This window comes from Streptomyces sp. YIM 121038 (assembly GCF_006088715.1).
In the GTDB taxonomy this organism is placed as follows: Bacteria; Actinomycetota; Actinomycetes; order Streptomycetales; family Streptomycetaceae; genus Streptomyces.
Genome location: NZ_CP030771.1, coordinates 5,227,962 through 5,343,304 on the forward strand (window position 1 = coordinate 5,227,962; position 115,343 = coordinate 5,343,304).

General features: G+C 72.2%; 94 protein-coding genes, 3 pseudogenes and 1 riboswitch (2 of these 98 cut by a window edge). Of the genes and pseudogenes, 57 read left to right on the top strand and 40 right to left on the bottom strand.

The window, feature by feature from the left end; all coding sequences use genetic code 11:
• Positions 1 to 377, top strand: partial view of a hypothetical protein gene (locus C9F11_RS22300; protein WP_138960941.1) — the 3' portion only. It extends 43 nt beyond the left edge of the window; only the last 377 of its 420 coding nucleotides appear in the window; the start codon falls outside the window, past its left edge; its stop codon occupies positions 375 to 377.
• 8 nt (positions 378 to 385) lie between these two features.
• Here the strand turns inward: C9F11_RS22300 and C9F11_RS22305 are convergent, their stop codons facing one another.
• The 3 genes from C9F11_RS22305 to C9F11_RS22315 are packed head-to-tail and all read right to left on the bottom strand — an operon-like array spanning position 386 to position 3,393.
• Positions 386 to 1,363: a LuxR C-terminal-related transcriptional regulator gene (locus C9F11_RS22305; protein WP_138960942.1), complete on the bottom strand. Its 978-nt coding sequence runs from the start codon at positions 1,361 to 1,363 to the stop codon at positions 386 to 388.
• Positions 1,364 to 1,423: 60 nt separating this feature from the next.
• Positions 1,424 to 2,407: a helix-turn-helix transcriptional regulator gene (locus C9F11_RS22310; protein WP_138960943.1), complete on the bottom strand. Its 984-nt coding sequence runs from the start codon at positions 2,405 to 2,407 to the stop codon at positions 1,424 to 1,426.
• Positions 2,404 to 3,393, bottom strand: coding sequence for a helix-turn-helix transcriptional regulator (locus C9F11_RS22315; RefSeq protein WP_138960944.1), 990 nt, complete (start codon positions 3,391 to 3,393; stop codon positions 2,404 to 2,406). The genes C9F11_RS22310 and C9F11_RS22315 overlap by 4 nt, the downstream gene beginning before the upstream one ends.
• 131 nt (positions 3,394 to 3,524) lie before the next feature.
• Here C9F11_RS22315 and C9F11_RS47470 point away from each other — a divergent pair, with 131 nt between their 5' ends.
• Positions 3,525 to 3,686 carry a hypothetical protein gene (locus C9F11_RS47470; RefSeq protein ID WP_170316475.1) on the top strand — a complete coding sequence of 54 codons (162 nt, stop codon included), beginning with the start codon at positions 3,525 to 3,527 and terminating at the stop codon, positions 3,684 to 3,686.
• Positions 3,683 to 4,039 carry a hypothetical protein gene (locus C9F11_RS22320; protein WP_078869065.1) on the top strand — a complete coding sequence of 119 codons (357 nt, stop codon included), beginning with the start codon at positions 3,683 to 3,685 and terminating at the stop codon, positions 4,037 to 4,039. The genes C9F11_RS47470 and C9F11_RS22320 overlap by 4 nt, the downstream gene beginning before the upstream one ends.
• Before the next feature lie 116 nt (positions 4,040 to 4,155).
• Here the strand turns inward: C9F11_RS22320 and C9F11_RS22325 are convergent, their stop codons facing one another.
• Positions 4,156 to 4,596, bottom strand: a complete 441-nt coding sequence (locus tag C9F11_RS22325) for a TIGR03618 family F420-dependent PPOX class oxidoreductase (RefSeq protein WP_138960945.1) — start codon at positions 4,594 to 4,596, stop codon at positions 4,156 to 4,158.
• A 217-nt stretch (positions 4,597 to 4,813) separates the two neighbouring features.
• Here C9F11_RS22325 and clpB point away from each other — a divergent pair, with 217 nt between their 5' ends.
• Both clpB and C9F11_RS22335 read left to right on the top strand, forming a co-directional pair.
• Positions 4,814 to 7,438: an ATP-dependent chaperone ClpB gene (gene clpB / locus C9F11_RS22330; RefSeq protein WP_138960946.1), complete on the top strand. Its 2,625-nt coding sequence runs from the start codon at positions 4,814 to 4,816 to the stop codon at positions 7,436 to 7,438.
• A gap of 103 nt (positions 7,439 to 7,541) precedes the next feature.
• On the top strand, positions 7,542 to 8,081 hold the full coding sequence (locus C9F11_RS22335) for a YbjN domain-containing protein (protein WP_138960947.1): 540 nt from the start codon (positions 7,542 to 7,544) through the stop codon (positions 8,079 to 8,081).
• A 30-nt stretch (positions 8,082 to 8,111) separates the two neighbouring features.
• Here the strand turns inward: C9F11_RS22335 and C9F11_RS22340 are convergent, their stop codons facing one another.
• Both C9F11_RS22340 and C9F11_RS22345 read right to left on the bottom strand, forming a co-directional pair.
• The gene (locus C9F11_RS22340) at positions 8,112 to 9,212 is read right to left on the bottom strand and encodes a hypothetical protein (RefSeq protein WP_138966845.1); all 1,101 of its coding nucleotides are present in this window, start codon (positions 9,210 to 9,212) and stop codon (positions 8,112 to 8,114) included.
• 210 nt (positions 9,213 to 9,422) lie between these two features.
• A complete protein-coding gene (locus C9F11_RS22345) occupies positions 9,423 to 10,625 on the bottom strand; it encodes a pyridoxal phosphate-dependent aminotransferase (RefSeq protein WP_138960948.1) in 1,203 nt (400 codons plus the stop codon).
• 783 nt (positions 10,626 to 11,408) lie between these two features.
• On the opposite strand from C9F11_RS22345, the gene C9F11_RS22355 reads away from it, so the two are divergent.
• The 14 genes from C9F11_RS22355 to C9F11_RS22420 all read left to right on the top strand — a co-directional run bounded on the left by C9F11_RS22355 (position 11,409) and on the right by C9F11_RS22420 (position 25,852).
• Positions 11,409 to 11,927, top strand: coding sequence for a DUF2617 family protein (locus C9F11_RS22355; protein WP_138960950.1), 519 nt, complete (start codon positions 11,409 to 11,411; stop codon positions 11,925 to 11,927).
• Between the two features lie 139 nt (positions 11,928 to 12,066).
• The gene (locus C9F11_RS22360; RefSeq protein ID WP_138960951.1) at positions 12,067 to 13,647 is read left to right on the top strand and encodes a polyamine aminopropyltransferase; all 1,581 of its coding nucleotides are present in this window, start codon (positions 12,067 to 12,069) and stop codon (positions 13,645 to 13,647) included.
• Positions 13,648 to 13,717: 70 nt separating this feature from the next.
• Positions 13,718 to 14,506 carry an SRPBCC domain-containing protein gene (locus C9F11_RS22365; RefSeq protein WP_138960952.1) on the top strand — a complete coding sequence of 263 codons (789 nt, stop codon included), beginning with the start codon at positions 13,718 to 13,720 and terminating at the stop codon, positions 14,504 to 14,506.
• A gap of 243 nt (positions 14,507 to 14,749) precedes the next feature.
• Positions 14,750 to 15,544, top strand: coding sequence for an aldose 1-epimerase (locus C9F11_RS22370; protein WP_138960953.1), 795 nt, complete (start codon positions 14,750 to 14,752; stop codon positions 15,542 to 15,544).
• A 30-nt stretch (positions 15,545 to 15,574) separates the two neighbouring features.
• On the top strand, positions 15,575 to 16,126 hold the full coding sequence (pyrE, locus tag C9F11_RS22375) for an orotate phosphoribosyltransferase (RefSeq protein WP_138960954.1): 552 nt from the start codon (positions 15,575 to 15,577) through the stop codon (positions 16,124 to 16,126).
• Positions 16,127 to 16,270: 144 nt separating this feature from the next.
• Entirely contained in the window at positions 16,271 to 17,293 is a 1,023-nt protein-coding gene (fbaA, locus tag C9F11_RS22380; RefSeq protein ID WP_138960955.1) for a class II fructose-bisphosphate aldolase, read from the top strand.
• Positions 17,294 to 17,366: 73 nt separating this feature from the next.
• The gene (locus tag C9F11_RS22385) at positions 17,367 to 18,533 is read left to right on the top strand and encodes an aminotransferase class I/II-fold pyridoxal phosphate-dependent enzyme (RefSeq protein WP_138960956.1); all 1,167 of its coding nucleotides are present in this window, start codon (positions 17,367 to 17,369) and stop codon (positions 18,531 to 18,533) included.
• A 91-nt stretch (positions 18,534 to 18,624) separates the two neighbouring features.
• Positions 18,625 to 19,038 (top strand): DUF3151 domain-containing protein, encoded by a 414-nt coding sequence (locus C9F11_RS22390; protein ID WP_138960957.1) that lies wholly within the window; start codon positions 18,625 to 18,627, stop codon positions 19,036 to 19,038.
• 195 nt (positions 19,039 to 19,233) lie between these two features.
• Positions 19,234 to 20,088: a tryptophan 2,3-dioxygenase family protein gene (locus C9F11_RS22395; RefSeq protein WP_249401835.1), complete on the top strand. Its 855-nt coding sequence runs from the start codon at positions 19,234 to 19,236 to the stop codon at positions 20,086 to 20,088.
• On the top strand, positions 20,081 to 21,328 hold the full coding sequence (locus C9F11_RS22400) for an aminotransferase class V-fold PLP-dependent enzyme (RefSeq protein WP_138960959.1): 1,248 nt from the start codon (positions 20,081 to 20,083) through the stop codon (positions 21,326 to 21,328). Before C9F11_RS22395 ends, C9F11_RS22400 begins: the two co-directional genes overlap by 8 nt.
• 134 nt (positions 21,329 to 21,462) lie before the next feature.
• Positions 21,463 to 22,368, top strand: coding sequence for an alpha/beta hydrolase (locus C9F11_RS22405; RefSeq protein WP_138960960.1), 906 nt, complete (start codon positions 21,463 to 21,465; stop codon positions 22,366 to 22,368).
• A 130-nt stretch (positions 22,369 to 22,498) separates the two neighbouring features.
• On the top strand, positions 22,499 to 23,812 hold the full coding sequence (locus C9F11_RS22410; RefSeq protein ID WP_138960961.1) for a histidine kinase: 1,314 nt from the start codon (positions 22,499 to 22,501) through the stop codon (positions 23,810 to 23,812).
• On the top strand, positions 23,809 to 24,492 hold the full coding sequence (locus tag C9F11_RS22415) for a response regulator transcription factor (RefSeq protein WP_138960962.1): 684 nt from the start codon (positions 23,809 to 23,811) through the stop codon (positions 24,490 to 24,492). The genes C9F11_RS22410 and C9F11_RS22415 overlap by 4 nt, the downstream gene beginning before the upstream one ends.
• 127 nt (positions 24,493 to 24,619) lie before the next feature.
• Positions 24,620 to 25,852 (top strand): cytochrome P450, encoded by a 1,233-nt coding sequence (locus tag C9F11_RS22420; RefSeq protein WP_138960963.1) that lies wholly within the window; start codon positions 24,620 to 24,622, stop codon positions 25,850 to 25,852.
• Here C9F11_RS22420 and C9F11_RS22425 read toward each other — a convergent pair.
• Positions 25,849 to 26,700, bottom strand: a complete 852-nt coding sequence (locus tag C9F11_RS22425; protein ID WP_138960964.1) for a diacylglycerol kinase — start codon at positions 26,698 to 26,700, stop codon at positions 25,849 to 25,851. The two genes, C9F11_RS22420 and C9F11_RS22425, sit on opposite strands and share 4 nt — an antisense overlap.
• 173 nt (positions 26,701 to 26,873) lie before the next feature.
• Between C9F11_RS22425 and C9F11_RS22430 the strand changes: the two genes are divergently transcribed.
• The gene (locus tag C9F11_RS22430; protein ID WP_138960965.1) at positions 26,874 to 28,157 is read left to right on the top strand and encodes an adenylosuccinate synthase; all 1,284 of its coding nucleotides are present in this window, start codon (positions 26,874 to 26,876) and stop codon (positions 28,155 to 28,157) included.
• Positions 28,158 to 28,229: 72 nt separating this feature from the next.
• Here the strand turns inward: C9F11_RS22430 and C9F11_RS22435 are convergent, their stop codons facing one another.
• The 7 genes from C9F11_RS22435 to C9F11_RS22465 form a co-directional block, all read right to left on the bottom strand.
• Positions 28,230 to 31,913 carry a WD40 repeat domain-containing protein gene (locus C9F11_RS22435; protein ID WP_346347330.1) on the bottom strand — a complete coding sequence of 1,228 codons (3,684 nt, stop codon included), beginning with the start codon at positions 31,911 to 31,913 and terminating at the stop codon, positions 28,230 to 28,232.
• A gap of 229 nt (positions 31,914 to 32,142) precedes the next feature.
• The gene (locus C9F11_RS22440) at positions 32,143 to 34,134 is read right to left on the bottom strand and encodes a serine/threonine-protein kinase (RefSeq protein WP_138966849.1); all 1,992 of its coding nucleotides are present in this window, start codon (positions 34,132 to 34,134) and stop codon (positions 32,143 to 32,145) included.
• Positions 34,135 to 34,407: 273 nt separating this feature from the next.
• Positions 34,408 to 35,727 carry an MFS transporter gene (locus tag C9F11_RS22445; protein ID WP_138960966.1) on the bottom strand — a complete coding sequence of 440 codons (1,320 nt, stop codon included), beginning with the start codon at positions 35,725 to 35,727 and terminating at the stop codon, positions 34,408 to 34,410.
• A gap of 84 nt (positions 35,728 to 35,811) precedes the next feature.
• Positions 35,812 to 36,342, bottom strand: a complete 531-nt coding sequence (locus C9F11_RS22450; RefSeq protein WP_138960967.1) for a carboxymuconolactone decarboxylase family protein — start codon at positions 36,340 to 36,342, stop codon at positions 35,812 to 35,814.
• 33 nt (positions 36,343 to 36,375) lie between these two features.
• Positions 36,376 to 37,281 (bottom strand): hypothetical protein, encoded by a 906-nt coding sequence (locus C9F11_RS22455; protein WP_138960968.1) that lies wholly within the window; start codon positions 37,279 to 37,281, stop codon positions 36,376 to 36,378.
• Positions 37,282 to 37,456: 175 nt separating this feature from the next.
• Positions 37,457 to 37,924: a helix-turn-helix domain-containing protein gene (locus C9F11_RS22460; RefSeq protein WP_138960969.1), complete on the bottom strand. Its 468-nt coding sequence runs from the start codon at positions 37,922 to 37,924 to the stop codon at positions 37,457 to 37,459.
• Entirely contained in the window at positions 37,921 to 38,511 is a 591-nt protein-coding gene (locus C9F11_RS22465; protein ID WP_138960970.1) for a DJ-1/PfpI family protein, read from the bottom strand. Before C9F11_RS22465 ends, C9F11_RS22460 begins: the two co-directional genes overlap by 4 nt.
• 311 nt (positions 38,512 to 38,822) lie before the next feature.
• Between C9F11_RS22465 and C9F11_RS48730 the strand changes: the two genes are divergently transcribed.
• On the top strand, positions 38,823 to 39,182 hold the full coding sequence (locus C9F11_RS48730) for a DUF4956 domain-containing protein (protein WP_249401836.1): 360 nt from the start codon (positions 38,823 to 38,825) through the stop codon (positions 39,180 to 39,182).
• Complete coding sequence (locus tag C9F11_RS22480; RefSeq protein WP_249401837.1) at positions 39,179 to 40,057, top strand: VTC domain-containing protein; 879 nt, start codon at positions 39,179 to 39,181, stop codon at positions 40,055 to 40,057. The genes C9F11_RS48730 and C9F11_RS22480 overlap by 4 nt, the downstream gene beginning before the upstream one ends.
• A gap of 102 nt (positions 40,058 to 40,159) precedes the next feature.
• Here the strand turns inward: C9F11_RS22480 and C9F11_RS49955 are convergent.
• Positions 40,160 to 40,345 (bottom strand): annotated as a pseudogene (locus C9F11_RS49955) (ATP-binding protein); the annotation flags it as partial.
• Here C9F11_RS49955 and C9F11_RS49960 point away from each other — a divergent pair.
• Positions 40,280 to 40,831: a hypothetical protein gene (locus C9F11_RS49960; protein ID WP_346347332.1), complete on the top strand. Its 552-nt coding sequence runs from the start codon at positions 40,280 to 40,282 to the stop codon at positions 40,829 to 40,831. The pseudogene C9F11_RS49955 and the gene C9F11_RS49960 sit on opposite strands and share 66 nt — an antisense overlap.
• A 506-nt stretch (positions 40,832 to 41,337) precedes the next feature.
• Here the strand turns inward: C9F11_RS49960 and C9F11_RS22490 are convergent.
• Positions 41,338 to 41,952: a DUF4276 family protein gene (locus C9F11_RS22490; protein WP_171075817.1), complete on the bottom strand. Its 615-nt coding sequence runs from the start codon at positions 41,950 to 41,952 to the stop codon at positions 41,338 to 41,340.
• 35 nt (positions 41,953 to 41,987) lie between these two features.
• Positions 41,988 to 43,187, bottom strand: coding sequence for an AAA family ATPase (locus tag C9F11_RS22495; RefSeq protein ID WP_138960973.1), 1,200 nt, complete (start codon positions 43,185 to 43,187; stop codon positions 41,988 to 41,990).
• Between the two features lie 406 nt (positions 43,188 to 43,593).
• Here C9F11_RS22495 and C9F11_RS22500 point away from each other — a divergent pair, with 406 nt between their 5' ends.
• The 4 genes from C9F11_RS22500 to C9F11_RS22515 all read left to right on the top strand — a co-directional run bounded on the left by C9F11_RS22500 (position 43,594) and on the right by C9F11_RS22515 (position 49,193).
• Positions 43,594 to 44,952, top strand: coding sequence for an aspartate aminotransferase family protein (locus C9F11_RS22500; protein ID WP_138960974.1), 1,359 nt, complete (start codon positions 43,594 to 43,596; stop codon positions 44,950 to 44,952).
• A gap of 127 nt (positions 44,953 to 45,079) precedes the next feature.
• Positions 45,080 to 45,817, top strand: coding sequence for a GntR family transcriptional regulator (locus C9F11_RS22505; protein WP_138960975.1), 738 nt, complete (start codon positions 45,080 to 45,082; stop codon positions 45,815 to 45,817).
• Positions 45,814 to 48,333 (top strand): dolichyl-phosphate beta-glucosyltransferase, encoded by a 2,520-nt coding sequence (locus C9F11_RS22510; protein WP_138960976.1) that lies wholly within the window; start codon positions 45,814 to 45,816, stop codon positions 48,331 to 48,333. The genes C9F11_RS22505 and C9F11_RS22510 overlap by 4 nt, the downstream gene beginning before the upstream one ends.
• Positions 48,334 to 48,542: 209 nt before the next feature.
• Positions 48,543 to 49,193 (top strand): hypothetical protein, encoded by a 651-nt coding sequence (locus C9F11_RS22515; RefSeq protein ID WP_138960977.1) that lies wholly within the window; start codon positions 48,543 to 48,545, stop codon positions 49,191 to 49,193.
• Between the two features lie 54 nt (positions 49,194 to 49,247).
• On the opposite strand, the gene C9F11_RS22520 is transcribed toward C9F11_RS22515, so the two are convergent.
• Entirely contained in the window at positions 49,248 to 50,045 is a 798-nt protein-coding gene (locus C9F11_RS22520) for an SLATT domain-containing protein (RefSeq protein ID WP_249401838.1), read from the bottom strand.
• A 268-nt stretch (positions 50,046 to 50,313) separates the two neighbouring features.
• On the opposite strand from C9F11_RS22520, the gene C9F11_RS22525 reads away from it, so the two are divergent.
• The 11 genes from C9F11_RS22525 to C9F11_RS22575 all read left to right on the top strand — a co-directional run bounded on the left by C9F11_RS22525 (position 50,314) and on the right by C9F11_RS22575 (position 61,856).
• Complete coding sequence (locus tag C9F11_RS22525; protein ID WP_138960978.1) at positions 50,314 to 50,655, top strand: YbaB/EbfC family nucleoid-associated protein; 342 nt, start codon at positions 50,314 to 50,316, stop codon at positions 50,653 to 50,655.
• A 102-nt stretch (positions 50,656 to 50,757) separates the two neighbouring features.
• A complete protein-coding gene (recR, locus tag C9F11_RS22530) occupies positions 50,758 to 51,357 on the top strand; it encodes a recombination mediator RecR (protein ID WP_138960979.1) in 600 nt (199 codons plus the stop codon).
• Positions 51,350 to 52,030 carry a DUF5063 domain-containing protein gene (locus C9F11_RS22535; protein WP_138960980.1) on the top strand — a complete coding sequence of 227 codons (681 nt, stop codon included), beginning with the start codon at positions 51,350 to 51,352 and terminating at the stop codon, positions 52,028 to 52,030. The genes recR and C9F11_RS22535 overlap by 8 nt, the downstream gene beginning before the upstream one ends.
• Positions 52,031 to 52,104: 74 nt before the next feature.
• On the top strand, positions 52,105 to 52,422 hold the full coding sequence (locus C9F11_RS22540) for a trypco2 family protein (RefSeq protein WP_138960981.1): 318 nt from the start codon (positions 52,105 to 52,107) through the stop codon (positions 52,420 to 52,422).
• Positions 52,423 to 52,428: 6 nt separating this feature from the next.
• Positions 52,429 to 55,098: a tetratricopeptide repeat protein gene (locus C9F11_RS22545; RefSeq protein ID WP_138960982.1), complete on the top strand. Its 2,670-nt coding sequence runs from the start codon at positions 52,429 to 52,431 to the stop codon at positions 55,096 to 55,098.
• 336 nt (positions 55,099 to 55,434) lie between these two features.
• On the top strand, positions 55,435 to 56,373 hold the full coding sequence (locus C9F11_RS22550; protein WP_138960983.1) for a hypothetical protein: 939 nt from the start codon (positions 55,435 to 55,437) through the stop codon (positions 56,371 to 56,373).
• Positions 56,374 to 56,423: 50 nt separating this feature from the next.
• Positions 56,424 to 57,005: a Uma2 family endonuclease gene (locus C9F11_RS22555; protein ID WP_138960984.1), complete on the top strand. Its 582-nt coding sequence runs from the start codon at positions 56,424 to 56,426 to the stop codon at positions 57,003 to 57,005.
• A 237-nt stretch (positions 57,006 to 57,242) separates the two neighbouring features.
• Entirely contained in the window at positions 57,243 to 58,514 is a 1,272-nt protein-coding gene (locus tag C9F11_RS22560; RefSeq protein ID WP_030682780.1) for an aspartate kinase, read from the top strand.
• Complete coding sequence (locus tag C9F11_RS22565) at positions 58,511 to 59,569, top strand: aspartate-semialdehyde dehydrogenase (protein WP_138960985.1); 1,059 nt, start codon at positions 58,511 to 58,513, stop codon at positions 59,567 to 59,569. Before C9F11_RS22560 ends, C9F11_RS22565 begins: the two co-directional genes overlap by 4 nt.
• Before the next feature lie 380 nt (positions 59,570 to 59,949).
• Positions 59,950 to 60,603: a SigE family RNA polymerase sigma factor gene (locus C9F11_RS22570; protein ID WP_078869075.1), complete on the top strand. Its 654-nt coding sequence runs from the start codon at positions 59,950 to 59,952 to the stop codon at positions 60,601 to 60,603.
• Positions 60,600 to 61,856: a hypothetical protein gene (locus C9F11_RS22575; protein WP_212767826.1), complete on the top strand. Its 1,257-nt coding sequence runs from the start codon at positions 60,600 to 60,602 to the stop codon at positions 61,854 to 61,856. Before C9F11_RS22570 ends, C9F11_RS22575 begins: the two co-directional genes overlap by 4 nt.
• 91 nt (positions 61,857 to 61,947) lie before the next feature.
• Here C9F11_RS22575 and C9F11_RS22580 read toward each other — a convergent pair whose 3' ends face one another.
• Positions 61,948 to 62,751, bottom strand: a complete 804-nt coding sequence (locus C9F11_RS22580) for an SURF1 family protein (RefSeq protein ID WP_138960986.1) — start codon at positions 62,749 to 62,751, stop codon at positions 61,948 to 61,950.
• Between the two features lie 57 nt (positions 62,752 to 62,808).
• Positions 62,809 to 64,890, bottom strand: coding sequence for a prolyl oligopeptidase family serine peptidase (locus C9F11_RS22585; RefSeq protein ID WP_249401839.1), 2,082 nt, complete (start codon positions 64,888 to 64,890; stop codon positions 62,809 to 62,811).
• A 70-nt stretch (positions 64,891 to 64,960) separates the two neighbouring features.
• On the opposite strand from C9F11_RS22585, the gene C9F11_RS22590 reads away from it, so the two are divergent.
• The gene (locus tag C9F11_RS22590) at positions 64,961 to 65,785 is read left to right on the top strand and encodes a class I SAM-dependent methyltransferase (RefSeq protein WP_138960987.1); all 825 of its coding nucleotides are present in this window, start codon (positions 64,961 to 64,963) and stop codon (positions 65,783 to 65,785) included.
• 3 nt (positions 65,786 to 65,788) lie between these two features.
• On the opposite strand, the gene C9F11_RS22595 is transcribed toward C9F11_RS22590, so the two are convergent.
• Positions 65,789 to 66,487, bottom strand: coding sequence for a hypothetical protein (locus C9F11_RS22595; protein WP_138960988.1), 699 nt, complete (start codon positions 66,485 to 66,487; stop codon positions 65,789 to 65,791).
• 1,377 nt (positions 66,488 to 67,864) lie between these two features.
• Between C9F11_RS22595 and C9F11_RS22600 the strand changes: the two genes are divergently transcribed.
• Complete coding sequence (locus tag C9F11_RS22600; RefSeq protein ID WP_138960989.1) at positions 67,865 to 68,179, top strand: hypothetical protein; 315 nt, start codon at positions 67,865 to 67,867, stop codon at positions 68,177 to 68,179.
• Positions 68,176 to 69,891: a GAF domain-containing protein gene (locus C9F11_RS22605; RefSeq protein ID WP_138960990.1), complete on the top strand. Its 1,716-nt coding sequence runs from the start codon at positions 68,176 to 68,178 to the stop codon at positions 69,889 to 69,891. The genes C9F11_RS22600 and C9F11_RS22605 overlap by 4 nt, the downstream gene beginning before the upstream one ends.
• Positions 69,892 to 69,903: 12 nt before the next feature.
• Here C9F11_RS22605 and C9F11_RS22610 read toward each other — a convergent pair whose 3' ends face one another.
• A complete protein-coding gene (locus C9F11_RS22610) occupies positions 69,904 to 70,629 on the bottom strand; it encodes a response regulator transcription factor (protein ID WP_138960991.1) in 726 nt (241 codons plus the stop codon).
• Between the two features lie 427 nt (positions 70,630 to 71,056).
• Between C9F11_RS22610 and C9F11_RS22615 the strand changes: the two genes are divergently transcribed.
• From C9F11_RS22615 to cobM, 3 genes are all read left to right on the top strand, one after another.
• Positions 71,057 to 71,545: a hypothetical protein gene (locus tag C9F11_RS22615; RefSeq protein WP_138960992.1), complete on the top strand. Its 489-nt coding sequence runs from the start codon at positions 71,057 to 71,059 to the stop codon at positions 71,543 to 71,545.
• 195 nt (positions 71,546 to 71,740) lie between these two features.
• On the top strand, positions 71,741 to 73,036 hold the full coding sequence (cbiE, locus tag C9F11_RS22620; protein WP_138960993.1) for a precorrin-6y C5,15-methyltransferase (decarboxylating) subunit CbiE: 1,296 nt from the start codon (positions 71,741 to 71,743) through the stop codon (positions 73,034 to 73,036).
• On the top strand, positions 73,033 to 73,782 hold the full coding sequence (cobM, locus tag C9F11_RS22625; RefSeq protein WP_138960994.1) for a precorrin-4 C(11)-methyltransferase: 750 nt from the start codon (positions 73,033 to 73,035) through the stop codon (positions 73,780 to 73,782). Before cbiE ends, cobM begins: the two co-directional genes overlap by 4 nt.
• A gap of 81 nt (positions 73,783 to 73,863) precedes the next feature.
• Here cobM and C9F11_RS22630 read toward each other — a convergent pair whose 3' ends face one another.
• Entirely contained in the window at positions 73,864 to 74,991 is a 1,128-nt protein-coding gene (locus tag C9F11_RS22630) for a cobalt-precorrin-5B (C(1))-methyltransferase (protein ID WP_138960995.1), read from the bottom strand.
• A 30-nt stretch (positions 74,992 to 75,021) separates the two neighbouring features.
• Here C9F11_RS22630 and C9F11_RS22635 point away from each other — a divergent pair, with 30 nt between their 5' ends.
• Positions 75,022 to 75,774, top strand: a complete 753-nt coding sequence (locus C9F11_RS22635; protein ID WP_138960996.1) for a cobalt-precorrin-6A reductase — start codon at positions 75,022 to 75,024, stop codon at positions 75,772 to 75,774.
• Between the two features lie 13 nt (positions 75,775 to 75,787).
• On the opposite strand, the gene C9F11_RS22640 is transcribed toward C9F11_RS22635, so the two are convergent.
• Genes C9F11_RS22640 through cobG form a run of 3 tightly spaced genes read right to left on the bottom strand, consistent with a single transcriptional unit; the run spans position 75,788 to position 79,295 of the window.
• A complete protein-coding gene (locus tag C9F11_RS22640) occupies positions 75,788 to 77,320 on the bottom strand; it encodes a precorrin-2 C(20)-methyltransferase (RefSeq protein ID WP_138960997.1) in 1,533 nt (510 codons plus the stop codon).
• The gene (locus tag C9F11_RS22645; RefSeq protein ID WP_138960998.1) at positions 77,317 to 77,979 is read right to left on the bottom strand and encodes a precorrin-8X methylmutase; all 663 of its coding nucleotides are present in this window, start codon (positions 77,977 to 77,979) and stop codon (positions 77,317 to 77,319) included. Before C9F11_RS22645 ends, C9F11_RS22640 begins: the two co-directional genes overlap by 4 nt.
• Positions 77,976 to 79,295: a precorrin-3B synthase gene (cobG, locus tag C9F11_RS22650; RefSeq protein WP_171075818.1), complete on the bottom strand. Its 1,320-nt coding sequence runs from the start codon at positions 79,293 to 79,295 to the stop codon at positions 77,976 to 77,978. The genes C9F11_RS22645 and cobG overlap by 4 nt, the downstream gene beginning before the upstream one ends.
• A 275-nt stretch (positions 79,296 to 79,570) precedes the next feature.
• Positions 79,571 to 79,649: riboswitch (cobalamin riboswitch) on the top strand.
• A gap of 86 nt (positions 79,650 to 79,735) precedes the next feature.
• Here cobG and cobN point away from each other — a divergent pair.
• On the top strand, positions 79,736 to 83,386 hold the full coding sequence (cobN, locus tag C9F11_RS22655) for a cobaltochelatase subunit CobN (protein ID WP_138961000.1): 3,651 nt from the start codon (positions 79,736 to 79,738) through the stop codon (positions 83,384 to 83,386).
• A 7-nt stretch (positions 83,387 to 83,393) separates the two neighbouring features.
• On the opposite strand, the gene C9F11_RS22660 is transcribed toward cobN, so the two are convergent.
• Positions 83,394 to 83,897 carry a hypothetical protein gene (locus C9F11_RS22660; protein WP_138961001.1) on the bottom strand — a complete coding sequence of 168 codons (504 nt, stop codon included), beginning with the start codon at positions 83,895 to 83,897 and terminating at the stop codon, positions 83,394 to 83,396.
• Positions 83,898 to 84,049: 152 nt separating this feature from the next.
• Positions 84,050 to 84,499 (bottom strand): DoxX family membrane protein, encoded by a 450-nt coding sequence (locus C9F11_RS22665; RefSeq protein WP_138961002.1) that lies wholly within the window; start codon positions 84,497 to 84,499, stop codon positions 84,050 to 84,052.
• Positions 84,500 to 84,699: 200 nt separating this feature from the next.
• Between C9F11_RS22665 and C9F11_RS22670 the strand changes: the two genes are divergently transcribed.
• Positions 84,700 to 85,998: an amidohydrolase family protein gene (locus tag C9F11_RS22670; RefSeq protein WP_249401840.1), complete on the top strand. Its 1,299-nt coding sequence runs from the start codon at positions 84,700 to 84,702 to the stop codon at positions 85,996 to 85,998.
• A 60-nt stretch (positions 85,999 to 86,058) separates the two neighbouring features.
• A complete protein-coding gene (locus C9F11_RS22675; RefSeq protein WP_138961003.1) occupies positions 86,059 to 86,988 on the top strand; it encodes an FkbM family methyltransferase in 930 nt (309 codons plus the stop codon).
• Between the two features lie 58 nt (positions 86,989 to 87,046).
• Here C9F11_RS22675 and C9F11_RS22680 read toward each other — a convergent pair whose 3' ends face one another.
• The 4 genes from C9F11_RS22680 to C9F11_RS22700 form a co-directional block, all read right to left on the bottom strand.
• A complete protein-coding gene (locus tag C9F11_RS22680) occupies positions 87,047 to 87,640 on the bottom strand; it encodes a CDP-alcohol phosphatidyltransferase family protein (protein WP_138961004.1) in 594 nt (197 codons plus the stop codon).
• Positions 87,641 to 88,145: 505 nt separating this feature from the next.
• Complete coding sequence (locus C9F11_RS22685) at positions 88,146 to 88,907, bottom strand: glycosyltransferase (protein ID WP_138961005.1); 762 nt, start codon at positions 88,905 to 88,907, stop codon at positions 88,146 to 88,148.
• A 543-nt stretch (positions 88,908 to 89,450) separates the two neighbouring features.
• Positions 89,451 to 93,551: an AAA family ATPase gene (locus C9F11_RS22690; protein WP_138961006.1), complete on the bottom strand. Its 4,101-nt coding sequence runs from the start codon at positions 93,549 to 93,551 to the stop codon at positions 89,451 to 89,453.
• Between the two features lie 981 nt (positions 93,552 to 94,532).
• The gene (locus tag C9F11_RS22700) at positions 94,533 to 95,255 is read right to left on the bottom strand and encodes a hypothetical protein (protein WP_138961007.1); all 723 of its coding nucleotides are present in this window, start codon (positions 95,253 to 95,255) and stop codon (positions 94,533 to 94,535) included.
• Between the two features lie 552 nt (positions 95,256 to 95,807).
• On the opposite strand from C9F11_RS22700, the gene C9F11_RS22705 reads away from it, so the two are divergent.
• The 5 genes and pseudogenes from C9F11_RS22705 to C9F11_RS22725 all read left to right on the top strand — a co-directional run bounded on the left by C9F11_RS22705 (position 95,808) and on the right by C9F11_RS22725 (position 99,913).
• Positions 95,808 to 96,944, top strand: coding sequence for a hypothetical protein (locus tag C9F11_RS22705; RefSeq protein ID WP_249401841.1), 1,137 nt, complete (start codon positions 95,808 to 95,810; stop codon positions 96,942 to 96,944).
• A gap of 78 nt (positions 96,945 to 97,022) precedes the next feature.
• On the top strand, positions 97,023 to 98,957 hold the full coding sequence (locus tag C9F11_RS22710; RefSeq protein ID WP_138961008.1) for a DUF3427 domain-containing protein: 1,935 nt from the start codon (positions 97,023 to 97,025) through the stop codon (positions 98,955 to 98,957).
• 102 nt (positions 98,958 to 99,059) lie between these two features.
• Positions 99,060 to 99,275 (top strand): annotated as a pseudogene (locus C9F11_RS48740) (LacI family transcriptional regulator); the annotation flags it as partial.
• A 15-nt stretch (positions 99,276 to 99,290) separates the two neighbouring features.
• Complete coding sequence (locus tag C9F11_RS22720; RefSeq protein ID WP_138961009.1) at positions 99,291 to 99,626, top strand: transposase; 336 nt, start codon at positions 99,291 to 99,293, stop codon at positions 99,624 to 99,626.
• Positions 99,627 to 99,685: 59 nt separating this feature from the next.
• On the top strand, positions 99,686 to 99,913 hold the full coding sequence (locus C9F11_RS22725; RefSeq protein ID WP_138961010.1) for a hypothetical protein: 228 nt from the start codon (positions 99,686 to 99,688) through the stop codon (positions 99,911 to 99,913).
• Positions 99,914 to 99,989: 76 nt separating this feature from the next.
• Here C9F11_RS22725 and C9F11_RS22730 read toward each other — a convergent pair whose 3' ends face one another.
• The 6 genes from C9F11_RS22730 to C9F11_RS47475 form a co-directional block, all read right to left on the bottom strand.
• Positions 99,990 to 100,646, bottom strand: coding sequence for a hypothetical protein (locus C9F11_RS22730; protein ID WP_138961011.1), 657 nt, complete (start codon positions 100,644 to 100,646; stop codon positions 99,990 to 99,992).
• 5 nt (positions 100,647 to 100,651) lie between these two features.
• Entirely contained in the window at positions 100,652 to 102,310 is a 1,659-nt protein-coding gene (locus C9F11_RS22735; RefSeq protein WP_138961012.1) for a DEAD/DEAH box helicase family protein, read from the bottom strand.
• A gap of 13 nt (positions 102,311 to 102,323) precedes the next feature.
• Positions 102,324 to 104,669: an ATP-binding protein gene (locus C9F11_RS22740; RefSeq protein ID WP_138961013.1), complete on the bottom strand. Its 2,346-nt coding sequence runs from the start codon at positions 104,667 to 104,669 to the stop codon at positions 102,324 to 102,326.
• Positions 104,670 to 105,099: 430 nt separating this feature from the next.
• On the bottom strand, positions 105,100 to 105,711 hold the full coding sequence (locus C9F11_RS48745; protein ID WP_249401842.1) for a very short patch repair endonuclease: 612 nt from the start codon (positions 105,709 to 105,711) through the stop codon (positions 105,100 to 105,102).
• A 157-nt stretch (positions 105,712 to 105,868) separates the two neighbouring features.
• On the bottom strand, positions 105,869 to 107,188 hold the full coding sequence (locus tag C9F11_RS22755; protein ID WP_138961014.1) for a DNA cytosine methyltransferase: 1,320 nt from the start codon (positions 107,186 to 107,188) through the stop codon (positions 105,869 to 105,871).
• A 453-nt stretch (positions 107,189 to 107,641) separates the two neighbouring features.
• A complete protein-coding gene (locus C9F11_RS47475; RefSeq protein ID WP_171075819.1) occupies positions 107,642 to 107,875 on the bottom strand; it encodes a hypothetical protein in 234 nt (77 codons plus the stop codon).
• A gap of 657 nt (positions 107,876 to 108,532) precedes the next feature.
• Between C9F11_RS47475 and C9F11_RS47480 the strand changes: the two genes are divergently transcribed.
• A complete protein-coding gene (locus tag C9F11_RS47480; protein ID WP_346347455.1) occupies positions 108,533 to 110,542 on the top strand; it encodes a WD40 repeat domain-containing protein in 2,010 nt (669 codons plus the stop codon).
• Between the two features lie 174 nt (positions 110,543 to 110,716).
• On the opposite strand, the pseudogene C9F11_RS22765 reads toward C9F11_RS47480, so the two are convergent.
• Positions 110,717 to 111,772 (bottom strand): annotated as a pseudogene (locus tag C9F11_RS22765) (serine hydrolase domain-containing protein); the annotation flags it as partial.
• Here C9F11_RS22765 and C9F11_RS48750 point away from each other — a divergent pair.
• The gene (locus C9F11_RS48750) at positions 111,713 to 112,042 is read left to right on the top strand and encodes a hypothetical protein (RefSeq protein WP_346347468.1); all 330 of its coding nucleotides are present in this window, start codon (positions 111,713 to 111,715) and stop codon (positions 112,040 to 112,042) included. The pseudogene C9F11_RS22765 and the gene C9F11_RS48750 sit on opposite strands and share 60 nt — an antisense overlap.
• Here C9F11_RS48750 and C9F11_RS22770 read toward each other — a convergent pair.
• Positions 112,030 to 112,890: a hypothetical protein gene (locus C9F11_RS22770; RefSeq protein ID WP_138961016.1), complete on the bottom strand. Its 861-nt coding sequence runs from the start codon at positions 112,888 to 112,890 to the stop codon at positions 112,030 to 112,032. The genes C9F11_RS48750 and C9F11_RS22770 overlap by 13 nt on opposite strands.
• A gap of 170 nt (positions 112,891 to 113,060) precedes the next feature.
• Here C9F11_RS22770 and C9F11_RS22775 point away from each other — a divergent pair, with 170 nt between their 5' ends.
• The gene (locus C9F11_RS22775) at positions 113,061 to 113,912 is read left to right on the top strand and encodes a hypothetical protein (RefSeq protein ID WP_138961017.1); all 852 of its coding nucleotides are present in this window, start codon (positions 113,061 to 113,063) and stop codon (positions 113,910 to 113,912) included.
• A 44-nt stretch (positions 113,913 to 113,956) separates the two neighbouring features.
• Positions 113,957 to 115,343, top strand: partial view of an amino acid permease gene (locus C9F11_RS22780; protein WP_249401843.1) — the 5' portion only. It continues 95 nt past the right edge of the window; the window shows 1,387 of its 1,482 coding nt (coding positions 1–1,387); its start codon is at positions 113,957 to 113,959; the stop codon falls past the right edge of the window.

Sequence of the window (115,343 nt, forward strand, 5' to 3'; positions counted from 1 at the left end):
GGGACGCGACGCCGGGGCGCGGTGCCGCGTCCCGCACGCCCGACCGCCACGCGGCCGCGGTGCACGTGATCGCCGACGACCTCAACGGCCGTGGCTACCCGGTGACCTGGGTCGTCGACCGACAGCTGCTCGCCGGTGACTTCCCGCTCCAGGTGGTGGCGAAGGTCTCCGTGGTGCGGGTCCTGAACATCGCCCTGGACGCCCGGGGCGAGGGCGCCGCGCCCGCCGTGGTGTGGCGGGTGAGCATGGGGCGTCCCTCGTCGGTGCGGTGGGAGCAGTCGGCGGTGCTCGACCTGGGCGCCGACAGCCTGGACGGGGAGCGCGTGGTGCGCGAGGCCCTGCGCGCGGTCGGCCTGCCGCTCCAGCGGGCCATCTAGGGCCCGGCTCAGGCCCGGCCCTCGCCGAGGATGCCCGACTGCCCGATGAGATAGCCGAGCTGGGCCCGGCTCTGGCTGTGCAGGACGGCCGACAGCTTGGCGATGTGCACGCGGGCCGTCCGTACGTTCATCCCGAGCCGGGCGGCGATCTCGGTGTCGGTGAGGCCCTCGGTGAGCAGCTCGGCGATGGCGAGCTGGCGGGGGGTGATGCCCTGCCGGGGCGGCTCCGGGGCGGCGTCCGGCCACATGGGCGTGGCGAGCTGCCACAGCAGCTTGAAGGTGGTCACCAGGTAGGAGATGACGGCGGGCTGGTGTATCCGCAGGGCCACGTCCCGGCTCTCGCCCGCCGGGATGAAGGCGACGGAGCGGTCGAACACGAGGAGGCGGCCGGGCAGTTCCGTCAGGGTGCGGGCCTCCACGTCGCCGTCGAGCCGCTGGAAGTAGGCGTACACGGGGCAGGCGTGCGGGCCGGTGTGCGGGTAGAGCGAGCGCATCCGGCCACCGCGGGAGAGGAGGCCGTCCGCGCGCGGCAGCGCCTGCTCCAGGGTCTCCTGGACCCGTCTGCCGCCGGGCTGGATGGCGAGGGCCTCCCGGCTGGCACCGGCGGCGGCGTGGTCGATGGCCGCGTTGATGCGGGACAGGCCCTTGAGGACGGTGGCGCCCGGCGCGCGGGCCCCCGTGAACTGCCCCTCCCCGAGCGTCATCAGCGGGGCGAAGACCTCGGCGAGCCGCCGCTGCCGGGCGCGCTCGTCGGTGACGTCGGCGTCGAGGGCGTGCAGGAGCCGGGGGAGCGCGACGGACGGGGCGACGGGAAGCAGCCGGGAGGCGTCGCGGGGGTCGGGGCGGAGGAGTCCGAGGTCGACGACACAGGGGGCCCGGTCGGCGTCGGCGGCCGGGACGCCGCCGTCCTGGAGGGCCCGGACGTACGTGGTCCTGCCCACTCCGCACAGCTCCCCGGCGCCGTGCGGACTGTGATCCCTCGCCACGTCGCTGCCCCTCCTCACGGCTCGCCGGCGCCGGTCCCCGCCGGCTCCCACGCTCAGCAGCTAGTGATTCTGGTTCAGGATTCCTGACTGGCCAATGAGATATCCGAGTTGTGCGCGGCTGTTGCTGCCGAGGATCGCGGCGAGCTTCGCGATGTGTTCGCGTGCGGTACGCACGTTCATGCCGAGCCGCTCGGCTATCTCCGTGTCCGTGAGGCCCTCGATGAGGAGCTCGGCGATGGCCCGCTGGCGGGTCGTGACCCCGTTCTCCGCAGGGAGCTGGGCCGCGTGCGGGTACATGGGGGTCGCGAGGCGCCACAGTCGTTCGAAGGTGGTGATGAGGTAGTCGACGATCGCGGGCTGGCGTATCTCCAGGGCCGCCGTGCGGTCCTTGCTCGCCGGTATGAATGCCACCGCGTGGTCCAGGACGACCATGCGCTCGGTTACTTCGTTGAGCGTGCGGACCTCTACGTCGCCGTCTAGCTGTTCGTAGTGTGCCAGGGCGGGCAGGGAGTGGCGGGTGGTGTGCTGGTACAGCGTGCGCATGCGGCAGCCGCGGGACAGGAACTCCTGCTCGCGCGGGAGCGCGTCGGCCAGTATCTCGGGGGAGCGGGCCCCGCCGGGCTGGACCGTGCGCAGCTCGTGGGCGGCGTCGGCGGTGGCCCGCGTGATCGCCTCGTTGATCCGGTCGAAGCCGTCGAGGACGGTGATGTCCTGGTGCTCCGCGCCCACGGTCTGGCGGGCGTCGAGCGCCATCAGGGGCTCGAACATCGCCGTCAGGCGCTCCTCGCGGCGGCGCTGCTGGGCGATGCGGTCCTCGATGCCGCGCAGGAGCTGGGGCAGGGCGATGGCGGGGGCCGTGGGGCGCAGCCAGCGCATGTCCTCGACGTCGGGGTGGAGCAGGCCGAAGTCGATGAGGCAGGGGGTGGAGTCGGCGTCCCGCTGGGTGACCCGCCCCTCGCGCAGCGCGCGGGTGTAGAGGGCGGAACCCTCCGCGCACAGCTCGTCGGGGCCGTGCGGGTGGGGGTGCCGGGGCTCGGTGTTCATGCGGACTTGTCCTGCCCGAGGATGCCGGACTGGGCGATCAGATAGCCGAGTTGGGCGCGGCTGCCGCTGCCGAGGGCGGCGGCGATCTTCGCTATGTGGGCACGGCAGGTCCGGACGTTCATCCCGAGGCGGCGGGCGATCGCCTCGTCCACGTGGCCCTCGATGAGCAGCCGGGCGATGGAGCGCTGGACGCCGGTGATGCCGTCGGCGGAGGGCGGGTACGGGTCCTCGTCGAGCAGGGGCGTCGCCTGCTGCCACTGCTGCTCGAAGACCTTGAGGAGGTATTCGACCAGGGCGGGGTGCCGGACCTCCAGGGCGTCCTGGCGGTCGGCGCGCGCGGGAAGGATGGCGACGCTGCGGTCGAAGATCATCAGTCGGTCGATCACCTCCTCCAGCGTGCGTATCTGCACGTTGCCGTGCGACATGTAGGCCGCGTAGGCGAGGGTGCCCCGGCTGTGCCGGACGGTGTGCTGGTAGAGGGTACGCATCGAGATGCCGCGGTCGAGGATGGTCTGCCCGCGCCGGAGCGCGATATTCAACCTCTCTTCGCTTCGGCCGCCGCCGGGCTGGACCGTCAGGACCTCGTGCCGGCACTCGGCCGTGGCCTGCTCGATCGCTTCGTTGATGCGGGCCTCGCCCTCCAATACCGTGATCGCGTGGCTCGTGGGTTCCACGCGCGTGGGGATGGCCATAAATGGCTCGAAGGTGTCGGTCAGCTCGACCGCGAGCCGCCTCCGGTCCTGGATCTCACGCTCCAGCGGATGCAGTCGCTGAGCGAGTGCCGTGGCCGGTGGAACGGGTCGCAGCCAGTCCGCGTCATCCGGGTCGGGATGGACGAGTGCGGACTCCAGAAGGCACGGTGCGTTCTCAGCCTCGGCCCGCGCGAGCCGCCCGTTGCTCAGCGCGGAGGCGTACAACCTCGCTCCTTCGCCACACAGTGGGCTCTCGGGGTGAGGATGTGTCGGTTTAGCGTCAGTTGTGAGCAATTCTCCACCCCCCAGGGTCCTGAACGTGCAGGAACATGATGCATCCACCCTGTGGCTTTGACGTGCTCGATTGAGACATCGTCTTGTTGTGCCGGGGGAGAGGAACCTACCAAGTGAGGACGAAGCCGACCATGTTCAAGCGCATGCTTCGCGCGGTCCTGGTGACCGCTCTCTCCGCAGGGATTGGCCTGGGTGCGGTGAGTGCCATGGATCTCGCCTGGAGCCACCCAGCGAAGAGCACAGCCGCGCCGTCTGACCTTGCCTGGATCACGCCGGCGGGTGACAAGGCATGAGTACCCCTCCCGATGACCGCACCTTCCGCCGGGAAATGGCCACGGCCTACCGGTCGGGCTGGCACTTCATCGACCTCGCCACCGCGATCCCCCACCCCGGTGACTCGTTGATGGTCACCCTGGTCGGCGAGCCGGTGATCATCGTACGGGACGACGACGAGGACATCCGTGCCTACCGGTGCCTGCGCCGGCCCCGCGGCGCGCCCCAGCCGGTGCGCTGCGCCGTGCGCTACGGCATGGTCTTCGTCAACCTCGATCAGCGGGACCACCAGCTGATCGGGAAGCGGAAGCGGGATGCCGAGCGGCACTCCGCCGCTTCCGACCCCCTCACAGCCACCCCCCGCAGCGCCTGACGCGATTCCCCCGTCGTTGTAAATCGCGCAGGTGCTTCCCCCAGCAGCGGCGCCACCGTGGACCTGAACACGGTGGCGCCGCTGTGGTGTGTGCGGGGTCTGCGCGGCGCGCCGGTTCAGGCGGCGGGCCGCGGCGCCGCCGCGGCGGGTTCCTTCACATGGCCGAGGGCGCGGTCCACCGCGATCTCGATGACCACCCGGCCCGGGTTCTCCCGCGGGTTCCTGCCGTACCGCTCGGCGTACCTGCGCTCCGCGTCCGCCACCCGCGCGGGCTCCGCCGACACCGTCGCCCGGCCTTCGAGCGTGGCCCAGTGGCGGCCCGCCACCTGGCAGACGGCGACCCGCGCGCCCGCCGGGGCGGCGGCGAGGACGTGTGCCACCTTGCGGCTGGTGCCGCTCGCGATCACCCGGGCGATCCGCTCCCCGGGGTCGTACGTCACACCGACGGGCACCACGTGCGGGCTGCCGTCGCGGCGCAGCGTCGTCAAGGTGCAGAGGTGACGTTCCCGCCAGAAGCTGAGGTAGGGCGCGGGCAGGGCGCCGAGGTCGATGGCCATGGGCGGAAGGTAGCCCGGCCGGACTTCCGGCATTCGCCTTGAGTGGAATAGACTCAACTTTGTGCACGTTGGGTGAGTCAGTATGGGGGAGCCCTCCGAGGGCACCCGCACAGCACCCGACAGCACGCGTACCCACCCGTGCGCATCCCGCGTACACCGCGCACCCCGCGTACGCGCCAGTACCGAAAGCCGCAGGCAGCAAGGAGGAGCAGCCCCCGTGGACGCCGAGCTGACGAACAGGAGCCGGGACGCGATCAACTCGGCGACGAGCCGGGCCGTGTCCGAAGGCCACCCGGATCTGACCCCCGCGCATCTCCTCCTCGCCCTGCTGGAGGGCCAGGACAACGAGAACATCACCGATCTGCTCGCCGCGGTCGACGCCGACCAGGTCGCCGTGCGCGCCGCCACCGAGCGCGCCCTCGCCGCCCTGCCGAGCGTCACGGGATCGACGGTGGCCCCGCCGCAGCCCAACCGCGACCTGCTCGCCGTGATCGCGGACGCCGACCGGCGGGCCAAGGAGCTCGGCGACGACTATCTGTCCACCGAGCACCTGCTCATCGCCCTCGCCGCCAAGGGCGGCCCCGCGGGCGACGTACTGACCGAGAACGGGGCGACCGACAAGAAGCTGCTCGCCGCCTTTCAGGAGAGCCGTGGAGGGCGCCGCGTGACCACCCCCGACCCCGAGGGCCAGTACAAGGCCCTGGAGAAGTTCGGCACGGACTTCACCGCCGCCGCCCGCGAGGGCCGTCTCGACCCCGTGATCGGGCGCGACCAGGAGATCCGGCGGGTCGTCCAGGTGCTGTCCCGGCGCACCAAGAACAACCCCGTGCTCATCGGCGAGCCCGGCGTCGGCAAGACCGCCGTCGTCGAGGGCCTCGCCCAGCGCATCGTCAAGGGCGACGTGCCGGAGTCCCTGAAGGACAAGCGGCTGGTCTCGCTCGACCTCGGCGCCATGGTCGCGGGCGCCAAGTACCGCGGCGAGTTCGAGGAGCGCCTGAAGACCGTGCTCTCCGAGATCAAGGAGAGCGACGGGCAGGTCATCACGTTCATCGACGAGCTGCACACCGTCGTCGGCGCGGGCGCGGGCGGCGACTCCGCCATGGACGCGGGCAACATGCTCAAGCCCATGCTGGCCCGCGGCGAGCTGCGCATGGTCGGCGCCACCACGCTGGACGAGTACCGCGAGCGGATCGAGAAGGACCCGGCCCTGGAGCGGCGCTTCCAGCAGGTGCTCGTCGCCGAGCCCTCCGTCGAGGACTCCATCGCGATCCTGCGCGGGCTCAAGGGGCGCTACGAGGCCCACCACAAGGTGCAGATCGCGGACAGCGCCCTGGTCGCCGCCGCCACGCTCTCCGACCGGTACATCACCTCGCGGTTCCTGCCCGACAAGGCCATCGACCTCGTCGACGAGGCGGCGTCGCGGCTGCGCATGGAGATCGACTCCTCGCCCGTCGAGATCGACGAGCTCCAGCGCGCCGTCGACCGCCTGCGCATGGAGGAGCTGGCCCTCACCAAGGAGACCGACCCGGCCTCCCGGCAGCGCCTGGAGAAGCTGCGCCGCGACCTCGCCGACAAGGAGGAGGAGCTGCGCGGGCTCACCGCCCGCTGGGAGAAGGAGAAGCAGTCCCTCAACCGCGTCGGCGAGCTGAAGGAGAAGCTGGACGAGCTGCGCGGACAGGCCGAGCGGGCCCAGCGCGACGGCGACTTCGACACCGCGAGCAAGCTCCTGTACGGCGAGATCCCCACCCTGGAGCGGGACCTGGAGGCCGCGTCCGAGGCCGAGGAGGAGGCCGCCAAGGCCGGGACGAAGGCCGACACCATGGTGAAGGAGGAGGTCGGGCCCGACGACATCGCCGACGTCGTGGCGGCCTGGACCGGCATCCCCGCCGGGCGCCTCCTCGAAGGCGAGACGCAGAAGCTCCTTCGCATGGAGGACGAGCTGGGCCGGCGCCTCATCGGGCAGACCGAGGCCGTGCGGGCCGTCTCCGACGCGGTCCGGCGCACCCGGGCCGGGATCGCCGACCCCGACCGCCCCACCGGCTCCTTCCTGTTCCTCGGCCCCACCGGCGTCGGCAAGACCGAGCTGGCCAAGGCGCTCGCCGACTTCCTCTTCGACGACGAGCGGGCCATGGTCCGCATCGACATGAGCGAGTACGGCGAGAAGCACAGCGTGGCCCGGCTTGTCGGCGCCCCTCCCGGCTACGTCGGGTACGAGGAGGGCGGCCAGCTCACCGAGGCCGTGCGGCGCAGGCCGTACTCCGTCGTGCTGCTCGACGAGGTCGAGAAGGCGCACCCGGAGGTCTTCGACGTGCTGCTCCAGGTGCTCGACGACGGGCGGCTCACGGACGGCCAGGGACGGACGGTGGACTTCCGCAACACCATCCTGATCCTCACGTCGAACCTGGGGAGCCAGTTCCTGGTCGAGCCCCTGACCAGCGAGCACGAGAAGAAGGAGCAGGTCCTGGAGGTCGTGCGGGCCTCCTTCAAACCGGAGTTCCTGAACCGCCTCGACGACCTCGTCGTGTTCTCCGCGCTCGACCGGGACGAGCTGGCCCGGATCGCCGAGCTCCAGCTGTCCCGGCTCGCGGTGCGCCTGGCCGACCGGCGGCTCACGCTCGACGTCACGCCCGCGGCCCTGGCCTGGCTGGCCGACAAGGGCAACGACCCGGCGTACGGCGCCCGGCCGCTGCGCCGGCTGATCCAGACGGCCATCGGCGACCGGCTCGCCAAGGAGATCCTCGCGGGCGAGGTCAAGGACGGCGACACCGTGCGCGTGGACGTCTTCGGCGACGACCTCATCGTGGGCCCCGCGAGCGCCCCCGCGCCCGGAAAGTCCCTGTAGGCGTCCGGCGGGGCGCCGTAACCGGTCACATCCAGGGGCGGGGGTTGCGGGCCCCCGCCCGCCATGGGGGAGGATGGCTCAATCCGTACGAAGGGAAATAACGGTGAGCATCGACCCGTCCTCGATTCCGAATTTCGGGGGCCAGCCCGAACCGCAGCAGGGCGCAGGACCGGCGGGCCCCGTCGTCCCTGACCAGGACCTCGTCAAGCAGCTCCTGGAGCAGATGGAACTCAAGTACGTCGTCGACGACGAGGGTGACCTCGCGGCGCCGTGGGAGGAGTTCCGTACGTACTTCATGTTCCGCGGCAAGGACGAGGAGCAGGTCTTCTCGGTCAGGACCTTCTACGACAGGCCGCACGGCATCGAGGAGAAGCCGCAGATCCTGGAGTCCATCGACGACTGGAACCGTCGCACGCTCTGGCCCAAGGTCTACACGCACACGCACGACGACGGCACCGTCCGCCTCATCGGCGAGGCCCAGATGCTGATCGGCACGGGTGTCTCCCTGGAGCACTTCGTGTCGTCGACGGTCAGCTGGGTGCGGGCCGCGATCGAGTTCGACCGCTGGCTCGTGGAGCAGCTGGGCCTGGAGACGGACGCCGACGCGGCGGACGACGCCGAGCCCGGCGACGAGCAGGCCTGACGGCCGCGGTCTTCCGTACCGAGCACAGCACTACAACGGCATGCGGGCCGTCGTCACCAGATACGTCCCGTACGCGAGCGAGAGCCCGGCCAGGGCGCCGACCACCAGGGCGGCGTGCCTGGGCCGGGCTCTCGCCGTGCGCACCAGGGCGCAGGCGAGCGGCAGCAGCAGCGGGAACGCGGGCAGCAGGAAGCGCGGCTTCGACTCGAAGAAGCCCGAGCCGCCGACCGTGATCAGCAGCAGGACCCCGGTGTAGACGAGCAGCGGCAGCGGGGCGCGGTCGCAGAGCAGCAGCCCGTACAGGAGCAGCGCCGCCGCGACGATCACCAGGGTCACGGCGAAGACGAGCTTGTCGCCGTGCAGGAGCAGATGCCGGGCGAAGGCGAGCGAGCCCCGGCCGAAGTCGAAGCGGGAGCCCCAGTCGCGCTGCACCGCGAAGTACCCGCCGAGGGGATCGCCCTTGCGGACCCCCACCCACAGCACGTACGCGCCCCAGCCGACGGGGGCGAGCGCCGCGCCCGTCCACAGCCCGTGCGGCACGCGGCCCCGGCGCCGGACGACCTCGCAGACCGCCGTCACCACGACGGCGGCGGCCACCGCGAAGCCGTTCGGGCGGGCCAGGCCCGCGAGCGCGGCGAGGGCCCCCGCCGCCTGCCAGCGGCCGGTGAGCAGCGCGTACAGGGAGCCCGCGGCGAGCGCCGTCAGGACCGGCTCGGTGTACGCCATCGTCAGGATCACGGAGTGCGGCAGGAGCCCCCACAGCAGGACGAGGACCGTGGCCGTGCGGTGGTCGTGGAGCCGGGCGGCGATCTTGTAGATGCCGACCGCGGCCGCGCCCGCGCCGAGCCAGGAGACGAGCAGGCCCGCGGCGCCGTAGCCGAGCGGCGTGAGCGTCTCCACCGCGCGGATCAGGGCCGGGTAGAGCGGGAAGAAGGCCAGGTCGCTCTGGACGACGCCGGGTTCGAAGTACAGGGTGCGGCCGTAGCCGTGGGCGGCGATGCCGGTGTACCAGCGGGAGTCCCAGGAGCGGCCCAGGAGGCGGAAGGCGTCCTGGTGGCTGGTGTGGGCGGCGACCGCGAGCGCGAGCAGGCCGGTGAGGCGGGCGGCGGCGAAGGCGCCCAGGGCGTGCAGCGCGTGGGCTGCCGCCCGCTCGGCCGGCGGGGTGGGCTCGCACTCCGTGCGGCGGGTGCGTGTGACGGGGGCTGGGACGGTGGGGCTGGGGTGGGTCACATCGGAACCTTGCGGGCCCTCTGGGGCGGGCGCGAGTCAGGCAGGGCCGTGTGGGTGGGCGTTTTACGTCGGGTGCCGCGCCGTCGTGGGCTGTGCCCGCCCTTCGGGCGACTACAGCGACTTGAGGCGGGCGACCGCCTCCTCCAGGACCGGGGTCTGCTTGCAGAAGGCGAAGCGGACGAAGGGGGCGCCCTGGTCGCGGTGGTCGTAGAAGACCGCGTTGGGGATGGCGACGACGCCCGCGCGCTCGGGCAGGGCGCGGCAGAAGGCGAAGCCGTCGCTCTCGCCGAGCGGGCGGATGTCGGTGGTGACGAAGTACGTGCCCGCCGGGCGGTAGACCTCGAAGCCCGCCGCCGTGAGCCCGGAGGCCAGCAGGTCCCGCTTGGCGCGCATGTCGTCGAGGAACGAGGCGAAGTACGCGTCGGGCAGCGCGAGCGCCTCCGCGACCGCGTACTGGAACGGGCCCGAGGACACGAACGTGAGGAACTGCTTCGCGGAGCGCACCGCCGTGACCAGGTCCGGCGCGGCCGTGACCCAGCCGACCTTCCAGCCCGTGAACGAGAACGTCTTGCCCGCCGAGCCGATCGTCACCGTGCGCTCGCGCATGCCGGGGAAGGAGGCGAGCGGGACGTGGCCGCCCGCGTCGAAGACCAGGTGTTCGTACACCTCGTCGGTGACGACGATCAGATCGCGCTCCACGGCGAGCTTCGCGATCTCGGCGAGCTCCGCGCGGGTGAGGACGGTGCCGGTCGGGTTGTGCGGGGTGTTGAGCAGGAGCAGCCGGGTGCGCGGGGTGACGGCGTCCCGCAGCTCGTCGAGGTCGAGGCTGAAGCGCCCGTCCCCGGGGCGCAGCGTCACCGGCACCCGGGAGCCGCCCGCGAGGGCGATCGAGGCGGCGTACGAGTCGTAGTACGGCTCCAGGGCGATGACCTCGTCGCCCGGCTCGACCAGGGCGAGCAGCGAGGCGGCGATGGCCTCGGTGGCGCCCGCGGTGACGAGGACCTCGCGGTCGGGGTCGTAGGACAGGCCGTAGTGGCGCTCCTGGTGGGCGGCGATCGCGGTGCGCAGCTCGGGGACGCCGGGGCCCGGCGGGTACTGGTTGCCGCGGCCGTCGCGCAGGGCGCGCACCGCGGCCTCGCGCACCTGCTCGGGGCCGTCCGTGTCCGGGAAGCCCTGGCCCAGGTTGATCGCCCCGGTCCGCAGCGCGAGCGCGGACATCTCGGCGAAGATCGTCGTACCGAATTCCGCGAGGCGGCGGTTGAGCAGCGGGCGGCCGTCGCGGGAGGCACCGGGAGATGACGTCATGGCTGTCATCCTCCGCCGAACCTCTGGACTTCCTCAACTCTGCTTTGGCGGCGGTCGGCCGGGGGCATCCCCTTGTCACGCAACGACGCGGGACCACATCCGCACAGCGGCGCCGGTTCGGGGGAACGGTCCGGGGCCGTCTCGGGGGAAAGGAAGTGAAGGATGGGGGCGATGGTTGTGGCCTTGTTCTTCATCGGCTGGTTCGTAGTGATCGGGCTGCTCGTGCACGTGAGCAGGAACGGCCGCAGACGCGCCAGGTCGGGGGGCCGCAGTTGGTGGGCGGGGTCCAGCTCCAGTAGCGGGACCGCGACCTACGACGGCGGTGGTTCGTCCTGTGGCGGAGGCTCTTCCTGTGGCGGCGGCTCGTCCTGCGGCGGCGGTTCGTCCTGCGGTGGCGGGGGCGGAGGTTGCGGCGGCGGAGGCAGCTGACACGGGGCAGCTGGTCCACTGGGCCGAGCGCCCGGCGGGAGGCAACTCCCGCCGGGCGCTTCGTCGTTGCCGGACCGATCGGCGTCCATAGGATGCCATTTCCGGACTGACTGCTTTCCATGAAACGTGAACAGATGAACTGTTCGGCCCTCTAGGGGATGGAAACCCTACGAAGTTGGGTAAAAGCGCTGTGGCAGTGTCGCAGTTCATGATTCCCTCTTAACCGTCACACCGCCCTCGGACGCCCCCGCTCAGCAGGCAGCGGGACGTCTCCGTGGGCACGCGCCGGCAACCCCCTCCGCCTGGTGTCCGACCGGGCGCGCCGGCCCCCCCACCTCCATTGCGTGTTAGCGGAGCCGACCCATGCTCACGACCCTGAAGACTGTCTACACCGACACGCGCGCCGGGGACCTGGCCTGGGCCCTCGGCCGCGAGCCGCTGCCCGCGCTCGCCACTCTCGACCTCGAACTGACCGGTGCGGTCGTGCAGTTGAGACTCCTCGGGGCCTCCCACCAAGTGCTGCTCGAAGAGGACCGGGGCAGCTGTTCCGAGACCGTCGCCTGCATCCCCGGCAGCAGCACGCCGCTGCCGCTCGGCGTCTCCAAGCGGGTCGGCGAGTGGGAGTACGAGTTCGCGGCCCGCGTGGAGACGCTGTCACGGGGTCAGTTCGCGGGCCGGGCGCAGGAGTTGCTCGCCCTGGTCACGGAGCACCCGCACGGGCTCGCCGGGGTCTTCCCCGGCATCCCGCACGCGTTCACCGCGATGCTGGCGCAGCGGCACGAGGGGTCGGTGATGTGGCGCACCTGGCACGCCTATCCCCAGGACGGGCAGCTCGTGGCGACCCGGACGCGGGTCGGCGTGCGGATGCCCGCACCGCTCTGAGCTGGGCCGGGCGGCGGTTCGCGGTGCCCGGGGCGCGGCCCTGCGATGGCCCGGCAAACGGCGGTTCACACATTCTCGCCGTCACCTCCACTCTTGTGGGGGACTTGGCGTGAGCGAACGGTGACGTAGCGTTCCCAGCGTGATCGAGCCGCGTCAGCGTCTTCCCGTCACGCCCCGGACAGGCCGCTTCCTCGTCCTCGCGGGCGTGTTCATCTGCGCCGCCTGCGGACTCGTGTACGAACTGGAACTCGTCGCCCTCGCCTCGTACTTGATCGGGGACTCCGTCACCCAGGCCTCCGTCGTCCTGTCCGTCATGGTCTTCGCGATGGGCGTCGGCTCGCTGCTCGCCAAGCGCCTGCGCTGCCGGGCCGCCGCCGGCTTCGGGCTCGTCGAGGCGGCCCTCGCGCTCGTCGGCGGGTGCAGCGCCATGGTCCTGTACGCGGCGTTCGCGTGGGCGGGCGACCGGGGCGAGATGTGGGCCAGCGGATCCCGCTATCTCTTCGTCGTGTTCTCCCTGGCCATCGGCGTCCTCATCGGCGCCGAAGTGCCCCTGCTCATGGTGCTCATCCAGCGCGTCCGGCGGCAGGACGCGGGCGGGGCCGTCGCCGACCTGTTCGCCGCGGACTACGTGGGCGCCCTGGTCGGCGGCCTCGCCTTCCCCTTCCTGCTGCTCCCCTGGTTCGGGCAGCTCACCGGGGCGCTGCTCACCGGCGCCGTCAACGTCCTCGCGGGCGGCGCGCTCGTCCTCGGCCTGTTCGGCCGCGACCTGAGCCCGCGCGGGCGCTGGCTGCTGCTCGTGGTCAACGCCGTCGTGCTCGCCGTCCTCGCCTCCGCCGCCGTGCTCGTCGACGACTTCGAACGGGCCGCGCGCCGGGCCGTGTACGGCTCCGGGATCCGCGTCGCCGTCCGCACCGACGTCCAGGAGGTCGTCCTCACCGGCCGCGACCGGAAGTCCCTGCACCTCTTCCTCGACGGCAGGCTGCGCGTCAGCGGCCGCGACGAGCGGCGCTACCACGAGGCCCTCGTGCAGCCCGCCCTGCGCGGCGGCCGCCACCAGCGGGTCCTCGTCCTCGGCGGCGGCGACGGGCTCGCCGCCCGCGAAGTGCTGCGGCACGCCGGGGTGCGCCGCGTCGACGTCGTCGAACTCGACCCGGCCGTCGTCGACCTGGCCCGCAACGACCCGGGCCTGAGCGAACTCAACGGCCACGTCTACCGCGACCCGCGCGTACGCGTCGTCCACGCCGACGCCTTCCGCTGGCTGCGCGGCCCGCACCGGCGCGTGTACGACGTCGTCGTCGCCGACCTGCCCGACCCCGGCATCACCGCGAGCACCCAGCTGTACTCGCAGGAGTTCTACGGCCTCGTCTCCCGCGTCCTCACCGACGACGGGCGCTTCGCCGTGCACGCCGGGCCCGCCGTGACCCGGCCGCACACCTACTGGACCGTCGACGCGACGCTGCGCGCCGCCGGGTACCGCACCGAGCCCTACCGCCTCACCGGCCGCCGCGGCGCTTACGGCGGGCCCGACCGCACCCCCGACCCCGGCGGGACGCCCCGCGACTGGGGCTTCGTGCTCGCCGCCCGCGCCGAGCCGGTGCTCGGCGCGGCCCGCGGCTCCGCCGTGCTGCGCGCCGGATCCCGCGCCGCCGAGCGGCTGCGGCCGTCCGACTGGCGCACCATCGAGCCGTCCACGCTGGTGCATCCGCGCTACGCCGACTGACGGCCCGCGGCAGGCCGGGCGGGCCGAAGTGGCGTACATCACGGCGGCGGCGTCGGTACGCTCAACTGTCATGGAGCATGAGGTGTTCGTACCGGTTCCGGAAGAGCCGCTCCGCGAGGCACTGGCCGACCCCGAGCGGGTCGCCCGCGCGGTGCCCGGGCTGCAGCGGGACGCCGACCCAGGGCCGGACGCGCCGCCCGTCACCGGGCGGCTCAAGGTGCGCGTCGGCGGCCACACGATCACCTACCGCGGTGGCCTGCGGGTCGCCGCGCGCGGCGACGGCGGGTACGCGGTGACCGGGGAGGCCCACGAGGCCCGGGGCAGTGGCGCCGTAACGTTCTCTCTCCTGCTGCGCCTGGCCGCCGCGGAGGGGGGCACGCGCGTCGCCTTCAGCGGGACCGCGTCCGCCGACGGGCGGGGTGCCGAGGCCGTGAAGAGTTCTCCACAGGCTGTGGAGGGCGCGGTGCGGCGGCTCCTCGCGCGCTTCGCTGAGGGCCTCGCTGCGCCCGGCCCGGCGGCGGCCCCGGAGCCCGACCCCGCGCCGGAGCCCGACCCGGCGCCGTCCCGCGTCTTCGACGCCGAGGTGCCGCCGCCGGCGCTCGATCCGCTCTCCGACGTCGATTCCGTCGATTCCCTCGATGACGCGGCCAGCGGGCCCGAGGCCGCGCACGCGCGGCGGACGATGATCGGGCGCAGCGCGGAGGAGGTCGACCACGCGCCGCCCCGGGGGCGGTACGCGCCCGTGCCCGCGCCCGAGGCGCTGGGCGGCGGGGCCGCGCTGCGGTGGGCCGCGCCCGCGGCGGCGGTCCTGGTCGCCTCGGCGATCGTGGTCACCCGGGCCCTGCGCAAGCGCCGCTGAGGCCCTCGCGGGGCTCCCCAATCCCGCCCCTTCCCGATTCCTGGGGGCTCCGCCCCCAGACCCCCGCTCCTCAAACGCCGGAGAGGCTGAAACACAGCCGCAAGCGGCACCATCCAGCCCGTCCGGCGTTTGAGGACGAGGCGCGGAGCGCCGAAAAGGGCGGGGGCACGGGGGCGGCAGCCCCCGGATCGGGAAGGGGCGGGCCTGGGGCGCCCCCGCGAGGGCCGGGGCTAGGGTCGGGGTGTGAGCAGCGAAGAGATCACGTTGGCCGCGGGTGACGCGGAAGTTTCGGTGCGGCCGGGGAACGGCGCCCGCCTCGGCAGCCTCAAGGTGGACGGCGTCGAGCTGCTGCGGCAGGGGGAGCGCTACGGCTGCTTCCCGATGGTGCCGTGGTGCGGCCGGACCAGGAACGGCCGCTTCCTGAACGGCGGCCACCCCCACCAGCTCCCCCTCAACTCCCCGCCGCACGCCATCCACGGCACCGGCAGGGACACCGCGTGGAGGACCGCCCGGGTCAGCGACCGCGAGGCCGTGTTCACCTACGACCTCGCGGACCCGTGGCCGTACACCGGCCGGGTCACGCAGATCGTCGAGCTGACGGAGAGCGCGCTGACGCTGCGGATGTCCGTGGAGACGTACGACGACTCCTTCCCGGCGCAGGCGGGCTGGCACCCGTGGTTCAACCGGCGCCTCACCGAGGGCGGTGAGGACGTCAGGATCGCCTTCGACGCGGCCTGGCAGGAGCAGCGCGGCGAGGACCACCTGCCGACCGGGGAGCGCGTCGACCCGCTGCCGGGCCCCTGGGACGACTGCTTCGGCATGCCGGACGGCGTCGACGTCACCCTGACCTGGCCCGGCGAGCTGGAGCTGAACGTGGCCGGCCGGGAGGAGTGGGTGGTCGTGTACGACGAGCAGGAGGCCGCCGTGTGCGTGGAGCCGCAGAGCGGCCCGCCCAACGGCCTGAACACCCTGCCGCGCCTGGTCACCCCGGTGGAGCCCCTGGAGACGTCGACCACCTGGACCTGGCGGCGGCTCTGAAGGCCCGGCCGCGCCCTTAAGCTCGTAGCCATGACGAACGACGTACGCGGCGACCTGCTGCGGCAGATCAAGGACAAGGCCGTCGTGCACGGCAAGGTGACCCTCTCCTCGGGCCTGGAGGCCGACTACTACGTCGACCTGCGCCGCATCACCCTGGACGGGGAGGCCGCCCCGCTCGTCGGGCAGGTGCTGCTCGACCTCACGAGCGAGCTGGAGTTCGACGCCGTGGGCGGCCTGACGATGGGGGCCGACCCGGTCGCCGCGTCGATGCTGCACGCGGCGGCCGCGCGCGGCCGCCGCCTGGACGCCTTCGTGGTGCGCAAGGCCGCCAAGGCGCACGGCCTGCAGCGGCGCGTCGAGGGCCCGGCCATCAAGGGGCGGCGCGTCCTGGTCGTCGAGGACACCTCCACCACCGGCGGCTCCCCGCTGACCGCCGTGGAGGCCGTGCGCGAGGCCGGTGCCGAGGTCGTGGGCGTGGCCACGATCGTGGACCGGGCCACCGGCGCCGACGTGAAGATCACCGAGGGCGCGGGGGTCCCGTACCTCTTCGCGTACTCGAAGGACGAGCTCGGGCTCGACTGAGCACCTCCCGCAAGTCTGGAAGGATGGGGGCGACGACATCGCCGTCGCCGCCCCCGGGTTCCCCGGCGTCCCAGGGTTCCCTAGACACCCAGGTCAGGGCCAAGCAGCACAGCATCCACCCCGCACATCACAAGGAGCGGACACATGCCCATCGCAACCCCCGAGGTCTACAACGAGATGCTCGACCGGGCGAAGGCAGGCAAGTTCGCCTACCCGGCCATCAACGTGACCTCGTCCCAGACCCTGCACGCCGCCCTGCGTGGCTTCGCGGAGGCGGAGAGCGACGGCATCATCCAGATTTCCACCGGTGGCGCTGAGTTCCTGGGCGGGCAGCACAGCAAGGACATGGTGACGGGCGCGGTGGCCCTCGCCGAGTTCGCGCACATCGTCGCCAAGAAGTACGACGTCACGGTCGCGCTGCACACCGACCACTGCCCGAAGGACAAGCTGGACACCTACGTCCGGCCGCTCATCGACGTCTCCGCCGAGCGCGTCGCGCGCGGCGAGAACCCGCTGTTCCAGTCCCACATGTGGGACGGCTCCGCGGAGACCCTCGCCGACAACCTGGCCATCGGCCAGGAGCTGCTCGCCAAGGCCGCCGCCGCGAAGATCATCCTTGAGGTCGAGATCACCCCGACCGGCGGCGAGGAGGACGGCGTCACGCACGAGATCAACGACGAGCTGTACACCACCGTCGACGACGCGCTGCGCACCGCCGAGGCCCTCGGCCTGGGCGAGAAGGGCCGCTACCTGCTCGCCGCGTCCTTCGGCAACGTCCACGGCGTGTACAAGCCGGGCAACGTCGTGCTGCGCCCCGAGCTCCTCAAGGACCTCCAGGAGGGTGTCGCCGCGAAGTACGGCAAGACGTCCCCCTTCGACTTCGTGTTCCACGGCGGCTCCGGCTCCACCGCCGAGGAGATCGCCACGGCGCTGGAGAACGGCGTCGTGAAGATGAACCTCGACACCGACACCCAGTACGCCTTCACGCGTCCCGTCGCGGACCACATGTTCAAGAACTACGACGGCGTCCTGAAGGTCGACGGCGAGGTCGGCTCGAAGAAGACCTACGACCCGCGCACCTGGGGCAAGCTGGCCGAGGCCTCCATGGCCAAGCGCGTGACCGAGGCGTGCGGCGCGCTGCGCTCCACGGGCACGAAGCTCAAGTAGTCCACCGCTCGACGGGCCCGGCACTCCTCGTGGGTGCCGGGCCCGTCGGCGTACCCGGAGGGAACGACCGACCGTGGCGTACGACTTCGACACTCCTGTGGACCGGCGCGGCACCTGGTGCGTCCAGTGGGACGGCATCCGCGACCGGTTCCCGGTGCCCGACCTGCTGCCCTTCACCATCTCCGACATGGACTTCCGCAGCGCGCCCGAGGTCCTGGACGCCCTCCAACAGCGCGTCGCGCACGGCGTGTTCGGCTACACCGACTGGCGCAACGACGACTTCCGCGGCGCGGTGCACGACTGGTTCAGGAGCCGCTACGACACGGACGTCGACCCCGCGTCCCTCGTGTACGCCCCGTCCGTGCTCAGCCAGATATCCCAGCTCCTGCGCCTGTGGACGGAGCCGGGCGAGGGCGTCGTCGTGCACACGCCGACGTACGACGGCTTCCGCAAGGCGGTGACCGGGCTCGGGCGCGAGCTGCGGGGCGTGCCCCTGGAGGACCCCGGGTTCGCCGCCCTGGACGCCGAGCTGGCGCGCCCCGACAGCCGCGTCCTCATCCTGTGTTCCCCGCACAACCCCACCGGCCGGGTGTGGACCGAGGCGGAGCTCCTCGCGGTGGCCGGCCTGTGCGAGCGGCACGGCGTCGCCGTCATCAGCGACGAGATCCACGCCGACCTCACCCACGAGGGGCACGTCCACCGCCCCTGGGCCCGCTACGGCCGGGGCCGCTGGGCCCTCGTCACCTCCGCGACGAAGTCCTTCAACTTCCCTGCCTTGAGCGGGAGTTACGGCCTCATCGGCGACCCCGGCGACCACGCCGCCTTCGTCCGCCGCATGGAGACCGGCGAGGGCCTCGCCTCGCCCGCGGCCCTCTCGCTGACCGCGCACATCGCCGCGTACCGCGGGGGCGGCGCCTGGCTGGACGCCGTGCGCGCCTACACCCACGCCAATCTGCGCCTGGTCGCCGCCACCCTGAACGCGGCCTTCCCCGCCCTGGAGTGGCGGCCGCCGCACGCGGGCTATCTGGCCTGGATCGACCTCCGCCCCGTCCTGGGCGAGACCTCCGACGACGCCCTCCAGCACCACCTCGTGCACGAGGAGCGGGTCGCCGTGATGCCGGGCACCACCTACGGCACCCCGGGCTTCGTGCGCCTCAACGTCGGGTGTCCCCGGGACAAGGCGCGGGCGGGCACCGAGGCCCTGGTGCGGGCGGTGCGCGCGGTGGCCGCCGCGCGCTAGGGCGGCGCCGGGCGGCGCGGGCCGTGCGCCGGGGGCGGGGAAAGGGGCCGGGGCGCACCCGCCGGAGGGGGCATGGAGCAGACTGGAGCCCATGGCCATTCACGAGAACCTGCTCGGGGGACCGCCCCCGACCCATCTGCCCGACGACCCGGAGCCCCGGGAGCTGCTCGCGGGCGGCACGGCGGCCGCCGACGTCGCCGCCAAGTACCCGACGTCCTCCCTCGCCTGGGCGCGCCTCGCCGACGAGGCGTTCGAGGCGGGCCGCGTCGTCGAGTCGTACGCGTACGCCCGCACCGGCTACCACCGGGGCCTGGACGCCCTGCGCAGGGCCGGCTGGAAGGGCCACGGCCCGGTGCCGTGGGAGCACGAGCCGAACCGCGGCTTCCTGCGCGCGCTGCACGGCCTGGCCCGCGCGGCGCAGGCGATCGGCGAGCAGGAGGAGTACGAGCGCTGCGCGACGTTCCTGCGGGACTCCTCGGCGACGGCCGCGGACACCCTGGGCTAGCCCCCGGCGTCGCGGACCTGCCTGGGCCACCCGGTGTGACCAGGCAGGTCTTGCCGTTTCCCGGGATGTTGCGGAGGATGCGGGTGGGGACCGGGGCCCCCGTGCCGCTACGGCAGGGGCGGACCGCTACCCGGATCACGCATCTAGGAGACAGCGATGTCCCACGAGGCGAGCACGGCAGGCGAGACTCTCGAGATGAACGAGATACAGCAGACGTCCGGCGAAACGCCCACCGAGAGCCCCGACAGCCCCAACCTCGACTTCGCCGGCAGCACCCCGTACGAGGACTACGTGAAGGCGGACGTCCTCACCCACCTCCAGCACCTGCGCTCCGACGACCCGGGCGAGATGGTCTTCCTGGTCACGACCCAGGTGATGGAGCTGTGGTTCACGGTCATCGTCCACGAGTGGGAGACCGCCGCGCGCGCCCTGCGCGACGACGACGTGCCGACCGCGGTGGCCGCCCTGAAGCGCTCCGTGCGCGAGCTGGAGGCCCTGAACGCCTCCTGGAAGCCGCTCGGCCAGCTCACCCCCGGTCAGTTCAACTCCTACCGGGGCTCGCTCGGCGAGGGCTCGGGCTTCCAGTCGGCGATGTACCGGCGCATGGAGTTCCTGCTCGGCGAGAAGTCCGCGTCCATGCTGGTCCCGCACCGGGGCACCCCGCGCGTGCACGCGGAGCTGGAGAAGGCCCTCCAGGAGCCGAGCCTGTACGACGAGGTCCTCCGGCTGCTCGCGCACCGCGGCCACGACGTCCCCGCCGAGGTCCTCGACCGCGACGTGACGGCCAGGTACGAGCCGTCGCCCCGCGTCGAGGCCGTGTGGACCGAGCTCTACTCCGGTGACGAGGGCTCCGACCTGGCCCGCCTCGGCGAGGCCCTGACCGACGTCGCCGAGCTGGTGTGGCGCTGGCGCAACGACCACCTGGTGGCCACCCGCAGGTCCATGGGTTCCAAGACCGGCACGGGCGGCTCCGCGGGCGTGGCCTGGCTGGAGAAGCGCGCCACGAAGAACGTGTTCCCCGAGCTGTGGACGGCGCGCAGCCATGTCTGAGCCGAGGGAAGCGGAGCTGCGCGCGCGGGCCGCCGTCCTCGACGCCGCGGACCGGCTCGCCGCCAAGCGCAAGGAGTTCGTCCTCGACGACGGCGTGTACCTGGACGGGAACTCCCTGGGCGCGCTGCCCGCGCACGTGGCGGGCCGGGTCGCCGACGTCGTCACGCGCGAGTGGGGCAGCCTGCGCATCCGCTCCTGGGACGAGAGCGGCTGGTGGACCGCGCCCGAGCGGGTCGGGGAGCGGATCGCCCCGCTCGTCGGCGCGGCCCCGGGCCAGGTGGTCGTCTCCGACTCGACGAGCGTGAACGTCTTCAAGGCGGTCGTCGCCGCCGTGCGCCTGGCCCAGGCCGACGATGCCGCGCGCGACGAGGTCGTCGTCGACGCCACCACCTTCCCGACGGACGGGTACGTCGCCGAGTCCGCGGCCCGCCTCACCGGCTGCCGCGTGGTCCCGGCCGCCCCGGCCGACGTGCCCGGCCTGCTCGGCCCGCGCACGGCCGCGGTGCTGCTCAACCACGCCGACTACCAGTCGGGCCGCCTGCACGACCTGCCGGGGCTCACGGCGGCCGTGCACGCGGCGGGCGCCCGCGTGGTGTGGGACCTGTGCCACACGGCGGGCGCGCTGCCCGTCGCCCTGGACGAGCACGGCGTGGACCTCGCGGTCGGCTGCACGTACAAGTACCTGAACGGCGGCCCGGGTTCGCCCGCGTACCTCTACGTACGCCGTGACCTCCAGGACCGCTTCGACTCGCCGCTGCCCGGCTGGAACTCGCACGCCGACCCCTTCGGCATGCGGCCCGACTACGAACCCGCCGCGGGTGCGGTGCGCGGCCGCGTCGGCACGCCGGACATCCTGTCGCTGCTCGCCCTGGAGGCGGCCCTCGACGTCTGGGACGGCGTCTCGCTCGACGACGTACGGGCCAAGTCCCTGGCGCTCACGGACTTCTTCCTGGAGTGCGTCGGGGCGTACGTGCCCCGGGGGCGGGCCGAGTCCATCACCCCGGCCGCGCACGCGGAGCGCGGCAGCCAGATCGCGCTGCGCTGCCCGGACGCGCGGGAGGTCATGCCGAAGCTCGTCGCGGCGGGCGTGGTCGGCGACTTCCGCGCGCCGGACGTGCTGCGCTTCGGCTTCACCCCGCTGTACGTGTCGTTCGCGGACGCGGAGCGGGCCGCGCGGGTCCTCGGCGGCATCCTCGGAGGCGACGGGGTACCGGGACCCGGGAGCGGCCGGGACACCTGATAACGTCCGGCCAATCTGGATCATGGCCCTCCGGGGTGCCTGGTCCCGACTGTCGTACGAACGCCCGCCGGGCGCCGGTCAGTTGTCACCGGCGCCCGGCGGTTCCGCACTCCGCCGAGCCGGGAGGCCACCGCATGCCGGACGACGCCGCCGTGGCGCGTGACGCCGCCGAGGAGCAGTCCGCCTTCGCGCACCCCGAGGTGCGGCCGGACGCCACCGCCGCCTACGGTCCGCACCCGGACCAGATCGTGGACTTCTACGCGCCGCGCGGCGGCGGCGAGGGCCCGGCCCCGCTCGTCGTCGTCCTGCACGGCGGGGCGTGGCGGGCCCCCTACGACCGCCTGCACATCACGCCGTTCGCGGACTTCCTGGCCCGGCGGGGCTTCGCCGTGGCCAACGTCGAGTACCGCAGGGGCGGCGCGGCCGGGCCGATCCCCGCGCAGGGCGGCGCCGCCGGGCCCGTGGCCGGGCGCTGGCCGGAGACCTTCGACGACGTGGCCGCCGCCCTGGACGCGCTGCCCGCGCTCGCCCGCACGGCGCTGCCTGTCGCCGACCCGCGCCGGACCGTGGTGACCGGCCACTCGGCGGGCGGCCACCTCGCCCTGTGGGCCGCGGCCCGGCACGTCCTGCCGGAGGGCTCGCCGTGGCGCACGGCCCGGCCCGCGCCGCTGCGGGGCGTCGTCGCGCTCGCGCCCATCGCGGACTTCCGCGTGGCGGACGAGCTGGGCGTCTGCTCCGGCGCCGTGCGCCAGCTCCTGGACGCCGAGGACCCGGCGGCCGGGGTCCGCTTCGCCCAGCGCCTGGCCCACGCCGACCCCGCCGCGCTCCTGCCCACCGGCATCGCCACGACCGTCGTCCAGGGCCGCACCGACATCGTCGTTCCCCAGGCGGTCGCCGAGGCCTACGCCGACGCCGCCGCGAAGGCGGGCGAGGTGGTCGGTCTGACGCTCCTGGAGGACGTCGGCCACTTCCCCCTGATCGACCCGGCGGCGGACGCGTGCGCGGTGGTCGCGGAGGAGATCGCCCAGCTCGCGTTCTGAGCCTGGGGGCGAGGGGGCCGAGGGGAGCCGAGGGGGCCGTCCGGCCGCCGCGTAGTACTTGCGACGGACCCCCGGGAACCCGTCCCAGAGGGGACGTCCGGGGGGTCACGGCCCCCGTACCGTCTTAGACGTGACCGAGAAGACGCGCAGCCCAGAGTTCCACCTCGCGCAGAACGCCCTCCAGGGCCTGCGCGCCGACCTGTTCCAGGACGTGTTCGCGTACCGGCCGCTGCGGCCGCTGCGACGGGGTGCCGCGCGGCTGCCGGGGCGCGCGGCGCGGGCCGAGCAGTGGCTGCCGCACGGCGTGGTGACGGCGTTCGCGCTGCTGACCCTGTTCGTCGCGTACGCGGGCGGCTTCGGCGGCTGGGACACGAACGGGGAGTTCGCCTGGGCGCTGACCGGGTTCCTGCCCGCCGGGGCGGTGCTGCTCACGCTGGTGCGGCCGGTGCTCGCCTGGTGGTGCTCGCTGGGGATGACCCCGCTGATGATGGTCCTGAGCGGCGGCGGCTGGGCCCCGTGGCCGCCCGGCTCGATCGTCGGGCACACGGTGGTGATGGCGGTGGTCGCGGCGCGGACCAGGCCGCGCACGGGGGCGTGGATGTGGGCCCTGACCGCCCTGTACTCGATGTTCGTCGACGCGACCGTCGCCTGGAACTCGGACTCCCTGGAGATGCTGACGTTCAGCGGCGTCGTCATCGCCATCGTGACGCTGGTGTCGGCGAACCGGGACGCCCGCCGCGAGGTCGTCGCCGAGCGCACCGTGACCGCCGTCGAGCGGGACCGGCGCACGCTCCTGGAGGAGCGCACGAACATCGCCCGTGAGCTGCACGACGTCGTGGCCCACCACATGTCGGTCGTCGCCATCCAGGCGGAGGCGGCCCCGTACCGGGTGGAGAACCCGCCGCCGGAGCTGGCGCAGGCCTTCGCGACGATCCGCGAGAACGCGGTGGTCGCCCTGACCGAGCTGCGCCGCGTGCTCGGCGTCGTACGGGCGGAGGACTACGAGGCGCCCGACGCCCCGCAGCCGACGCTCGCCGATCTCGACCGGCTCATCGACAACGTCCGGGAGACCGGTCTGACCGTGGAGAAGACCGTCACCGGAGGGGTGCGCGAGCTGCCGCAGGGCGTCGAGCTGTCCGCGTACCGGATCGTGCAGGAGGCGCTCAGCAACAGCCTGCGGCACGCGCCGGGGTCGACGGCCCGGGTGGAGATCGGCTACGTGCTCGGCGGGCTCGGCCTGCGGATCGTGAACGGCCCCGCGACCGGTCTGGTGAAGCCCTCGCCGGGCGCCGGACACGGCATCACCGGTATGCGGGAGCGCGTCGGGATGCTGGACGGGGAGATGACGGCCGAGCCGACGGCCGACGGCGGATATGAGGTCACGGTGTTCCTGCCCGTCCCGGTGGCGGCGGCGTCGGGCGCGGCCGAGGGGGCGGCCGCGTGAGCGCCGAGACCATCCGCGTGCTGATCGCGGACGACCAGATGATGGTCCGCGAGGGCTTCTCCGTGCTGCTCAACGCGATGCCCGGCATCGAGGTCGTCGGCGAGGCCGTCAACGGCCGCGAGGCCGTGCAGCGGGTGCGCGAACTCGCCCCCGACGTGGTGCTCATGGACATCCGCATGCCCGAGCTGAACGGCATCGACGCCACCCGCGAGATCGTCGCCGCCGACTCCACCACCACCAGGGTCCTCGTCCTGACCACCTTCGACCTCGACGAGTACGTGTACCAGGCGCTGCGCGCGGGCGCGTCGGGCTTCCTCCTCAAGGACGCCTCGGCGCGGCAGCTCGCGGACGGCGTCCGCGTCGTCGCCGCCGGCGAGGCGCTGCTCGCGCCGAGCGTCACGCGCCGCCTCATCACGGAGTTCTCCCGGCTCGCGGACCGGCCGCAGCCCGCGGGGACCGCGCAGGCGCAGGCCCAGTACGGGGAGCTGACCGAGCGCGAGACGGAGGTGCTCGTGCTCATCGCGCAGGGGCTCTCCAACCTGGAGATCGCCGCCCGGCTCGTCGTCGCCGAGTCCACCATCAAGACCCACGTCAGCCGGATCCTGGTGAAGCTGGGCCTGCGGGACCGCACCCAGGCCGCGGTGTTCGCCTACGAGGCGAGGCTGGTCACACCCGGGTGAACGGGGGCGCTCCGCGGGAAGTGCGATGCTGAATCTGCGGGTCCGCCGTGGCTGGTCGCGCCCACGCGGCGGAGCCGCAATCGGTATGGCCCCGCGCCCCTTCGGGGCGCTCCCTTAGCATCCGCATATGGCTGAACTGGCGGACGTCACCGGTGTCTTCGCGCCCTCGTCGGGTGCCTTCCTCGCCGACCCCTACCCCGCCTACGCGGAGCTGCGCGCGCGGGGACGGGTGCACTACTACGGGCCGAGCGACCAGTACCTGATCCCGCACCACGCGGACGTCGCCGCGCTGCTGCGCGACCGGCGGCTCGGCCGCACGTATCTGCACCGGTTCGGGCACGAGGAGTTCGGGCGCACGGCGCCCCCGGCCGCGCACGAGCCGTTCCACGTCCTCAACGACCACGGGATGCTCGACCTGGAGGCGCCCGCGCACACCCGCATCCGGCGCCTGGTCGCGAAGGCGTTCACGCCCCGGACGGTGGAGCGCCTGCGCCCGTACGTCGAGGACCTCGCGGACGGCCTGGTGCGCGGCCTCGTCGCGGACGGCGGCGGCGACCTGCTCGCGCGGGTCGCGGAGCCGCTGCCCGTCGCGGTGATCGCCGAGCTGCTCGGCATCCCGGAGGGCGACCGGGGGCCGCTGCGCCCCTGGTCGGCGGACATCTGCGGGATGTACGAGCTGAACCCGGGCGAGGCGGCCGCCGCCCGCGCGGTGCGCGCGTCCCTGGAGTTCTCCGCGTATCTGCGGGAGCTGATCGCCGAGCGGCGGGCGCGGCCCGGTGACGACCTGCTCACCGACCTCATCGCCGCCCACGAGGAGGGCGACCGGCTCAGCGAACAGGAGCTGGTCTCCACCTGCGTGCTGCTCCTGAACGCCGGGCACGAGGCGACCGTCAACGCCACCGTGAACGGCTGGTACGCGCTGTTCCGCCACCCCGGGCAGCTCGCCGCCCTGCGCGCGGAGCCGGAGCGGCTGCTCCCCACGGCCGTGGAGGAGCTGCTGCGCCACGACACCCCGCTCCAGCTCTTCGAGCGGTGGGTGCTCGACGACATCGAGGTCGGCGGCACGGTGATCCCCCGGGGCAGCGAGGTGGCGCTCCTCTTCGGCTCGGCGAACCGGGACGCGGCCGCCTTCCGCGACCCCGACGCGCTCGACCTCGCCCGCCCCCGCGACGCCAACCCGCACATCTCCTTCAGCGCGGGCATCCACTACTGCATCGGGGCGCCCCTGGCGCGCGTCGAGCTCGCCGCGTCGCTGCGGGCCCTGCTGCGCCGTGCGCCGGGACTGCGCCTCGCCGCCGAGCCGCGGCGCACGCCGAACTTCGTGATCCGGGGCCTTCAGGAGCTGCTCGTGGAGGTCTAGCGGGGCGGGTCCGCGGGCAGGGTGAGGCCCCAGGCCTGGGGGCGGGCGGTCCAGGTGCGGGTGCGGACGGGCCCGGCCGTCGTCCCGTCCGCGCGGTAGCGGAAGTCGGGGCCCGACACCGTCACGGAGCGGGCCCGCGCCCCCACAGGAGCCATCCCGGCCCCGACGGACGACGGCCGCACCTCCACCCGGGCGAGGCCCCCGCCGCCCGGCACCACGGACACGCCCTCGACGGGCTGGTCGAGGTCGACGAGGGTCACCCCGTCGGCCTCCACCCGCAGCCGCGAGGGCCCGGCCCGGCCCGCCGCGGGCCGGGCGCCCAGGGTGCGGACGAGGGACTGGCAGGTCCGCAGCCAGGGGTGGCCGTGCCGCTCGGCGCCGGGCTCCCCGGCGAGGCCCGCGCCCAGGGACGGGATCCGCACGTCCCCGAGGACGACCTCGTCGCGGTCGTCGACGAGCAGGTCGAGCCGCCGGGGCACCCCGTCGAGCACGGTGCGCGCCGCGGCGACCGCCCCCGCGGGCACGCCGAGGGCGCGGGCGAGCCGCACCCCGGTGGCGCCGCCCGCGACGGGCACGACCGCCAGATCGGTCGCGCCGAGCGCCCGCTCCCGGTGCAGGACGGCGACGGCCCGCCGCAGGGCCGCGTCGTCGCCGACCACGACCGGCCGCCGCGTCCCCCGTCTGGCCAGGGCGCGGGCGAATTCCTCGGGGCCTTCGGGCAGACAGAGCTTGAGCTCCGCGCCCGCGCCAAGCACGTCCTTGGCGATGCGTACGGACTCGCCGTCCGTGCGCCGGGCGACCGGGTCGATGATCACGATGAGGTCATCGCGCTGGCCGCGAGCCGACACGTGCGCCCTTTCTTTAGTCCTCGGGTAGCATCTTTGTGCAAGAGCCCCTTGCGCTATTGCGCCAGGGGCTTCGTCTATTCCGGGGCGACCAAGGCACACCCACACCGGTGGCGACGGCATCGAGCCGTGGCCCCTGACCTTGGACATGCCCCGCCCGGAAGGGGTGTACGCCTGTGCCCGCACTCGTGCTGCTCGGTGCTCAGTGGGGTGACGAAGGCAAGGGAAAGGCCACCGACCTGCTCGGTGGATCCGTGGACTATGTAGTGCGCTACCAGGGCGGCAACAACGCCGGCCACACGGTCGTCGTAGGCGACCAGAAGTACGCGCTGCACCTCCTCCCTTCCGGAATCCTCTCGCCGGACTGCGTACCGGTCATCGGTAACGGCGTCGTCGTCGACCCGTCGGTCCTGCTCTCCGAGCTGAGCGGTCTGAACGAGCGCGGCGTCGACACGTCGAAGCTGCTGATCAGCGGAAACGCGCACATCATCACGCCGTACAACGTGACGGTGGACAAGGTCGGCGAGCGCTTCCTCGGCAAGCGGAAGATCGGCACGACCGGCCGCGGCATCGGCCCGACCTACGCCGACAAGATCAACCGCACCGGCATCCGCGTCCAGGACCTCTACGACGAGTCGATCCTGAAGCAGAAGGTCGAAGCGGCCCTGGAGCAGAAGAACCAGCTGCTCACCAAGGTGTTCAACCGCCGCGCCATCGAGGCGGAGCAGATCGTCGAGCAGCTCCTGGAGCACGGCGAGAACATCAAGAGTTACGTGGCCGACACCACGCTGATCCTCAACAACGCGCTCGACGAGGACAAGGTCGTCCTGTTCGAGGGCGGCCAGGGCACGCTCCTGGACGTGGACCACGGCACGTACCCCTTCGTCACCTCGTCGAACCCGACCGCGGGCGGTGCCTGCACGGGCACCGGCGTCGGCCCGACGAAGATCAGCCGCGTCATCGGCATCCTGAAGGCGTACACCACGCGCGTCGGCGCGGGCCCGTTCCCGACGGAGCTGTTCGACGCGGACGGCGAGGCGCTGCGCACCATCGGCGGCGAGCGCGGCGTCACCACGGGCCGGGACCGCCGCTGCGGCTGGTTCGACGCCCCGATCGCCCGCTACGCGACCCGGGTGAACGGCCTGACGGACTTCTTCCTCACCAAGCTCGACGTCCTCACCGGCTGGGAGCAGATCCCGGTCTGCGTCGCGTACGAGATCGACGGCAAGCGCGTCGAGGAGCTCCCGTACAACCAGACGGACTTCCACCACGCGAAGCCGATCTACGAGACGCTGCCGGGCTGGTCCGAGGACATCACCAAGGCCAAGACCTTCGCCGACCTGCCGAAGAACGCGCAGGCCTATGTGAAGGCCCTGGAGGAGATGTCCGGCGCCCCGATCTCCGCGATCGGCGTGGGCCCGGGCCGCGACGAGACGATCGAGATCAACTCGTTCATCTAGTCCGTCGCGTCCGTCGCGTCCGTCGCCTGTACGAGCGCCCGGTGGCCCTGGCCACCGGGCGCTCGCGCGCGTTCAGCAGGTGCGGCCGTGCTCCTGGTCCTGTAGGTGGCTCGCGCGCTCCTGCCGGGTCAGGTCGCGGCCGACCGCGCGGCAGATCCGCCGGATCGCGCCGGACGGCGTGGGCAGGTCGGTCCGCCACAGCCGGGTCGTCGCGTCCTCGCCGCCGGTGGCCAGGGTGCGCCCGTCCGGGCTGAACGCCACCGTGCGCACGGACCCGGTGTGCCCGCCGAGGCGGGCGCGCAGATGCCCGGTGGCCGTGTCCCACAGCCGGACCGTGCCGTCGGCGCCGCCGCCGGCCAGGGTGCGCCCGTCGCGGCTGAAGGCCACCGTGAGGACCTGCCCGGTGCGGTCGGTGAGGGCGGCCAGGGTCCGGCCGGTGGCCGCGTCCCACAGCCGGACCGTGCCGTCGTCGCTGCCCGCGGCCACCGTGCGCCCGTCGGGGCTGACCGCGACCGCGCCGACCGCGTCGGCGGGCCCGGTCAGGGTGGTGCGCGGCGGGCCCCCGGCGACGTCCCACAGCCGTACCGACCCGTCGGCGCTGCCGGTGGCCAGGGTGCGCCCGTCCCGGCTGAAGGCCAGCGCGAGGACCGCCCCGGGGTGGTCGAGCACGGTCCGGGTCCCGCCCGCCGCCCCGCCCCACAGCCGGACCGTCCGCTGCCCGGTGACCACGGCGAGGGTCCGGCCGTCCGGGCCGATGGCCGCCGCCACGACCGCCTCCGCGCTGTCGACGGACGTGCTGCGCGGCCTGCCGGTGGCCAGGTCCCAGCGCCGCACCCGCTGGGTGTCGTTGACCGTCGTCAGGGTGCGCCCGTCGCGGCTGAACGAGACCGCGAGGACGGGCCCGGTGCGGTCGGTGAGGGTGGCGCGCGCCCGGCCGGTGGCGGTGTTCCACAGCCGTACGCCGCCGTCCTCGCCGCCGGTGAGCAGGGTGCGCCCGTCGGGGCTGTAGGCCGCGAGGGAGACCGGGGCGCCCTGGCCGGTGAGCGTGGTGTGCGGGGCGGCCGTGGCCGTGTTCCACAGCCGCACCGTCCGGTCGTAGCCGCTGGAGGCCAGGGTGTGCCCGTCCGGGCCGAAGGCGACCCCGGAGACGGGGGCGGTGTGGCCGGTGAGGACGGTCCGGACGCGGCCGGTGGCCGTGTTCCACAGGCGTACGGTCCGGTCGGCGCCGCTGGAGGCCAGGGTGCGCCCGTCGGGGCTGAAGGCGACGGCGGAGACCTCGCCCGTGTGCCCGCGCAGGACGGCCCGCGTCCGGCGCGCCGCCACGTCCCACAGGCGTACGGTCCGGTCGTAGCCGGTGGAGGCCAGGGTGCGGCCGTCGCGGCTGAAGGCCACCGCGGACACCTCGCCCTTGTGGCCCCGCAGGGTGGCGCGCCGCTCGCCGGTGGCCACGTCCCACAGGCGTACGGTCCGGTCGGCGCCGCTGGAGGCGAGGAGGTGCCCGGCGCGGCCGAAGGCGACCCCGGAGATCTCGCCCCGGTGGCCCCTGAGGGTGGCCCGGGTCCGGCCCGTCGCCGTGTCCGAGAGGCGTACGGTGCCGTCGTCGCTGCCGGTCGCGAGGGTGCGGCCGTCGGGGCTGAAGGCGAGCGTGAAGACCGCGTCGGTGTGCCGGGCCAGGGCCCGGCGCACCGTGCCGGTGGCGACGTCCCACAGCCGGACCCGGGAGTCGCCGCTCGCGGCCAGGGTGCGCCCGTCGGGGCTGAACGCCACGGAGTAGACGTCACCGGTGTCGCTGCTGAGGTCGGCCCGCAGCCTGCCGGTGGCCGGGTCCCACAGCCGTACGGTGCCGTCGTAGCCGCTGGTGGCGACGGTGTGCCCGCCGGGGCTCACCGCGACGGACAGGACGGGCCCGTCGGCGGCGGTGAAGCGGCGCCGCAGCGGCAGCTCGGCGGCGGCGTAGAGGCTGCCCGCGGCCTCCGGCGTGGCGGCCGCGCGGTGGGCCCGCACCGCGAGCAGCGAGGCCAGGTCGGGGTCGCTGTCGAGCAGGGCCGCCGACTGCGCGGCGAGCTGCCGGGACTGGGCCACGCGCTGCGCGGCCCGCGCCCGGTCGCGCTCGCGGCCGCTGTCCCGGCTCTGCTGCCAGGCGATCAGGCTCGCGGCGAGCACGAGGGCGAGCAGCACCGACAGGGCCGTGGTGAACCGGCGCAGACGGCGCGTCACCCGGGCCGCGGCGCGCTGCTCCTGGTCGCGGGCGGCGGTGCTCGCGACCAGGAAGTCCCGCTCCAGGGCGGTGAGCGCGGGGTGGGCGGCGGCGCCGGGGAAGTGTTCCTCGGCGGTGGCGAGGCGGGTGCCCCGGTACAGGGCGCCGGTGTCCCGGCCGAGTTCCGCCCAGGCCTCGGCGGCCTCGGTGAGGCGGCGGTGGCAGCGCAGCCGCTCGCGGTCCTCCTCGATCCAGCCGCGCAGCCGGGGCCAGCCGGTGATGACGGCCTCGTGGGTCAGATCGGCGGTGTCGTGGTCGAGCGTGACCAGGCGGGCGCGGGCGAGCCGGTCCAGGACGCGGGCGGCGGGCGCGGTGTCCGCCGCGCCCCCGTCGTCGAGCTCGGCCCGGCGCGCCGGCCGCCGGGTGTCCGGCACGCCGTCCCCCGGTGTGATCAGCCGGAGCAGGATGCGGCGCGCCACGTCCCGCTGTCCGGCGGGCAGCTGCGTGTACAGGTCCTCGGCGGTGCGGGCGAGCGCCCCCGCGACCCGGCCGGACGCCTCGTACGCGGCCATCGTCAGGGTGCGGCCCCGGCGGCGGCGCCAGGTCTCCAGGAGCGCGTGGGAGGTCAGGGGCAGACAGCCCGGCTCGTCCAGGGTCTCCTCGATGAGCCGGGCGGTGAGGGCGCGCTCCACGATGAGGCCGTGCGCGGCGGCCGGGCGGACGATGGCCTCGCGCAGTTCGGCGGGGCTCATCGGGACCACCGGCAGGCTGGCCTCGCGGACGGCGTCGGCGAGCGCGCGGTGCCGCAGACAGCGGTCGTAGAAGTCGGCGCGCACGCCGAGCACCACCCGCAGGCGCAGCGCCGGGGAGCGGGCGGACACCAGGCGTGCGATGAACTCCTCCCGCTCGTCCGGGTCGTGGCAGAGCGTGAAGACCTCCTCGAACTGGTCGACCACCAGCCAGGTGTCGCCGTCGCCCGGGGCCGGGGCGAAGAGCCGCTCGTGGGTGCGCAGGGGCCGGGGGCCCGGGGTGAGGACGCGGATGGCGGCGGGCCGGGGCGCCGGGGGCGCGGGCTGCCGCAGCCGGGGGATGAGCCCGGCGCGCAGCAGCGAGGACTTGCCGCTGCCGGAGGGGCCGAAGACGGTGGTGACGCGGTGCTCCCGGGCCAGGCCGACGAGTTCGCCGGTGAGCCGGTCGCGGCCGAAGAAGTGGTCCTGGTCCCCGGTGTCGAAGCGCGCGAGCCCCCGGTAGGGCGGTTCGCCGTCCTCCGCCTCGTCGCGGGGCCGGTGCGCGGCCTCCTCGACGCGGGCCGCGCGCCAGCGCCGCTCCCACAGGGCGAGGTCGCCGCCGCAGGCCTTCGCATAGGCGAGGGCGACCGGCAGCGAGGGCAGTTTCTCGCCCGCGACGGCGTAGGCGAGCGTGGTGGCGGAGTACGCGGAGTCGGCGGCCATCGCCCGGTACGTGGGCGTGCCCGCCTCGCGGCGCAGCGCGCGCAACTCGTGCGCGAACCGCTCCACCGGCCCCGCCGCCGGGTCGATCGGCTTCTCGCGACGTCCCACGGCGCATCCCCCCGCGTGCCCCCGTACGTGCGTGACGGGCACCCACCCAACTCCGCCGCCCGGCCGCGCGGAAGCCGCGAGCGAGCCAAAACCGGGGCTCCGGGTTTTGTCCCGGGATTTTGTCCCGGAGCACGGGCGGGGGGTGCGGGACAACGCCGCCGCGGGTTGGAATCGCCGTGGGGGAGCCGCCGCCCGGCCTACGGGGGGACCGGGCGGCGGTGCGGCCGGGTCAGCCCTTGGAGTACGTGAGCGCCTTGCCGCCGTCGGTGTTGACCCGGTGCAGTTCGCCGCTCGGCAGGATGCTGACGACGCTGGGGGCGCCCGGTTCACAGGTGCGGGGCGGGCCCACGGTGACCTCGGTCCCGGAGATCTGGAGCTCGCTGTCGGACGCGGACGTCAGGGTGCCCTGGAACACGCAGTGGTAGGTGCCGCCGCCCTTGAGCGGGCCGTCGGCGGTCAGGGACAGGACGGTGTCGCCGACCTCGCCCTGCTGGATGGTCAGCCGGCGGGTGCTGGTCCCGGCCTCGCCGGACACGGTGCCGTTCCAGGTGCCGAGGTACTTGTCCGGCACGGTGCCCTCGCCGGCGGACGCGGACGGGGACGGCGTCGGCGAGGCGGGCCCCGCGGAGTCGGACGGCGTGCCCGGCGTCCTGGGCCCGGAGTTCTTGCGGTCCTTGCCCTCGCCGTGCGCCTTCGGGTCGCCGTCGCCCTTCATCACCGCGTACACGGTGCCGCCCGCGCCGAGCGCCACTATCAGGGCCACGGCGACGAGCAGGGCCGTCGACCGGGCGCTGCGGCGCGGCGGGTCGAGCGGCGGCGGGCCGTACGGGGGCGTGCCGGTGCCCGTGCCGTACGGCGCCTGCGGATGCGGGTAGCCGTAGACGGCCGGTCCCGCGGGGCCCGCGGGCTGGTGGGGGTAGGCGTAGGCGGGGGTGTGGCCCGGCGGGGGCGTGGCGCCGGGGGCGGCGGGCGTGGGCGCGGGCGGCGCTCCGCTGACCATGGTCGGCAGCCGGTCGACGGAGCCCTGGCCGGGCACGCCGGGCGGGGGCGGGGTGTCGCTCTTGATGGGGGCGCCGGGCGGGGTCGCGGGGAGGGGTGGCGGGGTGCCCTCCGCTTCCGGCGAGGGCCCGGCGGCTGCGGCTGCGGCTTCGGCTCCCGCGACGGCTCCCGCGGCGGCTCCGGCTCCCGCGGCGGCTGGGGCTCCGGCTCCCGCGACGGCCGCGTCGGCTCCGGCGGCCCCGGCCGGACCGGCGGCCCCGGCGGCCCCGCCCGGATCAGCGCCCCCGGCCGGAGGCTCCGCCTCCGGGTCCTCGACCTCAAGGAGCCGCACCGCGTGCCGCCCGAGCTGGGCGACCAGGGCTCCCGGCAGCCACGGCTCCCGGGACTTCCCCTCGAAGACCGTGTCCTCGGCGCCCGTCCGGTCGAGCACGTCGTCGAGCGAGGGCCGGTCGCCCGGCGCCTTGGCCAGGCAGTGCTCGATGAGCTCGCGCAGCGACTCCGGCACCGGCTCCAGGTCCGGCTCCTCCTGGGCGATGCGGAACATCAGCGCGTGCACACCGCTGTTGGCCGTGCCGAAGGGCAGCAGGCCCGTCGCGGCGTACGCGAGGACGGACCCCAGGCAGAAGACGTCCGCGGCCTCGGTGACGCGGTCGCCGCGCACCTGCTCGGGTGCCATGAACCCCGGAGACCCGACGAGCGCCCCGGTGCGGGTGAGGCCGCCGTCGGTGACCGTCTCCAGGGCCCTGGCTATCCCGAAGTCGATGACGCGCGGGCCGTCGATGGTCACCAGGACGTTGGACGGCTTGAGGTCGCGGTGGATGAGCCCGGCCGCGTGGATGTCCTTCAGGGCGTTCGCGAGCCCGGCGGCGAGGATCTTCACCGACCGCTCGGGCAGCGGGCCGTGGTCGTGCGAGACGACGGCCTGCAGCGAGGGCCCGGCGACGTACCCGGTGGCGACCCACGGGATCGCGGCCTCCGTGTCGGCGTCGAGCACCGGTGCCGTCCACGCGCCGCCGACGCGCCGCGCGGCCTGCACCTCCTGCCGGAAGCGGCTGCGGAACTCCTCCTGCGCGGCGAGCTCCTCGCGCACCAGCTTGACGGCGACCGTGCGGTTCCGTCCCGAACGCGCCAGGTACACCTGCCCCATGCCGCCCGCGCCGAGCCGCGCGAGCAGGCGGTAGGCGCCTATCCGCTGCGGTTCCCCCGGGCCCAGTTTCTCCATGGCCATCGCGGCGCCGTCCTCCCCCAGATTCCAGCCACTTTCCGGCGGCCACTGCGCGTGTCCGCCGTACAACAGACAGAGAAGTCTACGGATCGTCCACGTCGTCCAGCAGGGACTTCTCCGGTTCGTACAGCCCACATCATGGGCGTCTTCCGCGCAGCCGTCGACGGAATCTGTGACCCATCCGTGAGACGGCGAGCGGCCGCGCCGCGCCCGGGTCCCCGTTGCGGGGCCGGGCGCGGCGCGGTGCGCGAGAGCACTGTACGCGGGGCCTCACGCGGCCTTGGACAGGGTGGACCGGTCCGTGCCGGGCGCGTGCGGGGCGGGTGCCACGGGCGTGGTGACGGCTCCGGACCCGACGGCTGCGGGCCCGACGGCTCCGGGCCCGACGGCTGCGGGGCCCTCGTGGCGCGGCCAGAGGAGGAGGGCGCCGGCCGCTCCCGCTGAGGCGAGCACCGCCAGGACGGACCAGGCGGGGGTGGTGCCCGCGGCCGTGCCGAGCCAGCCCGCGACGGGGTAGGTGATCAGCCAGGCGAGGTGCGAGAGGGAGAACTGGGCGGCGAACGCCTCGGGGATCGCGTTCCGCGCGACGGAGGCGCGCAGGACCTTGCCGGTCGGGGTGATGACCAGGGCCATGCCGATGCCGATGGTGGCCCAGACGACGGCCGTACCGGTCCAGGTGGCGAGGTCGAGCGCGCTGAGCGACACGGCGGCGGCGGTGGCGCCGACGAGGACCGCGGCGCCGGTCGTCATGACGGTGCGGGCGGCGATCCGGTCGAGGACGCGCGGCAGCGCGAGGGCGGCCACGAGGGTGCCGGTGCCGGAGGCGGCGAGCATCCAGGCGACGTCGGACTGCGAGCCGCCCAGGGCGTCGCGGACGTGGTTGACGGTGCTGACGACGACGATCGAACCGGCCGCCGCGACCACGAGGTTGAGCGCCATGAGGCCGCGCAGCCGCGGTGTCCTGAAGAAGGTCCTGATGCCTGAGGCGGCCTTGTCCCACGCCCTGGTGTGGGCGCTGGGACGGGCGTCGGGGACGCGCGTCGCCAGGACGAGCAGGGCGGAGACGAGGAATCCGGCGGAGGTGCCGAGGAACAGCCGGTCGAAGCTGATGAGCGTCAGGGCGAGCGCCGCGAGGACGGGGCTGAGCAGGCTCTCCATGGTGGAGGCGACCTGGGAGGCGGACAGGGCGCGCGTGTACGCGGACTCGTCGGTGACGATGTCGGGGATGACGGCCTGGAAGGTCGGGGTGAACGCCGCGGAGGCGGCCTGGAGGAGGCCGATCAGGACGTAGACGTGCCAGACCTCGGTGACCAGCGGCAGGGCCAGGACCACCGCGCCGCGGACCACGTCGAGGAGGACCAGGAACCGTCTCCTGGGGAGCCGGTCGACGTACGCGGCGGCCAGTGGGGCGATGACCACGTACATGACCATCTTGATGGTGAGGGCGGTGCCGAGGACCATACCGGCGCGCGGCCCCGCGAGGTCGTACGCGAGCAGCCCGAGGGCCACGGTGGTGAGTCCGGTGCCGAAGAGGGCGATGACCTGGGCGCCGAACAGGCGGCGGTAGTCGCGGATGGCGAACAGTCGCATGGCGGGTTCCTTCCGTGTCCATGCGGCGGGGCCCGGCCGCGCGGTGGCGGCCGTGCCCCGCGGAGACAGACGGGGGTGTCTTCCCTACGCACCGGTGTCGCTCCCCGGTGTGAGGCCGGCGAGGAGGTTGAAGGCGCCGGTGAGGACGTTGAGGGCGACGACGCCGACGACGTCGGCTATCGCGCGGTCGCTGTAGCCGTGCGCGCGCAGCGCGGCGATCTGGTCGTCGGTGATCGACGCCGGCTCGCGGTGGACCTGGAGGCCGAGGGCGACGACCGCCGCGATCGCGGGGTCGGCCGAGGTGCCCGTGCGGGCCCGCTCGATCTCCGCCTCGTCGATGCCGAGGGCGCGGGCGGCGCCGACGTGCGCGTCCAGGCACAGCCCGCAGCCCTGCACGGTCTGGACGGCGATGGAGATCCGTTCGCTGATCCCGCGGTCGAGCTTGGCCCGGCCCATGGCCCGGCTGAGCTGGAGGTAGCCGCCGAGGACGGCCGGGGAGTGCGCCATCGTGGAGACCATGGCCCCGACGTGGCCGTGGCGGGAGACCAGGTCGGCCAGGAGGTCGCGCGAGGCGCCGACCGCCGTGTCGGGTGTGAGGGGGGTCAGGCGGGGCATGACGCTCCCTTCCTGCGCGGTGCGTTCACGCGCTCAGTGGTGGGCGTGCTGGGCGTGGTGGCCGTGCGGGTGGCCCGCGGGGGCGGCGCTCCCGCCGGTCCGCACCGTGAACTCGGCGGTCCTGACGACGCCTTCGTGCTGGAAGTCCAGGTACAGGCGGTAGGTCCCGGCCGAGGGCGCGGCGGCCATGAAGGCGATCTCGGGCCCCGGCGCGGTGGTGCCGTCGCCCGGCGCGCCCTCCGGGTGGACGTGGAGGTAGCCCAGGTCGCCGACCCGCAGGGCCACCAGGTGTCCGTACGCGGCGAGGTAGGGCTGGAGGTCGGTGACGGGGCTGCCGTCCTTGCTGACGGTGAGGGTCAGCTGGCTCGTCTCACCGGGCAGGAGCGTGCCGTCGAGCGTGACGGTGTACGCGCCGATCCGTGCGACCCCGGTGGCCTCGGGGAGCGGTCGCGGGTCGTAGGGACCGGCGACCGCGACGTCGATGCCCAGCGTCATGGTGCCGTCGTGGCCGACCGGGTGGACGTCGGTGAAGAATCTCCAGTCGCCCGGCTCCAGGGCCAGTTCGACGCTCCAGGTGCCCTGCTCGTCCCGCACCGGGTGCACGTGCTGGAAACCGGCCGTGTCCCGTCGTACGGCTATGAAGTGCAGCTCCTTCTCGTGCTCGGCCACGTACTCGGTCACCGCCCGCCCGTCGGGCCCGACCACCCGGAAGCCGACCGGCTGCACACCGGCGCCGAGGACCGTCGAGTCGAGTTCGAGGGTGTACCCGTCCTGCGAGACGGCGAGCCCGCCGGGCTGGGCGCCGCCGTGACCGCCGTGACCGCCGTGGTGGCCGTGACCGCCATGCCCGCCGTGAGCTGCGTGGGCCGCGTGGTCGCCGTGAGCGGTGTGGCTGGCGTGGTCGTGGCTGGCGTGGTCGTGGCCGGTGTGGTTCTGCATGACATCTCCCATGGTCGTGGTGCGCCTTCCGGCGGCCTGCTGGCGTCGCCCGTTCAGGACTACGATCATGACCATATACCCCTGGGGGGTATATGGCGAGGCCTCGAAGGGAGAAATTCCACGAGGGGTGCCGCAGGGGATGGCGGTGGGAGTGCCGGAAGGGCCCGGGGGGAGTTCAGTGAGGCGGCTCCAGTTCGGCCAGGGCGGTCGAGAGCCGCTCCAGGGCGAGGGCGGTCTGCTCGAACTGCTCGGCGCCCAGCGCGTCCCTGAGCCGGGCGGCGAGGTCCGCGTGGCCCGGGCCGATCTTCGCGACGGCCGCGCGCCCCTCGTCGGTGGGGCTCAGGAGCTTGGCGCGGCGGTGCGCGGGGTTCGGGGCGTACTCGGCGAGGCCGTCGCGCACGAGCAGGTCGGCCACGCGCTGCACGCTCTGCCGGGTGATGCCCATGGCGCGGGCGATGCCCGCCACCGGCAGGGGCTCGCGCAGGACGGCGCCGAGCACCTGCCACCAGGCGGCGGTGAGCCCGGCGGGCCTGGCCAGCTCCTCGGAGACCGCGAGGAACTGGCCGTTGAGCCGGAAGACGCCGAGCGCGGTGCGGCTGAGCAGGTCCTGGGCGGCGCGCTCGCCGCCGGTCGCGGGGCTCATGAGTTCAGGGCCTCGTACGCGGCCGGGTCCGAGTCGTGGAACAGCCGGTACCAGGCGTCGAGCCGCTCGCCCTCGAACGCGCCCATGCGCCCCAGGACTTCGCGTGCGAACGCGACGGGCTCGGTGGGTCCCGCCGTGATCAGGTCCCCGTCGGTGACGGCGTCGGACGCGACGTACCGGTCCGCGCCCTGGTACCCGGTCGCGGCCAGGTACATCGGTACGGCGCTGGTGTGGGCGCGCTCGTCGAGCAGCCCCTCGCGGGCGAGCCCCGCCGTGGCCCCGCAGATCGCGGCGACCGGCACGCCCGCGTCCAGGAAGGCCCCGGCGGCGCGGGCGAACGGCGCGAGGCCGTCCCCGCTGTCCCACAGGTCGGCCCCGGGCAGGATGAGCAGCTCGCTGTCCTCGGGCCGCAGCGCGTCGAGCGTGAGGTCGGGCTCGACGCGGACGCCGCCGATGCTGGTGACGGGCTCCGCGGTCATGGCGACCGTGCGGACGGTGTGGCCGGTGCGGGCGAGGAACGCGGTGGCGTACCCGGTCTCCCAGTCGGCGAACGTGTCGTAGACGGCGAGGTGAACGGCCTTGTCCATGGTGACCTCCAGTGCCGGACTCCCGGACCCGGGCCCGTGCCCGAGTGGGTATGTCAGCATGCTGTCATTACGACAGTACGCTGTCAATGGTGCGACGGTGGCGACGGTGGCGACGGTGGCGACGGTGGCGCCGAGCCCGAGCCCGAGCCCGGGGCCGAGCCCGAGCCCGAGCCCGGGGCCGAGCCCGAGCCCGGGGCCGAGCCCGAGCCCGGGGCCGAGCCCGAGGCCGGGGCCGGGGCGGCGCCGGGCCCCGGGGAGCCTTAACGCCCGCCAGGGGCCCCCTTGACCCGCGCCCGCCTGGCGTCCGGCGCATGGACCCGCAGGCACTCGCCGCCCATCTGGGCCTCGACCTCCTGGCCGTCACGCTGCTGACCTTCGCCGTCTTCTATCCGCGCCACCACGGGCGCGAGCTGGTGCTCGCGTATCCGGCCCTGAACGTCGCGCTGTTCTCGGTCGTCGCGGCCCTGTCGGAGGCCGAGGGCGGCGGCCTCCACGAAGTGGACTTCGTCCGCGACCTCATGGTCCTGGAAGTCCGCTTCCGACAGTCGGAACTCACGGAGGGCTCCCGGCCGTTCACTCGGAGTACGAGTACGAGTACGAGTACGAGTACGAGTACGACCACGACCACGACGTCACGACCGGCCGCACGCCTCAGCAAGGAGCTCGCGTGAACCCTGCCCTTCGTGCCCTGAGCCGCGCCGCGCTCGCCGCACACCCCCTCTCGCTCGCGGAGCTGAACGCCCGCGCGGAGCTGCTCGCCCGCTACGACCACGGCTATCTCGTCCCCGTCGAGGTCTTCGAGGACTTCGCCGCGCTGCTCACCGACCCGCGCAGACGCGGCGGCCCCTTCCGGGCGCTGAGTATCGGCGGCCGCCGCAGCTTCGGGTACCACTCGACGTACTACGACACCCCGGGCCTCGGCACCTTCCACGACCACCGCCAGGGCCGCAGGCTGCGCTACCGCATCCGGGAGCGGGTCTACCAGGACAGCGGGGAGCGGCAGTTCGAGATCAAGCTGAAGACGGGGCGCGGCGAGACCGTCAAGCACCGCCAGCGCATGGAGGGCGACGCGCACGCGCTCGACGACACCCGGCGCGGCTTCCTCGCCGGGGTGCTGCGCGGTTCGTACGGCGTGGAGGCGCCGACGTCCCTGACGCCCTCCCTGGTCACGCACTACCGCCGGGCGACGTTCGTGGCCGACGGCCAGCGGGTCACGTGCGACGCCGCCCTCGTCGTACGGGACGTGGCGACGGGCCGGACGGCGACGGCCGACAGCGGGCTCGTCCTCGTCGAGACGAAGACGCGCGGCAAGCTGACGGAGGCGGACCGGGTCCTGCACCGGTACGGGCTGCGGGCCGCGGAGTTCACCAAGTACTGCGGCGGCCTGGCGGCCGTGCGCCCGGAACTGGGGATCAACCGCTGGGCGCGGGCGGTGCGGGTCGCGTTCCCGCGGGCGGCGGGGGTTCCGGGAGGGGCGGCGGACCCGGGCGGTCCGGGGGATCCGGCGGATCCGGGCGGTCCGGACGCGCCGGGCGGGGGAAGGTGAGGACCACCCGGGTCGGGCGGCGCCCGACGGCGAACGAGCCACCCGCGTCCTGCGCCGGGCGATGTCCAGGCCGAGGCCCGTCGACCCACCGCCACTGGTGCCGCGCGCGGCGGCCCGGGCGCAGGAGTCGGGGAAGCCGGGCCCGTCGTCGCCGACGGTGAGGCGGGCGCGGCCGTCGGGGCCGGTGGTGACGCTCACGCGGTAGGCGGTGCCCTGGGGCGTGTGGTCGAGCACGTTGCCGATCAACGCGTCGAGGCAGGCGGCGAGTTCGTCGTACGGGACGGGCACGGTCAGACCGCCTGCCGGGGTGTCGACGTCGCCGCGGCGTCCCTGGTCCTCGGCCAACGGCTGCCAGAACGCGGCGCGTTCGCGGGCCACCGCCGCCAGGTCCGCGCCCGGGGTGGCGCGCAGCGGACGGCGGGCCGTGCGGATGACGTCGTCGACGCCGCGCGCGAGGGCATCCACGTCCGCCGCGATGCGCCGGGCCTCCTCGGGGTCCCGCAGCGTCTCCGCGTCGAGCCGCAGCGCGGCCACCGGGGTGCGCAGCCGGTGGGCGAGGTCGGCGGCGTTCTCGCGGGCGGTGACGCGCTCGGCGGTGAGCAGGTCGTCGATGCGGGCCGCGAGCCGGTTCAGCTCGGCGGCGACGAGCCGCAGCTCCGGCGGCCCCTCCGGGGCGGCGCGGGCCGACAGGTCCCCGGCGGTGAGCCGGTCGGCGGTCCTGGCCAGACCCCGCGTCGCGCCCCGCCATGCCCGTCACCGCGGCGTGTCCCGTAGGGCCCGCACCAGGGTGGGCGGATGCGGAAGTGGTGATGTGCCGCAGGCACGGTGGGGTGGGCGGACGGTGAGGGCGCGGTGCACAGCCGTCCGCTGGGCGAGGGGCGGTGCGCAGAGCGCTGGCGGGGACGTCGGCCTTGCCGGACGGGCCCGGTACAAGGACGCAGGTCGGCTCGCCTTCGCCGGATTCGGATCGCTCTTGTGAACAGACGCAGCACAGGCGGCCTCCATCCGGCACACGAGCCGCCTACCCTGAACGATCCACCGTGCGTTTCACCGGCGGCACCGCGACTGCGATTGGCTCGGTGGGGCCGTGTACCTCATCTCCTGGAGCCCGACTGGCGGCTATCACATCAACGACGTCCCACGGGGCCCAGCTACCGCTGCCCTCATGGAGATTGATTCCGACGACGAGGAGCAGGAGGGCCTGATGCCCAGGATTTACTGTGACCAGGCCTCAGGACCGGCTTCTCCGGCTGTCGTTGATGACGGCTGACTCTTGAAAATTACGACGAGACGATTGTTCGTACGCCGGTAACGAAGGCATGGAAGCTAGGAGATCTGTTTTTCTCCAAGTTCAGGTGGGGCCCCACTCGGCGGCCCCATTCAGGCTTTGATGCGATCTTGACTCCGCTGGCGTGAAGGACCTTCTCGAAAGTGTCCGAGCATTTTCCTGCTACTGCATCAGGGTTGCTTCGGTAGGCGTGAGGGGCTTGTTTCGGAACTTTCGGAAACCCCGCCCTCACTGCTTCCCAATCGCCGAAATACCAACTCTCCAACTCGCGCACTGCGATTCGATTCAAAACCTGAAAGGAATGATTCGCTCCTCGGCGACCATGTGGAGTCAGTCCAGATTTTTCGGCGATGTCATCAAGCTTCTTCTTGAGGGCTGTGCAGTCATCATTATCTCGATCCACTAGGACTACGACGCGGATATCGGCACCCCGCCGTCGAGCAGCCGCGTAACCGCGGAGTCTGTCAGGGAGATTCTTCAGAAGATCAGGCTTTCCCCGGAACCTTCTGATTCCGACCCGGACCTTCGTCCCTTCGAGGAGCTTTGACAGAAGTGGTCTGAGGGCCTCTGCTGCAGATTCTTCCTCCACCAGCAGTTCGAGTGACACGCTTGACTCAGGATTCTGGTTGCGTGACTTTCGTGTCATGCGCGCTCCCCCAGGTCTGCGACAGGAGTCTTCGGCTCTGGCAGCTGCTCGAAGTAGCTCTCCTGCCAAAGACTTCCGAGCAAAGCGCCCTGATCGAGCATGTCGACCACCAGAGGGAGGTTATTGGGACGGACCACTCGTGTATAGCCGTCCGCGCCGCGATACAGTGCGATGACTTCATCAGGCTTGCATGAATTGACGAATTCATGCGAATGTGTCGTAACGAGTACTTGGGATCTCTCGCTCGATTGGCGACATTGTTGCGCAAGTCCCGGAAGTACCGAACTGTACAGATGGTTCTCGGGCTCTTCGATTCCGATGAAAGGAGCCGGGTCGGGGCCGTAGAGGAGCGTTAGATAGGAGAGGAGTTTGAGAGTCCCATCGGATGCATTGCTGGCGAGAACTGGATCCGAGAATGGGGAATCTTTGATAAAAAGTACGAGTCGGCCGTCAGGTGAAGTCTCGTAGTCGACGCGATCCAGCGTGGGAATTGCCTCCCGCAATGCTTTCATGACCGATTGGAGGCGTTCCGGGTGGTTTTCCTTCAAGTATTGAAGGACATTGCTGATGTTGTCGCCCGACTGGGAAAGTCTCTCCTGTGGTCCAGCTGTTGGGGACTTGCGCTCCTCTGCCACTGACAAGTAGGAGAGGTACCATCCCGAGATGAACCGTCGCAGTGCTGCGACGCGTGGATGTGACTTGAACTGCCCCAGTGCATTTACAGCAAGCCTGTCTGGGCCATCGAGGACTTCTTCAGATTTCTTTCCTGTGGCTTCATTGACCACGTAACCGGAGCCATTTTGGAAATCCAGGACGTGGCGAGGTCGACCTTGTGCTGCACCAGCTGTCCACCGCAGCCATTCTCGGCTGACTACCGGTCGGCCGCGTTCCTCATCAATTTCCAGGCGATACGTCAAGAGATTTGCTTTAGGCTCCTCCCGGTAGGAGATCTGAATGGCAATGGGTCCACTCGTGCCTCGAGATCTCAGTTGCTGCAATCCTCCGCGCCTATCCCATGCATTTCGGATTCCGATCGTAAATGAAGTCTCCATGAAAGCGAATACGTCAAAGAGGGTAGACTTGCCACTTCCGTTCGGCCCGACCAGTACAGTGAACGGCTTGAGCTTCTTGATCTCAACGTCCTGCAGGGCACGGTAGTTCTCGATTTTAATTGCTTCGATTACGGGGGGGCGCATGAAGGCTCCTCTGCGGATTGGAATGCTCCTACCTTGCCCTTTCGGGGAGCTACCCGGCCAGTGCTGCAGTGGAAGAGAGTTGACTCACCGCCAGATCCTCGGCCCTGATCATTTCATCGTAGGTTGCCCGCTGCATCGGCTGGTGCTGAACTGGCAAGTAGTCAGCAAGTAGCGTGGAAAGGGGAACGGTCGACGCAGTTCTTCGAGCGTAGACGGCGGCTGGTTGACTCGTCTGTCTTGTCCGCCGGGGCTACGCGACCTTCACTCTGGTACTGAAGGTACGCGCGGGCGGGTCGCTTGCAGGCCGTACGGCGCCCGTGTCCCAGACAAGCTGTCGCGTTCTCGCGTCTGGACCAGACAGGACGCCCATGTCTGGCCTAGTGCAGAGACACCTACCCTCGCCCCCATGACCCCTCAGCCCAACCCCCAGCTCGGCGCAGCGGTCGCCGCAACCGACCGCGCGCACGTCTTCCACTCCTGGTCGGCCCAGGAACTGATCACCCCGCTCGCGGTGGCCGGCGCGGACGGCTCGTACTTCTGGGACTACGAGGGCAACCGCTACCTCGACTTCACCAGCGGCCTCGTCTACACGAACATCGGCTACCAGCACCCCAAGGTCGTCGCCGCGATCCAGGAGCAGGCGGGGAAGCTCGCCACGTTCGCCCCGGCGTTCGCGATCGAGGCCCGCTCGGAGGCCGCGCGGCTCATCGCCGAGCGCACCCCGGGCGACCTGGACAAGATCTTCTTCACCAACGGCGGCGCCGAGGCCGTCGAGAACGCCACCCGCATGGCCCGGCTGCACACGGGCCGCCCCAAGGTGCTCTCCGCGTACCGCTCGTACCACGGGGCCACCGCCGCCGCGATCAACCTGACCGGTGACCCGCGCCGCTGGCCGTCCGACACCGCGTCGGCGGGCGTCGTGCACTTCTGGGCGCCGTTCCTCTACCGGTCCCCGTTCTACGCCGAGAACGAGACCCAGGAGTGCGAGCGGGCCCTGACGCACCTGGAGGACACCATCGCCTTCGAGGGGCCCGGGACCATCGCGGCGATCATCCTGGAGACGATCCCGGGCACCGCCGGGATCATGCCCCCGCCGCCCGGCTACCTCGCGGGCGTGCGCGAGCTGTGCGACCGGCACGGCATCGTCCTGATCCTGGACGAGGTCATGGCGGGCTTCGGCCGCACCGGCGCCTGGTTCGCCGTGGACCACTACGACGGCGTCGTACCGGACCTGCTGACCTTCGCCAAGGGCGTGAACTCCGGGTACGTGCCGCTGGGCGGCGTGGCGATCTCGTCGGCGATCGCCGAGACCTTCGCCCGCAGGCCCTACCCGGGCGGACTCACCTACTCCGGCCACCCGCTGGCCTGCGCCGCCGCCGTCGCCACCCTGGGCGTCATGGCGGACGAGGGCGTCGTCGAGAACGCGGCGCGCGTCGGCGCCGACGTCATCGGCCCCGGCCTGCGCGCCCTTGCCGAGCGGCACCCGAGCGTGGGCGAGGTGCGGGGCGTCGGCATGTTCTGGGCCCTGGAGCTCGTCCGGGACCGGGAGACCCGGGAGCCCCTCGTCCCCTACAACGCGAGCGGGGAGGCCAACGCCCCCATGGCCGCGTTCGCCGCCGCGGCGAAGGCGAACGGCCTGTGGCCCTTCGTGAACATGAACCGCACGCACGTGGTGCCGCCGTGCACCATCACGGACGCCGAGGCGAAGGACGGCCTCGCGGCCCTGGACCGGGCCCTGGACATCGCCGACGCCCACGTGGCCTGAGCCCCGCGGCCGGGCGTGGCTCGGGCGGCGGAACCCCGACCGCGTAGTCTGACGTGCTCGTAAGCGACGACGCCGGTACGTCGTCGAGCGAAGCCGCACCAGACCTCGCAGGGGGAGGCCACCCACCATGCCCGGAGCCGACGGCCCCGCCGTCATCCGCAGCACCCTGCGCCAGCAGATCGCCGACGCCCTGCGCGACGAGATCCTCGCGGGCCGCCTCATACCGGGGCAGGAGTTCACGGTGAAGGAGATAGCCGAGCAGTACGGCGTCTCCGCAACGCCGGTCCGCGAGGCCCTCGTGAACCTCTCCGCGCAGGGCCTCCTGGACTCCGTGCAGCACCGCGGCTTCCGCGTGCACGAGCACACGCTCGCCGACTACCGCGGCATGATCGAGGCCCGCGGCCTGGTCGCGGACGGCATCTTCCGCGACCTCGCCGTGACGGCGGAGCGCCGCACCGTCCCGCCGGCCGGATTCGTGTCGGTGCGCCGCCGCGGCGAGGAGGCCGCCCGAGCGGCCGCCGCGGGCGACCTCACCGTCCTCATCGGCTACGACCTGCGCTTCTGGCGCGAGCTGAGCGCCCTCTTCGGCAACGCCTACCTCGCCGACTTCCTGCACCGCCTGCGCGTCAAGTCCTGGGTGTGCGCGGTCCCGCACCTGCGCCGCGAGGCGGAGCGCGGCGGCGATCTGCGCGGCCGCCTGTGGTCGCGCCACACCGACCTGGTGGACGCCGTGTCGCGCCGCGACCCGCTCACCGCGCACGCCATCGTCGTCGAGTACAACGCGCACTCGCTCGCCCTGATCGAGACCCTGGCCGCCACGGACGGGAACCCGGCCGCCGGGGACGACGGGCGGGCTTCCGGATGACCGCCGTGGACCTCAGCGTCGTCATCCCCGCCTTCAACGAGGAACGCCGCCTCGCCCCCACCCTGGAGGCCGTCCGCGCCTATCTGGACGCGGCCCCGCAGCCCCCGGCGTGGGAGCTGATCGTCGTCGACGACGGCTCCACGGACCGCACGGCGGAGATCGCCGCCGCGGCCGCCGCGGCCGACCCCCGCATCCAGCTGATCCGCGGCGAGAGCAACCGCGGCAAGGGCCACGCCCTGCGCCAGGGCGTCCTCGCCTCGTACGGCCGCCGCGTCCTGGTCACGGACGCCGACCTGGCCGCGCCCATCGAGGAGCTGGAGGCCCTGGAGAAGGCCCTCGCCGAAGGCAACGCGGCGGCGGTCGGCTCCCGGGCGCGCCCCGGCGCGACCATCGGCGTGCACCAGCACCGGCTGCGCGAGCTGCTCGGCCGGGGCGGGAACCTCCTGATACGCACGGTCGCCGTCCCCGGGATCCGCGACACCCAGTGCGGCTTCAAGCTGTTCGACGGCGACCGGGCCCGCGCGGCCTTCGCCTCGGCCCGGCTGCGCGGCTGGGGCATCGACGTGGAGATCCTGCACCACTTCCGCACCCGGGGCTGGCCCGTCGCCGAGGTGCCGGTGCGGTGGTCGCACCAGGAGGGCTCCAAGGTGCGGCCCACGGACTACGTCCGCGTCCTGGCCGAGCTGACCGCGCTGCGCGCCCGCGCGCTGCGCCCCGCCGACCTGGTCGTCGCCGCCCTGTTCCTGATCGCCTCGACCGCCCTGTACGCGCGGCGCTGGATCTCCCCGGACACCCGGTACCTGCCGCACGCCCTCCAGGACCAGAACCAGTGGGAGTGGTTCTTCGAGGTCACCGCCCACAACGTCAGGCACCTCGACAACCCCCTGTTCACGACCTTCCAGAACGCCCCGGACGGCGTGAACCTCATGGCCAACACGGTCATGCTCGGCCTGTCCGTCCCGCTGGCCCCCGTGACCTGGGTGTTCGGCCCGGCCGTCAGTCTGAACGTGGCGATGACGCTGGGCCTCGCCGCCACCGCGACCGCCTGGTACTGGCTGATCCGCCGACGTCTCGTACGGCACCGGGGGGCCGCCGCCGCGGGCGCGGCGCTCGCCGCCTTCGCGCCGCCGATGGTCAGCCACGCGCACGCGCACCCGAACTTCATCGTCCTGTTCATGATCCCGCTGATCGTCGACCGGGCGCTGCGCCTGTGCACGGGCCGTCATGTCGTACGGGACGGCGTCGTCCTCGGCCTGTTCACGACGTACCAGATCTTCCTCGGCGAGGAGCCGCTGCTGCTCGCCGCCCTGGGGATGGTGCTCTTCACCGTCGCGTACGCGGTGGTGCGCCGCGATGTCGCGCGCGCCGCCTGGCGCCCCCTCGCGCGGGGCCTGGCGATCGGCATCGGCGTCTGTCTGCCGCTGGTCGCCTTCCCGCTGTGGTGGCAGTTCTTCGGGCCGCAGAGCTACAAGAGCGTGCTGCACGGCGACGACGCGGGCAACAGCCCGCTCGCCCTGCTGTCCTTCGCCGAGCGCTCCCTCGCGGGCGACGCGGACACCGCCGCCTCGCTCTCGATGAACCCGACCGAGCAGAACGCCTTCTACGGCTGGCCGCTGGTCGTCCTCGCCCTCGCGATCACGGTGTGGCTGTGGCGGCGCCCCGCGGTCAAGGCGCTCGCGTTCACCGCGGTCGCGGCGGCGTTCCTGTCCCTGGGCCCGAAGTTCCGGATCCCGCTGACGGACGTGGTCCTGCCGGGTCCGTGGGCCCTCCTCTCCGACCGGCCGCTGTTCGAGTCGGTCATCGAGGGGCGCGTTGCGATGGTGTGCGCTCCGGCGCTCGGCATGCTCGTCGCGCTCGCGATCGAGGGGCTCGTGGAGCGGACCCGGCGGGCCCCGGCGTGGGTCCCCGCGTGGGCCCCGGCCACGGGCCGCACCCGGGCCGCCGTCCTGCGGTACGCGGGCCTCGGCGCGGTCGCCGCCGCCCTGCTGCCCCTCGTGCCGCTGCCCCTGAAGGCCGTGGACCGGATCGAGGTCCCGGCGTTCATCGCCGACGGCACCTGGAAGCGGTACGTCGACACGGCGGCGGGGGAGACACTCGTCCCGGTGCCGCTGCCCGACCCCGGCTACGCGGAGGCGCTGCACTGGCAGACCACCGCGGGCCTGGGCTTCCGGCTCCCCGGCGGGTACTTCAACGGGCCCTGGGGCCTGGACCGCGTCGGCATCTACGGCGCCCCGCCCCGCAACACCTCCAACCTGCTGCGCGACATCCGGGGCACCGGCCGCGCCGTGCGGGCCACGGACGCCTGGCGGCGGGCCGTGCGCGAGGACCTGCGGTACTGGAACGCGGGCGTCGTCGTGCTCGCCCCGCAGGCCGCCGACGCGGCGCTGCGCAGCACGCTCGACGATCTTCTTGGACAGCGCGGAAAGTGGGTAGACGGGGTGTGGATCTGGGACGTGCAAGGGGGGAGTACGAGCGGCCCCGCTGCCACTACGCTGCGGGAACAACACGCACGGTAGCCGACCCCCGCGTGCGCCCCCGCACGCCCGTCCACCACCTGTCCGCCCCCGGCCCGCCACCTCGTCCACCCGCACTCTTCCTGTCCGTCCCGGCCTTCCTGTCCGGCCCGTGCTTCCTGTCCGTCCCGACCGCGCGACCGACCCCCCACCCGACCCGTCCGAACCCCCGCGTCGTCCGACGTTCGACGTTCTGACCCGAGGAGCCCTTCTTGGCCTGCGACTTGTGGCTCGTCCCGCTCGTCGATGTGCTGTGCCACAGCCCCGACAACCCCTTCGCGGAGGAACTCGCCGCGTACGACAAGGCGCTGACCGAGGCGGGGCTGCCGACGATCCCCGTCTACGCGTACATGCCGGGCCTGTCCGGCGACGTGGCACCGGTCGCGGGCTTCGACTACGACGCGCTGCACTTCCTGCGGCGCGCGTACCTGCTGCGCGTCTGCGGCCTTGAGGTCACTCCGGTCGACGAGCTCGGCGGGGACTACGAACAGCTCCTGGAGATGTTCGACGCGACCGCCCAGCAGTCGCACCTGGTGTGGCACTACGACCACGCCGGGGCGTACGTGCCCGTGGACTTCCCCGCGCCCCTCGCCAACGACGAGCTGCTCGCGGGCGGGGGCCCGCTCGGCTCCTCCCACGCGCTCCTGCGCGAGCTGGAGTTCGTGGCGCCGTCCCTCGGCATAGACCCCGCGAACCCGCCGCTGCCCCCGGCCCCGCCCCGGTCCCCCACGACCCTGGAGGAACCGGCTCCGCCGCCGCCCCACGACTCCAGCCCGTTCGCCCGGGAACGCCACGTGTGGCTCGGCCTCCACGCGGCCACGACCCGGAGCCTGGCCCAGGGCTCAATGATCATCTACAGCTAGCCGCCGGCCGTGCCGCTGCCGCGGCGGATCACCGCGCCGTGTGGGGCCCTCGCCTCAGCGCGGCTCCGGCGGCCGCTGGCGCGGCATGTTCGGCCGGGCCCCGGGCGGCAGGGGGAAGCGGCCGGGGGCCGCGCCGGGCTCGCGGGCGGGGCCCGGCACGGCCCCGCCCCCGCCGGTCTGCATGGCGAGCGGCGCGGCCCCCGCGCGGAACTCCACCATCCAGTCCACGGTCTCGGCCCGCACCAGCTCGGTCACGTCGTCGGAGAACCTCCGCAGCACCCCGAGGCACCGCTCCGCCGCCTCGCTCGCGGTCCCCTCCGTCGGCCCGAGCACCTCCCGCACGCTCTCCGACGCCCAGTCGAACTGCAGCACCTGCAACCGCCGCTGCACGGCCTGCGCGGTGGCGACGTCCCGCATCCACCCGGACGTGAACCCGAAGTACCGGTCGCACCCCACGCACGCGACCCCCGCGAGCAGCGAAACGAATCCCCACGTGGCCACGCCCCCCGCCGCCCCGACGAGGTCGAGGAGCGGCAGCACCCCGGCCCCGAGCGCCCCGAGCGCGGCACCGCCCCGCAGGATCCGGGCCCCGCGCCGCTTGCGGACGCGGTCGCGCAGGTACCACCCGGCGGTGTCGAGCGCACCCCGCTCCACCCACCGGTACAGCTCGTCGAGCCGCGCCGCGGGCTCGCCCCAGTCGCCCGTGGGAAACTCCCGGCCGCCCGGGGCACCCCCGAGCCCGCCACCCGCGCCGCCCGGCGCCCCCGCCCCTGCCTCGTGCCCATGGGGCACCCCCTCAGGCTGCATCTCCGGCTGGTGGTGGCTCACCCGGCACTCCCTCGGCTTCCGCATAAGTTCCGCATAAGTGACGCAACGTAATGGACGGTGCCTCTGCGCGAGCACAAGTCCTACCGCCCAATGGGTGGCTATGCGGCCGTTTTCACGGCTTTTCCTCCTGGAAGGGGTGCTTGATCAGGTATAGGAGCACCGTCGATCTCACCCGAAAGAGTGCCGCCGGGAGTGCCGGGGCGCTCGCCTCCGTCACCACGTAGGCTCGTGCCAGGCGTCAACCCGCCCGACAAGCACGTCGTACGCACTCGACCGACACCAGGAGCTGATCGTGATCCCCGGTGGTGGACAGCCCAACATGCAGCAGCTGCTCCAGCAGGCCCAGAAGATGCAGCAGGACCTCGCGACGGCGCAGGAGGAGCTGGCGCGCACCGAGGTCGAAGGCCAGGCGGGCGGCGGCCTCGTCAAGGCCACGGTCACCGGCTCCGGTGAGCTGCGCGCCCTCGTGATCGACCCGAAGGCGGTCGACCCCGAGGACACGGAGACCCTCGCGGACCTGGTCGTGGCCGCCGTGCACGCGGCGAACGAGAACGCGCAGGCGCTCCAGCAGCAGAAGCTCGGCCCGCTCGCGCAGGGCCTGGGCGGCGGCGGCATCCCCGGCCTGCCGTTCTAATCGCCGTTACCTTCCAGGTCGCCCGGCGGCCAACTACGGTACGTATCAAAGCCCCCTGACACCCGAACACTGACCCCGGAAACCCGCAGGAAAGGCAGTCCGTTGTACGAAGGCGTGGTCCAGGACCTCATCGACGAATTGGGCAGGCTGCCCGGCGTCGGTCCCAAGAGCGCGCAGCGGATCGCCTTCCACATCCTCCAGGCGGAGCCGACGGACGTCCGGCGTCTGGCGCATGCCCTCCTGGAGGTGAAGGAGAAGGTCCGCTTCTGCGCGACCTGCGGGAACGTGGCGCAGGAGGAGCTCTGCGCGATCTGCCGCGACCCCCGCAGGGACCCCTCGGTCATCTGTGTGGTCGAGGAGCCCAAGGACGTCGTGGCGATCGAGCGGACCCGCGAGTTCCGGGGCCGGTACCACGTGCTCGGCGGCGCCATCAGCCCCATCGAGGGCGTGGGCCCCGACGACCTGCGCATACGGGAACTCCTCGCGCGCCTCGCCGACGGCACGGTCACCGAGCTGATCCTGGCGACGGACCCGAACCTGGAGGGCGAGGCCACGGCGACGTACCTCGCGCGCATGATCAAGCCGATGGGCCTGAAGGTCACCCGCCTGGCCAGCGGACTCCCTGTCGGGGGAGATCTGGAATACGCGGACGAGGTCACCCTGGGCCGCGCTTTCGAGGGGAGACGACTCCTAGATGTCTAAGTCACCTGAGCCGCAGCCGAAGACGCTGGTGCACGCCGCGTCCCAGGACCCGGACGACTTCGCGGTCCAGATCTCCGACCAGATCGAGAGCTTCATCGTCGCGGTCACGGAGGTCGCCCGGGGCGCCGAGCCGGACTCGGCCGTCCCCTTCCTCCTCCTGGAGGTCTCCCAGCTGCTCCTGGCCGGGGGCCGCCTCGGCGCGCACGAGGACATCGTCCCCGACGAGCGCTACGAGCCGGACCTGGGCCCGGAGGGCGACGTGGACGAGCTGCGCGAGCGCCTGGCCGTCCTGCTCGACCCGATCGACGTCTACTCCGAGGTCTTCGACCCCTACGAGCCGCGCAAGGCCCCGGTCGCCTGCCGCATCTCCGACGACCTGGCCGACGTCGTCACCGACCTCCGCCACGGCCTGGCCCACTACCGCGAGGGCCGCACCACGGAGGCCCTGTGGTGGTGGCAGTTCTCCTACTTCTCCAACTGGGGCTCCACGGCGTCGGCGTCCCTGCGCGCCCTCCAGTCCCTGGTCGCCCACGTCCGGCTGAACCAGCCCCTGGAGGACCTCAACGGCCTCGACACCGACCAGGACCTCACGGACGAGACCCTGGAGGAGGCCGCGGGCAAGGTCATGGCCGAGGAGATCGCCGGCCCACTGGGCCTGCGGCCCGTCCAGTAGCCCGCTTCCCGGGCCCCCGGGCGGCGCGTGGCGTTACGCTGCGCCCTACTGCCGTGTGGTGAGGGGGCTTGCTGGTGGCGGACGAGACATCCTGGGCGGGGCTCGCGGAGGCGATCGGCGCGGTGCGCGCGGAGTTGCTCCGGGCGGAGGAAGCGGGCCGGGACGAGACCGTGCGGTTCCGCACCGGCCCCGTGGAGCTGGAGTTCGCCGTCGACGTCCGCAAGGAGGGTGAGGCACGGGCGAAGGTCTTCGTGCTCCCCTTCGGGGCGGAGGCGAAGGGATCCCGCTCGACCGGCACGACCCACCGCCTCAAGGTGACCCTCCAGCCGGTGGACGACGCGGGCGAGGACCGCGTCATCGGCGACCCTGACGCCCAGGGGCGCCCTCGGTAGCGCGCGATGGACGTACGACGGGTCGTCGAGCTGTGGAACCCGGAGGCGGGCCTGTCCGGCTCCGGCTACCTCGTCGCGGACCACCTGGTCCTGACGGCACTCCACAACGTGCACGGCGCCGGGCAGGTGGAGGTCAGGCTCCTCGGGGGCGAGGCGTGGGCGCGGGCCGAGGTGCTCTGGCCGGTCGTGGAGGCCGACGCCCCGGACGCGGCACTGGTCCGGCTCGTGGGTGGGTGCCCGCCGCCACCGGGAGGCGAGCCGGTGAGATGGGGCCGCGTCGGCGGAGCGGCTCCCCCGACGGAGGGCAGGCTCTCGTGTCTGGCCGTCGGCTTTCCCCGCTCGGAGGTACGAGACGGCGTCCGGGACACGAAGGAGGTCCGCGGGCACGTCGAGACCCTGACGGGGCTGAAGGCGCACGGCGTGATCACGGTGTACGTCGACGGAGTCGCCGCGCCGAGCAAGGGGGAGGGGCGCTGGGCCGGGGCTTCCGGTGCCGCCCTGTTCGCGCAGGGGCGGCTGATCGGCGTCCTCACCACGGACCGGGCCCGGGACTACGAGGCGAACCAGCTCACGGCGGTGTCGGTGGAGTCGCTCGCGGCCCGGCCCGGCTTCGCGCGGGCGGTGGGCGAGCTGCTCCTGGAGCCCCTGACCGCGGAGGTGCCGCCCGCGCGTACGGCGTACGGCATCGAGGTCCCGCCCGGACTCAACAACCTCCCCGAGCTGCCGTCCCGCCACTTCGTGGGCCGTGCGGACGTGCTCGCCGAGCTGGAGCGGTCCCTGGCCGCCGACTCCCAGACCATCACGCAGACGCTGCACGGCCTGGGCGGCGTCGGCAAGACGACCCTGGCGTTGCACTACGCCCACGCGCACGTGGGGACGTACCGCCTGGTGTGGTGGATCCGCTCGGACAGCCCCGATCTGATCGAGGCGAGTCTCGCTGCCCTCGCCCTGCGCGTCCAGGGGGCCGCCGCCTCGGACCTCACCACCACCCAGGCCGCGGACTGGGCCGTCGGCTGGCTCCAGACGCACCCGGGCTGGCTCCTGGTGTTCGACAACGTGGAGCGGCCCGAGGACGTGGCGACGGTGACGGGGCAACTGCGCTCCTCAGGAAGGTACTTGATCACCAGTCGTTACCGGAGCGGCTGGCCGGGTGCCCCGATCGCCCTGCCGGTCCTGGACGAAGGCGCGTCGCTCGACCTCCTCGCCCGGCTGACGGACGACGGCGAGGCCGAGGCCGAGGCACGGGCCCTCGCCGAGGAACTCGGCCATCTGCCCCTGGCGTTGGAACAGGCGGGAGCCTTCGTCGCGCAGACCGGGAGCACGCTGGGGGAGTACCGGCTCATGCTCCGGCGGTATCCGGAGCGCACGACGGCCGCCGCGCCCGGCGGTACGGACCCGATGCGGACCGTGGCCCGGATCTGGCGCATCACCCTCGACGCCGTGCACGCTACGGACCCCCGCGCCGTGGACCTCCTGCGCATGGCCGCGTGGTACGCGCCCACGGAGATCCCCCGGGAACTGTTCACGAAGCTGGCCGAGGACGAGCTGGACCTGGCCCAACTCCTGGGGCTGCTCGCCGACTACAACCTGATCGTGCTGGGCCGGGGGACGCTGGGCGTGCACCGCCTCGTCCAGCGGGTGGCGCGCACGGTCTCACCCGAGGACCCGCACCGGGCACCGGAGCGGATCACCCGGGCGCGGGACGGGGCGGCAGCGGCGTTGCGGCACTTCCTGCCGTTCGACCCGCGCCTCAACGTCGCGGGCTGGCCCGGCTGGCGGCGCCTGCTGCCGCACGTCGAAGCCCTGCTGGACGCGGTCGACCCCGCCGACGACACCGAGGACACGGACTTCGCCCTCAACGAGTGGGCGCAGTACCTGGCGGGTCAGGGGCAGCGGGGCCGGGCCATCGCACTCCTGCACCGCTCCGTGGACGCTTCGTCCCGCCTGTTCGGCGAGAAGCACACCAGCACGTTGACCGCCTACAACAACCTCGCGAGCGCGTACGAGGCGGCGGGGGACCTGGACGAGGCGATCGCGCTGCTGGAGCGGACGCTGACGGCCCGGATCGAAGTGAGCGGCGACGACGATCCGCACACGCTCATCGTGCGGAACAACCTCGCGAGTGCCTATCAGTCGGCGGGGGACCTGGAGCGGGCGACCCCGCTGCACGAGCGCAACCTGTCCGACCGCACGCGCCTCCTGGGCTCCGACCATCTGAGCACCCTGCTCTCGCGCAACAATCTCGCGGACGCGTACCTCCTCTCGGGGCAATTGGCGCGTGCGGCCCCGATGTTCGAGGAGACGCTGGACGACTGCGTGCGCGTGCTCGGCTGCGATCACCCCTTCACCCATGTCGTGCGCAGCAACGTCGCGTACTGCTGTGAGGCCGCGGGAGACCTGGAGCGCGCGGTGGCCCTGCTGGAGCAGACGGTCGCCGATCGCGCGCGGACGCTGGGCGGAGAACACCCGGACGCGCTGCGGTCGCAGCTGCACCTCGCCCGCGTCCACCAGGCGGCGGGCGACCCGGCGCGAGCGATCGCGCTGCTCGAGCGGACGCTGGACGTCTGCGTCCGGGCGCTGGGCGACGGGCACGGGCTGACAGGGAGTGTCCGGAGCAGTCTGGCCGAGGTGGTGGAGCAGACCGGCCCCCCGTCCGCGAACCCTGCCGTCCGCTAGCCCGCAGCCCCGCCGTGGCCATCGGGAAGCCCTTCGTTTCCGCAGCTCGGCCCGGGGCTCAAGCTCCGGGATCCGAGCTCTTCCCCTGGGTCTGGTTGGTTGAAGTGAGACCCAACCAACCCATCCCCTAAGGGAGTTGAACGGAGCGTCACCCGTCAGGGTGACGTTCCGTGGTCAGCTTGCGTCGGAACGTAAAGCCGCCCTAGGTTCGCGGCAAAGAAACGGCCCCGGCCGGTGTTGGCGCACCGGTACCAGGGCCTAGTCCGACGAATCGAGAAGCAGTCGATCGTGGCTTACTCACAGCTTAATCCCGCCCTGCCGTCCCCGTCCCACCCAATGGCCAAGACGGGCTACGGCAAACGTCACGCGGGTGACGAAACCCCGCACAGCGAAGCCGACTTCGCACACCTGAGCGCACGCGACGCGGAGATCGCGACCTTCATCGCTGTTGGCGCGGCGATGGGTCACAAGGCCATCGCCGCCGAGCACCCCCGCTACGGCCAGCAGGCCGTCCGTACGTCGATGGGCCGCCTGATCGAGGCGGGCCACCTGCGCTGGATCAAGGAACACCTCACCGTCGAGGACAACTCCATGCGGTGGGTGACCAGGACGTACTGGTCGCGGGAGCCCAGGTCCCCGGAGTGGTGGGCGGAGTTCGTGCGGGAGCGGCACGGGCGGGACGTGACGGACCAGTACAGGCCGGGTCTGGCACGGGTGGACGAGGAAACCGCAACGGAAGCTGAGCCCGAGCCGGCGCCAGAACCCGAGCCGGAGGCCGGCGCGGCCCGCGACACCCTCGCCCGGCTCCGCGCGGCGGACCGGCGGCTCGCCCTGTCCGAGCGCGACTGCCGGGCACTGGAACCCCTCGCCGCCGAGTGGCTGGCGCGGGGTGCGACCCCGACCGACATCACCGAGGCCCTGACCACTGGCCTGCCCGAAGCCGTCACCAACCCGGGCGGCCTCACCCGCAACAGACTGGAGAACAAGATGCCCCCCAAGCTGCCCAAGGCGCCGGGCAAGACCCGGCTCCGGGCCCGCGTCACCCGCGCGGTGATGATCTGCGGCCTCTGCGAGGAGCCGGAGACGACCACGGAGCTGGTCAACGGCCTCTGCGCGGACTGCCGCGCGGAGTGCCTGGCGGAGGAGCCGGACCAGGTCGTCCCCGGCGTGGTCCCGGACACCTTCCTGGCGGCCCCGACCCGGCCGGAGGCCGTGCCCCTGCGCGCCGACGAGGTGCGGCTCGCGGCGGGCTTCGCGCCCAAGAGTCGCGGATGAGCGTGCCGTACGCGCCGGTGCGGGCACCATGGAGTCGAGGAGGCGACGCCATGACCCCCAGCTCCGAGGAGCGTTCGCAGATGTCGGTCGAGGACTTCGAGGAACTCGCCCGCGTGGCGCCCGAGACGGTGGCGCTCGAATTCATCAACGGCAAAGTGGAGGTCAAGCCCGTGCCGGATCAGCTTCACGGGGCCATCGTCATGTGGCTGCTGCGGCAGTGCATGCAGCATCGGCCGGAGCTGGCCCTCTACCCGGAGCAGGGGCTCAGGATTCCGACGTACCGGAGCGGGCGTGCCCGTGCGGACGGGGCTCTGGCGCCGTTGGACCACTTCGTCGGCCAGGAAGGCGAATGGGCCTCCCCTGAGGGAGTGCTCATGACAGTAGAGGTGACCTCGCACGACCGCGACGCCGACCAGCGCGACCGCGTCGAGAAGCCCAGCGCCTACGCCGCCGCGGGCATCCCCGTGTACCTGCTCGTCGACCGCGAGAGCAGCGAGCTCATCGTGCACGCCGAGCCGAAGGGCGGTACGTACCGCAGCGTGATCAGGCGGTCCTTCGGAGAGACCGTCGAGCTGCCCGACCCCGTCGGCTTCGCCCTCGACACGGAGAAGCTCAAGGAGTACGCCGACTGAGGCAGAGCCCCCTCAGTGGCCCCGCGCGCCCCTGTGACCCACCCCACTTTGCGGAGTGCTCCGCTCCGGAGCGGGCAGTGGAGTTTTCGGAGCGGCCGGAGGACAGGGAGCCGCCGGGTGATCAAGGCGTGAGCGGGACATCTCACGATCTGATACTCCCGGGGCTGAATTCGGCCGCTCGTTAGACTGAGCCGACCGCCACAGGCGGGAAGAGACGTAACTGAGCGAGGAGCGCACGTGGGCCTTGTCGTGCAGAAGTACGGAGGCTCCTCCGTAGCCGATGCCGAGGGCATCAAGCGGGTCGCCAAGCGCATCGTCGACGCCAAGAAGAACGGCCACCAGGTGGTCGTCGTGGTGTCGGCGATGGGTGACACGACGGATGAGTTGATCGATCTTGCCGGGCAGGTGTCACCGATCCCTGCCGGGCGCGAATTCGACATGCTGCTGACCGCCGGAGAGCGGATCTCCATGGCCCTGCTGGCCATGGCGATCAAAAACCTGGGCCACGAGGCCCAGTCGTTCACGGGCAGCCAGGCCGGTGTCATCACCGACTCGGTCCACAACAAAGCCCGGATCATCGATGTGACGCCGGGCCGCATCCGGACCGCGCTCGACGAGGGCAACATCGCCATCGTCGCCGGGTTCCAGGGCGTGAGCCAGGACAAGAAGGACATCACGACCCTGGGGCGCGGCGGGTCCGACACCACCGCCGTCGCCCTCGCCGCCGCGCTCGACGCGGAGGTCTGCGAGATCTACACGGACGTGGACGGCGTCTTCACCGCCGACCCGCGCGTCGTGAAGAAGGCCCGGAAGATCGACTGGATCAGCTTCGGGGACATGCTGGAGCTGGCCAGCTCCGGGTCCAAGGTGCTGCTCCACCGCTGTGTGGAGTACGCGCGCCGTTACAACATCCCGATCCACGTGCGGTCCTCCTTCAGTGGGCTGCAGGGCACGTGGGTCAGCAACGAACCGCAAGGGGACCGCAAGGTGGAGCAGGCGATCATCTCTGGTGTCGCGCACGACACGTCCGAGGCCAAGATCACGGTCGTCGGCGTGCCGGACAAGCCGGGCGAGGCCGCCGCGATCTTCCGCGCCGTCGCCGACGCCGAGATCAACCTCGACATGATCGTCCAGAACGTGTCGGCCGCCGCGACGGGCCTCACCGACATCTCCTTCACGCTGCCCAAGGCCGAGGGCCGCAAGGCCATCGACGCCCTGGAGAAGACGAAGGCGGGCGTCGGCTTCGACTCGCTGCGCTACGACGACCAGATCGCGAAGATCTCCCTGGTCGGCGCGGGCATGAAGACGAACCCCGGCGTCACCGCCACGTTCTTCGAGGCCCTGACGGACGCGGGCGTGAACATCGAGCTGATCTCCACCTCCGAGATCCGCATCTCCGTGGTCACCCGCGCCGAGGACGTCAACGAGGCCGTGCGCGCCGTGCACACCGCCTTCGGCCTCGACTCCGACTCGGACGAGGCCGTGGTCTATGGAGGCACCGGGCGATGAACCGCAAGCCGACGCTCGCGGTCGTCGGGGCGACCGGGGCCGTCGGCGCGGTGATGCTCCAGATCCTGTCGCAGCACGCCGACATCTGGGGCGAGATCAGACTCGTCGCCTCCCCGCGCTCGGCCGGCCGCAAGCTGGCCGTGCGCGGGGAGGAGGTCGAGGTCCTCGCGCTGAGCGAGGACGTCTTCGAGGGCGTCGACGTCGCCATGTTCGACGTGCCCGACGAGGTGGCGGCCCAGTGGGCGCCCGTCGCCGCCTCGCGGGGCGTCGTCGTGGTCGACAACTCCGCCGCCTTCCGCCTCGACCCGGACGTCCCCCTGGTCGTGCCGGAGGTCAACCCGCACGCCGCGCGCCTCAGGCCGCGCGGCATCATCGCCAACCCGAACTGCACCACCCTCTCGATGATCGTGGCGCTCGGCGCCCTGCACGCCGAGTTCGGCCTGCGGGAGCTCGTGGTCTCGTCGTACCAGGCGGTCAGCGGGGCCGGGCGGGACGGCGTCGACACGCTGCGGCGCCAGCTCAGGCTCGTCGCGGACAGCGACCTCGGCACCGGGCCCGGCGATCTGCGCCGCGCCGTCGGGGACGACACCGGGCCCTTCCCGGAGCCCGTCGCGCTGAACGTGGTGCCCTGGGTCGGCTCCGTACGCGAGGACGGCTGGTCCTCGGAGGAGATGAAGGTCCGGGACGAGTCCCGGAAGATCCTCGGCCTGCCGGACCTGAAGGTCGCGGTGACGTGCGTACGGGTGCCGGTCGTCACGACGCACTCGCTGACGGTCCACGCGCGCTTCGAGCGCGAGGTGACCGTCGCGCGGGCCCGCGAGATCCTCGCCACCGCACCCGGGGTCGTCCTGTTCGACGACCCGGCCGCCGGTGAGTTCCCGACGCCCGCCGACGCCGTCGGCACCGACCCCACGTGGGTCGGCCGGCTCCGGCGCGCCCTGGACGACCCGGCCGCGCTCGAACTCTTCGTGTGCGGGGACAACTTGCGCAAGGGCGCCGCCCTGAACACGGCGCAGATCGCGGAGCTGGTGGCGGGGGAGTTCCCGGGCGGCTGACCGGCGTTCCCCGAGGGGCGGTCCGCGGGGGCAGACCGGGCTGCCCGAAAGGCTCCCCGAAGCGGAGCACCCTGTAGGACCTGTGTAAGTTCTGTGTCCTGTCTCTGGTCCAGACCGCTTGAACTGGGGCGTCCGCGCGTTCGAAGATTCGGCTTCCGGTCCCTGCAACCGACCGGGCGGCGCAGGCGTCTTCGCCGTCGCCCTCCGGAGGGCGGCCGGAACGCTGCGAAAAGCAATTGGGGCATAGGGGAAGAGCTGGTACGCATGGGGGCTTTTGACGCACCGTGGAGAGCGGTGCCTGTGAGGCACGTCGCGCCCGCGATGCCGAACGCCATGCCTGACGCGTACAACCCTGATGGGGGGAAGCGTGTCCAACAGGCGTGGCAGAGGTACTCGAATTCACCGCGAGCGGAGCGGCGGCACTGCGACCGTCCCGCCGTCCTCGCGTACCCGGCGGCATGCCGGTGATCGCCCCCATGCCCGTGACGCGGCCCGCCCGCATTCCGACGCAGCGCGAGGGCGATGAGGTGGCCGTGACCGCGGGCACCACCGTCGACCACCTCACCGAGACCTATCGCGCCCACTACCGGTCGCTGCTCGGTCTCGCCGCCCTGCTCCTCGACGACACCGCATCCTGCGAGGACGTCGTGCAGGAGGCGTTCATCCGCGTCCACTCCGCGCGCAAGCGCGTCCGCGACCCCGAGAAGACCCTCGCGTATCTGCGCCAGACCGTGGTGAACCTCTCCCGGTCCGCGCTGCGCCGGCGCATCCTCGGCCTGAAGCTCCTCACCAAGCCGATGCCCGACATGGCGAGCGCCGAGGAGGGCGCGTACGACCAGCTGGAGCGCGACGAGCTGATCAAGGCCATGCGCGGGCTGCAGCGCCGCCAGCGCGAGGTCCTCGTCCTGCGGTACTTCGCGGACATGACCGAGGCCCAGGTCGCCGAGACCCTCGGCATATCGCTCGGCTCGGTCAAGGCCTACGGCTCGCGCGGCATCGCCGCCCTGCGGGTCGCCATGGAGGCCCCGGCATGAGCGGAGCGGGCGACATGGGCAAGCACCACGAGCACGAGCACGACGCTGGGAACGACACGGTGAAGCACGGGCCGGGCGACGGCGACCGCCCCGACCACGGACACGACGTACCGGACGTCACGGAGCAGCTGCGCGGGCTCGGGCGGCTGACCGCCCTCGGCGGCGGCACCGCACCGCTCGGCGGCCCCGGCGGCTCCGGCGGTTTCAGCGGCCCCGGTGACCCCGACGTGCCCGGCGGTCTCGCCGACGACGAGCTGGCGCTGCGGCGGATGCTGCGCACCGCCGTCGAGGACATCGAGCCGGGGGACGCCGCCCTGGACCGGCTCCGGCACGCGGTGCCCGCGCGCCGGGCCCGCAAGCGCCAGGCCTTCGTCGGCGCGGCCGCCGTCGTCCTCTTCGCGGCCACCGCCGTGCCCGCGCTCGTGCACGTCACCCGCTCGTCGGGCGACTCCGACGCGCGGCCGTCCATCGCGGGTGCGGGCAGCAGCCAGCACAGCCAGGGCGGCAGCACCGAGGGCAAGGACCCCGACCGCCCCGGCAAGGAGACCGGGGGCGGCAAGGAGAAGAAAGAGAAGAAGGACGACAAGGACAAGGGCGGCAAGGGCAAGGAGAAGGGCAGCAAGGACAAGGGCGAGACGGGCCGCGGCGGCGCCACCGGGGGCACCGAGCCCGACGACCACGGCACCGACGCCGTGAGCTCGCCCGCCTGTGACGCCACCCAGCTCGGCGCCTCCGGCTCCGTGGGGGCCGCCGACTCCGAGGGCAAGGTCTACGGCACCTTCCGCGTCGCCAACGTCTCCGGCAGCAGCTGCACCGTGGAGAACGCGGGCGCCGTGGCCGCCACCGCCCAGGGCGCGGCCAGCCCCTCCGCCGTCAACGTGGTCGACCACACCCCGGGCGACGGCACGGGCCTGCCCGACCCGGCCCAGGAGGCCAGCTCCCTCGTCCTCAAGCCCGGCGCCTCCTACGAGGTGCGCTTCGCCTGGGTGCCCTCGGCGCAGTGCCCGTCCGACGGCGGCGAGCCCACGCCGAACCCGTCCCCGTCCGAGGGCGGCGCGGGCGGCAACGGCTCGGAGGGCGGCACCGGTGACACCGGCGGCGTGACCCCCCAGCTGATCCGCGAGGACGGCACCAAGGACGGCAGCGTCGCGGTGTCCCTCACGGCGGAGCCGGGCGCCCCGTCGGCGGACGCGACGGTGCTGAACGCGTGCTCGGGCACGGTGTACAAGACCGGGGTGCTCCCGGCGCAGTAGCGCGCCGGGCCCTCGGCCGGGCCCGCCCCAAGGGCCTCCCGCGGTTTCGGGCGCGGCCCCCGCGAGGGCCGCAGGGCCCCAGAAGCGGGGCTCAGGTCGTGGACGGCTGCGGAGCCTCGGGTTCCGGTGCCTCGGGCTCCGGTGTGAGGCCCAGCTCGGCGTCCCGGGCGAACTCCCGCTCGCGCCGGAACAGCCGGAACCACATGAACACCACGAACCCCGCGAACACGAACCACTCGCCCGTGTAGCCCAGGTTCTGGAACGCCTTGATGTCCAGGCCCGAGTCCTCCGGCGCGGCCGCCGGGACCGGCCGCAGGCCGTCGGTGCCCTTGTCGAGCGTGACCCAGGCGTCGTACACGTCGTCCGGGACGATGTTCACGAGCGACGCCGCGCTGATCATGCCGACCTGGCCGGTGGGCAGGCCGCCCGCCGTCCGGGCGCCGTCCGAGCTGGGGCTCTCCGAGGCCTGGAGCGCGCCGGTGACGGTGACCTCGCCCTTAGGCGGCGCGGGCGCCCGGCCCGTGTCGGCCTTGCCGGGCAGCCAGCCGCGCACGACGGGCAGCGACTTGCCGCCCTCGGTGCGCAGCAGCGTGAGGACGTAGTACCCGCTCTTCTCGTCCAACGTCCGGTCCGGCACGAGGAGTTGCTTGCCGTAACGGCCGGTGGCGGTCGTCCGCTCGCCCGACGTCTCGCGGTTCACGGGCAGCAGCCCGGCCAGCGGCCGCGCCTTCGCGCTCGTGTCGACGGCGGACTGCTCCTTGGCGTCCTCGTGGTCCTGGACGCGGTCCTCGAAGCGGCCGAGCTGCCAGGAGCCCATGAACAGGCACAGCGGGATGGCCAGCGCGACGAAGACGTTGATCCCCCACCAGCGGGGGGTCAGCAGGAACCGGTACACGCCCTCCACGGTACGGGGCGCCGCGGGGACGGCTTCCCCCGGGGCGCCCCGCGCGGGCTAGCGCAGGTGGCGGGCGGCGAAGTCCAGCTCCAGGGCGACCTGCTTGATGCGCTCGTCGACGACCAGGGAGCCGTGGCCCGCCTCGTAGCGGTACACCTCGTGGACCGCGCCGCGCTGGGCGAGGCGGTCCACGTAGTTCTCCACCTGGCGGATGGGGCAGCGGGGGTCGTTCACCCCGGCGGAGATGTAGACCGGGGCCTTGACCGCGTCCACGTACGTCAGCGGGGACGAGGCCTCGAAGCGCTCGGGCACCTCCTCCGGCGTGCCGCCGAACAGGGTGCGGTCCATCGCCTTCAGGGCCTCCATCTCGTCGTGGTACGCCGTCACGTAGTCCGCGACGGGGACCGCGGCGAGGCCGAGCGCCCAGGCGTCGGGCTCGGTGCCGAGGCCGAGGAGCGTGAGATAGCCGCCCCAGGAGCCGCCGGACAGGACGAGCCGCTCCGGGTCCGCGAGGCCGGAGGCGACGGCCCACTCGCGCACCGCCGCGATGTCCTCCAGCTCGATGAGGCCGACGCGGTGCTTGAGGGCGTCGGTCCACGCCCGGCCGTACCCCGTGGAGCCGCGGTAGTTGACCCGCACCACCGCGTACCCGTGGTCGACCCAGGCGGCGGGGCCCGCCGCGAAGGCGTCGCTGTCGTGCCAGGTGGGGCCGCCGTGCACCTCGAAGACCGTGGGCAGCGGGCCCTCGGCTCCCGCGGGCCGCTGCACCAGGGCGTGGATGCGGCCGCCGGGGCCCTCCACCCACGCGTCCTCCACCGGCACCGAGGCGGGCGCCTTCGCGCCGGGCGGGTCCAGGACGACCCGGCCGGAGGTGGAGCGCAGGACGGGCGGCTCGGCGGCCGACGACCACATGTACTCCACGGTGCCGTCCGGGCGGGCCGTCGCGCCGGACACCGAGCCGCGCGGGGTCTCCACGCGGGTCAGCTCGCGCGTGGCCAGGTCGAACCGCCACAGGTCGCCGCGGGCCTCGAAGCCGTGCGCGACGAGCAGCGCCGAGCCGTCGGGATACCACTCCGCCGACACGTCGCCGGGCAGGTCGAGGGCCAGGTCCGTCTCCTCGCCCGAGGCCACGTCCCACAGCATGGGCTCCCAGCGGCCCCGGCGCTGGTGCCCGACGAGCAGCCGGGTGTCGCCCTCCACCGGCGCGAAGCCGAGGGACTCCAGGCCGAGCTCGACCTCGCCGCCCTTGGTGTCGTCCAGGTCGGCGACCACCGAGCCGTCCAGGCGCAGGACGCGCAGCGCGGAGTGCATCGCGTCGCCGTGCTCCGTGTGCTCGACGACGATCAGGGAGCCGTCGTGCGAGAGGTCGCCGACGCCCGCGGACTCGCGGTGGCGGTAGATCTCGACGGGCTCGGCGCCCGGGGCCGCGTCGGGGCCGACGACGTGCACCGTCGAGCCGTCCTCGTCCGTGGAGCGGCCCACCACGACCGTGCGGCCGTCCCGGCCGAGGGCGAGCCCGGCCGGATACGAGGGGGCGAGGCCGGGCACGGCGGCCTCGTCGGCGCCGCCGGTGAAGGGCTGGCGGCGCCAGACGCCGAACTCGTCGCCGTCCTTGTCGTCGAACCACCAGATCCAGCGGCCGTCCGGGGAGAGCAGGCCGTCCGTCGTGCCGTTCGCCCGGTCGGTGACCTGGCGCTGGGCGCCCGTCGCCCGGTCCCAGGCGTACAGCTCGTACGTCCCCGTCGCGTTCGACACGAACAGGGAGCGGTCCGGGGCGTCCTCCGCCCAGTCCGGCAGCGACACCCGCGGCGCCCGAAACCGCTTCTCCCAGTCGGGCACCCCGACACCACCCACGCCACGCCCACCTTCCGCGCCGCCCTCGGCTCCGGCTGCCGCTTCGCGCCCGGCTTCCGCGCCGTCTCCGGCTGCCGCTTCGCGTCCGGCTCCGGTGCCGTCTTCGGCGCCCGCGCTGCCTCCGGCCGCCGCGCCGCGGCCGACTTCCGCGCTGCCCCTGGCTCCCGCGCCGCTTCCGGCCGCCGCGCCGCGCCCGGCCGCGCCGCCGTGGCCCGCTGCCGCGCCGCCCCCGGCACCCACGCCGCGCCCGGCCCCCGCGTCCACCTGTTCACCCGTCTCACTCATGGCCCCATAGTGCCTGGCTCTCCCCGCAATCCGCTGGCGAGGGTCCCCAGCCTGTGGATAACTTTCGCGCATGTACACACCGAACCCCGCCGGCTGGCGCGAGTCCAACCGGCGGCGCTGGGACGAGCGTGTGCCGATCCACCTGGCCAGCGACTACTACGACCTCGCCGCTTTCCGCGCGGGCAAGGACCCGCTGCGCGCCTTCGAACGGGCCGAGATCGGCGACGTCACCGGCCGCTCCCTGCTGCACCTCCAGTGCCACATCGGCCTCGACACCCTCTCCTGGGCGCGGCACGGCGCCGCCCGCGTCGTCGGCCTCGACTTCTCCGAACCCGCCGTGGAGGCCGCCCGCGGCCTCGCCGCCGAGCTCGGGTTCACCCAGGAGCGCGCGGCGTTCGTCGCCGCCGACGTGTACGACGCCGCCGAGGCCGTGCCGGACTCCGCGTACGACATCGTCTACACCGGCGTCGGCGCCCTGTGCTGGCTGCCCGACATCCGGCGCTGGGCCGAGACCGCCGCCTCGCTCGTCGCGCCCGGGGGCTTCCTCTACCTCGCCGAGTTCCACCCCCTCACGGACGTCCTCGACGACGCGACCGGCACGCGGATCGAGCACGACTACTTCGCCCGCGACCCGTGGGTCGACGACGGGCCCGGCGGGTACGCCGACGGGGACGCCGTCACCGTCCACAACCGCAGCGTCGAGTGGCAGCACCCCGTCGGCGAGGTCGTCACGGCCCTCGCGCGGGCGGGCCTGCGCATCGACTTCCTGCACGAGCACGACGTGACCCTCTTCCGGCGGTTCGCCGCGCTCGAACCGCGCGACGGGCTCTACCGCTACCCGGCCACCAGCCCGCGCGTGCCCCTGATGTACTCCCTCAAGGCCGGCAGGACCTGACCCCTACGCCGGGTGCAGCCAGGCCTCCCGCGGCGGCGTGCCGAACTCGCCGAGCTTCGTGCACGACCACGCCCGCAGCACCTCGTGCGCGGTGCCGTCGCCGCCCGCCGCGGCCGCCGTGAGCGTCGTGACGACCACGTCCGTGCCGTGCCGGGCCAGCAGCAGGTCCCGCATGCGCGTCGCCACCCGCCTGCGGCGGTGCTCCGGCAGCACCATCAGCTCCACGAGCAGGAACAGGCGGCCTGCCGCGGCCGCGCCCGTCGCCGCGGGCGGCAGGACGTCGCGCAGCGTCGCGAAGTCCGGGGTGTCGGTGGTCGCGCGGTAGCCGTACAGGCAGCCCACCAGGCCGCTCGCGGAGTGCGCCGTCACCATGTCGAAGTCCCGCTCCTGCACGTGCCGCTCGAACCGCCCCAGGAACCCGGCCCGCCCGTACCCCTCGCTCCCGTACGGCGCCTGCGGCCGGCCCGTGGCCGCGTACGAGGCCTGCGTGCTGCTCGTGTACGAGGCCTGCGCGCTGCCCGCGTACGGTGCCTGCCCCCGACCCGGGGCCCGGCCCGGGGCCTGGGCCTGGTCCATGTTCCGGGGCCGGGCCTGCTTTTGGAGCTCGGCCTGTCCGTGGCACGCCGTGTACACGGTCGCCACGTCCTCGCGTTGCTGCTCCGCCTGCCAACGTGACAGCCGCCGCAGGAACACCTCTGCCATCCGCGCCTCCCCCTACGCCTGGGTGAGCATGGTGACAGCACGAGCCGCCGCGCGGAACCAGCCCCGCCCGGGCTTCTCCCACCCACCCGCCCTTGCCCCAGCCCCCGACCTGCCGGGCCCGACCCCCACCCCGCCGCTACCGCGCCGGGACGCTCCCCACCCACCCACCCGTTCCTGCCCCGGTGCCCCGGCCAGCCCCGACCCTGGCGGTCCTCGGCCCGTGGTCCGCCTGCTCCTGCCCCGGTGCCCCGCCTCGTCGGCTGCGGGCCGTCGCCGACCTGTCCCGCCGCTACCGCGCCGGGATGCTCCCCACCCACCCGCCCGTTCCTGCCCCGGTGCCCCGGCCAGCCCCGACCCTGGCGGCCCCTCGGCCCGCCACCCGTCTCCCCGTCTTCCCCACCCGCCCACCCGTTCCTGCCCTGGCGCTCCGGCCAGCCCCGACCCTGGCGGCTTACGGCCCGTGGTCCGCCCGCCCGCTGTTGCCCTGGTGTCCTGGGGGAGCCCCGGCCGGTCGGCTCGCGGCCCGCCACACGTCTTCCCCGACCACACGCCTGTTCCTGCCCCGATGATCCGTGTGAGCAACGAGGTGGCGGACAAATGGGGGCGGGTGGGCGGGGAGTCAAGCCCGTCCGGCGTTTGAGGACGAGGCCGGAGGCCGATGGAGGGCGGGTGGGTGGGGGAAGACCCGGGCCGGTAGGCCAGGGCTCCGCCAGGGCAGCAACGGGTGAGCGGTGGCCGTGGGATGGGGAGAGGCAGGGGAGACCCGAGGGTGGGAGGGGAGAGCCCCGAGGGGAGGTTCCTCGGCTGGTGGTGAGGTTCTTCTCCGCAGGGTGCCACCCAACGGCTACGGTGAGCGTCGGAACGCGGGGCGGGGAACGTGCACGTCTGCTCGGGTGGAGGAGCCGATGGGCCAGCAAAACGCGGGCGGCGGGCAGGACGAGCCGAGCGCGGGCGGCAGCCAGAGCCGACAGAGCGCGGACAGCGGACAAGGCCGGCCTGATGCCAGCCGCAGGCAAGGCGTTGGCGGCGGGCCAGGCCAGCCGAGCGCCAGCCGTAGGCAAGGCGTTGATGGCGAGCCGAACCGGCCGAGCGCCAGCAGCGGGCAAGGCCGGTCCAGCGCGGACGGCAGGCCAACCCGGCTCGGCGCCAACCGTGGGCCCAGCGCTGGTGGCGGGCGAGGCGCGGATGGCAGGCAAGGCCAGCCGAGTGCCGGCCCTGGGCCCAGCGTTGGGGGCGGGCAAGGCGCGGATGGCGGGCAGGGCCAGCCCGGCGCGGACGGCAGGCAGAGCCAGCCCGGCGTCAGCTACGGGCCCAGCGGGCAAGGCCAGCCCGGCGCCAGCCGTGGGCAAGGCGTTGGTGGCGGGCAAGGCGTGCGCGGTGGGACCGGTGTTGGGGGCGGGCAAGGGGCGGGCGGCGGGCAGGGCCAGCCCGGCGTCAGCCGTGGGAAAGGCGTGGGCGGCGGGCAAAGTGTGCCTGGAAGCCCCGGCGTTGGGGGCGGGCAAGGGGCGGCCAGCGGGCAAGGCGAGCCCGGCGTCAGTCGTGGGCAAGGCGTTGGTGGCGGGCAAAGTGTGCCTGGAAGCCCCGGTGTTGGCGGCGGGCGAGGGGCGGGCGGCGGGCAAGGCCAGCCTGGTGTCAGCCGTGGGCCCGGTGTTGGGGGCGGGCAAGGCGGTGGTGGTGGTGGGCAGCAGTTGACGCGGTTGCGGCTTGATGAGTTGCTGGAGGAGCTCGCGGCGCGGATCGGGGCGGTCCGGGGGACGAGGGACCGGCTGCACAGCCTCCTGGAGGCGGTGCTCTCGGTGGGGCGGGAGCTGGACCTCGCCCAGGTCCTGAGGCGCATCGTGGAGACGGCCGTCGCCCTCGTGGACGCCGAGTACGGCGCGCTCGGCGTGATCGGGCAGGGCCGCATGCTGGACGAGTTCCTGCCGGTGGGCATCAGCGACCGGCTGCGCGCCGAGATCGGCGACCTGCCCTCGGGGCACGGGCTGCTCGGCGAGCTGATCCGCAACCCGGAGCCGATGCGGCTCGCGGAGCTGTCCGAGCACCCGGCCTCGTCGGGCTTCCCCGCGCACCACCCGCCGATGCACTCGTTCCTCGGCGTACCGATCCGCGTACGGGACAAGGTCTTCGGAAACCTGTACCTGACGGAGAAGCACGGCGGCGCCGAGTTCGACGCCGAGGACGAATCGGTTCTCTCGACGCTGGCCGTCGCGGCGGGCGTGGCCGTGGAGAACGCCCGGCTGTACGAGGAGGCCCGGCTGCGCGAGCGCTGGCTCCAGGCGAGCGCGGAGGTCACCAGCGCCCTGCTGTCGGGCGCGCCCCAGGCGCAGGTCCTGGAGTTGATGGCCGAGCGGGCCAGGGAGCTGACGTCGGCGGAGCTGGGGGTGATCGAACTGGTCGAGGGCGACGGCGAGTTGCGCGTCGTCATCGCCATCGGCGAGCACGCGCAGGCGCACCAGGGCGCCACCCTGCCGCGCCGGGGCACCTTCGCGGGCGCCGCCCTGGACGCGCAGGCCCTGGTGTCGGCGACCGACGTACGCAAGGACCCGAGGGTCACGTACAAGGCGGACCGCTGGGAAGGCCTGGGGGCGGCGGTGGCCGTGCCCATGAGCACGCGTGACGACGTGCGGGGCGTCCTGCTGCTCGCCCGCAGCGCCGGGCGCCCCGGCTTCTCCGCGGCGGAGACCACGCCCCTGACGGGCTTCGCGGGGCAGGCCGCGCTCGCCCTGGAACTCGCCGACCGGCGGCGCGACGCCGAGCAGATGAGCCTCCTGGAGGACCGCGACCGGATCGCCCGGGACCTGCACGACCTGGCGATCCAGCGGCTGTTCGCGACGGGCATGACGCTGCAGAGCGTGCAGCGGTTCGTCGAGCACCCCGGCGCGGCGGAACGGCTGCGCCGGGCCGTCGACGACCTGGACGCCACCATCAAGATCATCCGGTCCACCATCTTCGGCCTGCGCGACCACGAGGCGCCCGGCGGCGCGGCGGGCCTGCGGGTGCGCGTGGTGCGGGCGGTCGAGGACGCGGCCGGGGCGCTCGGCTTCACGCCCGCGCTGCGGATGGAGGGCCTGATCGACACGGACGTACCGCGTGAGGTCGCCGACGACGTGGTCGCCGTGCTGAACGAGGCGCTCGCCAACGTCGCGCGGCACGCGCGGGCGCACCGCGCCGAGGTCTCCCTCACGGTGCGCGAGGGCACGCTCGAACTCGCCGTGGTCGACGACGGCGTGGGCATCGCGGAGCCCGGCGAGCCCGCGCCCGAGCCGCTGGACGCCGCGCACGGCGCGGGGCTGCGCAACCTCGCGGAGCGGGCCGGGCGCCTTGGCGGCGTGCTCGCGGTGCGGGCCGGGGAGCGCAGGGGCACCCGCCTTGAGTGGCAGGTGCCGCTGCGGCGCGCCTCCTAGCGCCCCGTCCGGCTACGTCGTCCCGGGCCGGGGCCGGGGTTCGCGCGGGGGCGGGGTCACCTGGGCCGCGAGGACCGCCGCCTGGACCCGGCGCTCCACGCCCAGCTTCGCCAGCATGCGGGAGATGTGGTTCTTGACGGTCTTCTCCGAGAGGTAGAGCCGTTCGCCGATCTGGCGGTTGGTGAGGCCCTCGCCCACGAGGGCGAGGATGCCGCGCTCCCGGTCGTTGAGGGCGGCGATGCGCGCGTCCTCGGGCGGCGGGGCGTCCTCGGGGCCGCGCAGGGACCGCATCAGGCGGGCCGTCGTCGCCGGGTCGAGCAGCGACTGCCCGGACGCGACGGTCCGTACGGCCGTGACGAGGTCGGAGCCCTTGATCTGCTTCAGCACGTACCCGGCCGCGCCCGCCATGATCGCGTCGAGCAGTGCGTCCTCGTCGTCGAACGACGTGAGCATCAGACAGGCGAGCTCCGGCATCAGGGAGCGCAGTTCGCGGCAGACCGTGATGCCGTCGCCGTCCGGCAGCCGGACGTCGAGCACCGCCACGTCGGGGCGGAGCGCGGGCCCGCGCACCAGCGCCTGCGCGCCGGTCCCGGCGTCGCCGACCACCTCGATGTCGGGTTCGCCCTCCAGGAGGTCGCGCAGCCCCCTGCGGACGACCTCGTGGTCGTCCAGGAGGAAGACCCGGATGGGGGCCTTCGGCTCCGCGGGCGGTCGCTCCGCCGCTGCGGGTGTGTTCATCACTGCCCCCTGCGTTCGCCGCGCTCGTCGCGACCTCTCCGTGGTGTGGCCCTTACGAGGGTGACGGTAAGGGCTTACTCCTGCCAGGGGCCGAACGGCCCACCACCGCGGCCGCAGGGGTACCGACCGGCCCCGGGTGAGGGCCGGTCGGCCCTCGCGGTACCCCTACCCCGCAGGGCATCTTGGTGCCTGGGCAGCCCATGACCCGGGTCCCGGCGCCCGAGGCGGCGACGCCGTTCCGGGACCGTCACCAGGTGCGGCACGGCTGAGGACGTGGCCAGCAAGCACCGCACCCCGCCTGCGCGGCCGCAGGGGAGCGGCCGCGCAGGCGCATGGCGCGCGGCTGTGCGGTCGCGCGGGCGCCCGGCCCCCTGTGCGCGCCCCACCGCCTGATAGCTTCCCGGAAAGACAAAGGGAGGCAACGGGCATGTCGACGGATCCCCTCCAGGAGCACAACTTCGTCTCCCTCATGGGCATCGTCCTGATCGCCCTGATCGCCGTCACGGCGCTCGTGGCGTACGCCTGGGTGTGCGTGGTCCGGCGCCGCCCCGCCCTGTCGGGGGCCCTGCGCGCGGCCGCCGCCGTGGGCGCCGCCGGTGCCGCCGGGGTCTACGCCTGGGGCGCCGTCCAGCTGCTGCGCTTCGACATCACGGAGCACCAGCAGGCCTGTCAGCAGGCGGTGGGGGCGGGGCGTGCCTCCCGGCTCGACGGGTACGAGGCCACGTACTTTCCGCTGCGCTTCGGGTGCCACGTCGCCGGGGACGGCACCTTCACCGCCGGGGTGCCCGGCTGGCTGAACCCCGTCGCGCTCTCCCTCGCCGTCACCGCGGCCGTGCTCGCCGCCGCGGCGGCCGCGACCTCCCCGGCCTTCCGCGCCTTCCGGGCCCGCCGCGCCCTGGGCGGCGCCCACGCCTGACCCCGATTCTGCCGCAAGCGGCACCATCCAGCCCGTCCGGCGTTTGAGGACGAGGCGCGGAGCGCCGAAAAGGGCGGGGGTACGGGGGCGGCAGCCCCCGGGTCGGGAAGGGGCGGGTCAGGGGCGCCCCGCGAGGGAGGCGCGGCCCCCAGTAGAGTGCGCCTCCGTTGTCCCCGAGCCCCGAGGTACCGCGCAGTGACCCGCCCGAGCACACCCCCGCCCGCCGTCGCCGTCGTCGGGCTCGGAGCCGACGGCTGGGCGGGAGCCCCGGACGCGGCCCGGGACGAGCTCCGCGCGGCGGACGTGCTGATCGGCGGCCCCCGCCAGCTCGCGCTGCTGCCCGAGGAGTGCGGCGGGGAGCGGATCGCCTGGCCGTCGCCGCTGCGCCCCGCGGTCCCGGCGCTGCTCGCCGCGCACGCGGGCCGCAGGATCGCCGTGCTCGCGAGCGGCGACCCGATGTTCTACGGGATCGGGCGCGCCCTCACCGAGGAGCTGGGGCCCGGCGCGCTGCGCGTCCTGCCGCACCCCTCCTCCGTGTCGTACGCCTGCGCCCGGCTCGGCTGGCCCGTGGAGGACGTCGAGGTCGTCACGCTCGTGGGGCGCCCGGCGGCCCGGCTCGCCGCGGCCCTGCACGAGGGGCGCCGCCTGCTGGTCCTCAGCGCGGGCGCCGCGACCCCGGCCGACGTCGCCGCGCTGCTGCGGGACCGCGGCTTCGGGCCCAGCCGGATGCGGGTCCTCGAGCAACTCGGCGGCCCGGCCGAGCGGCTGACCGACGCGGCCGCCGCCGACGCGTGGGCGCGGCCGCCCGGCGACCCCCTCAACGTCGTGGCCGTCGAGTGCCGCCGCGCCCCGGACGCCCTGCGGCTCGGCGCGGTCCCCGGCCTGCCGGACGCGGCGTACGAGCACGACGGGCAGCTCACCAAGCGGCACGTGCGCGCCGCCACGCTCGGCGCGCTCGCACCCGCCCCGGGCGAGGTCCTGTGGGACATCGGCGGCGGCTCCGGATCGATCGCCGTCGAGTGGCTGCGCACCCATCCGTCGTGCCGGGCCTTCACCGTCGAACGCGACCCCGTGCGGGCCGAGCGCATCGGCCGCAACGCCGAGCGGCTCGGCGTGCCCGGCCTGCGGGTCGTCACGGGCGCGGCCCCCGCCGCGCTCGACGGACTGCCGCGGCCCGACGCCGTGTTCATCGGCGGCGGGCTCACCGCCCCCGGGCTGCTCGACGCCTGCTGGCGGGCGCTGCCCGAGGGGGGCCGCCTCGTCGCCAACACCGTGACACTGGAGTCCGAGGCCCTGCTCGCCGACGCCTACCGGCGCCACGGCGGCGACCTGGTGCGGTTCGCCGTCGCGCACGCCGTGCCCGTCGGCGGCTTCACCGGCTGGCGCCAGGCCATGCCGGTGACCCAGTGGGCCGTGCAGAAGCCCGTACGACAGCCCGTACAGCAGCCAACAGGCGTACCAGCAGCAGGAACAGCGGGAGCAGAGCGATGACCGTGTACTTCATCGGCGCCGGACCCGGCGCCGCCGACCTCATCACGGTGCGTGGCGCCCGGACGCTCGCCGCCTGCCGGGTCTGTCTGTACGCGGGCAGCCTGGTGCCCCGCGAACTGCTCGCCGAATGCCCGCCGGACGCCCGTCTGGTGGACACCGCGCAGCTCACCCTGGACGAGATCGTCGCCGAGCTGACCCGCGCCCACGAGGAGGGCCACGACGTGGCCCGGCTGCACTCCGGCGACCCGTCGGTGTTCAGCGCGGTCGCCGAGCAGATGCGGCGGCTCGACGCGGCGGGCGTGCCCTACGAGGTCGTCCCGGGCGTGCCTGCCTTCGCCGCCGCGGCCGCCGCCCTGAAGCGGGAGCTGACCGTGCCGACCGTCGGCCAGACCGTGATCCTGACCCGGATCGCGCAGCGCGCCACGGCCATGCCCGAGGGCGAGGACCTGGCGACGCTCGGCCGCAGCGGCGCGCTGATCGTGCTGCACCTGGCCGCCGGTTACGTGGACCGCGTGGTCGACGAGCTGCTGCCGCACTACGGCGCCGACTGCCCCGCCGCCGTCGTCGCGTACGCCTCGCGCCCCGACGAACTGGTCCTGCGCGGCACCCTCGACGAGATCGCCGGGAAGGTGAAGGACGCGGGGGTCGTGCGGACTGCCGTGATCATGGTGGGGCGGACGCTCGGGGCCGCGCAGTTCCGCGACAGCCACCTCTACTCCGCCGAGCGCGACCGGCATACCTGCTGAGCGCGCTCAGGCGCCCTGCCGCGATGGGCCGTCACTCACCCGCGGATCCGTCGTGGCTTGTCGCGCAGTTCCCCGCGCCCCTTAGGGTGCTTCGGCTAGGCCCGACCGGCCCACTACCGCTCCCGCGCGGTCGATGCAGATGACGTCCACCGCCACCGGCGCCCCGCGCAGCACCGCCAGGGCCTGGTCGCGGGCCTCCACCGCCACTAGGTCGCCCAGCGGGACACCCGCCGCCGCGCACAGCTGGAGGGCCGCAAGGCCGGTGTTGGCGGTCGCGACCCGCTCGGCGAGGGACGCGTCCGCGCCGCCGCGCCGGGCCAGGGCCGCGAGGAAGCCCTTGTCGACCTGGGAGCGGGCGGAGTGCAGGTCGAGGTGCCCGGCGGCGAGCTTGGAGAGCTTCGCGAAGCCGCCGCAGATGGTCAGGCGGTCCACCGGGTGGCGGCGGACGTACTTCAGGACGGCGCCCGCGAAGTCGCCCATGTCGAGCAGGGCGTCCTCGGGCAGGTCGTACTCGGCGGTGACCGTCCGCTCCGACGTGGACCCGGTGCACCCGGCGACGTGCGTGCGCCCGGCCGCCCGCGCCACGTCCACGCCCCGCCGGATGGAGTCGATCCACGCCGAGCAGGAGTACGGGACGACGATGCCGGTGGTGCCGAGGATGGACAGGCCGCCGAGGATGCCGAGCCGCGGGTTCCAGGTGGAGCGGGCGATCTCCTCGCCGTGGTCGACGGAGACGGTGATCTCGACGTCGCCGCTGCCGCCGTGCGCCGCCGCGACCCGCGCCACATGGTCCCGCATCATCTGCCGGGGCACGGGGTTCACCGCCGGTTCGCCGACGGCCAGCGGCAGTCCGGGGCGGGTGACCGTGCCCACGCCGGGGCCCGCGCGGAAGACCACCCCGGACCCGGCGGGCAGCCGCCGCACGGTGGCGCGGACGAGCGCGCCGTGCGTGACGTCCGGGTCGTCGCCCGCGTCCTTCACGACGCCCGCCATCGCACGGCCCCGCGCCAGCTCCTCGGCCGCGAGCGCGAAGGACGGCGTCTGCCCCTTGGGCAGCGTGATCGTCACCGGGTCGGGGAACGCGCCGGTGAGCAGCGCGGTGTAGGCGGCCGTCGTGGCCGCCGTCGCACAGGAGCCGGTGGTCCAGCCGGGCCGCAGACCGGTGTGCTTGAGTTGGGCGCCGCGGCCGCCCTTGGCCTCGCTGCTCATGCCTCGCTCTTCTGAAGGGAACCGGACTTCGTGCACATCCTCATCCTCGGCGGGACCACCGAGGCCCGCCGCCTCGCCGAGCACCTGGCGGACGAGGCGCCGCCGGGGCTGCGCGTGACGAACTCCCTGGCGGGGCGCGTGGCCGCGCCCCGGCTCCCGCCCGGCGAGGTGCGCGTGGGCGGCTTCGGCGGGGCCGAGGGCCTGGCCGCCTGGCTGCGCACGCACGCGGTGGACGCGCTCATCGACGCCACGCACCCCTTCGCCGGGACCATGAGTTTCCACGCGGCGCGGGCCGCCGCCGTCGCCCATGTTCCCCTGCTCGCGCTGCGCCGTCCCGGCTGGGTACCGGTGCCGGGGGACGACTGGCGCGAGGCGGACTCCCTGGAGCAGGCCGCGGCGCTGCTGCCCGCCCTCGGCGAGCGCGTGTTCCTGACCACGGGGCGGATGGGCCTCGGGGCCTTCGCGGCCCTGGACCGGCAGTGGTTCCTCGTCCGGTCCGTGGACGCGCCCGGGGCGCCGCACCCGCCCCGCATGGAAGTGCTCCTCGACCGCGGCCCCTTCACCCTCGACGGGGAGCGGGAGCTGCTGCGCCGCCACCGCGTCGACGTCCTCGTCACCAAGGACAGCGGGGGCGCCGCCACCGCGCCGAAGCTGACGGCCGCCCGCGAGGCCGGCGTTCCCGTGGTCGTGGTCCGCAGGCCGCCGGTGCCCGAGGGCGTGCCGGTGGTGGCCGGGCCCGCGGCGGCGGCCCGCTGGATCACCGACCGCCTCGGACCCGCCTGACCGGCCCGGGGGCCTAGGCCTCCGGGTAGCGGCGCGGCGTCCAGACGATCTCCTCGCCGTCCCCGCGCCGCACGGCCCGGGTCTGCGAGGAGCCGACGAGCAGGATGGTGCGCATGTCGACCTCGGCCGGGTCCAGGTCCGCGAGGCGCACGATCCGCACGCGCTCGCCGGAGCCGCCGACGTCCCGGGCGACCACGACCGGGGTGTCCGGCGCCCGGTGCTCCAGGAGCAGTTCGCGGGCCTTGCCCACCTGCCAGGTGCGGCTGTGCGAGCCGGGGTTGTACAGGGCGAGCACCAGGTCGGCCGAGGCGGCGGCGCGCAGCCGCTCGGCTATGACCTCCCACGGCTTGAGCCGGTCGGACAGGGACAGCGTCGCGTAGTCGTGGCCGAGCGGGGCGCCCGCGCGGGCGGCGGCCGCGTTGGCGGCGGTCACGCCCGGCAGGACCCGCACGCGCACATCGGCGTACGCGGCCTCCGACGCGGCCTCCAGGACGGCGGTGGCCATCGCGAAGACGCCCGGGTCGCCGCCGGAGACGACGGCGACGCGCCGCCCCCGCCGGGCGAGCTGGAGCGCGAACTCGGCGCGCTCGGCCTCGACCCGGTTGTCGGAGCCGTGCCGGAGCTGGCCGGGGCGCACGGGCACCCGGTCCAGATAGGTGGTGTAGCCGACCAGGTCGTCGGCGGCGGCGAGCGCGCCGCGCGACTCGGGCGTGAGCCACAGCGGTCCCGCGGGGCCGGTGCCCACGACGACGACCTCGCCACGGGCCGGATCCATACCCTCCGCTTCGGCGGAGGCGGTCGGGTCCACCCGCTCCGGCACCGGCAGTGCCGCCACCCGGCTCGGCAGGACCGCGACCGAGAAGTACGGCACCGACTCCTCGGTCACGTCCGCGAGGTCGGCGAGGCGCTCCCCGGCCATGGTGGCCCGCTCCACATAACGGGCCCCGTCCAGACGCTCCGCGCTCTCCAGGGCGCGCCGCACCTTGGGGAAGGTGCGGCCCAGCTTCATCACCACGGCCGCGTCGGTCGCGGCGAGCCGGGCGGTCAGCTCCTCCTCGGGCAGGGTGCCCGGCAGGATGGTCAGGACCTCCTCGCCCTCCGCGAGCGGCGTGCCGAGGCGGGCCGCGGCGGCGGACACCGACGTGACGCCGGGGATCACCTCGGTGTCGTAGCGGTCGGCGAGCCGCTTGTGCATGTGCATGTAGGAGCCGTAGAACAGCGGGTCGCCCTCGGCGAGGACCGCGACGGTGCGCCCCGCGTCGAGGTGCGCGGCGAGCCGGGCCGCGGACTCCGCGTAGAACTCGTCCATGGCGCCCTGGTAGCCGCCCGGGTGCTCGGTGGTCTCGGTGGTGACCGGGTAGACCAGCGGCTCCTCGACGTGGTCGGCGCGCAGGTGCTTCGCCGCGATCGAGCGCGCGATGGACCGGCCGTGCCGGGCGCTGTGGTACGCCACCACGTCGGCCTCGGTGATGGCCTCGACGGCGCGCAGCGTCATCAGGGAGGGGTCGCCGGGTCCGAGCCCGACGCCGTACAGCTTGCCGCTCACTCTTCCTCACTCGCGATCGCGTTGAGCGCGGCGGCGGCCATGGCGCTGCCTCCGCGACGGCCGCGCACGACCAGGTGCTCCAGGCCCGAAGGGTGCGCGGCCAGCGCGTCCTTGGACTCGGCGGCGCCGATGAAGCCGACCGGGACGCCGATGACGGCGGCGGGGCGCGGCGCGCCCTCCTCGATCATCTCCAGGAGCCGGAACAGGGCCGTGGGCGCGTTGCCGACGGCCACCACGGAGCCCTCCAGACGGTCCCGCCACAGCTCCAGGGCGGCCGCGCTGCGCGTGGTGCCGAGCTTCGCCGCGAGCTCCGGCACGGCCGGGTCGGAGAGCGTGCACAGCACGTCGTTGTCGGCGGGCAGCCGCTTGCGCGTGACGCCGCTCGCCACCATCTGCACGTCGCAGAAGATCGGCGCCCCGGCGCGCAGCGCCTCCCGGGCGCGGGCCACCACGCCGGTGGTGTGCGCGAGGTCCCGTACGAGGTCGACCATGCCGCAGGCGTGGATCATCCGGACCGCGACCTGGCTGACGTCGGCGGGCAGGGCCGCGAGGTCGGCCTCCGCGCGGATGGTGGCGAAGGACTGGCGGTAGATGGCCGCGCCGTCCTTCTCGTAGTCGTACGTGGTCACGGTCTTGTTCTCGCTGCTCTCGGTCGTCATGCGGAGGGAAACGCCGCCAGGGCGGTGGCGAGGTGGGTGGGGTCGGTGAGGGAGACGCCGGGGGTTTCCCGGCCGCCGCGGACGGTGGTCAGGTCGTAGCCGCCGCCCGGCGCGGCGACCACGTCGACGCGGTCACCGCGCGGGTGTCCGCAGCGGCGCTCGCACCCGGACCAGTACAGCGGCAGTGCGGACCGCCCGGCGGCGCCCAGGGCGCTCGCCGCGTCCGCCCGTACGTCGGCACGGGACTTGGCGCAGCCGGGGCGGCCCACGCAGGCGCCGACGCGCAGCCAGGGCGATCCCGGCCCGGTGACGAGACCGGCGGCGGAGAGCCGGGCGAGCGCGGCGTCCGAGGCGGCGGGGCCGAGGTCCGGCGCGGGCACGACGGCGCCGCGCCAGGGGGTCAGGCGCAGTTCGCCGGGTCCCGCGGCGGCGGCGACGTGCGTCAACTCCCGCCACTGGAGGCCGGAGAGCCGGCCCAGGGGGATGTGTACGGACAGGGCGGAGCCGATGACTCCGGGGGGCGGGCCCCCGGCGGTGTCCTCCGGTGCGGCCCCGCCGTGCCACGGCTCGTGGCCGACGCCTTCGGCGGTGAGGCGGCGGCGCACCTCGTCCGCCAACGCGCCGGGGGCGAGCGGCAGTTCGGTGATCCGCCAGGCCTTGGTCCCGCTCTCCCGGACGCGGTGCAGAAACGCTTCGGCGGCCACGACGGCCGCACGGGGCGCGTCCGCGGCGGCCACCGAGAGGACCGGGTGCGGCGTGCCGAGACCGAGCACGGCCCGGCCGCCCGCGACCGCCCGTACGGTCACGTCCGCGTCGAGCCCGGCCACGTCCCCGCGCCCGTCGTCGAGCGCGAACAGGAACCGGCCCGAAAGGTCCCGCGCCGCCCCGCTCGCGCACAGCGCCGCGTCGAGGGCCGTGAGCCAGGGCCGCACGTCGCCCGCGCCCCGGCCGTCGAGGCCGGACAGCGGCGAGGCCACGACGTTGCGCACCCGCTCGTGACCGGGCGAGGGCAGCAGGCCAGCGGCGCCGAGCAGCGCGGCGAGGGCCGCGCCGCAGCCGTCCGCGAGGCCCCGCAGCTGGACGTTGCCGCGCGAGGTCAGATGGAGGTCGCCGTCGCCCAGGTCCCGGGCCGCCGCGGCGAGCGCCCCGGCCTGGCGCACGGTCAGGACGCCGCCGGGCAGCCGGACGCGCGCCAGGGCCCCGTCGTCCGCCGCGTGCAGCCGCAGGCTTCCGGGGCAGGCGTCGCCGCGGTCCCGTGGGGCCGCTGTGGCCTGCGGGGACGGGCGGAGGGGAGCCGTGGACATGGCGGCGAGCATACCGACCATCACACCGGAGGGCTGCCGGGCCTCGGGCGGCCGCGTGGGCGCTTCGCTGGGGTTGCCGCGCCGGGCCGTCGGCCACCCGCAGGGTCCGTCGTGGCTGGTCGCGCAGTTCCTCGCGCCCCTTCGGGGCGCTCCCGCGCGGGCCGCCACGAGGGCGCGGCCAGTCACGGCGAACCCGAGGCGGACGACGACCCTGCCCGGCCTTCACCCCGACCGCATATGCTCAGCCGTGGATCACCCGATCCACCGTCGCCATGACGGCGACAGGGGAGGAAGCCCGGTGCGATTCCGGCGCGGTCCCGCCACTGTGAGCCCGGCCCCGTGAGGGGGCGGGTGAGCCAGGAACTCCCTTCTCCGCACGCCCGGCTCCGGCCGGGCAGGAGAGACCCACTCACCACCCGGGGCGCGGACACCCCGAGGAAGGCCGACGCCGCATGCAGCACACGACCGGGCCCCGCATCCTGCTTCTGTCGACGTCCGACACCGACCTCCTCAGCGCCCGCGCGGCCACGGGCCCGGTGACCTACCGGTTCGCCAACCCGTCCCGCCTCCCGCTGGACGACCTGCCCGGCCTGCTCGACGGCGCCGACCTCGTCGTCGTCCGCCTCCTCGGCGGCATCCGCGCCTGGCAGGAGGGCCTCGACCTGCTGCTCGCCGACGGCCGCCCCGTGGTGGTCCTCAGCGGGGAACAGGCGCCCGACGCCCAGCTGATGGCCGCCTCCACGGTCCCCGTCGGCATCGCCGCCGAGGCGCACGCCTACCTCGCGCACGGCGGCCCCGCCAACCTGGAGCAGCTCGCCCGCTTCCTCAGCGACACCGTGCTGCTCACCGGCCACGGCTTCGAGTCGCCCGCGCCCGCGCCGACCTGGGGCCCCCTGGAGCGGCAGGCCCCGGCGGGCGAGGGCCCGACCGTCGCCGTGCTCTACTACCGCGCCCACCACATGAGCGGCAACACCGCCTTCGTGCACGCCCTGTGCGACGCCGTCGAGGCGGCGGGCGCCCGGCCGCTGCCGCTGTACGTGGCCTCGCTGCGCGCCCCCGAGCCCGAGCTGATCGACGCGCTGCGGGCCGCCGACGCCATCGTCACCACGGTCCTCGCGGCGGGCGGCACCAAGCCCGCCGAGGCCTCGGCCGGAGGCGACGACGAGTCCTGGGACGCGGGCGCGCTCACCGCGCTCGACGTGCCGATCCTCCAGGCCCTGTGCCTGACCGGCTCGCGCTCCGCCTGGGAGGAGAACGACGAGGGCGTCTCGCCGCTGGACGCCGCGAGCCAGATCGCGGTGCCGGAGTTCGACGGCCGGCTGATCACGGTGCCGTTCTCCTTCAAGGAGATCGACGCGGACGGCCTCCCGGCGTACGTCGCCGACCCCGAGCGCGCGGCCCGCGTCGCCGGGATCGCCGTGCGCCACGCCCGTCTCAAGCACATCCCGGCCGCCGCCAAGCGGATCGCGCTCGTCCTGTCCGCGTACCCGACGAAGCACTCCCGGATCGGCAACGCGGTCGGCCTGGACACGCCCGCGAGCGCCGTGGAGCTCCTGCGCCGACTGCGCGCCGAGGGCTACGACTTCGGCGACGCCGAGATCCCGGGCCTCGTCTCCGGCGACGGCGACGAGCTGATCCGCGCGCTGATCGAGGCGGGCGGCCACGACCAGGACTGGCTCACCGAGGAGCAGCTGGCGCGGAACCCGGTCCGCATCCCGGCCGCCGACTACCGGCGCTGGTACGCGACGCTCCCCGAGGAGCTGCGCTCGGCCGTCGAGGAGCACTGGGGCCCGGCGCCCGGCGAGATGTTCCTGGACCGCAGCCGGGCGGGCCGGGGCGGCGATCCGGACGGCGACATCGTCCTCGCCGCCCTGCGCTTCGGGAACCTGCTGATCCTCATCCAGCCGCCGCGCGGCTTCGGCGAGAACCCCATCGCGATCTACCACGACCCGGACCTGCCGCCCTCGCACCACTACCTGGCGGCGTACCGCTGGATCGCGGCGGCCGCGTCCGACGGCGGCTTCGGCGCCGACGCGATGGTCCACCTCGGCAAGCACGGCAACCTGGAGTGGCTGCCCGGCAAGAACGCGGGCCTGTCCGCCGCCTGCGCCCCCGACGCGGCCCTCGGCGACATCCCGCTCGTCTACCCGTTCCTGGTCAACGACCCGGGCGAGGGCACCCAGGCCAAGCGCCGCGTGCACGCCACCCTCATCGACCACCTCGTCCCGCCGATGGCCCGCGCCGACTCCTACGGCGACATCGCGCGCCTGGAGCAGCTCCTCGACGAGTACGCGCAGATCAGCTCGATGGACCCGGCGAAGCTCCCGGCCATCCGCGCCCAGATCTGGACCCTCATCCAGGCCGCGAAGCTCGACCACGACCTGGGTCTTGAGGACCGTCCCGACGACGACGGCTTCGACGACTTCCTGCTGCACGTCGACGGCTGGCTGTGCGAGGTCAAGGACGCCCAGATCCGTGACGGCCTGCACGTCCTCGGCGCCCCGCCGGCCGGTGCGGACCGCGTCAACCTGGTCCTGGCGATCCTGCGCGCCCGCCAGATCTGGGGCGGCACCACGGCCCTGCCCGGCCTGCGCGAGGCCCTCGGCCTCGACGAGTCGGCCGCCACGCGCACCACGGCCGACGCGGCGGAGGAGCAGGCCCGCGCCCTGGTCGTGGCGATGGAGGAGGCCGACTGGGACCCGGCGGCCGTACCGGCGGTGGCGGCGTCCGTCGCCGAGGACCGCCGCGACCAGGTGACGGCCATCCTGGAGTTCGCCGCCCGCGAGGTCGTGCCGCGCCTGTCGGCGACCACGGCCGAGCTGGACCACGCCGTGCACGCCCTGAACGGCGGCTTCGTCCCCGCGGGCCCCTCGGGCTCCCCGCTGCGCGGCCTGGTCAACGTCCTGCCGACGGGCCGCAACTTCTACTCCGTCGACCCCAAGGCGGTGCCGTCCCGGCTCGCCTGGGAGACGGGCCAGGCCCTGGCCGACTCCCTCCTGGAGCGCTACCGCGCGGACAACGGCGAGTGGCCCACCTCGGTCGGCCTCTCCCTGTGGGGCACCAGCGCGATGCGCACCGCGGGCGACGACGTCGCCGAGGCCCTTGCCCTGCTGGGCGTCCGCCCGGTCTGGGACGACGCGTCCCGCCGCGTCACGGGCCTGGAGGCGATCCCGTACGAGGAGCTGAACCGCCCCCGCATCGACGTCACCCTGCGCATCTCCGGCTTCTTCCGCGACGCCTTCCCGCACACCATCGGCCTCCTGGACGACGCGGTGCGCCTCGCGGCGTCGCTCGACGAGCCCGCCGAGGCCAACCACGTCCGGGCCCACGTCCAGGCGGACCTCGCCGAGCACGGCGACGAACGCCGGGCCACCACCCGCATCTTCGGCTCCCGCCCCGGCACGTACGGCGCGGGCCTGCTCCAGCTCATCGACTCGCGCGACTGGCGCACCGACGCGGACCTCGCCGAGGTGTACACGGTCTGGGGCGGCTACGCCTACGGCCGCGGCCTGGAGGGCCGCCCGGCCCGCGCCGAGATGGAAGCGACGTACAAGCGCATCGCGATCGCGGCCAAGAACACCGACACCCGCGAGCACGACATCGCCGACTCCGACGACTACTTCCAGTACCACGGCGGCATGGTCGCCACGGTGAAGGCGCTGCGCGGCGGCAAGGCGCCCGAGGCGTACATCGGCGACTCCACCCGTCCCGAGACGATCCGCACCCGCACCCTGGTCGAGGAGACCTCCCGCGTCTTCCGCGCCCGCGTGGTCAACCCCAAGTGGATCGAGGCGATGCGCCGCCACGGCTACAAGGGCGCCTTCGAACTCGCCGCCACCGTCGACTACCTCTTCGGCTACGACGCCACCACCGGCGTGGTCGCCGACTGGATGTACGACAAGCTCACCGAGACCTACGTCCTGGACCCCACCAACCGCGACTTCCTCAAGGAAGCCAACCCCTGGGCCCTCCACGGCATAGCCGAACGCCTCCTGGAAGCCGAATCCCGGGGCATGTGGTCCAAGCCGGACCCCGCCACCCTGGAGGCCCTCCGCCAGATCTACCTGGAGACCGAGGGCAACTTGGAGGGCGACGACGCCTGACCCGGCGCTACGGGCGGGCCGGGGCCGCCCCGGTCCAGCCCGCTCCCCGCGCCGCTGCCACGGCGCTCTCCTCCGTCGCCTCCGCGCGCGCCGTCAGGGCTTCGGCGCGGCCCGGACTCCGGCCCCCGGCCGCTTCGGCGGCGGCGCCGGAGGCGGTGAGGGCGGCCTGGAGCGCGGTGTCCGCGAGGGGGCCGGGGGCGGTGGCGCGGGCCGCCTGGGCGGCGGTCGCGGCCGCGGCGGCGGCGTTGCGGGAGCAGCGGGCGGCGGCCGCGGGGTCGGGGGCCCGGCCGTCCCGTTCGGCGATCGACCGCGCGGCCAGGCGCACCGCGTTCGCGGCCCGGGCGGCCGGGCCCGTCGGCACGACCTCCGCCCGGTCCGCCTCGATGCCCGCGGCGCGGCAGGCGGCGACGGCCCGGTCGTACGCGCTCCTCGCGCGGGCCAGGTGCCGGTCCTGGAGGGCCTGTTCGCCGGTGACGGGCTCCGGCTGGTCACTGCGGACGGGTGCGCTCATGGCCACCTCCTGGCGGGCGGGGCGGGGCGGGGCGGGGCGGGGCTGGGCGGTCGGGTGCGTGGCGGGCAGGGTGGCACGGCGGCCGCCAACAAGCCAGAGCGCGGCTGAGGGGCCGTCAGGTGTTGTCCGCGGGCGGTCGCGGGAGGCGGCGCCTACAGGAACAGCCCCAGCGTCTCGTCCAGTGACCACGTCTGCCAGGCCATGCCGAAGAAGGCCACCGCCGAGATCAGCGCCATCATCAGGTTCTGCCCCTGCTCCGCCCAGTCGTGGATCATCAGGACGAGGTAGACCAGGTTGAGCACCAGGCCCGCGGCCAGGGCGACCGGGGTGAGGAAGCCCGCGATCAGGCCGAGGCCCAGGGCCAGTTCCGCGTAGGCGACGACGTACGCCATGAGGCGCGGGCGCGGCTTGACCACGCTGTCGAAGCCCCGGCGGACGACGGGCCAGCGGTGCTGCTCGGCCACGCCCGCCGCCCACGCGATGCCGCCGCCCGAGAACCAGCTCTTCTTGTCCTTGTGCCGCCAGCTCTCCAGCCACCACAGGCCGAGGCCGATCCTGAGCACCGCGCACCACTCGGCACCGCCGAGCCAGATCGTCTGCATCGTGAGGGCCCTTTCGTGACGTGCGCGCGGAGGCGGGCGGTTGACCTGACGGAGCGTCAGTTGAGCGGAAGGGGGCGCAACTTGCAAGGCCTCGCGCCCGCTTGCCGTGCGCCCGTGCCGCCCCCTACTCTCGATCTGATGGGTCGTCAGATACGGCATCGGGCACGGCCCGGTCGAACCGGCGGGCAGGGAGCTGCGGCATGAGCGGCAACGTGAGCGGCAACATCGGCGGCGGCGCGGGGGGCGAAGCGCGGGGGGACGGGGACGGCCGTGCGTCCGGTGTGCGGGACCTTCCCAGGGTCATCAGCGTGGACGACCACGTGATCGAGCCCGCGCACCTCTTCGAGACCTGGCTCCCGGCCAAGTACCGCGACAAGGGCCCCCAGCCCTTCACCGCCGGGATCGGAGAGCTGGCGTACGTGGGCGGCAAGTACCGCTTCACCACCGATCCGGACGGCCAGATCACCGACTGGTGGCGGTACGAGGGGGAGGTCTTCCCGTACAAGAGGATCATCGCCGCCGTGGGCTTCTCCCGGGACGAGATGACGCTCGACGGCATCACGCGGGAGCAGATGCGGCGCGGGTGCTGGGACCCCAGGGCCCGCCTCGAGGACATGGACCTCAACCACGTCGAGGCCTCGCTGTGCTTCCCCACCTTCCCGCGGTTCTGCGGGCAGACGTTCGCGGAGGCGCGGGACAAGGAGGTCGCCCTGGCCTGCGTCCGCGCGTACAACGACTGGATGGTGGAGGAGTGGTGCGGGGACAGCGGCGGACGCCTCATCCCGCTGTGCCTCATCCCGCTGTGGGACGTGGGGCTCGCCGTCGCGGAGATCCGGCGGAACGCCGCGCGCGGGGTGCGGGCGGTGACGTTCTCCGAGATCCCGACCCATCTGGGCCTGCCGTCGATCCACTCCGGGTACTGGGATCCGTTCTTCGCCGCCTGCGAGGAGACGGGCACGGTGGTGAACATGCACATCGGGAGCAGCTCCCAGATGCCCGCCGCCTCGCCGGACGCGCCGCCCGCCGTCCAGGCCGCGCTGTCCTTCAACAACGCGATGGCCTCGATGATGGACTTCCTGTTCTCGGGCGTCCTGGTGAAGTTCCCCCGGCTCAAGCTCGCCTACAGCGAAGGGCAGATGGGCTGGATCCCGTACGCCCTGGAGCGCGCGGACGACGTGTGGGAGGAGCACCGCGCCTGGGGCGGGGTGCGCGACCTGGTCCCCGAGCCCCCGTCGTCGTACTACTACCGGCAGGTCTTCTGCTGCTTCTTCCGCGACCGGCACGGCATCGAGGCCATCGAGACCGTCGGCGTGGACAACGCGACCTTCGAGACCGACTACCCGCACGTCGACTCGACGTGGCCGCACACGAAACGCGTGGCGGCCGAGCACGTCGGCGGCCTGTCCGCGGAGGTGGCCTACAAGCTGCTGCGCGGCAACGCGATTCGTATGCTGGACCTGCCGTTCGATCAGGGTCGGACGGTCGCGGCCACCGCCTGACCCCGACCCCGGGAGCGGCCCGCCGCGGTGCGCGTGGCCCCCGTGGGAAAGGCGAGTGCGATGAGCAGCGGCAGCACGGTGTCGGAGGTCCTGGCCACGCTCGGCAGGCGGTACGTGCGCGACGCCCCGGGCACCCTCGGCAAGGCCGCGCTCGCGACCCGGTATCTGAACCCCTGGCTGCGGGAGCACCCCCGCGAGCGGGTGGCCGAGTCGGTCTTCGGCGCCCGCTTCGCGGTCGACACGCGGGACCTCATCCAGCGCTACCTCTATCTGTTCGGGGTCTGGGAGCCGCACATGTCGCGCTGGCTGCGGGGCCGTCTGCGCCCCGGCGACGTCTTCGTGGACGTCGGCGCGAACATCGGTTACTTGAGCGTCCTGGGGGCCCGCCTCGTCGGCGAAGGGGGGCGCGTGGTGGCCGTCGAGGCCTCGCCCGAGTTCCATCGGCGCGTGCTGCTGCACCGGGAGTTGAACGGCTGCGACAACATCCGGGCGGTCAACGCGGCCGTCTCGGACCGCAGGCAGAAGCTCACCTTCGTCCTCGCCAGCGCCCACAACATGGGCGCGAACAGCGTCGTGCCGTGGGACGGGCCCGTCGAGTCCCGCTTCGAGACGGAGGCCGTCCCGCTGCCCGAGCTCCTGGAGCCGGACGAGATCGCGCGGGCCCGGGTCATCAAGGTGGACGTCGAGGGGGCCGAGGGCAGCGTCGTGCGGGGCCTCGCCCCGGTCCTCGACCGGCTCCGGCCGGACGTGGAGATCGCCGTGGAGGTCACCCCGGAGCGGATGGCGCAGCTCGGCGACGACGTGGACGAGCTCCTGGAGACGATGCGCGCCCACGGGTTCCACACCTACCGCCTGCGCAACGACTATGCGCCGGGCAGCTATCCGGCGGCCGTACGGTACGCGGGCGACGGCCCGCTCCGGTGGCGCGGGCCGGTCCGCGAGGAGACCGACCTGATCTTCTCGCGCGTGGACGCGGAGGCCCTGGGGTGAGGCCGGGACGCGTGGGCCGCGTGCTGAGGCCGAGGCGCACGGGGCGCGTGGGCCCGCGCTACGCGGGCGTGGTGCTCCGCCGCAGTCGGCGCACCTGCGTCGTGTAGAGCGCGGCCGACCACCAGTAGAGGGCCGCGCCCCACAGGGCGAGCGCCCAGCCGCAGACGCGGGCCGCGTCGGCGACCGTGCCGTCCCCGCTCGCCAGGAGGAGCAGGGGGAAGGCGTACATCAGGTTGAAGGTGGCCGCCTTCCCCATGAAGTTCACCTGGAGCGGGCCGTATCCCCTGCTGCGCAGGACGGCGACGTTGAACGTCATGAAGACGTCGCGCGCGAGGAGCAGGACGAGGAACCACCAGGGAATGATGTCCCGCAGCAGCAGAGCCAGCAGCGTGGACGCCGTGTAGAGGCGGTCCGCCGCGGGGTCGAGGACCTGGCCGAGGCGGGTGATCTGGTTCCATCTGCGGGCCAGTTTGCCGTCGAGGTAATCGGTCGCGCCGCTGAGCGCGAGGAGGGCGACGGCCCATCCGTCGCGATTCGCATTTCCGAAGTACGGCTGAAGCACGAGCCAGAGGAATACGGGAACCCCGGCGACCCGCAGTGCGCTCAGCGCGTTGGGGATCGTGAGTACCCGGTCGAATCCTGCACGCGCCACCGAGGTGCCTCCGAAATCCCTGGCCCGGATCGTTTTGTCCTGATCCTGTTCATCGGCCGATCGGGGATCCTACCAGGGCGGCGTGGCCCGGATCCTGGCCCGGAGGAGGTAAAAGCCGTGGTCAGAGGCTATGCGGTCGGCCGCATGCCGATCGCGTCGGCGCCGCAAATCGGTGCATAGTGCATCTTGTATTGCATAGGCCTCCATTTGGCGTGCTCGGCCGATGGCGGGCCGAGATCCCCGCCCATGAGCCCGGCGTTCCGCATTGCCTCGCGGGCAAGGCGCGCGATGACGTTCTTTTCCTGAAGGGCGGCTTCATGAAGAGGAAGTGCGGAGCCGTGGCCGTGGCGGCCACGGGAATGATCTGATCGGCGGCGGGGCCAGGAGCTCCGACAGCGCCGCGTCGGCGAACTCGGAAGGGGCCGCGACAGCGAACTTCGACGGCGCCGCGTCGGCAATTCCGGCGGAGGTTGCGGGGATGGGGGAAGCCGGTCTCCGGCACGGGTCAGGACGCTCCGGGCGCGTACCGCCACTGGAAGTGCGACAGCGCTCTGGCCCGGGACTCCACGACCGCCATCCGCGCGGCGTGCTCCGCCGTCTCGGTGTGCGCGGCCTGGCCCGTGACCTGCCCCTCCCACTTGCGGTAGAGCAGCCCGACCTCGGCCGAGAACCAGCCGCGGGCCACCGAGCCCAGGGCCAGCAGGAGCCCGGTGTCCTCCGAGGCGGGCAGCGCCATCCAGCCGCCCAGGGCGACGAGCAGATCGCGGCGCACGAAGAGCGAGGCGGGGTGGACCGGGGCGCGGAAGCCGTTCGCCTTCCAGTGGTCGAGGACGGCCGCGCGCTCGATCGGGCCGTGGTCGGGGTCGCCGGGGAAGCCCGCCGTGGACCCGTCCGGCAGCAGATCGAGCACGCGTGACGTCGCCCAGCCGAGCGTGCCGTCCGCCTCCAGGGCCGCCAGGTCGCGGGCGAGGACGCCGGGTTCGAGCTGGTCGTCGGCGTCGAGGACCTTCACGTAGGGCCCTTCGGCGTGGGCGAGGGCCAGGGTGCGGGCGACTCCGGGGCCGCCGGGGCGCCCCTGCCGGAAGGTCACCCGCTCGTCGTCGGGCACGTAGGGGGCGACCAGGTCGCTCTTGCCGTCCTCCTGGATCAGCCAGTGCCACTCCCAGCCGTCGGGCAGCTCCTGTGCGCGGATCGACGCGTACGCGTCCGGCAGGAAGCGGGCGGACGGGGCGTGGACAGCGGTGATGATGGTGACGCGCCGGCACATGACCCTCACTCTATGACTCCGTGAGAGGAGCCGACGAGGGGGTGGGCGACCGCGGGGAAATCCGCAGCCGGTGAATACGGGGACGACTTGGGCGACTTGACGACAACGCGGCGCGCCGGTTCGGAGAAAAGCGCCGTACTCGCTATCGCTGGGGTTGCGGGATCGTGCCCGGCCGACCGTTGTTGAGGTCGCAACGGAGTCGTTGTTGAGGGTGCAACGGCTCTGGGGGGCGGCCGTTGCGTGAGTTCACGGCGGCAGCCTTGAGTGCAGCAGGAAAGTATCTTTTGCCCGGGCCGGGGAGCGGCAGCTGTGGCCAGTGAAAAGCGCTGAGTAATTAGGGGTCGTGTAGGGGGTGCGGGGCGGCGCCCGCGGGCTGCCCGGATATGGAAGAACCCGATCGCTGGCGACGGGGGATGCACCAGCGATCGGGTTGTCCCCAACCTTAACAAGGTCGCTTGCGGATGGGGAGTGAACTTCCCCGCAAAGATGCCGAGTTGTGATCGGGATCACGGCGGCGATCCGCAACGGAGAAGGAACACGGCGTTACTTCGCGCACGGCGGCTCATACGAGAGCCGGGGCAGATACTCGCGCCAATTCTCCGGCGTCAGGACCCCGCGCGTGGTCGAGCAGATACGGCGAATTGCCGTGTCGGCGTCCAGATTCCACAGCCGGACGGTATCGGGGCCGCTCGAAACTCCGAGCATGCGCCCTTGCGGACTGAACGACAGGAAACTGCCCGTCTTGGCGTTGGGGCTCATCGACTGCCCGATGGGGGCGGCGTCGGACGGGTGGGTGAGGTCCCAGAGCCGGACCGTGTTGTCGTTGCCGCCGCTCGCCAGGGTGCGGCCGTTCCGGCTGAACGTCAGGGACACGAGCGCGTCGGTGTGCCCGGTCAGCGGGGAGCCGCGGGGGGCCGCCCTGCGGGGGTCCGTGACGTCCCAGAGCCGGACCGTGCCGTCGTCGCTGCCGCTGGCGAGGGTCCGGCCGTCGGGGCTGTGGGCCAGGGTGTTGATGGGGCCCAGATGACCCGTGAGGGGCTTGCCGAGCGGCGTGGCGTGCCGGCGGTCGGCCACGTTCCACAGCCGGATGGTGCCGTCGGAGCTGGCGCTGGCGAGCGTCCGCCCGTCCTTGTTGAAGGCGAGGTCGTTGACGTAGCCCTTGTGGCCGGTGAGCGGGGTGCCGAGCCGTCGGGGACGCTCCGGATCCGCGACGTTCCACAGCTGGATGGTGCGGTCCTCGTAGGCGGTCGCGAGGGTGCGCCCGTCCCGGCTGAAGGCCAGCGCGGCCGCGAACCGCGTCCGCAGCTCCACCGGTTCCCCGTACGAGACGGGGTGAGCGGGGTCGGAGACGTCCCACAGCTGTACCGCGCGGCTGCCCGTGAGCACCGCGAGGGTGCGGCCGTCGGGGGAGAACGCGGGCGCGCGCACGGCGCCCTCGCCGGGCTCGAAGGGCTTGCCGAGGGCCACGGGGCGGTTGGGCCGCTGCACGTTCCACAGCCGGATCCGCTCGTCGCGGGCGACCGTGGCGAGCACCTTCCCGTCGGGGCGGAACACCCCGATGCGGCCGACCATGTCCGAGGTCGGGATCGACCACAGCCGGACCTTGTTGTCGCCGCTCCCGGTGGCCAGGGTGCGGCCGTCCGGGCTGAAGCCGAGCGCGTACATCTCCCCGCTGCTGCCCGCGAGCGGCTCGCCGACCTGCGAAGGGTGCGCCGCGTCCCGGACGTTCCACAGGCTCGCCGTACTGTCCGCGCTGGCGGCGGCGAGCATCGTCCCGTCGCGGTTGAAGGCCACGGACCACACGGGGCCCGTGTGGCCGGTGAGGGGCGGGCCGAGCGCGCGCGCCCTCTCCGGCTCCGCGACGTCCCAGAGGCGGACCGTGTTGTCCGAGCTGCCGCTGGCCAGCGCCTTGCCGTCGGGGCTGAAGGCCACGGAGTGCACCGTGTCCTTGTGGGCGCGCAGCACCTTGCCGACCGGCTTCGGGCGGCTCGGGTCGGCCGTCGACCACAGCCGGATGGCGCCGTTGTCGCCGCCGGCCGCGAGGGTGCGCCCGTCGGGGCCGAACGCCACGGAGCGCACCGGGGCGGTGTGCCCGGTCAGCGTGGCGAGCGCCTTCGGGCGCCGCGGGTCCCGCACGTTCCACAGCCGTACGGTGCGGTCCTCGCCCGCGGAGGCGAGGGTGCGCCCGTCCGGGCTGAAGGCCACCAGGTAGATCGTGCCGCGGTGGCCGGTCAGGGGCGTGCCGAGCGTGCGCGGACGCCGGGGGTCCGTGACGTCCCACAGCCGGATCGTGCCGTCGTCCGCGGCGCTGGCGAGGGTCTTGCCGTCCGGACTGAAGACGGCGCTGCTCACCCAACTCGTGTGCCCGGTCAGCGGTTTGCCCAGCGGCTTCGGCCGGGACCGGTCCGACACGTCCCACAGCCGGACCGTACGGTCGTAGCTCGCGGTGGCGAGGAGCCGCCCGCCGGGGTGGAACGAGGTGAGGTAGACGGCGCCGGTGTGGCCCGTGAGCGGGGTGGCCAGGGGCGCGTTGACGATCGAGATCAGCCGGTTCATCGTGCCCTGGTCGCCGGGCCGCAAGCGGTGGGCCACCAGGTCGAGTTGGGCGGACAGCGAGGGGTCGGTGCGCTGCGCGCGGTCGGCCGCCGCGGTCACCTGGGCGAATATCGCGTCGTTCCGCTCGGACACCGCGTCGTCCCGCTGCTGCCAGGCGACCACCGCGGAGACGGCCGCGAGCATCGCGAGGACGAGCAGCGTCGACACCGCGCCGCGTCTGAGCCGGACCGTGCGCTTGCGCAGACCCGTCGAGGCGGCCAGGAAGTCCACCGCGCTCCGCGTCAGGAAGGTGTCCTCGGCGGACTCCGCCCAGGCGCACGCCTGCTCGAGGCGGGAGCCGCGGTAGAGCAGCGACGCGTCGCGGTCGGACTCCTCCCAGGTCCTGCTGTCCTCTTCGAGCCGCTGGCGCAGCAGATGGTCGTTGCGGTCCTCGTCGATCCAGTCGCGCAGGCGCGGCCAGGCGTGCAGCAGCGCCTCGTGCGTGATCTCCACGGTCTCCGCGTCGAGCGTCACCAGGCGGGCGCGGGCCAGCGCCTCGAGCGACTCCTCCGTCTTGTTGGGGTTGGTCGACTCCTCCGAGAGCTGACGCCGCGTGCCCCGTCTGCGGGTGGCCTGGGTGTCCTCGCCGAGCCGTACGAGCCGCAGCAGGAGCAGCCGCGCGGCCGTGCGCGCCGCCGAGTCGAGGTCGGACCAGGCGCGCTCGGCGGTCGCCGCCACCGCGCCCTGGATCCCGCCGGCCGCGCGGTACCCGGCCAGGGTGAGGCGCCCCGCCTTCCGCCGCTGCCAGGTGACGAGCAGGGCGTGGGAGAGCAGCGGAAGCACGCCCGTGTCATGGGCCCCGCGCGGCCCGTCCGTACTCACTTCGCGGACGATGAGCTCGGCGAGCCCCGGTTCGAGTTCGAGGCCCACGGCCTTGGCCGGGCCGGTCACCGCGTTGCGCAGCTCGGCGGTGGTCAGCGGCCCGAGCACCATGTGCCGGTGCTGGAGGGCGTCGGCCAGCTCGGGGTGGGCGAGGCACTCCTCGTAGAAGTCGGCGCGGACACCGAGGACGACGAGCGCGGGCGCGGGCTCGGCCTCATCCGCCCCGGCAGCTCCCGCTGCCCCCGCTGCCCCCGTCGCCCCCGTCGCCCCCGTCTCGCCGGGCGAGCACGCGGCGTGCAGCACCTGGACGAAGGTGCGCCGGGCCGTCTCGTCGGCGCAGAGGGTGAACGCCTCCTCGAACTGGTCGACGATGACGACCGGCCGGGCGGCGGAGGCCGTCCCGCGCCGCGCCCACGTCGTGACGCACTCCCTGACCGCGTCCGCGAACTCGGGCGTACCGGGCGCGCCCGGACTCTCCTCACCCGCCTCCGCGGCCTGCGCCTCCGCGTCGGCGACCGCGGGCGCCAGCTCGGGTATGAGCGCGGTCAGCTCGGCGAGGGGGTCGGGGCCCGGCACGAGGTGCAGCACCTGGGCCGCCCGGCCGTCGCCGTCGCCGAGCGCGCCGCCGCGCAGGGTGGGCACGAGCCCGGCGTTCAGGAGCGACGACTTCCCCGCGCCGGAGGCGCCCACGAGCATCACCAGGCCGCCGGTTTCCTCCGCCGCGCGGAGCTGGGCGAGCAGCGCGTCCGTGCTCCGCTCCCGGCCGAAGAACCACTGCGCGTCCTGCTGACGGTACGAAGCGAGCCCCCGGTACGGGCACACGCTGGGGACCGGGGCTTCGGCGAGGGGGCGCTCCTCCTCGCCCGCGGCCGTGGCGGCGTCGCCGACCGGGTCGGCCACCGCGCGCTCCCACAGGCGCTGCCACTGCGCGAGGTCGTACAGGCCCGGAGAGACCGGCGTCGTGCGGACGCGGCGGGCCTCGGGGACGAGGACGTGCAGGACCGCGGCGAGGGCGGTGAACTGGGCGGGCACGTTCTTGGCCCGCCGCCAGTCGCTGATCCGCTGCGCGGACACGCGCACGGGGCGGCCTCGCTCATCGACCCGTTGCAGTCGGGCAACCGCCTCGGCAACGCGTTTCAGGGGCGGGTTTCCGGCCTCCTGGTACAGCAGCGCGAGACGTTCCGCGAAGGCTGTGCGTGCCCCTGAGTCGGAGCTCAAGGCCTCCACCCCTTTACTTCCGCCGCACCTGGACTTCCGGACCGGAAAACTCACTCTATACGGCTGACCTGCGGCTGAGCGGACCGGACGGAACCGGATCCTCCTCAGCGACCGCCTCAGTTGGCAGGATCTCGGCAGGGGCGAAGCAACCACGCGGCGTCAGGGCAGGCCACCGGCCCTGCGCCTGGAGAGGCAACTGATGGCGCTGCAACTTCCTGGCTGGTTTTTGCTGGAGTTACGGAGCGGTGGCGAGGGTCTCGCCATGCCCCGTCGGACGACGTGTGCGCCCGGTCACGCCGGGACCGCTCCGACGTCGCCCGCGGGCCTCGGCTCTCTCCGGTCCGCGCCACCACGGCGCGGGGCCACGTCGCCCATGTCGTTTGGTACCGGTCCCCACGAGGGGAGGGACCGGTACCGAAACGACCCCCGCCGCCGATACGCCCCCCGCCGCCGATACGCCCTTCCGTGCCGATACGCCCTCCGGCGCCGAAGCGACCCCCCGCCCCCGGGGCCTTCCCACCCACGCACACGCTTCCGCCACCCCACGGCTCCGGCCCCCACGGGCACCGATCCCCGCCCAGCCCTCAGCGACTCCGGCTGGGGCCCCTGCCGCCCCCGCCCGAACCACCGCCGCCCACAGCGGCCGTGACGCCCGGGCCCTCGAAGGCCCACCGGCGGACGCGCCTCAACGGGCACACCTCAACAGACACACCTCAGCGGACGCACAACCACGCAAAACAGATCAGGCCCGGCCTCCCGAAGGAGACCGGACCTGATACTTGGCTGTCGGGGTGGCGGGATTTGAACCCACGACCTCTTCGTCCCGAATGAGGTTCGGGTGCTGATCTTGCCTGCACAGGCGATGTTTTGCCTGGTCAGAGCGTTGGGCAGCGGTGGTCTCGGGCGGACTCGAAGGGGCTTGGGGAGCGGGTCGGCTCCCAGATGGCTCCCAAGGAGTCCTGCCACTCGGGCAGTGGCCAGTCGGCGGTTCTAGGCGTTGTCCGCGGCTCGGCGTCGAAGCGTGTCGATGTAGTCCGCGCCGAGCACGCGGCGGCATCGCGGACGCTTCCCTGCGTTGATGTCCTCTACATACTTGGCGAGATGTCCGGGATTCTTGCCTGACCATCCATGCGCGAGAGCCCACCCCTGCACGGCTTCACCGTCCATCGGGATGCTGGCGTTGTGCAACGCAAGGAGAGCGCTCACGACCATGTCCTTCTCGTAACCGGCCGCGATCGTGTTGTTGTGGTTGACGGTCAGCGTCAGGCCCTTGAGGGCTTCGACGGTGATGGGGTCGAGTTCGGGCGTCAACTCTTCCCATACTGAGCCGTCGCCCAAGATCGCTGGCCCCATGGCTGTCACCCACGGCCTGATCTCGTCCTCATTCCACGTGATGACGCAAAGCGCCCGGACGCGGTGGCCGCCGTACTGCACGAGTTTCCCGATGTCTGCCATGTCCGGCCAGGCCATGAGGACCGGACCGTTTCCGCGGATGAATCCGCCGCCCCTGCCGGTGACGTGCTCGACGTTGGAGTGTTGGGTCACGAGCTGCTCCAGCTCCGAGCTGTTTTCCAGGTTGGACTTGAGGCTGGTCCATACGGTGAGCGTGTCGCCGTCCTCCAGGTGCCCACAGCACCAGTCGATGGCTGCGCCCACGCCTTCGGTGTCGTAGCTGGCGATAGCGCACGGATAGCTCACGTCGCGATCGAACATCCTTACTCCCTGCTCTCAGGACGGACAGGACTCACGCTATGCGCAGGCACTGACAGAGCCTCCTCGCGCGCTCCTCGTCCTAGGCACCCAGCTTGTCGCGTCTGCCTTCTCCGGCCACATGACCGGCAAGGTCCTGCACGTCGTACGACTCGGGCGTCGCCCCGCGTGGCGCTGTCACTCTTTCGAGTCATTGCGAAACACCGGAGCGAGTTGTGGTCTGGATCTATGCATAGCTGGTCCCCTTTGAATGAGCGGCAGAAGGCACTCCTCAGCTGACTTGCAGGTGATGAGGAGCTCGATACACACGGCGCCACTGAGTGGCGTTCGCTGTATGCGTTGCGCGACCGCGGCTTGGTAACGGTCAAGCGGGTGAGCAGGGGCGCCCAGGCGCAAGTCACGGAGGCCGGACGCTTCTACCTTGAGCACGGCCACCACCCGGATGCCCCTGAGCATGCCGATGGCGACGCCGGAAGTACATCGGGTCCTGGAAATCCGAAGACTGCTCGGTCAGAGGGTGCCAGGTCTCGAGCTGCAGGGGGTCGGCGCAGTCCCATGCCGTACAGCGAGAGGCCCATCGCCCGTGTACGGCGTGAGAAGGCGAAGCAGCTCGTCGCACGTCTTGTGGCCGAAGAGCGCGTCACGATTTCCGAACCCGACGAGGACGAGGTGACGGAGTGGCGGCGCGTTGTCGACTACGCGAAGCGGCACGGCCTAACCCCATCGGGCAAGCGCATCGAGAAGATGCGCATGTGGAACCGTGACCTGCAGATTTCTTTGGTTACGGGACAGCATCCCAATTCGCGAAGGGAGTCACCGGAGAACGCGTCGCCTGTTCAGGTCCCCACACAGCTTCGCTCTCCGCATTCGGTTGTCGCAGCGTTGAGGGATGACGAGGGGAGGATGGCGATGCCATCCTCTCTTCGCCGACGAGCTCTGTTGCTGCTCCAGGGACTAGCGGTCGAAGCCGTACGCCGGGGACACAAGGTCAAGGATCATCCGGTCGCCGACCGCCACCGCAGCCGCCCGTACTCCTATGACGGAAGGCACTTCCCGTCGGGTTACTCGCGGCGCGATGGCGAACTGGACGTGCTCGTCGACACTTACACGTACACCGTCACCATTCAGCAGGAGTTCCCACAGTCCACCGATCCGGAGCGCTCCGGGAGACTCGTGATCGAGCTGGGCTACAGCAGGTCGGACCGACAACGACGCTGGGCTGATCGCAAGCGCTGGGTACTGGAGGACATCCTGGGCGCGGTGCTTCAGGAGATCGAGACCCGGGCTGTCGAGGATGCCCAACGCAAGGTGGACGAGGAGCGAGCCAAGACGGAGCGTGAGGTCCGGTGGAAAGCCGCCATGGCGGAGGCGAAGGAACAGGCCCAACAAGATCAGCTCGCGGAGATGCTGAAAGAGCAGGCCAGGAGCTGGCAGTCGGCCACAGCGTTGCGCACGTACTGTGATGCCCTGGAACGCCGGCTCGCGGAAGCAACGGACGACGACACCGAAGTCGCCTCGGCACGAGAGTGGCTGGCCTGGGCACGCCAACATGCGCAGGTGGTCGATCCGTTGAGTCGATTGCCTGTCATGCCGGCGCCGAAAGAGCCGGAGCCAGATGACCTGAAGCCGTACTTGAAGGGCTGGAGTCCGTACGGACCCGAAGCACAGGGCTTCGGATGGGGAGGCCGCTGACAAGCTCTTGGGCAGGTGTGTCCCGCCTCTCTATGATCACCCGTGAGGCGACTCCTGTGTCGGGAGGGGAGCACGACAGTGGAAGCCCAGGATGATCTGCCCATGCTGCGTCAGTATCGGGCTTGGCTAGAGCCCGATTCTGACAGTCGTCGGGAGGAGTTCTTCGCCCGCGGCCTCATTGTCCTCGAAACGAATGTGCTGCTAAGTCTGTACGAATACACCCCGGCGGCTCGGGACGAGGTTCTGCGGACGTTGCAGCGAGTGAAGTCACGGTTGTGGTTGCCATATCAGGTGGGCCTGAAGTTCGTTCGGGGTCGGCATCGGGTACTCGACAGTCGCGCCCGGACGCTGAAAGCAGCGCCGAACACGGTCAATCAGAAGCTGGGTGAAGCACAGCAGGCGATCGTCGCTGCCCGGCGCCTGATCCAGGACTTGTTGATGCGTTACGGCCGGAACAACACGTCCGCTTACGCTCTCGACGAGGCGATCAGCGACGAGGCGATTAAGAAGCTGCTCACGCCATGGCGGGATCAGCTCCTCAACCATGTACGCGAGCTCAAGGAACACGACCTGAAGCCAGCCATGCTTGGCCACGGCGATGTCGTGCTGCAACGCGTGGCGGAACTGTTCGGAGTACGCATCGCACCGCAACCCCTCCCGGAGATGATTCGACGTCGCGTCGAGGAAGCCGAGTCGTACCGCTACCCGAACCGGATACCGCCGGGATTCAGCGACACGGACAAGGGAACGCCCCTGAGCTCAGCGGGGGACTACCTGATGTGGGAGGAGCTGATAGAGCACGCGGCGACTCAAGACTCCGTTTCCCGTGTGCTGTTCGTCTCAGCGGATGTGAAGGAAGACTGGTACGAACCAGCGGAACCAGGACGCGGGCCCCGCCCCTGGCCGATGCTCGCTGAAGAGCTGCATCTGCGGAGCGGCGCAGACCTTCGAGTCGAAACTCCACAGGGATTCTTCGAGGGAATCGAGAAGTTCCTGGGAGCGGAGATCGGCGACTCCACCTTCCAGGAGATCAATTCGGTGACTGAGGCTCCAACCACGACACAGCTCGTTGCGGATGTGGCTGCCCATGGCCAGCCGGATCTTGCTGACTATCTTCAGGCCAGTGGCCGGATGCTCGGCGACGTCTACCGCACAGGATCCTCGTGGAATCTCCTCCTACGCCGCGCCGGACTACTGGAGGGGGAGATGTCGGAAGAGGAACGGCAATTCACCCGCCGTATTGCATCCATCCTCCACGCTGACGATCCAGACCGTGTAGCTGCATACCAACAGCTGCTGGACGACGACGTCCCACCGTATGACCAACTTGACAGCCGTAACCAGGTGTACGCCCGCATGCTGCTGTTCAACCTCTGGCCGCAGCCGGAGTTCACTACCTGGCAAGCAGGAATCGAACTGCTGCGTTCTCATCGGGCTGTGCGTCAAGAACTGCGGGTCGTACTCTCGCTGACTCAGCCACGTCGTCCGCTAGGCCCTCAGCTGCGTCTTGGAGAGCAGGAGCTGTTGCCGCTTCACATTCACGCCGCGTACAACCGGGCGGAGATCCTCGCGGCGCTCGGCTTGTGTGACCTGGGCGGCATGCTGCCTGGTCAGTTCGCTCAAGGGGTGGCATGGTGCAAGCACCTCAATACGGATGCGCTGCTGGTCACCACGAGCCGGGACTACACGGAGGCGAATCTGCCCTTTCTCGGTGATCGACTCGACGGAACACAAGGTGGCGATGGCGCCCTCAGTAAGTCCTTGTTCCGCTGGGACTCCCAGAGCGCGACTGCGGAGGACTCACCGGTGGGCCTCCGCTATCAGTCGTCCCACTCACACGTCCTGCTGTTTGTCCGTCGGCAAAAGCGATCCGCTTACAGGGGTGCGGAGCCCTGGATGTTGATAGGGCCGGCCGACTATGTCGAGCACGAAGGAAGCAAGCCGATGCGCGTGTTGTGGAGGCTGAATTACCCGCTCCCAGCAGACGTCTGGGCGTACGCCGCGAAGAACTAACCCAACCGTCTGAGGTGCGGAGCAGAGCCGTCATTCGGCAATGGGCTCGGCCGATGTAGAGGAGTATTCCGTCCCTGGAACCCTGTTCCCGCTCTCGGTGACGTCCGCGTCGAGCAGACGATCGCCGACCTCGGTTTCATGCGGGGCGGCACAACCACTGAGCACGCGGCCCACTGGCGCAGGAACGGGTTCGGCACCTGGCTGTTCACCCCGGCAGTCTCCGGCTGGTAGCCGAAGAAGGCACCGCAAGAGGCCCGACCGGTGCCGATCCTCGGTGAGCCGTGGCCCGGTATTCCGACACGCAGGCGCGGTGCGAGTTAGGTTTTGGCGGAGGTGGCCAAGGGCGTCATGCGGCGCAAGCCGGACACCCTCGTCGAGGCGCTGACCGGCAGCCTCGGCGAACACCAAGCGTTCCTTGCGCGGACCATGCTGGACCGGATCGACGCCTGCACCGCGACGGAGAACCGTCTCAGCGATCACATCGACCAGCAGATGGCGCCGTTTCACCGCAGGGTCGAACTCCTGGTGACGATCCACGGCGTCAGCACCCGTGCCGCCGAGGTGATCTTCGCCGAGATCGGCGCGGACATCACCCGCTTCCCCACCGGCCGGGGACCTGGCCTCGTGGGCGGGGTCTGCCCCGGCAACCGCGAGTCTGTTGGCAAATAGCCCCCGGAAAGACTCGGCACGGTGATCCCAGGCTCAAGGGCGCACTCGGCCAGGCCGCCGTGTCCGCCGCCCGCACCAAGTACGCCTATTTCGCCGCTCGTTACCGATGCGTCACTGCCCGCCGGGGCAAGGAACGCGCACTGGTCGCCCTGGAACACTCCATCCTCGTCAGCGTCTGCCACATGTTCACGAACGACATCGGGTACGCCGACCTCGGCAGCGACTACTTCCTCCACCGCAGCCGCCCGGCCCGCCAGACCCGGCGGCTCGTCAGCCAGCTCATCTAACTCGGCTACCTGTGCCACATAGTCCACCCGCGCACCGCTCACATAATGCGGCTGATCTGATCGATCGGACCAGTGGCTAGTCCGTGAGCGTAGGCTGCAGTTGGCTGTGGCCACCGTCCGTCACCGCAAGGTAGTCCGGGTTAGGGATCATCTCGCGATGCAGGTACCGCAGGTCCGCTCCGCAACGCAGCGCGAGCTGTTCCTGACGCGTTCGATCGGCCGTGGAGACAGTCTCGCCGTTGCGGGTCGTGATGACGATCGCGGGCCGCTCCGTCGAGTCGATGGCCTCGTTCAACGCGGCCCAGACGAGGTCACGAAAGTTCCCGGCGCGACCCCAGCAGATGTATCGAGTGGCATCTTCGGTGACGGCATAGCAGTGGTTCGGCTTCTCCCCAACCGAATCGGGCTTCATCACCCAGCCGCTGCCGCATGCCGCTCGAACGATTTCCTCCGGACCCTGGAACCGGTTTACCGCGTAGCGGACATAGTTCCCGATCCCCTCCTGCGCTCGGGCGTACTCCTTCATGGGGACGTCCTTAATCCAGACCCTGGCGTCCTTCTCCGGCCCGTAGGCGAGCAGGACTCCGCCGACCTTGGGGTCCTCGATCCATCGCCGGTACTGGTGCGTCTTCTCGGTGTTGCTCAAGAACTCCCAGTCCATGTCATTGGCCTGCTGGTAGATCTCGATGAGAAGGCGCTCGCGAATGGGTGCGGGCAGCGGCTGCAAGGGCACGGTGCTTACTCCTGAGGGGCGCGGGTGGCGGGGAACTGGAGTCGGTGCTCGTCATACGCGGTCTCAAGACTGGCCGCGTCCTTGATCCACTCGTCCATGAGGGTCGCCACCTTCTGGTCGCTGAAGTCGACGTTCGACGGGGTGACCTTCGCCAAGGTCTCAATCTCGCCGTCCCCGTCCAGTGCGCGTTTGAGCTTGAGCGCGGCAGCGATGCGGCGGAGGTCGCTGACGAAGTCCAGCACCGTGACTCGCTCTTTTCCCTCGCTCAGTCGGAGTCCTCGCCCAAGCTGCTGAACGAAGATGCGGCGAGAGTGAGTGACTCGCGCGAAGCAGAGGATATTCACGTCCGGTACATCGACCCCCTCGTTGAGGATGTCGATCGCCGTCAGGATGGGCACGTCGCCGGCCCGGAAGGCGAGTAGACGGTTCTGCCGCTCCCTTTTGGCGAGTCCCGCGTGGATGGCGAGGGCACCTGACCAAGGGGGGGTGCGCCGCAGCATGTCAGCGAGCCGCTCGGCGTGTTCGATAGTGCGGCAGAAAACGATGGCCCGCGGATTACGCGTGGCAGTCCATGCGGAGGCCAGTTCGTCGCGGATAGCTTCATCCCGCTGCGGCAGGAAGAGCTTGGCGTTGAGCTCGGCGAGTCCGTACGAGTGGTTGCTGGCCTCGCGGACGATGTCCCAGTCGATGTCGTCGACGAACAGGCGGTAGTCGACCTGAGCGAGGTAGCCGCGCCGCATGCCCTCCTCGATCCCCAGGCTGAAGCTGGGGGCGCCGAGCTGATGAGTGATGTCGTGCCTGTCACCGCGCCATGGGGTCGCCGTAACTCCCAGGTGCCTTGCCGAGCTTAGGAGTTCCAGCAGTTCGACGTACTGGCCTTCTTCGCCCACGTGGTGGGCTTCGTCGATCATGACGAGGGCCGGGCGGTAGCCGAATCGCGCGGCCGACAGCGCCGAGCCGACCGTCGCGCAGGTGAGGCCGGACAGATCGTCGGGGCGGGTGTCACCCGTGAGGAGCCGCGTCGGGACATCTTTGGGTAGGTGTCGCCAGAGCGCCCGTTCTAGTTGCTGGACGAGGTCTTTCGCGTGCGCGACGACCAGGACCTGGTCCTGGGGAGCTCGTCTGAGGTGCGCCGCGATCGCCTCGCCTCCGACGACCGTTTTACCCAGGCCGGTGGCTAGCACTAGGAGTGCGCGACCCGAGGCATCGAGGTCGGCGGCCAGTGCCTGGAGTGCCTCGGTCTGGTACGGCCGTGGCGTCACTCGCCCGAAGCGGGGCGGTACCCGGTCGAAGCTGGTTGTCAGGTCCGTTCCGCCCCACAGGAGGATCGCCGGACCTAGGCGTGCCAGGTTCGCTACCCGCTTCCGAGCCTCAGGGCTGAAGCGGGTGTTGGTGACGACGACGGCTTTGTGGGCGCGATAGTGATCCCGAGCGCGAGCGACCTCGTCCACCGCGTCGGCCCCTACGGCTCCGTGTCGCTTCCACTTGCACTGGATCACCCAGGTTTCGCCCTTATGGAGGGCGAGGATGTCGCCTCCCTCGTCACCGGAGCCGTCGATGTTGGACACGTCGGAGAAGCCCAGGTGCCACAGGAGTCGTTCAATGCGGCGCGGGAACTGCAGTGGGCCGGAGTCCAACAGGGAGGCGGCGTCAAGGAATCGCATTCCGTCGCTCTCCCTATGTGTTGTCGGCGAGGTCGCGCGCGATGAGTCTGCAGCTGATCCTGATCCGGGCCAGTTCCTCCACGTCTAGGCGTGGGCGGTGCTGCTCCAGGAGCGCGAGGTCCCCCAAAGGGTTGATCAGTCGTTCCACGACGAGCGCTCGGGCGCCGGGATCGCTCAGAGCGATGTACCCGCGCTTGAAGACGCACCCGTCGAGGAAACTCTCCGGAGAATCCTGGATGATACGGATGACCGCGCTGGCCGGGACATAGCGAATGAACTCACCGCTGGAGATCGCGTCGTTCCAAGGTGACACTCCGCCGGCCTCAACCGCGAACCGGCGCTCGGCGTCAGCTCGTTCATCCTTCGTGAGCAGCAGCCAGTGCACCGCGGGGTTAGCCGAAACAGGCGCCACCATCGCCAAGCGCACCTGTTCCAGAAGCCTCTCCGACTCCTCCGCCGTCGCCGCCGGCGTCAGTCGAGGACTGGAGGTGTGGCTCTTGAGCTGTGCCACGATCTCGCTCAAGGGCATCGACACGATGTTCGCCCGCACCCGCATGAACTCCGCGACCTCGACGAGTGCAAGGTCACGCATGTCCGCCCCATGCTCGCGGAAGAGCGAGTGGCCAGTGTCGACGAAGACATCGAGGTGCGGGGCTCGGACCATCGAGACGATCACAGGTGCGGGCCGCTCGTCCTTGGTGACGAGGTTCTGTCCGCGGACGGCCCAGGCCGTCAGATCCACGCGGCCCAATTCTTCAAGGTAGTACGGCCCTGTCAGGTCCACGATGGGGTCGGCGTTGTCTCGGTATCGCTGGAGCCGCTGATCCAGCGTCTCCGTCGGCGCGATCTCGTCCTTGGGCGGTTCTTGACCAGCGGTGGTCGGGCCTGTCGCGCTCGGCGCCGCACCGTCTTCCAACTCGTCATTCGGGTCGAGGAGTCCAGCTCCGAACCCGGGGAGGATGTCGTCGTTCTCCGGTTGTGGGTCGACCGCTATCGGGTTGTCGTGCTGGTAGGCGGCTCGGTACCACACCTCGTCGGTTTGGTACTCGTAGCCGCCCATCCGCATCAACCCAGCCCACTTCGCCGCCGTCTCGTGGAGAGGGTTACGTCCATCGCCGGGGATCAGGTAGTTGAGCCCCGGGTCCTGGCGACGGAAGCCCGCGTAGAGCAGGGCGAGAGGGCTGCGATTCTCCGGCAGCCCAAGGTTCTTGGCGATCTTGGGGCGCAGAGGGCTTGTCCCGCGGACCTCGCGCAGGACCTGACGCCATTCGGCTGTCTCGAACTCGAAGGCGGTCTTCTGATAGTTCGGAGTAACGTGGTCGCAATGGATCTCACCGACGATCCGGCCCATCTGCACGGCTCCGGAGTCGATGGGGTACTCCAGCTCCGCCTCCGCGATGTCGTCCTCGTCTTTCCAGAAGAAGACACGCTTGTCCTTGAGCATGATCTTGCGCCCGTTACGGAGGAAGTCCAGCCCGTAGTCGGTGCGGTGGAGGTAGCGCTGGATGCCGAGCCAGCCCCAGATCCTGCGCTCCCGCAGTTCCAGGCGGTCCTGTCCGCATTCCTCGCAGTGCTCCGCGTCGGCGGTGCTCCAGTAACCGCACGCCATGCACGCCTTCTTGGGGCTCAGAGTACGGTCGATCTTCTGTACAGCATGGATCTCCACGCCCTGGCGGGTGACGGTTCGCTTCTCGTCCCAGACACAGGGCAGGCGCGGCCTGACCTTCTTGCCGTTGAGCGTGAGTAGAAAGCCCTTCTCCGCCAGCAGATAGCTGTAGACGTCCCCGAGCTTCTCTCGGATCACGGTCTGCGTTTGAGGGCGACAGAGCGTGGCGTACTGCTCCTGCTTGAGCTCGCTGATCGTGACCGTGGTGCCGTGCTCGTCGCGATTGGCCTTAGGCACCAACCGGTATGGCGCCTGGTACTTGGAGGAGTTAGCGATCCTAGACAGGTCCAGGGTCACCTCGATCCAGTCCGGATCGCCTGCCCGACTGGTGCGTACCGTGGTACGCCGACCGAGCCGGGCCGTACTGATGTTGAAGCCCATGCCGAACAGGCCGAGGGACCCATGTCGACCGTTGCTCGTCCAGCCCGCGCTAATGGCGTTGGTGACTGCCTCGAGGCTCATGCCCCGGCCGTTGTCCTGCACCTTGATCTCAGCTGTCGCACGCTGTGAGTTCGCCGGGGGGAGAGAGACTGCGACCGACGGCCGGTCCACCGTTCCGCCGGCCGCCTGGAACTCGTCGAAGGAGTTGTCGACCAACTCGGCCAGGCACTGCCAGTGAGAGAACTCGATGTCGCCCAGCACACCCAGGATGCGCGGATGTGGCGTGACATTGATGTACTGGCTCTCGGTCACAGACAGCCCCCGTCTTCGTCGTGAACAGATGCGTAGCAGGCAGACGCGAAGGCGCGCCCACCAGTGTCTCGGCGCCCCCACCGGCCCCGGTCCGGTCCATCCACCAGCATGGCGTCAACCCTAATGGGCGGCACCGGTACCTGTGGGACATAGATCTCGAAACCCCTGCTGGAACCCGCTCCACACCTCGCCACGGCGCGTGCCCCATCAATGCACCCCGTGCAAGGCTCGCCTCGTGTTCCGGGACCCGCGCGAGTCATCATCGATGCGAGCGGCCGGGTGTAGATCCCTTTGGGGATTGTCGCCGGGGCAGGTCTCGACACGGGGAGCGCCAACCTTGCGTACAGCGATGGTGACGGCCGCGTCGTTCTGCGCAAGTTGACCGAACGCCATTGACGACCTGCTGCAGCGCGAGGAGCTGTAAGCCCAGCTAGCGGGTCACCCGGCGGACCGCTGAGATGACCCGTCTCGCCACCTCCTCCGGTACCTCGTGCTCCCAAGCCCGGATGACCTTCCAGCCCGCCTCCTCCAGGATCCGGTTGGTCTCGGCGTCCCGCCGCTGGTTCTCGGCGAACTTCTCCGTCCAGAAATCCTTGTTCCTCGTGGCTGGTCGATGATGCTCCGGACAGACGTGCCAGAAGCAGCCGTCGACGAAGACTGCGACTCGCGCCTTCGGGAACAGCACATCCGCGCTACGCCGGAGGCCCTGGATCGGCGGTGCATTGACCCGGTAACGAAGCCCTTCCTTGAAGAGGAGGGACCTGAGGACCTTCTCGGGCTTCGTGTCCCTTCCGCGGTTGCCTTTCATGGAGGCACGGACTGCCGGGGTCGAGGCTGTCGAGCCCTCTGGCAAGGTCTCCTCTCTCAAGAGGCCCTTAGCCCAGGCCAGCCGCCACCCCGCGGCAAGGTTGGCCTCACGGGTGTCGTGTTCGACCTCACCCAGGTAGCGCTCCGGGGACCTCCTCCCGTCGCCCCAACGCAGTGACGCGCGGATGCGTCGCGTCTTGGGCAGGACCCTCAATGAGACCGAGGCGTGGGCCACGCGGCCGTCACCCAGGTCGACCTCACGCCGATGTCGACCGCCCGCCGCTTTGTCCTGCTCGGCCGAAAGGACCTTCCGAGTCCTCCCCGGGCGCCCTTTCCAGGCACGATCGGGAGGCAACTTGTCGTTCCAACGACTCTGAGGCGGCTTCGCCACATCACTCACGTCCTTGACCCGACGCCGTGTCGAGGGCCTTGGCCACCGCGTCGGCGAATACCGCGCCGAGCTTCACCGGGACCGCGTTGCCGAGCTGCCGCATCTTCTCCCCACGGGGTCCTTCAAGCTTCCAGTCGTCGGGGAAGGTCATGACGCGGGCCGTCTCGCGCACGGTCATGTACCTGTGCCTGTAGGTAGTGCCTCCGGGCGTCTCCAGATCATCGGTCAGCATCACGGACTCCCCGCCCGGGACGCCGTGCACGCCGGCCTTCACCGTCTTGGCGGGACGGTCCAGTTCATTGGGCGTGTGGCCCTTATAGATCCGAGCGCCGGGCCAGCCGATGTGATCGGTGAACCCACCGGCGCGATACTCATGGCGGTCAAGCCTGTCCCAGTCGATCTTCGGCAGGGGCTTGCCCTCGTTCTCGTCGATACCGGCGATGGCGTCCCGGAAGGTGCGCCAGGGCTTCGATTCGTCCGGAGTGAGCGAGATGTCCTTACGGTTCCCTGCCTTGACCCTGGCCATAGTCAGGGCGCGCACGTGATCGGGGACTTCAGGATGGCGTTTCCAGTAGGAATCGTCGAGCATGGACCGGAATAGCGCCTGCTCGGAGTACCGGGGAAGCACGTCCTCCTTGAACTGGTCGATGTCGACACCGAGGTCCTCCCGGAAGGCGACGATGATGATGCGGTGCCTGATCTGGGGGACCCCGTAGTCGGCGGCGTTAACTCGCGTCATCACCACCTTGTAGCGCTCCGACGGGTCGTCGGCGGTCCTGCGCCCGGCCTTGATGAGGTTCTGATCGTGCTCATGCCAAGGAATCTCGGGATCGCGTAGCTCGAAGGGCATCGCCATCTCGCGCAAGATGTAGTCGAGGTAGGGCTTGAACGATGGCCTGAGCAGTCCCACGACGTTCTCGCAGATAACGGCCTTGGGCCGGATCTGACGCATCGCCTTGAACATCTGCGGGAACATGTTGCGCTTGTCCTCGTCCCCCTTGGCGATCCCTCCAAGGCTGAACGGCTGGCACGGCGGGCCGCCGGCGAGCACATCTACACGTCCGCGCAGGTACCTCATATCCAGGCCCTGGACGTCCCCCGCCACCAGCGGCCACGGCTCCCCGGGATCGGGGATGCGCTCCGTGTCCCCTCGGGGCTTCGCCCCGTTCGCCTCCAAGGTCTGACACGCTCGCGGGGCGAACTCGTTGAACAGCAATGGCCGGAAGCCCGCCCCGTGGACCGCCATGGCCAGGCCGCCCGCTCCCGCGAACAGCTCAACCCCGGTGCGATCACGCTTTGGCTCTTCTTGCAGTTCAGACATTGCAAAAGCATACCGCGGAAATTGCGACGCATGTAACCACTGTTGAGGAAAATCACCTCACTCCCGTGGGTTGCCGAACGTGGCTGGAGTGGCGAACCCAATGCCCTCGGCGGCGATGACCGATTACGCCTCACGAGAGGTCGACCACTGTTCTCTAGGGCCGATGGGCTATACCTCATACCGGCCGAGCGCCGACCGGTACCGCACAGGTTCGGACAGGCGCGGACGTCCCGGGACCGGGGGGTCATCGGCGGAGGCATTTCGATCGATGAGTCTCCAAAGCCGAGGCGCATGCCGTCTGATAGTGGAGTCGGCGTCACGCCCCGCCGTGTCGGTCCACGGAGCGGATCCTCGTCGATGGGATCGCGCGAGCGACAGACGCCCCCCTCGCGCGATCCCGTCGACGGAGCCGTTTCAACGACTATCAGTAACTGCCAGGGTCCCGCAGCGATTTCACGGTCGCGGCGGCCTGCCACGCCAGGCCGCGAACAGCCCCAGCCCGACACTGGTGACCGCGGTGAACGCCTCGGCGCCAGCGAGCATGAAAACGCCCGCCGCCAAGGTGATCAGGATCAGCAGTGCGGCCAGGTCGAGCACCCGCTCGTGGAGCGGCGCCTCGCGCGTCGGCCCTGCCGTGGGGACAGTCTGAGGAACGGACGGCGCGGTGGTCTCTTCGATCTCATCCATGCGTTCAGCACACCAGCCCCACCCGCCAAGCCCCATGCAGCACGAAGGGACCCGGATAAGCTCGATCGCCGCAGGCCATCGTCGGACCGCATGGCCCGTCGGGCGAACACGGACTATGTACGGTGGGGTTCGGCAGAATTCGGTCCTGTTCGGCAAACCGCGTCCTACGCTGAGGCCCACAGGCCATCGGGGGAGCAGGGGACATACGTGGCGCATGAGGACGCTTCCGGTACCGCGTTTCAGCGCGAGCTCGCGGACTTCGCCTCCAATCTCCGGAAGCTGCGGATCGAATGCGGTCAACCCGCTCTCGCCGACATCAGCCGTACCGCACCCCGTGGGAAGTCGTTGTCCGGGTCCGCGATCAGTGAGGCCCTCAACGGGAAGCGTCTGCCCAGCCTCGACTTCGTCGTAGGTCTCGTCCGGACGCTACTCAGTCTCGCGGGCGACAGCCCCTCCCCGGTGGGCCGTGACGATCCACGTGTCGAGTCATGGCGTATTGAATGGACCCGACTCGCGACCCTACGTGACGAGGCCCGCCACGCACCCGCGGCACCGGAATCGATGCCGGTCCCTGCCGTTGTCGGCCCCTCGCTGCCCTCAGACCCCACTGTGCCGGTCCTCCGAACCCGGATCCCGGTCACGGGCCCACCTGTGTCGATGGGAAACAGCCCGCACTTGGGGTACCGCCCCGCGCCACCGTTTCTGCCCCACCCTGGTTTCGTATGGTCAGTGGCGTTCTCCCCCGTCGGCAACCTGATAGCCACGGCTGGCGCCGCTGGGATGGTGGCGGTCTGGGACCCTGTCACTCACCAAGCGCTCGGCGAGCCATTGATCGGCCACGAGAAGACCGTGAGATCCGTCGCGTTCTCCCCCGACGGGGCTCTACTGGCCAGCGCCAGCGAGATCGGATCGGTGCGGCTCTGGGATGCGACGACCCACGAACCGGCCGGGGCACTCCCAACAACAAACCAGGACGCCGTCACCGCGGTCACCTTCTCCCCGGACGGCACGTTGCTGGCCACCGCCAGCTTCGATCGCACGGTACGTCTTTGGGACCGGTACACCTACGAGGCGATCGGCAAGCCGCTGACGGGCCATACCGGCCCCGTCACGGCGGTCGCGTTCTCCCCTGACGGCAATCTGCTCGCAACCGGTGGCTTCGATGGCATGGTGCGCCTATGGGACCCGGCAAACCACCAAGCGGTTGGTAAGCCCCTTATCGGTCATACCGGACCCGTCAGATCGGCAGTGTTCTCGCCCGGTGGCAATCTGCTCGCCACGGCCAGTGACGATGGCATGGTGCGTCTGTGGGACCCGGCTACTCACCAGACCGTCGGGGCACCCCTCACCCGCCACACCGGCTCCGCCACAGCCGTGGCGTTTTCCCCCGGCGGCAACCTGCTCGCCACCGCAGACGTCGATGGCATGGTGCGTTTGTGGGACCCGGCTACTCACCAGACCGTCGGGGCACCCCTCACCGGCCACACCAGCAACGCAACCGCAGTAGCGTTTTCCCCCGACGGCAACCTGCTCGCCACCGGTGGCTTCGACCGCACGGTGCGACTGTGGGAGGCCAATGCCCTATCAGCACCAGTCCCGATACAAGGTGCGCGACACGATGACGATCCCGGCGAGAACCCGGTCACGCAGAACGCTGAGCTGCGCACTCGACTCAACCACCTGACTGCGCGTGGCCTCGCTAGTAGGAGTGTTCTCACCGCGCTCAAGAACGGCGAAGCAATCTCCCTGGCGCCGATGATCGGACACCGCGACGCGGTCTGCGCAGTGGTGTTCTCTCCAGACGGAACCCAGCTCGCGACTGCCAGCGCTGACGATACGGTGCGGTTCTGGGACCCAGCCAACCGACAATCAGTCGGCAGACCCCTTACCAATCACCGTGACTCCGTGAGCGCGGTGACGTTCTCTCCCGACGGCACTCTGATCGCCACTGCGGACCGTGGCGGCGCGGTACATCTATGGGATGCCGCGACCCGAACTTCGGCAGGCAGCCCCCTGGCCGACCACCCTGGCCCCATCACGTCGGTGGTCTTCTCTCCCACCGGGACCCTCCTCGCCGTCGCCGCCGGCGACGGCGACGTAAGGCTGTGGGTACCGACCACCCAACAAGCTGCCGGTGCGCCATTGATCGGCCAACAGGGGCTCGTCACTGGGGTCGCGTTCTCCCCGGACAGCAGGTTGATCGCGACCGCCACCGACGCCGGGACAGTACGGCTGTGGGACTCGACGAGCCGTACACCCACAGGCGAACTCTTGGAGGGCCATAGTGGCCCTGTCGGCTCGGTGGCATTCTCCCCTGACGGCAGCCTGATCGCCACCGCTGGCGATGACCACTCAACACAGTTGTGGGACGTGACCACTCACCAGCCAGTCGGAAAGCCCCTGACCGGCCACGGTGATGCTGTCGCGGCCCTGGCTTTCGCTCCCGACGGCGGCCTGCTCGCCACCGCCAGCAACGATCGCACTGTCCGCCTTTGGGATCCGGCCACACATCAGCTCGTCGGCGAGCCTCTTGTCGGCCACCACGGGGCAGTGACGGCAGTTGCCTTCTCCCCAGATAGCTCCGTTCTCGCCACTGCGAGCGTCGACCGCACCGTTCGATTGTGGGTGCCTCCGCTTGCAAGCAGCCTTGCCGCACCCCATGGTTGACCGGACAGGTACCGGACGCGGCCTGGCACAACCGCGACTCTGGCCCGGTAAACCACTATCACCAAACCCTCGAAGAGGGCCTGCGCCGCCTCGGCCACTGAGCCCCTACGCCCTTCTACCTGCCGATCCTCGAGCGTGGATCACTTCGAGGGACGAGCCGCAGGGTAGGGCTCATCACATCAGTGACGTGCGCACTGCCTCGACCAGCGGTGCCGCACGCGCATCGTCAGAGCCGCTGATGATGTGGTTCATCACGTAGCCGAAGGCGATGCCGTGTTCCGGGTCGGCGAATCCGAGGGAGCCGCCCCGTCCGGTGTGGCCGAAGGAGTGCGGCCCGGTCATGGGGTTGCCCTCGGTGGGCAGCATGTATCCGGAACTGAAACGGCTCGGCGCCACCAGTACCTGGTCCATTCCGCTCGACTGCTCCTTGGTGGCCGATGCGATCGTCTGTGGGGTGAGCAGGCGCACGCCGTTCACCTCGCCGATCAGTGCCGCGTACATGCGCGCCAGTCCTCGCGCGGTGGCGATGCCGTTGGAGGCCGGGAGTTCCGCAGCCTGCACCTCGGGGGAGTCGAAGTCGATCGCCGCCGGGTCGGTGACCATGTACGCCCTGTTGCTGAAGGAGTTCGGGTCGCGCCACGCCGCGACCTGTTCACGGAGGTCTTCGGGGATCGACTCCGGTGGCAGGCTGGTGAAGTCGACGTCCGGCTTCCGGTGCACCATGCGGCTGACCCGGTACCGTTCGCTCGGCGGCAGCCCGATGAAGAAGTCCAGCCCAAGTGGGGTGGCGAACTCGTCGGCGAAAAAGCGGCCCGGTGAGCGGCCGGACACCCGGCGGATCAACTCGCCGACCAGCCAGCCCCACGTCCGCCCGTGGTATCCGTGCGCGGTTCCTGGAGCCCACACTGGGCGCTGAGCGGCCAACGCAGCGGCCATCGGGTGCCAGGCCAACGCATCAGTGAGCGGCACCGGTTGGTCCAGCGTGACCAAGCCGGCCTGGTGGGACAGGAGCCAGCGCACCTGGATGTCCGCCTTGCCGTTCGCGGCGAACTCCGGCCAGTACTTGGCCACTGGAGCGTCCAGGTCGAGCTCGCCCCGCTGGACCAGCAGATGCGCGGCGCTCGTAGTTGCCCCCTTGGTCGCTGAGTAGACCAGTTGGAGAGTGTCGCGTTGCCACGGGCGACGGGTGTCGGGATCGGCGACCCCACCCCACAGGTCTACCACTGGCTGATGAGCCCCTTCGGGGGCAGCACCTGCGCTCCGGTGTGGGACCGGATCAACCCCAGTGTCTTTCTCCGGAGCGGCGACCGCGTAACCCGTGTGCAGGCGGCCTTCCGAACGGCGTACGACCTTCCGAAGGTCAGCACCATCGCCGTGGGCACGGATGAGCCCGCCCACCTGGGCGAACTGATGGCCGCCCTGACCAGCAAGGTGGACGAGCGGGCCGTTCGCGAGTACCGGGACCTCATCCGGTCCCGGTCACGTGATCAGCCTGCTTGAAGCTCCGCGACGACTCGCTCCACCATCTGGCGCGCGGGCGCCAGCCGGGGGGCCTGTGGGTGCGCGTCGGGCCCAAGGATCTTCGAACACGCGAAGAGCGTCATCAGCTTGCCGTCCCGGCTCTCGAAGTCGTGGCGTCGCTCGTGCCACACGCGATCGGCCAGAGCAGGGACGGCGAGCGAGCTGCCCCACAGCGAGGCGGCATCCAAGCCGCGCGGCGCGTTGCCCCAGTCCTCCCAGTCGAAGAGAGAGAACGTCGGCGCGGTCATGTTGGCCCAGTTCAGGTCCGCGTGGGCGGGCACCCAGCGCTCGACGGTCGTGTCGAGGTCGTGGGTGGGGGCGACGCTGCGGACGGCTTCAGTTACGAGAGCCCGCGTGATGGTGATGGTGTCCGGGGTGGCGATGCGCCGCGTTTCCTGGGCCGCGAGCGCGTCCAGCGAGGCGTTGAACGCCTGCCACCACGAGTCCTGCAGTCTCGGGTCCTCGCTGAGGATCGCGTTGCCGATGGGTGGACTCGGCAGGAGATCGGTCTCGTCGGCCCGCCACATCACGGGTTCGTCCGCGTCCCGCCAGACCACGCACCCCCGCCAGATGGGCTGGGCAATGCCTTCCAGACGTGCGGCGCACTCAGTGCCGTTCCAGCCCTGCACACCGATCTTGTCGAGCCCGCGCCTCTCGACACGGATCCATGTCCGCCGGTCCGTACGCGCTCCGACCGAGCGGCGTTTACGTACCACCGTCGCCCGGTCCAGCTCGACTTGAAGGGATCGCTCTACGTGATCGAGAACGATGTCCACCGATTCAACTCGCAAGTCAACGGCGCGCGCCGAAGGTGCCGAGAGCGTCATGCGGGCGACCGTAGCACCGGCACGACCAACTCCATGCCCATCTCAGCGAACACAGCAGGCCCGGGACAGGGGCGTTGATAGCGCGACGTGGCCACGACCGCAGCCCCCTGCTTGACCAGCATCCGGCTCGCGATGACGCGGCGCTACGGCCAGTGGTGGAGGACGCGGCGATGGGCAGGTGGGAGAGCGCCCGGGATCTGCTTGCCGCGACGGGACCGGACTGGGACCGGAGGATCTTCCGCCTCCAGATCCTTGCCGAAGCGGGGGCGCGGCTCAGGTTCGCCGACACCTGGGCCAAGGCCGAGCCTCGCTCTCCGCACGCCCTCGCTCTCCTCGCGAACGTGCAGGCCCTACGCGCGATGATCACCGGACGCAGTGCCGGACGACCTCTGATGGAGGAAGCCTGGTCCACCTGTCACACCGCTCTGGACGCGTGGCCCCAGGACGTGGCGCCGCTGGTCGTCATGCTCGCGCTACTTCGCACCCACGCTCCCGATCGGGACACGCTCTGCCACGTGTGGGAGGAGATCAAGCAGCGTGACCCGTGGAATCGCGAGGCGCATCACGAGGTCATCACGTACCTGCTTCCCCGCCATCACGGCAAGCCAGGTGAGGCGGCCTGGTGGGCCGAGGAGCAGGCATCCATCGCTCCCCAAGGCTTGCCCATAGCGGCCTTGCCCCTGGTCGCCCTGGCGGAAGCACACCGGTCCCGCCAGGAGCAGGACCAGACGTCATACGGCCTGACGATCCACCCCTGGGTCGACTGCCCGCAGATCGATCCGGTGTTGGAGCGCTGGTGGCGCTACCGAGCACCGCAGCCTCACGCCTGCTTTGCCGACGACGCCAACTACCTCGCCCACGCCCTCTCGTTCGCGAACCGCCACCACGAGGCCCTAGAGGTCTTCGACGCGATCGGCCCGTACGCCACGCAAGTGCCGTGGTCGTACTGCGGCCAGCCCCGCGAGCTGTTCCTGCGGCACCGAGGCTGGGCCTACAGCCCTCCGCGACGCCGACACCGCTGAGTATCCGAACCATCCCCCTTTCACGTACGAAGGACGGAACCCCAGTGCCTCTCGATGTCTCCCGCGTCTCCGACGAGGAACGCCTCAAGCAGCTCGGCTACCAGCAGACGCTGTCCCGCTCGATGTCCGGCCGCGCGAACTTCGGCGTCAGCTTCACGATCATCTCGATCCTGTCCGGCTGCATGACCATGTACGGCTACGGCATGAACACCGGCGGCCCGGCGGTGATCATGTGGGGCTGGTTGTTCGTCGGCCTCATGACCCTCTTCGTCGGGCTGTCGATGGCCGAGGTCTGCTCCTCCTATCCCACCAGCGCCGGCCTGTACTTCTGGGCGCACCGCATGGCTCCGAGACGCTCGGCGGCGGCCTGGGCGTGGTTCACCGGGTGGTTCAACACCCTCGGCCAGATAGCCGTCACCGCGGGCATCGACTTCGGCGCCGCCAACTTCCTCAATGCCCTGCTTGATCTTCAGTTCGGATACGCCGCCACGCCGGGGCACACCATCACGCTGTTCGGGATCATCCTGGCCCTGCACGGTGTCCTCAACACCTTCGGCGTGCGCATCGTCGCTGCCCTCAACGAGGTGTCCATCTGGTGGCACATCCTCGGCGTCGTCGTCATCTGCGGCGCCCTGGTCCTCATCCCCGACCACCACCAGTCGGCCCACTTCGTCTTCGGCGAGTTCGTCAACAACACCGGCTTCACCTCCAGCGCCTACGTGATGCTCATCGGGCTGCTGATGGCGCAGTACACCTTCACCGGCTACGACGCCTCGGCCCACATGACCGAGGAAACGATCGACGCGGCCACCGCCGGCCCCAAGGGAATCGTCCGCTCGATCCTCGTCTCCCTCGCGGCCGGATTTGTCCTCCTCTTCGGCTTCACCTACGCCATCGACTCCTACACCGGCGCCCTCGAATCGAGCACCGGCGTGCCCCCGGCCCAGATCCTCATGGACGCCCTCGGCGCGGCGGCCGGCAAGTGGCTGCTGCTCGTCATCATCGTCGCCCAGTTCTTCTGCGGGATAGCCTCCGTGACCGCCAACTCCCGCATGATCTACGCCTTCTCCCGCGACGGCGCGCTGCCCTTCTCCCGGACGTGGCACAAGCTCCACCCCGGCACACGCACCCCCACCAACGCCGTCTGGCTCGCCACCGGCGGTGCCTTTGTCCTCGGCCTGCCCTACCTGTGGAACAGCACCGCGTACGCGGCCGTCACCTCTATCGCGACCATCGGCCTCTACATCGCGTACGTGATCCCCACGTTCCTGCGGCTGCGCCTGGGGAGCCGGTTCGAGCGCGGCCCCTGGCACCTCGGCTCCTGGTCCACCACGGTCGGCACGATCGCCGTCGCGTGGGTCGTGGTGATCACGGTGCTGTTCATGCTGCCGCAGAGCTCCCCGGTCACCGCAGACACCTTCAATTACGCGC

Excerpts from the sequence above, each read along its gene's own strand:
- cobG (WP_171075818.1), bottom strand. The coding sequence starts at position 79,295 with ATGCTCGCCGCCATGTCCACGGCTCCCCTCCGCCCGTCCCCGCAGGCC.
- C9F11_RS22555 (WP_138960984.1), top strand. The coding sequence starts at position 56,424 with ATGACCCCCAGCTCCGAGGAGCGTTCGCAGATGTCGGTCGAGGACTTC.
- C9F11_RS22400 (WP_138960959.1), top strand. The coding sequence starts at position 20,081 with ATGTCTGAGCCGAGGGAAGCGGAGCTGCGCGCGCGGGCCGCCGTCCTC.
- C9F11_RS22585 (WP_249401839.1), bottom strand. The coding sequence starts at position 64,890 with ATGAGTGAGACGGGTGAACAGGTGGACGCGGGGGCCGGGCGCGGCGTG.
- C9F11_RS22445 (WP_138960966.1), bottom strand. The coding sequence starts at position 35,727 with ATGCGACTGTTCGCCATCCGCGACTACCGCCGCCTGTTCGGCGCCCAG.
- C9F11_RS22460 (WP_138960969.1), bottom strand. The coding sequence starts at position 37,924 with ATGAGCCCCGCGACCGGCGGCGAGCGCGCCGCCCAGGACCTGCTCAGC.
- C9F11_RS22735 (WP_138961012.1), bottom strand. The coding sequence starts at position 102,310 with ATGCGATTCCTTGACGCCGCCTCCCTGTTGGACTCCGGCCCACTGCAG.
- C9F11_RS22575 (WP_212767826.1), top strand. The coding sequence starts at position 60,600 with ATGAGCGGAGCGGGCGACATGGGCAAGCACCACGAGCACGAGCACGAC.
- C9F11_RS22565 (WP_138960985.1), top strand. The coding sequence starts at position 58,511 with ATGAACCGCAAGCCGACGCTCGCGGTCGTCGGGGCGACCGGGGCCGTC.
- C9F11_RS22325 (WP_138960945.1), bottom strand. The coding sequence starts at position 4,596 with ATGGCCATCGACCTCGGCGCCCTGCCCGCGCCCTACCTCAGCTTCTGG.
- C9F11_RS22310 (WP_138960943.1), bottom strand. The coding sequence starts at position 2,407 with ATGAACACCGAGCCCCGGCACCCCCACCCGCACGGCCCCGACGAGCTG.
- C9F11_RS47480 (WP_346347455.1), top strand. The coding sequence starts at position 108,533 with ATGGGAAACAGCCCGCACTTGGGGTACCGCCCCGCGCCACCGTTTCTG.
- C9F11_RS22320 (WP_078869065.1), top strand. The coding sequence starts at position 3,683 with ATGAGTACCCCTCCCGATGACCGCACCTTCCGCCGGGAAATGGCCACG.
- C9F11_RS22345 (WP_138960948.1), bottom strand. The coding sequence starts at position 10,625 with ATGACAGCCATGACGTCATCTCCCGGTGCCTCCCGCGACGGCCGCCCG.
- pyrE (WP_138960954.1), top strand. The coding sequence starts at position 15,575 with ATGACGAACGACGTACGCGGCGACCTGCTGCGGCAGATCAAGGACAAG.
- fbaA (WP_138960955.1), top strand. The coding sequence starts at position 16,271 with ATGCCCATCGCAACCCCCGAGGTCTACAACGAGATGCTCGACCGGGCG.
- C9F11_RS22440 (WP_138966849.1), bottom strand. The coding sequence starts at position 34,134 with ATGGAGAAACTGGGCCCGGGGGAACCGCAGCGGATAGGCGCCTACCGC.
- C9F11_RS22510 (WP_138960976.1), top strand. The coding sequence starts at position 45,814 with ATGACCGCCGTGGACCTCAGCGTCGTCATCCCCGCCTTCAACGAGGAA.
- C9F11_RS22595 (WP_138960988.1), bottom strand. The coding sequence starts at position 66,487 with ATGGCAGAGGTGTTCCTGCGGCGGCTGTCACGTTGGCAGGCGGAGCAG.
- C9F11_RS22675 (WP_138961003.1), top strand. The coding sequence starts at position 86,059 with ATGAGCAGCGGCAGCACGGTGTCGGAGGTCCTGGCCACGCTCGGCAGG.
- C9F11_RS22670 (WP_249401840.1), top strand. The coding sequence starts at position 84,700 with ATGAGCGGCAACGTGAGCGGCAACATCGGCGGCGGCGCGGGGGGCGAA.
- C9F11_RS22505 (WP_138960975.1), top strand. The coding sequence starts at position 45,080 with ATGCCCGGAGCCGACGGCCCCGCCGTCATCCGCAGCACCCTGCGCCAG.
- C9F11_RS22590 (WP_138960987.1), top strand. The coding sequence starts at position 64,961 with ATGTACACACCGAACCCCGCCGGCTGGCGCGAGTCCAACCGGCGGCGC.
- C9F11_RS22395 (WP_249401835.1), top strand. The coding sequence starts at position 19,234 with ATGAACGAGATACAGCAGACGTCCGGCGAAACGCCCACCGAGAGCCCC.
- C9F11_RS22365 (WP_138960952.1), top strand. The coding sequence starts at position 13,718 with ATGGAGCATGAGGTGTTCGTACCGGTTCCGGAAGAGCCGCTCCGCGAG.
- C9F11_RS22455 (WP_138960968.1), bottom strand. The coding sequence starts at position 37,281 with ATGCAGAACCACACCGGCCACGACCACGCCAGCCACGACCACGCCAGC.
- C9F11_RS22630 (WP_138960995.1), bottom strand. The coding sequence starts at position 74,991 with ATGAGCAGCGAGGCCAAGGGCGGCCGCGGCGCCCAACTCAAGCACACC.
- C9F11_RS22535 (WP_138960980.1), top strand. The coding sequence starts at position 51,350 with ATGTCTAAGTCACCTGAGCCGCAGCCGAAGACGCTGGTGCACGCCGCG.
- C9F11_RS22495 (WP_138960973.1), bottom strand. The coding sequence starts at position 43,187 with ATGCGCCCCCCCGTAATCGAAGCAATTAAAATCGAGAACTACCGTGCC.
- C9F11_RS47475 (WP_171075819.1), bottom strand. The coding sequence starts at position 107,875 with ATGGATGAGATCGAAGAGACCACCGCGCCGTCCGTTCCTCAGACTGTC.
- C9F11_RS22775 (WP_138961017.1), top strand. The coding sequence starts at position 113,061 with ATGGGCAGGTGGGAGAGCGCCCGGGATCTGCTTGCCGCGACGGGACCG.
- C9F11_RS22615 (WP_138960992.1), top strand. The coding sequence starts at position 71,057 with ATGTCGACGGATCCCCTCCAGGAGCACAACTTCGTCTCCCTCATGGGC.
- C9F11_RS22355 (WP_138960950.1), top strand. The coding sequence starts at position 11,409 with ATGCTCACGACCCTGAAGACTGTCTACACCGACACGCGCGCCGGGGAC.
- C9F11_RS48730 (WP_249401836.1), top strand. The coding sequence starts at position 38,823 with ATGGACCCGCAGGCACTCGCCGCCCATCTGGGCCTCGACCTCCTGGCC.
- C9F11_RS22755 (WP_138961014.1), bottom strand. The coding sequence starts at position 107,188 with ATGTCTGAACTGCAAGAAGAGCCAAAGCGTGATCGCACCGGGGTTGAG.
- C9F11_RS22700 (WP_138961007.1), bottom strand. The coding sequence starts at position 95,255 with ATGTTCGATCGCGACGTGAGCTATCCGTGCGCTATCGCCAGCTACGAC.
- C9F11_RS22770 (WP_138961016.1), bottom strand. The coding sequence starts at position 112,890 with ATGACGCTCTCGGCACCTTCGGCGCGCGCCGTTGACTTGCGAGTTGAA.
- C9F11_RS22705 (WP_249401841.1), top strand. The coding sequence starts at position 95,808 with ATGCCGTACAGCGAGAGGCCCATCGCCCGTGTACGGCGTGAGAAGGCG.
- C9F11_RS22500 (WP_138960974.1), top strand. The coding sequence starts at position 43,594 with ATGACCCCTCAGCCCAACCCCCAGCTCGGCGCAGCGGTCGCCGCAACC.
- C9F11_RS22610 (WP_138960991.1), bottom strand. The coding sequence starts at position 70,629 with ATGAACACACCCGCAGCGGCGGAGCGACCGCCCGCGGAGCCGAAGGCC.
- C9F11_RS22545 (WP_138960982.1), top strand. The coding sequence starts at position 52,429 with ATGGACGTACGACGGGTCGTCGAGCTGTGGAACCCGGAGGCGGGCCTG.
- C9F11_RS22520 (WP_249401838.1), bottom strand. The coding sequence starts at position 50,045 with ATGCGGAAGCCGAGGGAGTGCCGGGTGAGCCACCACCAGCCGGAGATG.
- C9F11_RS22550 (WP_138960983.1), top strand. The coding sequence starts at position 55,435 with ATGGCCAAGACGGGCTACGGCAAACGTCACGCGGGTGACGAAACCCCG.
- cobM (WP_138960994.1), top strand. The coding sequence starts at position 73,033 with ATGACCGTGTACTTCATCGGCGCCGGACCCGGCGCCGCCGACCTCATC.
- C9F11_RS22465 (WP_138960970.1), bottom strand. The coding sequence starts at position 38,511 with ATGGACAAGGCCGTTCACCTCGCCGTCTACGACACGTTCGCCGACTGG.
- C9F11_RS22645 (WP_138960998.1), bottom strand. The coding sequence starts at position 77,979 with ATGACGACCGAGAGCAGCGAGAACAAGACCGTGACCACGTACGACTAC.
- C9F11_RS22420 (WP_138960963.1), top strand. The coding sequence starts at position 24,620 with ATGGCTGAACTGGCGGACGTCACCGGTGTCTTCGCGCCCTCGTCGGGT.
- C9F11_RS22390 (WP_138960957.1), top strand. The coding sequence starts at position 18,625 with ATGGCCATTCACGAGAACCTGCTCGGGGGACCGCCCCCGACCCATCTG.
- C9F11_RS22450 (WP_138960967.1), bottom strand. The coding sequence starts at position 36,342 with ATGCCCCGCCTGACCCCCCTCACACCCGACACGGCGGTCGGCGCCTCG.
- C9F11_RS22660 (WP_138961001.1), bottom strand. The coding sequence starts at position 83,897 with ATGAGCGCACCCGTCCGCAGTGACCAGCCGGAGCCCGTCACCGGCGAA.
- C9F11_RS22685 (WP_138961005.1), bottom strand. The coding sequence starts at position 88,907 with ATGTGCCGGCGCGTCACCATCATCACCGCTGTCCACGCCCCGTCCGCC.
- cobN (WP_138961000.1), top strand. The coding sequence starts at position 79,736 with ATGCAGCACACGACCGGGCCCCGCATCCTGCTTCTGTCGACGTCCGAC.
- C9F11_RS47470 (WP_170316475.1), top strand. The coding sequence starts at position 3,525 with ATGTTCAAGCGCATGCTTCGCGCGGTCCTGGTGACCGCTCTCTCCGCA.
- C9F11_RS22665 (WP_138961002.1), bottom strand. The coding sequence starts at position 84,499 with ATGCAGACGATCTGGCTCGGCGGTGCCGAGTGGTGCGCGGTGCTCAGG.
- C9F11_RS22405 (WP_138960960.1), top strand. The coding sequence starts at position 21,463 with ATGCCGGACGACGCCGCCGTGGCGCGTGACGCCGCCGAGGAGCAGTCC.